Origin of the sequence: Phaeobacter sp. NW0010-22, from assembly GCF_040365955.1 — a bacterium.
GTDB lineage: Bacteria > Pseudomonadota > Alphaproteobacteria > Rhodobacterales > Rhodobacteraceae > OMPR01.
The window spans coordinates 1-115,343 of sequence record NZ_BAABWT010000012.1 but is presented as its reverse complement, the minus strand read 5'-3'; the positions used below and the strand labels follow the sequence as shown (position 1 = coordinate 115,343).

The following is a 115,343-nucleotide window of genomic DNA, read 5'->3' as shown; positions in this document are numbered from 1 at the left end:
AATCCTGGCTCACGCAAAAGCCCTGATTGCCTTCGTAAGGGTTCGACGACAGAGTTACCGTACCCGCCTCGTCGACATATTTCTTGGTAAAGCTTTCCTGATTGGGCAACCACACATCGGGATGCACGTCGATGTCACCCTTCCCTTGATCCATGGCTTGAAAGATCGTGGCATTGTTTCCTGGGACATATTCAACCGTCCCCCCGATGCGCGTTTCGACAACCGCCCCCAAAAGATGCGCAATTGCCTGCGCCCCAGTCCAGGATGGCACACCGATCTTGACCTCTTCGGCGGCAAGAGCAGGCATCGCATAGATGCCAACCATCGCCGCAAGGCTCAGTGACTTCAGCTTCGTTTTCATTGTAGTCTCCTCTGTTGAATTGCGCCGATTTTTGGCGTCGATTTTTTGTTCGTTCGACTTTCCCATGTTGCGCGATCGGTTCGCACCAACTTGCCTCGGGCACCAACTGCAGACGGAAGGCTGGTATGGGTGTAAACCGCCGGACCCTGCGCAGAAGTCTAGATCAAGAGGTTTTCAAAGGGCCAATTCGAACATTTCATCATACTATTCTTTTTTTGCATAGTTTGAGATATGCTTCGCGAAGGCGCTCTTTTTGACATGAAGGAATATCCATTGGACTTGAATTGGCTGCGCGATTTTGAATGCCTCGCCCGGACTCTGAACTTCACCCGAGCTTCAGATGAGCGAAACATCACCCAATCCGCATTCAGTCGCAGAATCAAAGCATTAGAGAGCTGGGTTGGCCTACCTCTGGTCAACAGAGCGACCTACCCTGTTCAACTGACAGAAGCAGGTAGGCAGTTCCTCCCAGTCGCATTGGCAGCCGTTTCACAATTATCAGAAGCGCGTCAATCGCTGCGCGATGCTGACCGAGGGGATAGTCGCTTTATTCGATTTTCAGTGCTGCACACGATAGCGGTCAATTTTCTGGCAAGCCGGATCGAAGAATTACAGCTTCAAATTCCAGACCTTCGCACACGCGTATTGTCCGATTCCCTAAGCACCTGCTGCGATCTTTTGGTCGAAGGCGCGGTGGACATCTTGCTCTGCTATTATCACCACTCAGTTTCGCCAATGATCGACGAAGCCGCCTTTGAACGAAAGGACTTGTTGAAGGATCGGTTGATACCGGTTGCCGCAGCGGACGCCGCCCGCGTGCAAGGTTGGGATCTTGATCGGCAGGATGGGCCGCCTGTCCCCTATCTGGCTTATGATCGATCGTCGTTTTTAGGCATGGTTGTTGAGAACACGATAGATCGGAAACCCCTCAATACTGAAACGATCTATGTTGATAGTCTGGTCGAAACAATCAAACGGCGATTGATGACCGGGAGCGGGTTTGCCTGGATGCCAGAAACAGCGATTTCGACAGAACTCGCAAGTGGTTTGTTGGTTTTGATCGGCGATGAGGAGTGGTGTGCCACGTTAACGATTTCAGCCTTTGGCAATCCGGCAACTTTTGACCAGATCGCTCAACAGCTCTGGGATCGTTTGTGACGGTCTAAGATTTTTCGAACGCCCCCACCCTAAGAACAATAGGGCTCTAAAAAGCCTCGCCAATGTGACCTTCACTTGAAAACGAGATGATCGCGCGAACCAGCAAGTCGAGGGTGTCGATAGCAACGACTTCTGCGGAAACACTGTCTGTGATCAGCGAAAACTCTGAGCAGGCAACAAATTGAAGATCTGCCCCTGCAGCAACAAGCTCATCTGAAGCCGCCTGCAATGCTACGCGCGCTTCAACACAAGGGCCAACCCTTTTTATCTTTTGAATTGCCGTCAATATCGGATCATCGCCGGCTGGCCAAACGACCGACATCCCGCGCTTGGCCAATGCATTTTCGAAAAGACGGGTATACCGCACCGCGGGCGAAGCAAGCATACCAACACGCCCCCCTGATCCGATCGTGTGGGCTGCGTGGTCCGCAGCCAATTCAACCATATTCAACAGCGGAATCTCAACGGCATCCGTGATGGCTTTGGCATAGTGGTGCGCCGTGTTGCAGGGCATCGCCAGCGCAAACGCGTTGGCATCCTGAAGACGGCGTGCCATCGCAGCCAATGTTGGCCCCGGATCTTTGCCTTTGCCGTTAATCAGATGGTCTATCCGCGACGGTACCTGCGTATTCATGTCAATCAATAGCGGGATATGATCACGATCATCCTGCGCGGAAACCGCCTCCACCAACTTACGTTGGAGGAGGATCGTCGCCTCAGGTCCCATGCCACCAAGAATGCCAATCGGACGCAGGTTCATGGTTTAGACTGAAACCCAACGCTTCTGATGATCAAAGGCAAAGTCGTAGCCCCCGAGCGCTGCAGCGCCACCAGTGTGCAGGAAAACGATCCTTTCATCTTTGAATTGACCCTTGCGTGCAAGATCAATCAAACCCGCTGCACCCTTGGCCGAGTAACACGGATCCAGAAGGATACCTTCCAGTTCAGCAAACATCTGGATCGCCTCGATGCCGCTTGCTGTTGGCAGGCCATAGCCTTCGCCAACATAATCAGTGTTTGCCATCACATCTTCGCGCTTAACCACGCCCGCACAGCCCAGTTTCTCGGCGGTTTTACACGCAAGATCATAAACCATTTGCTCTTGCTTGGGCAGTGGCGCCCTTGTGCCAATCCCCAGAACTGGGACCTGTGCATTCATCGCACACATTCCAGTAACCAGTCCTGCCTGAGTGCCCGAAGAGCCGGTTGCGTGAACTAGTCGATCAATTCGCAAACCGCTGTCATTAGCTTGCCCCAAAAGCTCGAAAGCTGCATTTACATAACCAAGAGCACCGGTTGGGTTCGATCCACCACCCGGAATGACATAAACATTATGACCCTCAGCGCGCTTCCTTTCAGCCGCTTTCTCCATCTCACCCGGCATGTCATGGCCGCCTGGGAACTTTTCGGTGGTTGCGCCGTGCAGATGGTCAAGCAGGACGTTGCCATTGGTATTGTAATTTCCATCCTGATAGCCCGTACGATCTTCCAGCAGAATATGACACTTCAACCCCAGCTTGGCGGCAAAAGCTGCTGTCTGGCGGCCGTGATTGGTTTGCGTGGCCCCCTGCGTCATGACCATGTCTGCGCCCTGCGCCTCGGCCTCGGCCATCAAGAATTCTAACTTACGGGTCTTGTTGCCCCCGGTCGACATACCTGTGCAATCATCGCGTTTGATCCAGATTTCAACGCCCAACTCTTTTGACAGTCGCGTCATCGGCTCAAGTGGCGTTGGCAGGTGGGCAAGGTGCAGGCGTGGGAAACGGGCAAGGTGCATGGGGTGAGTCCTAATATTTGCTTCCATCAACTTACTTGCCCGTAATTTACTTTGCTAATTCGAATTTTGACAGGTAATTTGCGATAATTGCATGTTAGGGGATACTGCGGTATTCATAGCTCATGCGCCTGGAATGGATCGATGACATATTGGCAGTGCTTGACAGCGGCTCTCTAACCCGCGCTGCAGAAAAGCGTTCGCTAACCCAATCCGCGTTCACGCGTCGGGTGCGGCTGATCGAAGACAACATCGGAACAGAGTTGTTTGACCGCCGCCGAAAACCCGTTTCATTGATGCCGGGTGTGCAGGAACTGGAAATTGAACTGCGTGAACTCAGCACGCGACTGCACAAACTTCGACACTCGTTAAAAACAGCAAGCGATCAGGCCAGTAAGCCGCTGTCTTTTGTGTGCCAACATGCCCTTACTGCAACGATATCACCCGAGATTGTCCGTATTCTGACGGATAGTGGTGAAACCTCGGTGCGCGTGCGTTCAGGAAATCAAGACGAATGTCTGTTGCACTTGATCTCGAAAGAGGTTGATTTTGCCATCATGTATGCTGTCCCCGATGATAGAATGCCGGAACCTGGCAACGCGTTTGAAACCAAAGAAATCGGGGCCGACACTCTGATCCCAGTCTGTGCCCCTACAGTACGGGCGAAAGCAAATGATGCGACAATTCCAACGATCAGCTATCCACCAGAAGTTTTTCTTGGGCAGGTATTTTCCCGAACAATCGCACCGCGTTTGCCAAAAAATAAAACCTTGATACCCAGAGCTGAAACAGCCCTGACACTGGCCATGCTTCAATACGCTGTGAACGAAATTGGCATTGCTTGGTTGCCCCTCTCTCTGGTTACGACACACCTTACAGAGGACAAACTTGTGTGCGTTGACGATGTGCTGCCGACGCAATCAATGTCGATCCGGATGGTTCGTTTGGCGGAAGCTATTTCTGAACATGATGACCAGATTTGGCAACACCTTAACCAACACCTCAGCTTCTAACACCACTGAAACGTCGACAGGTCGAAACAAACAGTTGTTTGACGACGTTTCGGACCGAGGCAAGCCTAGCTAACGGCTCTGCCGAATGCAGGAGCCTGTGTAATAGATCGTCAGAACGTTGGGAACCAAGGATTGCCAACACTAAGAGATAGCCCGGCTCATTTTCAGCGCGTCTGTAGCTATGCCAGACAGGAAGCACCCCACCTATCACATTTGCCTTTTTGGCCTTATCAACGCGAGTGTCAGGCGTTCTTCAGATATTCGCCATCCGTTGTTTCCCCCACATCGGTCCTATCGTGGCGCAAGGGCTCATCCACATCCACAGGTACATCCAGTTCACGCGCATACCGATGGCCTGAATAAATTGCTGCAGCAATAATGGCTGGAGCATCACAATCGCCGATCCGGGCCAACGTGAATGGGAGTTTCCCGGGGTCACGATCTGCGCCTTCCAGCAAAGCCTGATAGAGAGTATCATTTGTCCTACGCTGGGTCACCATGACTATGTTTTCGACGTTCACCTCACTGGTTTGGCCCGAGAACTCACAGGCCAACATTGCGGTTTGCCCATCAAAACTCCGTAGCGACTTTGAAAGTATTATCTTGATGCCAAGTGTCATCAAATGACTGCGAACGCGCCAACTTTCCGAAGTGTTTTCAGTCCATTTTGAAACAGCATCTGCCGGGGTTACGTATGTCACATCGTGACCCAAGTGACGGATTTTCTCGGCAATAACACCACCTAGATAATAGCCATCTTCATCATAAATCAGCGTTGGGCCGTTGGGCAATTTACCATCCATGATGTCATCGGGTGTGAAAACGTCGACACCACTGCAGTTGGTAACAACGGATTTATACTCATTTCCGTTAAAACGCTCTGCGCGCCAGTTGGCACCTGTTGCGATTACAACGTGGTCCGCCCCTACAGCATGAACATCCTGCGCAGACAGGAGACTTTCTAGAAAGATTTCGACGTTTGGCATCTCTGAAAGCTGTTGTTCACGGTAATTCTTTACTCGGATGTACTCGCTCATACCGGGCAGGCTTGCCTCACGTAGAACACGACCTCCCACTTGGCGGCTAGCTTCTGCAAGTATGACATCATAGCCCCGTTTACCCAAAGCGCGTGCCGCTTCTAGGCCGGCGGGGCCTGCCCCTACAACCAAAACACGGCCATCGCCACCCTTTGGGTTCATCTTTTCAGGATGCCACCCTTTGCGCCACTCTTCGCCCATTGTTGGGTTCTGAGTGCAACGAATAGGCACACCGATGCTATCGCCCGAATAGCAAATGTTACAGCCGATGCATTCCCGAATGGCATCCACATCGCCTGCTTCGATCTTGGCTGGAAGGAATGGGTCAGCGATAGAGGGGCGAGCCGCGCCAATCAAGTCAGTCACGCCCCGTTTGATTTGGCTGACCATTGTATCGGGCGATGTAAAGCGTCCCACTGTAACAACCGGCTTGTCGGTCACGGACTTCACAAAATCCATATAAGGTTCCAACGCACCTTCTTTGGTGAAACGCGACACGCCCATCTCGACGTCATAGTTGGCGATATTGATATCCCAAAGGTCCGGCATGTGCGCCATCATTTCAAACATATCCCGGCGTTCACCCGTGATTGGCTTGCCGTCTTCTCCCGCCTGTTCATCTGCCGCAAAGCGTACCGCCACAGCACAGCGATCACCGACTGCATCTTTGGTTTCTTCGATCAACTCCCGTATGAGGCGCGTTCGGTTTTCCATGCTACCACCATATTCGTCACCCCGCGTGTTGCGGACTGGATCAAGAAAGTTCGCCAGCAAATAACCATGTGTGGCATAGACATAGACGATGTCGAACTCGGCCTCCTTAGCGCGTAATGCCGCCTTCCGGTGCCAGCGGCGGAGATCACGTATATCGGATTTGTCCATCGCGCGGGTTTGAAACGGATGACCAACAGCATTTGGTAAACTATCAAGATCAAGCGCCACCTCGCGCGTCATCATGTTCGCACTGCGTGACCCTCCGTACCACAGCTCGGCACCTGCGAGTGCACCATGGGCATGCACCTTATCTGTCATCAAACGCGAAGCCCGAATATCACTGTCATCCCAAAGCGAAGATGACACATGTTTGAGGTCTTCTGATGAGGGGTGGATGGAGTTGTATTCTGTGCAAACAACCCCCCATCCTCCTTCAGCTTTCATACCACGCATTTCAGCTAACATTCGGGGTCGAATAAAGCCCATGCCAGTGCAATGCGGAACTTGAAAGAAACGGTTCTTGGTGGTGACTGGCCCAATCTTAAGCGGCTTGAACAATATGTCATAACGAGGATCGCGGGTCATGGCTGGCTCCAGTATCAATCAAGGGCGGCAAGGGTTGGAAGTTCACGGCGAAAAGGAACGTTGTCTAAGTCAGCCACGCCCAACTCGCGGGCAAAGCGATGCCCTCCATAAATCGCGGCGGCAATGGTTCCGGGGGCAAGGCAGTCCCCGATCCGTGTGAGTGATCCGAGATCTGCAGTACGAAGTGCTTGAAACAATTCGTCCTCAGGTGCGCGCATCGTCGCAAGCAAGGTGGTGTCAGTTTCAACTTGGGATTCTGCATTTGTGTAGCCGCAGGTAAGGACCACTTCGCTGGCTCGGATACGAGACAGGTTATGAGACAGCACCAACTTTACGCCTAGCTCCATCAGTCGTGATTGGATCTTGTGCTGCTCTAAAGTTTGAAGTGACCATTCAGACACATAGGCGGCCGGTGTCACGAGAGTAACTTCATAGCCGTCCTTGCGTAGAACTTCGGCCATTAATCCGCCCATGTAATAGTGATCGTCATCAAAGATCGTCACCGGTCCATTGGGAAGCTGCCCGGCCATAACGTCGTTAGGCGTAAGAACACGCGCGGCTGGATCAATGACAATTCCACGCGGGTTCTCACGTCCTATGCCATCGCTTGTCCATTTTGATCCCGTCGCTATAACCACGTGATCAGCTCCGAACTCCCGAATGGTTTCTGCTGTAAGATTGCTCTCTAAGAAAGTGTCCACATTGGCCATCTGACTGATCAGCCAGATACGGTGGTCAACGACCCTGCCCCATTCCGACAAACCCGGCAATTTCCGCTCCGTTTGGAGACGACCCCCAAGTTCACCTGCCCGATCTGCGAGCGTTACATGGTATCCGCGTTGGCCCAGTGCACGCGCAGCCTCTAATCCGGCCGGCCCTGCCCCTACAATAAGAACGGGTTCATCAGCATGCGCAGGGGCGATCCGTTCGGGATGCCAAAGCTTGCGCCATTCCTCGCCCATCGTCGGGTTCTGGGTACATCGGATTGGCACAAAATTGTTGTCTCCGGAAACGCAAATATTGCAACCAATGCATTCACGGATATCTTCAACCCTGCCTTCTTCAACCTTTAGGGGAAGGAACGGATCGGCGATCGAGGGCCGCGCTGCACCGATGAAGTCAAGAACACCGTTGTTAACCAACGACACCATGGCATCCGGAGAGGTGTAGCGCCCTACGCCGACAACGGGCTTGGTTGTGACGCTCTTTACCCAACGGATGTAATCCTCTTGATACCCTGATGGCTTGAATCGAGAGGTGGCGCTATCGTTCTCCCATCCGCTAATGTTCACATCCCAGAGGTCGGGCAGTTCAGCCAGCATTTCAACCAAATCTCGCCCTTCGGCGGTGCTCGAAATACCTGAATCTCCCATGAGTTCATCAACTGAAAACCGAAGCGCAATCGCGCAGCTATCCCCCACAGCATCGCGCGTATCTTCAAGGACTTCACGTAACAAGCGGGCGCGGTTTTCCAGACTGCCACCATAGGCATCAGAACGGCGATTGCGATAAGGCGACAGAAAATGTGAGATCGTTGAAAGCTGGTGGCCCGCGTAAACATAGACAATATCGAAACCAGCATCGCGGGCGCGCAGCGCCGCCTCGCGATGCCAACGGCGCAGGTCGCGAATATCAGACAAGTCCATTGCTCGGGCTTGAACGGGATCTGGCAGCGCAACAGGCACATGACTTGGGGCCATCGGCATATCGCGGCTATAGCGGTTGGCGGCCATCACGCCTGCGTGGTTCAATTCACAGCCCGCCAGCGCACCGAATTCATGCACTGCGTCGCACATACGGGCAAGAACCGGAATGTCACGATCTTCCCATAATCGACCGCCCATCCAAGGAGAATGATCCCCAGAGGGATGAATTTCCACCTCCTCAGTTGTCACAACCGCCCACCCACCTTCGGCCTTCACACGCCGCATCTCAGCCATGGAAGAAGGGTAACTCCGGCCCATCCCATTGCAGTGTGGCACTTGGTAAAAACGGTTCTTTGCAGTCACCGGTCCGATCTTTACCGGCTCAAACAAGACATCATATCTTGGATCTCGCGCCATGGATCAATCCAGCGAAAGCGCGGGAAGTTCTCGGCGAAACGGAACACCCTCAACCGCCTCCTCGCCTAGTTCACGGGCAAATCGATGCCCGGCGTAAACAGCTGCCGCGATCGTGCCCGGCGCATTACAATCCCCAATTAACGTCACAGATTTGGCGCGCCCCTGCAACTCAGCGAACAGAGTTTGGCGTGGGTTTCGCATCGCAACAGGAATAAGTGTACCACACTGAATTCGTTGAATTCTATCTGTATACATACACACTAAGTCGACACTATCTGCGTGAATAGTAGCAAGGTTATGAAGCGGTATGATGCGCACCCCAATTTCCATGAGCCTAGCCTGGATACGGGTTTGCTCCATTGTATTGTGGGTCCAGTGCGACACATCCGCGGCGGGTGTCACATAAGTTACTTCATGACCCTCATTCCGAAGCTTCTCAGCCAGAACGCCCGCCATGTAATAGTAATCATCATCGAAGATCACCACAGGACCTACTGGCGTTGCACCTGCACAAATCGCATCCACACTCATCACCGTGTCAGAGTTGAACCCCGTGATCGCGCGACGGTTGTTGCGCCCGATACCCGTCGTATCCCAATCAGACCCTGTCGCCAGCACAATGTGATCCGCCTCAAACTCCAGCACTTGATCCACGCTGAGCGAACTGTTGAGATAAGTCGCCACATTTGCCATCTGGCTGATCTGGTACGTGCGGTAATCAGCCACGCGCCGCCACTGATTTAGACCCGGCAATTGGCTTTCGATTTGAACGCGCCCCCCCAAGGTATCACTCCTTTCAGCCAACGTTACATCATAGCCGCGCTGCCCCAAAGCGCGCGCGGCCTCAAGCCCCGAAGGTCCGCCACCGACGATAAGAAAACTTTCATCCGCTGACTTGGGTGCAATCCGTTCAGGATGCCATCCCCTGCGCCACTCTTCACCCATTGTGGGGTTCTGTGTGCACCGCATAGGGTGACTGAGAAAATCCCCCGTCACACAGATATTGCAGCCAATGCATTCGCGAATATCTTCAACCCTGCCTTCGTCAATTTTCTTGGGCAGGAAAGGGTCGGCAATCGACGGTCGCGCTGCGCCAATCAGATCGAGAACCCCGTTCTTGATAAGTGACACCATCGCATCCGGTGACGTAAATCGTCCGACACCGACTACCGGCTTGGTGGTAACCTGCTTTACAAAACGAATATAATCCGTCTGAAAGCCTTCGTCCGAAAACCGTGAAGTGGCGCTGTCATTTTCCCACCCGCTGACATTCACGTCCCATAGATCTGGCAGTTCAGCGAGCATCTCGACAATTTCACGTCCCTCACCATCGCTGGAAATTCCGCTTTTGCCACGCATTTCATCCACCGCCAAACGCACGGCAACAGCACAAGTATCACCGATCGCTTCTTTGGTGTCTTCAATCACTTCACGCAGCAACCGTACGCGGTTTTCTAGACTACCGCCGTATTCATCTGTTCTGTCATTCCGGTCAGATTGCAAAAAATGCATCAGCGTTGTCATGTCGTGCCCGGCATACACATAGACGATGTCAAAGCCCGCTTTCTTGGACCGGACCGCTGCATCAACATGCATTTTGCGAAACGCCTTTATATCGGATTTGTCCATCCGACGGGCGTGAACGGGCTCAAGCAAGTCAATCGGCCGCGCGGCGGGGCCCATAGGCACTTCGCGGCTGTAATTGTTGGCTGCTCCCGCACCAAGATGCGCGGGTTCAATTCCAGCCAACCCACCGTGAGCATGAATTTTATCAACCATCTTTCTCAGAACGGGTATGTCGTCATCGTCCCAAAGGCGACTTTCTATAGCGCCTGACAATTCCGAAGTATGCGAAATCTCACACTCTTCGGTATTCACAACACCCCAACCGCCCTCGGCTTTCACGCCGCGCATTTCTGCCATGGATGACGGGTATTGATGCCCCATCCCGTTACAATGTGGCACTTGGAAAAATCGATTTGGAGCCGTCACAGGCCCAATTTTGACTGGCTCAAACAAGACGTCAAATCGCGGATCACGCTTCATTCGGGGCTTCCTTTGGGACAAGGCTGGTGGGGTGGTTAACGTCTAAGCACTGCGGGGCATCGTGAGTTCTTTCCTTGGAAATCAAAATGAGAACCTCTTCGTCACGGGATTCAACTTTTTTCCTAACAAGATTCTCTTTGATCTACTTTTATCTATTTTATTTCAATGCACTAATGCGTCTTCTCTATCTGAACAGTCATTCAATCATTTGTTGCCTTAACGAATGAGTCAAGGCCATAATCCTTGGAACACCAAATTCATGATTTTGCCAAAGAGAGAAGCACATGCCCCATAAACCAAGAATTGTCCGCCTAGTTCCGAATGGGCCACCCGACAAAGGGCTGACTCCACTTGAACTTGATCAAGCGGACTTCCAATCGCTTCTTCCCGAGCAACACTGGCATGTATTTTTTGAAGATGATGAGATCGGACTGACAGTCGGGGTCTGGGACACAACAACCATGCAAGAGACCTTTGGCCCCTACCCCGGCGATGAGTTTGTAAGCATCTTAGAGGGAGACTTCGCGATGGTCGACGGAACAGGCAACGCAACACGCGCAGGCATAGGGGATTGCGTAGCGTTCAGGAACGGCGCACCGATGAGTTGGAAACAACAGGGGTATCTCAAGAAATTCTTTATCACCCTCCTCTCCCCCAACGCGGAAACACCACAAATCGACACCGCAGACGAAGCAGTCATCATCGTAGATCCAGATACGCCCTTGAAGGCCTCTTCGAAGCCAGGGGAGCCCATTGAGCGTGAGCATATCAGCTTCAGAAATGACACCGGAAACATGACCGTGGGTGTTTGGGAATGTGAGACCGCAGAGTTTGAGATGGAGCCGTTTTCAGTGCACGAATACGTACAGGTGATCGACGGAGAGGCCACGATCACCGAAGCAGCAGGAACTACACATAATGTGAAGGCAGGTGATTGCTTTTTCATCCCGAAAGGGACGTTGTGCAAGTGGAGCATCCCAACCCACATCAAGAAGTACTACGCACAAGTCGCGACTTAACCCCTTTACCACATCAAAGACCTGTGCATCTGATGCCAGCTGCACAGGTCTTTGGCATGCTAACGCGCAGTCAGTCTTTCAGCGGAAAATGCTTGGGGAAGAAGCGCGTTAATGCGTACAGGCAATCATCACGGAACACTTCGCGATCCGGGCCGCCGGGGTACAACATCAAGCACAACCAAGATCCGTCAGAAAGCGCCTCGATTGAGCGCGTAGTGCGCTCGATATCGAGGTCTGGATAATCACCATCCGCAACCAGCTCGTTGCAAATTTTTGCGATTTTCTGGTACCGTTCATTGTCATACTGGTTGTGAATCTTCAAATAGTTAGGTCGATATTTTGCCTGCCCCCAAAAAGCAAACCACGCAGCTAACCTTTTGTGAGTACAAACTTTTTTATCGAAGTCGGCACTGATAATAGCCGCAAGACGATGCGCAGCGGTTGGTTTGGCATTGTCGTAATACTGCGTCCAAATATCATAGTGCTCTTTGGCCAGATACCCCAAGGTCGCATCGTACAGCGCTTCCTTGTTCTTGAAGTGGTAATTGACCACACCATGAGACAGCTTGGCCTTCTCTGTTACGTGCCTCAGCGTCGTGTCTGAAAATCCGCGCTTAGAAATCGAATCTATCGCTGCCATTATGAGCTGCTTTTGACGCGTTTCCTTAGGAGCGGTTCGTTTTCTCGACGACGCGATTTTGACATTCATAGTTAACTTTCTCCGCGCTCCGCCAGCTGTTGATCCTTCAGATCCGCGCGCTGCTGGCGGAACATTAAGATCGCTGCAATTGCTACACACGTTGCAATTACAAGAATCATTATCGTGGCAAGGGCATTAATGTCAGGCCTCAATCCAAGTCTTATGCGAGAGAATATTAGGATCGGCAAGGTGTTAGCCCCGGGCCCAGTTACAAAGCTCGCGATCACCAGATCATCAAGCGAAAGGGTGAAGGCCAGCAGCCAGCCAGAGATCAACGCAGGCGTTAACCGTGGGATCGTAATTGCGGTCAAGACTTTGAAAGGTTTAGCGCCAAGATCTGCCGCGGCTTCTTCCAAATCTTCACCCATGCCAGTTAGACGCGCCTGAATGGTCACGGCCACATAGGCCAGCGAAAAAGTGATATGGGCAATTGTTATCGTTGCAAAGCCCCGTTGCTCAGGCCAGCCGACCAATTGCTTCATAGAGATAAAGAAAACCAACAAGGACAGGCCAGTAATCACCTCTGGCATAACCAAGGGGGCAACCAACATCCCGCCAAACAATGTGCGCCCCCTAAAGCGGCCAAACCGCACCATGGCGAGCCCTGCCAAAGTGCCCAACATCGTTGCAAAAGTCGCGTTCACAAATGCGATCTTTAGACTGAGAGATACGGCCATCCAGACTTCTTCGGACTGAAACAAGACTTCGTACCACCGCAGCGACCACCCACCCCACACCGGTACAATTTTGGAATAGTTGAACGAATAGACGACCAGCAGAACCATCGGCACATAGAAGAATGCCATTCCAAGTACGAGCATGATCGTCAAAAAACGTGAGCGCTTTCCGTGCATGTCTATTGCCCCTCCGAAGCTTTGCCTTGGAAATACTGAAAAACCATGATGGGCAGCACCAATAGGACAAGCAGAACAATCGCCACCGCCGCGGCGACGGGCCAATCGCTGTTACGCGAGAACTCGTTGTACAAAACCCGTCCAATCATCTGCACGTTCCCTCCACCCAAGAGATCAGGAATAACATACTCGCCGGTTGCCGGGATAAAGACCAACAAACAACCAGCAACGACGCCCGGGGTCGTCAGAGGTAGCGTAACCCTAAAGAAAGTGTTCATTGGTCGAGAACCAAGATCTGCAGCGGCTTCGTTCAGGCGGCCATCCAGCTTTTCCATATTGGCATAGAGAGGCAGTATCATGAAGGGCATGTAGGTGTAGACAATACCGATATAGACCGCGAACTCTGTATAAAGCATGCGTATCGGCTCATCGATCAAACCAAGCGACATCAGTAAATTATTGATTGTACCTTGATCTGCGAGCAACCCCATCCAAGCGTAAACGCGCAGTAGGAAAGATGTCCAAAAAGGCAAAATAATAGCAAACAAAAGAAGTGGCTTAGCCACAGGACCGGACCGCACAATCGCATAGGCAATTGGATACCCGAAAAGAAGGCAAAAGAACGTTGAGGTGACCGAAATTTTCAACGAATTCAGGTAAGTGTTGCGGTATAGGTCGTCTTCTAGAATATAAGTGAAATTATCAAACACCAGTCGGATCGTTACGATCCCACTATCGGCCCATTCAATCATTTTGGTGAACGGCGGGCTAGCGATCGCAAGTTCAGCCAGGCTAATTTTCGCGACAATAAAGAATGGCGTAAGAAAGAAGAGAAGAAGCCATGCAAAGGGAATAGCAATGATAACCAGCCGCCAATTGTCCTGAAGCTTGCGCCGCATCCGGCGAAGCAGCGATTTCTTCTCAGGCTGAGACGGGATGGACGGTTGGGTGGAAAAATCGGTCATTCGGTAAGCAACATCACACTAGATGGCTCCCAAGCGATGTTAACTTTGTCGCCCCACGTTATGCGGTGCTGTCTATTCATCGGGCGCGAACTGTTCGGAGAAGTGATGTCTACAATCTGACCATTCGGGAGTTCGATTTTGTAAATTGACATCTCACCCAGATATCCAATGTCATCCACAACCCCGCTTACTTGGTTTGGACCAGAAGCCGGTTCATCGGTTTTGGTTATGCGTATCTTTTCAGGCCGTAGTGCCACCCAAATCTTACTGCCAACTTTGACAGATTGGCCATGGTCGATGAAAACCTCTGCGACGTTGGTTTTAACGCGCACATGGTCCGCACCATCTTCTGTAACGCGCCCTTCAAACACATTTGCAGACCCGATAAAATCCGCCACAAATCGCGATTCTGGAAACTCGTAAATTTCCGTGGGTGTACCTATCTGCTTGAACTTTCCTGCATCCATAACTGCCATACGCGTTGAAAGCGTCATGGCTTCTTCTTGATCATGCGTCACGACAATAAAGGTCACACCAACCTTTTCCTGAATATTGGCGAGCTCAAACTGCGTTTGCTTACGCAATTTTTTATCCAATGCAGCCAAAGGTTCGTCCAATAGCAACAAACGTGGTTCTTTCACTAGGGCGCGTGCAAGCGCGACGCGCTGGCGTTGCCCCCCTGACAGCTGTTGTGGTTTACGTTTCTTGAAGTCTTGAAGTTCAACCAACGTGAGGATGTCATGCACACGGTTGCTGATCTCGCTTCGAGCCATTTTGTCTTGTTGCAAACCGAATGCAATATTCTGCTCTACGCTCATGTGTGGAAACAACGCATAGCTTTGGAACATCATGTTTGTTGGTCGGTCGTAAGCCGGAACATCCTGCATATCGACACCATCAATCGTGATGCTGCCACCATTGAGGCCTTCAAATCCAGCGAGCATACGTAAAAGCGTGGATTTTCCGCACCCAGACCCGCCCAAGAGACAAAACAGTTCGCCCTGATAGATATCAAGATCAACATTATCAACGGCGGTAACTTCGCCATATTTTTTTGTGACACCCTTAATCTGAACCAAGGGCTGTTGCCCATCTTGGTCAAGCCAGGGCGTTTCGCTGACAGTTCCTGTCTCAGTCAAAGCATGCCTCGTGCGCTAGTAGAAATGACAGCGAGCAGCGGCGTTCTCAAAGAAAACCGCTGCTCAAGTTCTCACACAAAGCAATTAGTTGCCGGCTTTGAAGTCAGTCCAAGTGCGGGTCTGCAAGCGCTCCACTTTCGGGGGCAAAACAGCTGTTGTGTACATTTTGGCGACTTGCTCAGAAGTCGGAAAAGCCGCCGGGCTTGAGATCACATCGTCATCAACCATCGGCTTAGCTGTCAGGTTCGCTGTTGCGTACCAAGTAAAGTTACTGTCAGCAGCACCTACTTCAGGGCGCATCATGTAGTTGAGAAAAAGATGAGCGTCATCTTTGTTAGCTGCATCACCTGGGATCATCCAGCCGTCGATCCAGAGCTGAGCCGCACCATCCCCTTCTGGCAGGAAGAAATCGAGAACCACCCCGGTATTTGCTTCAACCGCGCCAGACATAGCAAGCAGCCCATCAGGACCCCAGGTTGTTGAAACACAGAACTCTTTCTGAGGCATCCGTTGATAAGCATAGTTATCAAAAGTTTTCACATAGGGACGAATTTCGGCCAACATGGCCCCTACTTTTGCGTAGTCGTCTTTGTTGGTGGAGTTTGGGTCCAACCCCATATGCGCTAGAGCCATCGGGATAATGTCACCTGGTGAATCTAGAAAAGAAACGCCGCATTTCGCGAGTTCCTTCATGTGGACGGGGTCAAAAACCATATCCATCGAGCCAATCGGCGCATCCGCATAAGTTTCAAGCACCAAGTCTTTATTGTAAGTGACACCGTGGGTGCCCCACATGTACGGAACGAAGTGCTGGTTGCCCGGATCCCAATCAACGGCCAGCTGCGCCATCAGCGCGGGGTCCATATTTTTAACGTTGTCCAATTTGGACATATCCAAGGGCGCAACAATGCCTGCCTTGATCAAACGAGCAACATCACCACCAGAATGGCTAACCACGTCATAACCACTGTTACCTGCAAGCAGCTTTGCATCGATTGCTTCAGCAGAATCGTAAGGGTCATAGATAACTTTAATCCCATACTCTTTTTCAAAGTTCGAGATTGTATCTTCAGCGATGTATTCGCCCCAATTGGTAACTTTTAGAACGCGATCCTCTGCAAGCGCGATGCTTGCAATTCCTAAGCTAGCTGCTGCTGTGAGCGAACTCCCCAAGATATTCTTGATGATCTTCATAGTTTCTCTTCTCCCTATTTGATGACCTTATCGGAGGCTTTTTCGCCATTGCGCGCGCTAGTTATTCGATTTTTCGTTGGGCAGATGTCTTTCAACTTGGCTATGCAATTTCGACAGTCGAACTCTTGTTTGAGACTTTCTATCTGAACGGTCAGTCAGAACGGTAAGCAGTGTCGACCGACCCTGTCAAGCACACCGGTGCCCTCATTTTCTTCATCAATGCGGGTAATCAAAACAGACAACATGATAATGTCCCTGTAACACTGGGGTTTCATGGCATTACCACAAAATATTTTAACACACCTTCTGAATGGCCAGTCAGTCAGAAATACTTGACGCTGATAGAGTTTTAGGCATCTATGAATTTGAAGGATGTCGTTTCTTAGCTGGCGCAGCCCCACCCGACGCTATCTATCAAACACCGCGGACTGACTTTGCCACTTCCGCAAAAATCCAGGAGCAAATGAATTGGAAAGTCTGGCCTGCAAGATGAATACAAATGTAAGAGACATTGCCATACCAAACGACTGGGATCGCCGCGGCCTGCCCGGCTGGTGTTATCACAGCCCCGCCTTGTTGGAGCTTGAAAAAGAAAAGTTGTTCAAGACACACTGGCAGATCGCTTGCCATGTATCTGATATTCCCGAAGCGGGAAGCTTCCAGTGCTTCGATATGTGTGATGAACGGGCCATTATTCTGCGCGATCCCAACAACGAAGTCCGGGCTTATTACAACATTTGTCGCCATCGGGGCTCGCGTCTTGTTGTCAAGGACCAAGGCACGTGCCCCAACGCACTAATTTGCCCTTTTCATGGCTGGGTCTACAACTTGGATGGCACGCTCAGGGGCCCCGGTCGACCCGAATCCTTTCCGCAAATGGACAAAAGTAAATTTGGCCTGCGCCCAATCGAAATGGAAGTCTGGCAAGGGTTTGTTTTTGTACGTTTCCGCCCCGGGCCACAGCCTTCTGTTGCTGAGTTAATGCGCCCATTTGAGGAAGAAACAGCTGCCTATAAGATGGATCAACACGTACCGACCGATGGTATTTGGACAGAGAAATCTCCGGTCAATTGGAAGTCCGTGCGCGATGTCGATAACGAAGGATATCACGTTGCGATGGCACACCCCGCACTACAAGATTTGTATGGCTCGACCTACAAGGATGAGCCTTTCGTTGATGGCGTATCTCGCTCTGATGGTGAATTTACCCCCACAAAGGGGCGCCGTTGGGCCGTTCGCAATTACAAGAAAATGAGCATGCCACAATCGTTCCTTCCCGAGCATCTGCAAAAAAGATGGTTGTACTACGGGATTTTCCCAAACTCCGTCATAGCGGTGACGCCTGAAACAGTGTTGTTTTATCAAGAGTTCCCAGTGGCAACGGGTGAATCGGTGCTGCGCAGTGCAACTTACCGAAATGAAACTGAAAATCGCCAACAACGCGCCGCGCGCTACCTAGCCGCCCGCATTGACCGCGAAACAGTAGACGAAGATATTCAGCTGACCATCTGGTCTAATGAGGCGATGGCATCAGACTCATTCGAAGGTTTCTACCTGTCTGATCTCGAATACGGCGTGCGCAGCCATCATGATCATCTGCGCAAGGTTTTACCAATTTACACCTTAGATGACGCCCCAGACGAAGATCAGCTTTCTGCGCTAAACACATCGATGCAGCACACAGGTCAGACGTGATCCCACCCAAGCCAAATACCGTCGAGTTCAACAAGCAGAAGACTATACTCTACGCCCGCGTTGGCCCACCCGGTTCTGGGGCGGCAAGGTATGCCGCTGCCATGTACTTCTACAACATGAAGCTCATGCCGGTGGAGATGCTCGAGATCTACCGCAGATGTAGCAAATTTGACGACGAAGACCCGAATGATTTGGCCACCTACGAAGGTGTTCAGGATTGCCTGTTGGATTTCAGTACATCCCTCAGAAAGAAAACATGAGCAAGATTCCACAAAACCCCGAGGTGATCGTTATCGGTGCAGGAACGGCTGGCCTTTCCGCTGCAACCGCGTTGCTGGCCGCCGGAATTGAAACCGTTGTTTTGGAAGCCGCAGCACACACAGGTGGGCGATGTGTCACCGATACAACCACGTTCAGCGCCCCTTTTGATCGTGGGGGATCTTGGCTCCACTCTGTGTCGCTTAATCCACTTGCCCGGCTCGCGGAACAACGCGGCGCTGTGTTGCACAAGGCGCCATGGCTATGGTCCCATGTCCACACAGAAGGGTATGACCTTACCAGTGACGAAGTGCTTGCGTATCGAGGATACCAAGAGGCCATGTGGCTCGCCATCAATAAAAGAGGCGCTGAAACCACAGATACAACCACTGCCGCCGCAATGCCTGACGGGCCGTTCAAAACGTCTGCCACCTGTTCCATCGCACAAATGATGGCAGGCGATGCCGACTTAGTTTCAGCTGCAGACGTTTACAATTATGCGGATGCAAAAGGCGATTGGTTGGTTGGCGGCGGTCTCGGCGCTTTCATACAAGATTTGCATCCAGGAATTCCTACTCAGCTCAACTGCCCCGTTAGCAAAATTGACTACAACGGCACTGGTGTAGAAGTAACAACTCCGCAAGGCGTTCTGAAAGCAAAGCATCTGATTTTGACGGTTTCCACCGGCGTCCTTGCGTCCGGAGCAATCGAATTTGTGCCGGCCCTGCCTATCCAAAAACAAGATGCGGTCGATATGCTGCCAAACGGTCTCTTGAACAAAGTCGGCATAGAGTTTGATCCGGCATGGTGCGACGCCACACAAGGCCAGATCGCAGATTACCACACGGGGGGTGATGCCTTTTGCTCCCTATTATTTGGGTTCTTTGAGACCAGCATCGCGACAGGATTCTTGGCTGGCCGGTTTGGAGAGGCGTTAGAAAAGGAGGGCGTCGGAGCTGCCACAGACTATTGCTTGCAGGGACTGCGCACTGTGTTTGGTAATGACGTGACTAAATATGTGCTTCGTACTGACGAAACCAACTGGAGCACCAATACCTTAACGCTAGGGTCTTACAGCTACTCCAAGCCCGGCGGAGCAGGTGCACGCAAAATGTTGGCAGAGACTCTCGATGAACGCATCTTCTTCGCCGGAGAAGCAACCATGACAGAGTCCTATGCCACAGTGCACGGTGCTTTCCTCAGCGGTCAACAGGCTGCTGAACGCGTTATCGCGACGAGGGTTGGTGCAAGCGCAACTCTCACCCGGCTCAAAATCTAACGGAGCACGAAATGGACAATACGAATTCGAAAAACTGGGATAATGACCATTTCATGCACCCATGGGAGGGCATGGACGACATAGGTCAAAACGACCGCGCCTTTATCGAGGCAAGCGACGGCGTCTATGTCACAAATGATGCAGGCCAGAAAATGTTAGACGGTCCCGCTGGCATGTGGTGTGTCCAGGTCGGGTATGGCCGAGACGAAATAGCAAATGCTATGGCCGAGCAAGCCCGCCAATTAGCGTATTTCTCGCCCTTCAATAACACCAACTCTGTTGCTACTGAATTTGCACGTGAAATTGCAAAACGGACGCCAGGCGATTTGAACCACGTGTTTTTCACCACCGGGGGATCAACGGCGGTTGATACTGCGCTGCGGTTTGTTCACTTCCGCAACAATCTACTGGGCAAACCGACCAAAAAGAAGATCATCTCACGTCAAAAAGCCTATCATGGCAGTACCTATCTTGCCGCGGCCGTTAGCGGGAAAGAGCGGGATCGCCTGTGGCTCGACAAGCCAGACGAGCTCGCTCACTTCTTACCAAACGTGAACCCTATTCTGCGCGCACCAGACCAAAGCATTGAAGAATTTCTTGATGAAAAGATCGCCGATCTTGAAAACGCTATTCTAGAGCTTGGGCCAGAGAACGTCGCAGCATTTATCGCTGAGCCCGTATTGGCCTCTGGAGGCGTAATTGTACCCCCGATAGGGTATCATAAACGCTGCATTGAGGTCTGCCATAGGCATGATGTTCTTTATATTTCTGACGAAGTGGTTACCGCGTTTGGGCGCCTTGGCCACTGGTTTGCATCTTATGATGTTTTTGGCATTCAACCCGACATAATTACGTGCGCCAAAGGCTTGACCTCAGGCTATGCACCAATGGGCGCCGCAATCTTTTCGGATCGCTTGATCGCAGATATTTCTGGTTCCGATGGCAAAGGTGCCACATTTTCTAACGGGTACACTTATTCTGGCCACCCCGTTAGTGCCGCGGCAGGCTTAGCAAGCATGCAAATTATTGAGCGCGAAGGAATACTTGAACACGTCCAGACTATAACTCCGCATTTCCAAGAACGCCTGCAGAACTTGTCCAACCTGCCCTTAGTCGTAGATGCGCGCGGAATGGGGCTCATGGGATGTATCGAGTGCTCCTATGATCCCGACCATGGCAGTTCACTCGCACGCGACTATGAACTTGGTGCGAACATCGATGCAAAATGTCAGGAAAATGGCTTGGTCCTGCGCCCAATCATCAACATGTGCGTGATGTCGCCGCCGCTTGTAATTTCACCAGATCAAATAGATCAGATGTTCGATGTACTAGAAGACGCGATCGGTTCCGTCGATTAGGCCATCACAAGCTCCTAAAGCGTCGCCTAGGCGCAGTATCTGCCTATGATAGAAAATGGTGTCGTTTTTCGATTCATCGTCTCGGCAGCAGGCATGTTCAAGGTGACAATTATGTTCTCTTTTGTCGTTTCATCCCCTTCTTCAACATCGTCGTTTGGACCGTAGGATGGCCTTTTTTCCCGAGGCCTTGATCAAAACTTGTGCAGCTCTGCCTCAAGAACGCGTTTAGGCTTCAGGTAACGACGGTGCATATGTCGCCGCTCAGAGCACTCAGGCCTCCGGCATCCTCAAGCAAAGTGATAATTTTGGCCACTCCCTCTCGATTACGCAGCGAAGTAAACACGAAAGGTCGCCCCCGACGCATCTTTTTCGCGTCCCGGTCCATGACCTCCAGCGATGCACCTACATAGGGGGCAAGGTCGGTCTTGTTAATGATCAGTATATCAGATTTGGTAATGGCCGGCCCACCTTTGCGGGGAATTTCCTCTCCAGCGGCCACGTCGATCACATAAATCGTTACATCCGCCAGTTCCGGGCTAAAAGTGGCTGACAGATTGTCACCCCCACTCTCGATCATGACGATTTCGACGTCTGGATGCCGGTCGACCATCTCAGCCACAGCGGCAAGATTGATTGATGCATCTTCTCGGATCGCAGTATGAGGGCATCCGCCTGTCTCGACCCCGATGATGCGATCTTGTGGCAAAACCTGCATCCGCATCAATGCTTCAGCATCCTCTTTCGTGTAAATGTCATTTGTGATGACACCGATAGAATATCTGTCGCTCAAGGCTTTGCTCAGAGCAGCAGTAAGTGTTGTCTTACCGGCACCAACAGGGCCACCGATTCCAACGCGAAGTGGTCCATTCATCGTGCTCATGTGCGAAAAATCCTTGAATACTGGGTTTCGTGTTTCATCGCTGCTATGTCCGACAAAAAGGCTGAATTGCCGAGTTCATCGAGCGAAGCACCGCTGGCGTCTGCGACAATCTGGCTACAAAGCTGTGTCAATTCGCGGATCAGCTTTTGGCCTTCGGTCTGACCCAGTGGAACAAGACGCATGGCCACCGCCACAAGATTGGCCATGAAAGCTTGCAGGTAGAATTGCCTGGTAAGGTCCAGTGGCAAGCCCCGCAGCCGGGCAGCGCGGCCAACAGCGACCGGATAGGTCAGCCCCCGAAGATCCGCGCTCCAGACCTTTGACGTGATTTCACAGAATGCTTCGCCCTGTAAGCGGGTTTCTTTCATGCGCTCGGCCGACGCCGAAAAGGCGCAACTCATCGCGTCGATCTCGCTCAGGTCGTTGGCCTCGGCCTGATAGGCCGCACCAAGGAACAGGCTGTCATTCCACCCAGCACCATTTCGTAGCACTTCTGCAATCCATGCGCCGGTCTGTTCTGCTGTGGTCACTTCACCCGCATCAATGGCCCATTCCAGCCCGTGCGAATAGGCAAATGCCCCCACCGGGTAAGCGGGGGAGAACCACTGCGTCAAGGTCAGGATGTCAGTGGCTGTGACCATGGGTCCGCCCGTGGCCATAAGCCCCGCCTTCTGGTGTAAAAGGCTCGACCACCTCGCGCACACTGGCGCCGATCTTGCCCAGCATATCACGGATCACATGGTCGCGCTGGATCAGCAACCGGTCGGGCTCAATTTGGCAGGGGGTGTGACGGTTGCCGATATGCCAGGCGAGCCGGGTCAGATCGTTGCCGGTGACTTCTAACAATTCTTCCTCGGCGGCTAAGACCCCGATCAGGCGACCATCTTCCAGCTCGAACGCGGCGCCATGATCAAGTGAGATGGTATGGGTCAGATCGACGAGAAACGTCTCGGCCTGTACCGTCGTCAGCATCTTGCGGCGCAGGAAACGGTCGTCATAGCTGAGCGTCACACAGTCATACGCATCGGACCAATGGCCGGGTTTACGGGTTTGACGGCTTGGAGGAAGGGTCATGGGAAGCACTTTCAAAACAGGAAATAGCGTTGTGCCATTGGCAAAACCTCGGCGGGTTGACAGGTGAGCAGCTCTCCGTCAGCGCGCACTTCGTAGGTTTCGGGGTCGACTTCGACCTTCGGCGTGGCGTTGTTGAGAAGCAGGTGAGACTTGCCAATATTGCGGGTGTTCTTCACCGGCAGCGTGTCCTTGGCGAGACCCAGTCGCGCGCCGATTCCTGCATCTTGCGCAGCGGCGCTGACAAAAGTGACTGCCGAGTTTTCGACAGAGCGGCCATAAGCACCAAACATTGGGCGTGAGTAGACAGGTTGCGGTGTCGGGATCGACGCGTTGGGATCGCCCATCTGCGCCATGACTATAGTACCGCCGAGCAGAACCATCTCAGGTTTCACACCAAAAAAGGCGGGGTCCCAGAGCACCAGATCAGCCCGTTTTCCGGCTTCGATACTGCCGATCTCGTGAGAAATTCCATGGGCGATGGCCGGGTTGATAGTGTATTTGGCGATGTAGCGGCGCACCCGGTAATTGTCATTGTTGCCGGTTTCCTCAGGCAACCTGCCCCGTTGCTTCTTCATCTTGTCAGCAGTCTGCCAGGTGCGGATCAGCACTTCGCCAACGCGGCCCATGGCCTGACTATCGGATGCGATTATGGAAAACGCACCCATATCGTGCAGGATGTCCTCGGCGGCGATAGTCTCTCGGCGGATACGACTTTCAGCAAAGGCGACGTCCTCCGGAATCGACTTGTCGAGATGATGGCAGACCATCAGCATGTCGAGATGCTCTTCCAAGGTATTCACTGTGAAAGGACGAGTGGGGTTGGTTGAAGACGGCAGAACATGCTCTTCGCCGCAGATCTTAATGATATCCGGGGCATGACCGCCGCCCGCGCCCTCGGTATGAAAGGCATGGATGGTGCGGCCTTTCATGGCGGCCACAGTGTTCTCGACAAAACCAGATTCATTGAGCGTGTCAGTGTGGATCATCACCTGTACATCCAGATCATCGGCCACTGACAGGCAGCAGTCGATGGCTGCAGGCGTTGTGCCCCAGTCCTCATGCAGTTTCAGTGCACAGGCACCGCCAAGAACCTGTTCTTCAAGTGCTTCTGGCAGAGAGGCGTTTCCCTTGCCGGCAAAGGCAAGGTTCATCGGAAATGCATCCGCTGCCTGTAACATTCGCCCGATGTGCCATGGACCGGGGGTGCAAGTGGTGGCCAAGGTGCCATGCGCCGGGCCAGTGCCACCGCCTAGCATGGTGGTCAGGCCGGAATGCAGCGCATCTTCTATCTGTTGTGGGCAAATAAAATGGATGTGGCTGTCGAACCCTCCAGCCGTCAGGATGCGACCTTCGCCAGCGATGATTTCGGTGCCGGGGCCAATAATTATATCAACGCCTGACTGAGTGTCAGGGTTGCCCGCTTTGCCGATCTTGTGAATGCGTCCGGATTTTAGTCCAACGTCGGCTTTGTAAATGCCGCTATGGTCCACTATCAAAGCGCAGGTGATCACTGTGTCCACGGCTCCAGCGGCGCGGGTAACCTGGCTTTGCCCCATGCCATCCCGAATTACCTTGCCGCCACCAAATTTCACTTCTTCACCATAGGTCGCATAGTCATGCTCGACTTCGATGATCAGATCCGTGTCGGCCAGACGCACCCGGTCTCCGGTCGTGGGTCCATACATTGCCGCATAATCGGCACGATGCATTTTACCCGGCATCGTTCAGTTCCCCCATGATATGCTGATTGAACCCATAAATGTGACGCCGTCCGCCGATTGGCACCACGTTCACTTCACGGCGCTGGCCCGGTTCAAATCTGACTGCGGTTCCAGACGGGATATCCAACCGCATCCCAAGAGCCGCGTACCGGTCGAAATCCAAAGCTGGGTTGGTTTCTGCAAAGTGGTAATGTGATCCAACCTGAACAGGGCGGTCTCCGGTATTCGCAACCATCAACCTAGTCCCCCATAACCCTTTGTTCAGCTTGATCTCGCCCTCTGCAGGTAGAATTTCCCCGGGTATCATTTGCGGCGCACCGCAACCAAAGCTCCGCCAAAAGCCACAACCAGAAAAGTGACAAGCAAAGGCAACCAGGAAGGATCAGAGGCGTGCGGATGCATGTGAACCCCAGAGTGGGCAAGCGCGGGACCAGTGGCCAGAACAAGCAGAGCGGATACAATAGTTTTCATGACGGATCTCCTTTAGCGGATCGGGTTGTGGACGGTGACAAGCTTGGTGCCATCCGGAAATGTGGCTTCGACTTGAACGTCATGGATCATCTCTGGGATGCCCACCATGCATTGATCGGCTGTAATCACATGCGCACCAGCTTCCATCATGTCAGCCACCGTACGCCCATCACGGGCACCCTCGACGACCGCATCAGTAATCAGTGCAATGGCTTCGGGGTGGTTCAGCTTGACGCCCCGCGCAAGCCTTTTGCGGGCTATCTCGGCAGCCAAGGCTACCAGCAACTTGTCTTTTTCTCTCGGGGTCAGGTTCATTTCAAATCATCCAACATCTGGGAAGGTCTTGGCCGGTAAGAAGACTGATCACCGGTATAAGGGTCTGGCGCAGATCAAAGCTGTCTGTCGCGAGCATGCGCAGAACCAAAGTATCGTCGTACAACAGGCTGGCTCCGCCAGTTTCGGGCAATAGCTCTCTTACCTTTGAGAGGTAGGCTTGCGCATCGTCGGCGATATACACCAGCGATGCCATGGCCAGCGCCCCGTTGGCGATAAAGCGGCGCGCGAGATGCGCGTTCACGTCACCCCGCAAGGTCATCGAGTCAACATAGACAGGAACGCCTTTCTTTCGGATCTGAATTCGATCACGGAAGAAAATGTTCGTCAGAACTTCACCCATTGCGGTGCGACCGAATATCAGCGGTTCAACCATTAGAAAGGACGCGCGTTCGTCTAAATCTACAGACAGCTGCCGATCCATCGCCGAACCGTTGAACAGAATGGTTTCCTGAGGGAGCCAGTTGACTCGCGCGCCAGAAGTGACCTGCACCGTGCTGCGAACTTTGCCAATTTGGCCGGGTTGGGCCTTGTAAGCACGTTCGCAGGCTTGGGTCGTCAAAGTCAGCGTCGTCCCGGCCTTGGTCTGCACCGAATTCTCAAACGCATCTCCACCAGTCACGCCCCCTGCAGTATTAAGGAACACAGCCTCAAGGCCTTCGCTACGCGAGCGAGGAAAAAGATACTTGGACGAACCCGCCTGATACAGCCGGTCTACAACCGTGCGCTTTCCAGACAACTTGGTGCCCAGGTGCAGCACGCCTCTGGCTCGAGGCTGAGCCACTGTGTCGGCCTCGGCTGTTATGAATGCGTGCTGTGTGATGTGGGCATCCTCGTGTCTTTGGGTTGCCTAAGGTCTTTGCGCTCTGAAGTTAGAAGCACCACAAGAAACAGCGTTTCGTAATGCTGCCTCTGGTGTTGCGTCTAATTATTGAGCGAAAGCTGCGATGTGAGGTCAAAAACTGTGCAGTAATAGCCGCTGGGTGAGGTTTGCGCCCGCCCAAGTTTGCCTTTCATGCCGCAATGCAGAATCGATGACGGTGCCTGCCAGTGACGTGATGTCTGGAAATTGGGGGTGTGTGACGACCATACGAATTGGACCTCGAAGCGGCCGCCACACGAATTGCAACACGAAGTTGCGGGGACAGGTAATGGAACAAGGCGCCTAAGCGCAAGCCCTGACCAATGGCCCCGCCTGGAGGACTGTATGAATTTTCTCAAATCCACACTCGCCGGATCACTCGTCTTTGCCACACTGGCAGGGGCTGCCATGTCTGCCGAAGACACCATCAAAGTCGGCGTCCTGCACTCGCTTTCCGGCACTATGGCAATCTCAGAGACCACTTTGAAAGACACCATGCTGATGCTGATCGATCAGCAGAATGCAAACGGCGGCCTACTGGGCAAACAACTGGAAGCCGTGGTGGTAGATCCGGCATCAGATTGGCCGCTGTTTGCGGAAAAGGCCCGCGAATTGCTGACCGTACATGAAGTCGATGTGATCTTCGGCAACTGGACTTCGGTCTCACGCAAGTCTGTTCTACCGGTGATCGAAGAACTGAACGGCTTGCTGTTCTACCCGGTGCAATATGAAGGTGAGGAATCGTCGAAAAACGTTTTCTACACCGGAGCCTCGCCAAATCAGCAGGCTATTCCGGCGACAGACTATTTCCTTGAAGAGCTAGGTGTCGAGAAATTCGCTCTGCTTGGCACAGACTATGTCTATCCCAGAACCACCAACAACATTCTGGAAAGCTATCTGAAGGGCAAAGGAATTGCCGATGATGACATCTTCGTAAACTACACACCGTTCGGTCATTCGGACTGGTCAAAGATCGTGGCTGATGTTGTTGCGCTCGGCGCGGATGGTAAGAAAGTCGGCGTGATCTCAACAATCAACGGTGACGCAAATATCGGTTTCTACAAGGAACTGGCAGCCGCTGGCGTGTCGGCCGACGATATTCCGGTTGTAGCCTTCTCAGTCGGCGAGGAGGAACTGGCTGGTTTGGATACCTCTAACCTTGTGGGTCACTTGGCGGCATGGAACTACTTTCAGTCCGCAGATACCGATGTGAATGCCGAGTTCGTGAAAACGTGGAAAGCCACCATGGGTGAAGAGCGCGTGACCAACGACCCAATGGAAGCGCATTTCATCGGCTTCAACATGTGGGTGAATGCCGCGACTGCAGCCGGCAGTACCGAAGTCGATTCTGTGCGGGCTTCCATGTACGGACAGGAATACCCCAACCTGACCGGCGGTATGGCGGTGATGCTCCCGAACCACCACTTGGCCAAGCCAGTGCTGATCGGTGAAATTCAGGATGATGGTCAGTTTGATATCATCAGCCAGACCAGCGAAGTCGCAGGTGACGCGTGGACCGACTTCCTGCCTGAATCGGCTGTTCTTATGTCGGATTGGAAAGATCTGGGTTGCGGTATGTACAACACCGAAACCAAGACCTGTGTTCAGACCCTCTCGAACTACTAAGGCCTGAACTTGAGAAAGGGGCCACTCCCTGGCCCCTTCCAACCCAAGACGCGGACACTTCCGACATGATACGATTATTCTTTGCGGGTCTTGCCGTCCTATTGTCCTGCCTGACAGCATCGGCCGAGGAACGAGACATCCAACCCATCCTGCAAGAGCATCAAGCGGCGATCGCTAAAAGCTCACGCAAGACCATAGGCCCGGCCATCGACGCGATTGCCACCAGTGGCTCGCCAAAGGCACAAACCGTGCTTGAAACATGGGCGGCCAAAGCCATGTGGATGCGGAAGTCCGACGGGGCGTTTTTTGTGGGGGAAAAAACCGAGAACAAAACCTATCAGTTGACCGATTTTGATAGCGGTGAAGTGGTAGGTACATATCCCAGTAAAGAGCTCAAACACCTGAAACCCAACAGCGGTGTCCGTGCCATGATCGCCACGGCGCTGGTGATGTTCCAGTTATCTGATCCGGACAAAGCCAAGCGACAGGGCGCGTTGACATCTATACAGCGTGATCCCTCTGCTGTGCAGTTGGCGCCCTTGCGTGCATCGATCGAGAATGAAGCTGATGCAATGCTCAAAGCCCAGAAACAACGGCTCGAGCGGCTTCTAACCATTGGCTATGATGTAGATATCAAGGCCCGCGTTGAAGCCATCGACGAAATGTCCACTGATCTGAGTGTCGATGTTCGCGCGACCTTGAACCCATTGGTGGCGACGACGCGTAGTGTGGCATCGGGCAATGTGCCCGAAGGATTGAACATCGCGCGGGTTCTAGTGCCTGGCGCTAAAGGGTTCTCCAAGGGCGAGGCCTATTCCCTGCTGGTGGACAAGGGGTTGGCTCGGGCGCAGGTGTCGTCGGACGGTATGCGCAATTCACTGGTTGCCAATATTGATGGGGGTCGAGTCGGCGGCGTACCAGTGGCGCAGCTGGACAAGGATGACGCCCGTAGCCGTGCCTATGCTGCGCTGGCAGAGACCGGCAGAGTGCCTTCGCTTGTTACACAGACAGATATCGATGCTACCCTCGCGAAGCATGTATTCTTTGAAAGCTATGCCGAGCCATCAGTCGAAGTGACGACGGCGGCGAACCACGCACTGGATTCCATCGGCTTGAAGGTTGGTTTCAACCAGACGCTGGACCTGACCCTTGACGCGCTTTCCCTTGCATCGATCTACTTTCTCGCTGCCATTGGCCTTGCCATCACTTTCGGCGTCATGGGGGTTATCAATATGGCCCATGGTGAATTTATCATGATGGGCGCCTATACCGGCTACGTGGTGCAGCAAATCATTCCTGATCACACCGTTTCAATCATCGTGGCAATCCCGCTGGCCTTTGCCGTGACCTTTGCCGCTGGCGTGGCGATGGAGCGGCTGGTGATCCGCTGGCTCTATGCCCGTCCGTTGGAAACCCTGCTGGCAACTTTTGGCATATCCATCGCCCTGCAACAGTTGGCCAAGAACATCTTTGGTACCCAAGCGCGCCCCCTGACGGCGCCGGGTTGGCTGGATGGAGCGCTGGTGATGAACGACGTTGTGTCAATCAGCTATATCCGTATCGCCATCTTCATCCTTGCCCTCACGTTCCTAGGCGTCTTTCTGTTTATCATGAAACGCACCAGGCTCGGGCTTGAAACCCGTGCGGTGACACAGAACCCAAGCATGGCTGCGTCGATGGGAATCAACCCCGGCAAGGTCAACATGCTAACCTTTGGTCTTGGCTCGGGCATTGCCGGAATTGCCGGTGTTGCCATCGGCCTTTTTGCCAAAGTAACCTCTGAGTTGGGCAGCGACTATATCGTTCAAAGCTTCATGACTGTCGTTGTCGGTGGGGTCGGTAACATCTGGGGCACACTGGCTGGGGCTGTCATGATTGGCTTCTTCCAAAAAGGCATCGAATGGCTGAACCCGTCGAACACTCTGGCTGCTCAAACTTACATGATTGTCTTCATCATCATTTTCATTCAGTTCCGGCCTAGGGGCATCATCGCCCTCAAGGGCCGCGCTGCAGGGGATTGAACCATGCAACGCTCTTTCATTGCCAAGAACCCGTCTGTCCTGATCTTCCTTACCTGTTTGGCTCTGTTCACCTTGCTCGTCACGGTGCTGTCCGAGGGCTTTGGAATCGGAACGATCTCGACCAGTTTCATCAAGACGCTGGGCAAGACCCTGTGCCTGTGCCTGATTGCGGTCGCGATGGACCTGATCTGGGGGTTCGCGGGGATCCTGTCACTTGGTCATTTCGCCTTCTTCGGGTTGGGCGGCTACATGATCGGCATGTGGTTGATGTATGAACGCACCCGCCTGATCGTGGTCGAGTCGCTTTCACAGGCAGACATTCCGCCGACAAGTTCAGAGGTCGTTGATGCCATCGGCAACCAAATCTTTGGTGTGGTTGGTTCCAATGAGTTTCCCTTGATATGGGCCTTTTCAGACAGCCTGTTCCTGCAATTGGTGCTGGTCGTTCTGGTGCCGGGGTTGCTGGCTTTGGTTTTCGGGTGGTTGGCATTCCGCAGCAGGGTGACGGGCGTGTACCTGTCAATCCTGACACAAGCGATGACGCTGGCACTGGCGCTATACCTGTTCCAGAACGACAGTGGGTTGCGCGGAAACAACGGGTTGTCTGGCTTGCAGAACCTACCAGCCGTGACCGCCTCGCAGGACGCAGTGTCACTGTGGTTCTTCTGGGCCTCTGCTCTGGCGCTTGGGCTGGGCTATCTGCTGGCGGCTTGGACCGTTTCAGGCAAGTTCGGATCGGTCATCCGCGGCGTACGGGACAACGAGGCGCGCGTGCGGTTCCTTGGCTATTCGGTTGAAACCTACAAGCTCGTAATCTTCACCCTGACCGCCTGCATCGCCGCTATTGCGGGGGCACTCTATTACCCGCAGGCGGGCATAATCAACCCGGCTGAGGTTGCACCGATCGCGTCCATCTACCTCGCAGTTTGGGTGGCCATTGGCGGACGCGGGCGGCTGTATGGAGCGGTCATCGGCGCCGCGTTCGTCAGCCTTCTGAGTACTTGGTTCACTGGTGGTCAGGCACCTGACATCTCGCTGGGTTTTTACACAGTCAAATGGGTGGACTGGTGGTTGGTGCTGCTGGGCTTGTCCTTTGTCGCGGTCACCTTGTTCGCACCGAAAGGCATGGGTGGGCTTATTGATCTGTGGAGCCAGCGCAAAAATCCCAACCGCCATGGTGCAGATCTTGGTCCTGACGACGGCGCGCTACGCGAACAGGAGGCGAGCCAATGAGTACGCTTCTTGAAGTATCCGGTGTGTCCGTCACATTCGACGGGTTCCGCGCCATCAACAACCTGTCATTCCGGATTGGCGAGGCCGAGCTGCGCGCTGTAATCGGACCCAACGGGGCCGGCAAGACCACTTTCATGGACATCGTCACCGGCAAAACCAAGCCGGACGAAGGCCGAGTGATCTGGGGCGAGAAATCCATTTCTCTTCTGAAGATGAACGAAGCTAAGATCGCCCAAGCTGGGATCGGACGCAAATTCCAAAAGCCCACGGTGTTCGAAGATCAGACAGTGCAGGAAAACCTGCTGATGGCTTTGAAAAAACCACGCGGTTGGTTCGCTGTGCTGGCTTACAAGCCAAGCAAGGTTGATCTCGAAAAGGTTGGCGAGCTGGCTCAGGAAATAGGTTTGCTGAACGAGTTGAAACGCAAATCCGGCGAATTGAGCCATGGACAAAAGCAATGGTTGGAGATCGGCATGTTGCTGGCCCAGGAACCGCGTTTGCTGCTGGTGGATGAGCCTGCTGCAGGAATGACGCCGCAAGAACGCGAGCACACCACCGACCTTCTTCTGGAAGCGGCCAAGACCCGCGCAGTTGTGGTTGTCGAGCATGACATGGAATTCGTTCGCCGCCTGAATTGTAAGGTAACGGTTCTGCACGAGGGGGCCGTTCTGGCCGAGGGCAGCCTTGACCATGTCACCTCGAACCAAGAAGTCATCGATGTCTATCTGGGGCGCTGAAGCATGTTGAAACTACAAGACCTGACCCTGCATTATGGTCATTCGCAAATACTGAACGGCATCTCAATGGAGGCCGAGATGGGCGAGGTGACCTGTGTGATGGGCACCAATGGCGTCGGCAAGACTAGCCTGATCAAGGCCATTTCGGGTACCCATCCGCGATCCGGTGGAACCGTGGAGCTGGAGGGCGAAGTGCTGGGTGTCCTGCCCTCGCACAAGTTGGCGCACAAGGGTATCGCCTATGTGCCACAAGGGCGTGAGGTCTTTCCGCTGCTGACCGTGCGTGAGAACCTCGAAACCGGTTTCGTCTGTCTGCCACCGGCCGAGCATTTCATTCCAGACGAAATATTTGAGCTTTTCCCTGTTCTCAAGGAAATGCAGAACCGGCGTGGCGGGGATTTATCAGGTGGGCAACAACAGCAGTTAGCAATCGCCCGGGCACTGATAACCAAACCGCGGCTGTTGCTGCTGGACGAACCGACAGAAGGCATCCAGCCCAACATCATCCAACAGATCGGCGAAGTAATCCGGCTGCTGCGGAACAAAGGCGATATGGCGATTGTACTGGTCGAACAGTATTTCGAGTTCGCCTATGATCTGGCTGACAGGTTTGTGGTTCTACGCAGAGGCGAAGTGATGATGTCGGGAACGAAAGATACGCTAACCAAAGAGGACGTACTGAAGGGCGTATCTGTATGAGCTAAGGCGCTGATGAACAACTCACCGGATCACTCGAAAGGTAAACAACGACGACTCTTTGCCCGCGTCAGACACCAGATAAAGAACCTCGTGATCGCTGCTTAAAGCGATACCTTCGATACCTTTCAAATCTGGAATTTCTCCACTGTCATACTCGATTTCAAGCCGTACCGCCCGATTTGACTTTAGGTCATAGAGAAAAACACTGCCCCCTCGGTCACTGGCCATCCAAAGGGCATCTTGGGCACGGTCATAATACAGACCTGAAATATCAAGTTTTTTGTCCTTTAAACCCGATACACGAAACCCGTGCTTTGCCTTGAGTTTTCTGTGGGCCGTGATGCTGCTCAAATCACCCGAGATTTCCACAAGAAGCCGGGGCTTGCCTTCCTTGACCACAAAAATCCGGCGCCTTTCACGGTCTACCGCAATACCTTCAAGGCCTTTGTTTGTATCAGAGCCCTCAAAGTGGCCTGCGATTGCGTCGTACCCTTTCATCTTGGAAATTGGCAATCTGACCGAGGCTGCGGAATTTCGTTCGTCAATCAGAACAATGGCATTGGTGTCTTCCTGAACCATCAACACGATGCCCTCATCCCAGCCCGCACTCACGCCTTCCAACCCCTCGTACGCTAGGGGAAAAATAACGTCGACGCGCGCTGGAGGCGTCTCAACGGAAAACAGTTCGGCGCTGTCGTCGCTGACGATCCAGAACGCCTGCGAATTCGGTTGAATGTCCAGGCCAGAAGGTTCCTTCAGGCGGTCACGCTGCAGATAAAGCGGTTCTTGTTTAATGAACTGCAATATCGGTGCATTTTGCGCCCGCACATCTGACATCGCGGATGTAAGCAAGCTGGCGATCAGAAAAAAGCGCAGAAAAGTCATATCAGTCCACGTGCAGGAGCTAGGAAAATCTGGCCTGCCTTGAAATTGTTTCAGTTAAGGTTGAGACGCTCAAGCTGTTTTGGAAACGTTTATCTGGTCAGACCCTTTCGGGGCAATTTGCGCAGAAATCGGTCCGAACGATGAAAAGTCACGTATTCTGCCCCATGCGTTGTCGGCAATGGCGCTGGTCCAGTGCTCCGAACGACCCGAAATCGTGCCAAGACCTATCACGATTATCCCCTACCGCGTTAAAGACAGTCAGAACAGCTCATGAGGTAACTGCTTCATTCGACAATATCACCGTTCAGGAACGCTCGCGCCGGGTCGGTAGAAGGGCCAGAGAAAAATTGCTCAGCCGGAGCACTTTCATGTAGTTTACCGTTCAGCAGAAATAGAACATCTGTCGCCAGTCGACGCGCTTGCCCCATGTCGTGTGTTGACATGACCAATCGCGTGCCTGCTGCATTCGCTCGCATCAAGATCGTTTCAATCTCACGAGTTGCGCGCCCATCAAGCGAGGAGCAGGGTTCGTCCAAAAACAAAACATCGGGCTTTGTTATCAACGCGCGGGCCAAGGCGAGTTTTTGGCGTTCGCCCCCAGACAGAAAATGTGCGGGCCGATCCAGCATTTTATCCAGCCCAACATCTGCTGCGGCGAGCGCGGCGTGTCCGCGTGCCTCAGCCCGTGGAAGCCCCGCCAGACAAAGCGGATAGATCAAGTTGCCCATGACCGATCGGCGCATCATCACTGGTTGCTGAAACACAAACGATTGGCGTGACCTGGCCTCGATCGCGTCACAGGCCCATGTCACAGACCCTTCAGCCAAACGAGCAATCCCGTGAAGCATGCGCAAGAAGGATGTTTTGCCTGCCCCGTTTGGGCCAATCACAATCGTCGTGCCCTTTGCGGACAGGGTCAAATTGACGGGTCCGACAAGCACTTTACCGCGCCGGCGCACGGTTGCGCCGTCGACCACCAAGGGAAACAAGGGGCTCACCACCTACCCTCCTGTTCTGTGCGACCGATGATATGAATGGCTAGGTTCACAGCAATCGCCAGAGAAATCAGGACAAAGCCAAGTCCAAGCGCCAATGCAAAATCCCCTTTGCCGGTCTCAAGCGCGATGGCTGTAGTTAATACCCGGGTATGATGGTCGATATTGCCACCAACGATCATGATCCCTCCCACTTCGCCAATGGCACGCCCGAATCCAGCCAAAGAGGCCGTCATCAACGCCCGGCGCCCATCCCACAAGAGGGCCGCGATACGTTGCCGCTGGGTGGTATTCATCGAAATGAGCAAATCATGATAATCCGACCAGAGTTCGCGCAAGGATTGATGTGCGATAGAGGCGATGAGCGGTAAGATAATGATGACTTGGGCAATGATCATAGCTGTGGGTGTAAACAACAAACCGAATACACCAAATGGTCCTGATCTGCTCAGAAAAACATAAACGATCAGGCCAACAACAACCGGCGGCAAGCCCATGAGTGCATTCAAAACCGCAATCGTAATCCGCCGTGCGCGAAACCTGCGTACAGCAAGAAGAGCCCCCAACGGCAAAGCCAAAATTGAAGCAAACACCAAGGCCGACAACGTGACATGAAGCGATCGTAACGTGATTTCAACGAGATCCGAATCCAGTGTTATCACCAGCCAAAAAGCCTGAGCGAGGCCGTCCCATATCTCAAACATGCCTTCCCCCAGTTTCGACGCGACGTGTCGGTTCAAATGTTATCCGAACACAGCTCAATCACAGCACGCGAGCCAGAAAAACCAAATTCTAACCTCAAATGGAAAATAAGGACATTTTGTCCGCCATTTTGTCCAAATGGCATCTGCATTCGGGCAGATCGACCGCGGAACAGCACCCACAATCAGAAGGCTCTGGTACAGGTATTTCTGTCTGGTAGGCTACCCTAACACATTCGGTTTTTGCTGAAATCTGCGCCAAAGGAGGGGACATTGAATTCAGTACGCCTGAAGCTGTTGGTGCTCGCTCTTGCGCCTCTTGTAGTCTTGCTTCCGTTGTTGATGTTGCTGGCGATGACACGTTGGACCTCGGATTACGATGAGCTTTTGATCGCCAAGGTCGACAGTGATCTCCGCATAGCTGAACAATACCTGGGACGCATATTGGCCGGGACCGGTGCGGGTATCGCCGCTATCGCAGACTCCCGAACTTTCCAATTTGCATTGACCGGGCCTGCGGAAACGAGGGCCGCGTATCTAGAACAACAACGCATTCAGCAAGCGCTCGATTTTCTCTACTACCTTCCGGCAACACAGACAGGCGAAGCCCAACACTGGCCAGTGGTTCAGGCCGCGCTCGGGGGCCAGCTGTCTTCGCAGATCGACATTTTCCCGGCCGATACAATTGCCAATTTCCCTGCCTTGGCCGAACGCGCGCGGGTGGACCTGATCGAAACCGAAGCCGCCGTGCCCACCGATCGAGTGGTCGAAGATCGCGGCATGGTGGTTCATACTGCGGCACCCGTTGATCTGCTGGGGCACCAAGGTGTCCTGATCGGGGGGATCTTGCTGAACAAGAACCTCGATTTCATCGATACCATCAACGCGCTGGTGTATCTCAACGCGGCGACGGGCGGGGAAAGACAGGGCACCGCGACTTTGTTTCTCGAAGACGTCCGCGTTTCGACCAATGTACGGCTGTTTGAAGATGTCCGCGCGTTGGGAACCCGTGTCTCTGCCGAAGTCCGGGCCGCAGTTTTGGATCAGGGCCGGACATGGCTGGACCGCGCGTTTGTTGTAAACGATTGGTATATCTCAGGATATCTCCCGCTCAGCGACAGCTTCGGGAACCGGGTTGGGATGCTCTATGTTGGGTTCTTAGAGGCACCGTTTGCCAATGCGAAACGATCCGCTTATCTCACCATGTTAGCTGCGATGGTCGCCGTGCTTGCCTTGTCTATCCCGCTTTTCCTTAGAATGGCGCGTGGTATTTTTTCACCGCTTGAACGCATGACCAAAACCATGAAGCGTGTGGAACACGGGGATCTGTCTGCGCGCAATGGCAGCGTCGGATCAAAAGATGAAATCAGTCAAGTCGCAACCCATCTGGATACATTGCTGGATCAGGTCCAAGAGCGGGATCAGGCCCTGCGCAGTTGGGCAGAAGAACTGAATGATCGCGTTGATCGTCGCACATCAGAGCTGCGCGACGCCAATGAAAAGCTAGAGGAAACATTTCAGCAATTGGTGCTGTCCGAAAAACTCGCGTCGATTGGGGAAATCACTGCGGGGGTTGCGCATGAAATCAATAACCCCGTCGCCGTCATTCAAGGCAATGTAGACGTCGTGCGTCAGACACTTGGCCCAGATGCCGCCCGTGTGGAAACCGAATTGAATCTGATCGATAAGCAAGTACAGCGAATTGACGGGATCGTTGGCAAGCTTCTGCAATTCGCGCGCCCCACCGAATTCTCAGCCTCCGGAGAAGGCACATCGCTGGAGATGTTGGTAGACGATTGCAAGAGTTTAATCACCCACGTTCATCCACAGCAAAACGTTCAAATTGTCGCTCAGTTCAAAGCAGCGCCAAATGTTGCGATCAACACCGGTGAGATGCAGCAGGTTCTTGTGAATCTCATGGTCAATGCCATTCAGGCAATGGGTGGCGACGGGCAGCTGGACATCAGGGTAAAGCCGGTCCCTCGAAATGAGATCGACGGCGTAGAGCTTTCTGTTTCAGATACGGGACCGGGTATTGATGCAGACCATATGAAACGGGTGTTTGATCCCTTTCATACCACCAAACTGGGCGAAGGCACTGGGCTGGGATTGTCCATAAGTCAAACGCTGATCCAACAGGCAGGCGGGCATATTTCCGCTCGAAATCAACCAACGGGCGGGGCCGTGTTCACGGTTTGGATTCCAGCGGTCAAAGACACTTAATCCTGGCCTACATCCCCCACGACGCGCATTTGCGATCAATGGTCTTGCGCGACACACCAAGCCTGCGCGATGCTTCGGCGCGATTGCCCCCACAAGCGTCCAACACTTGCACGATGTGGCGTTGCGTCACCAGATCCAGCGATTCAATCGCCTGCATCCCAGTCACCTGTCCAGCGCCAGCGAATTCTTCCGAGAACTCACCCAAGATCACCGAACGCTCGATCGTGTTTCGCAGCTCGCGCACATTGCCGGGCCAGTCATAGCGACACAGCTTAAGCAAGGTTTCTTCGTCCAATTCCAACCCCGGAAGCGCCAGCGTCTTTGACATCTGATCCATGAACAATGCAGCCAGTTCAACGATATCGTCAGATCGATCCTTAAGGTCCGGCATGTCGATGCTGACCACGTTGATCCGGTGATACAGATCAGATCGAAATTTTCCCTCTGCGACCGCCTGTTCCAGATCAACATTAGTGGCAAAGAAAATCCGTAGGTTCAGCGGAATGTCCCGTTCTGCCCCGACCGGACGAATGCGCTGATCCTCTAATACGCGCAGCAAGGCCACTTGGGTCTGCTCTGGCATTTGTGCGACTTCGTCCAGAAACAAAACGCCCCCATCTGCCAACAGAAACAACCCATCCCGGCTGCGCCCGTTTTCGTCGATCATCCCAAACAGCTCTTCGGTACAATGCTTGGGCGAAATCGCGGCGCAGTTCACCGCCACAAACGGCTTTTCAGCCCGATCTGATATCGCATGCAATGTCCGTGCGGCAACCTCTTTGCCGGTTCCGGTTTTACCCAGAAACAAAACAGGCGTTGGCAAAGGTGCAAGACGCGCCAGCATTTCGCGCACCTGTTCAATTGGCGTAGAATTCCCCAACAGGCGCCCCCGCGCCGAACTCTCTTCGGACAAAAGCGCGTGTTTAAGAAGCGAGTTATCCCGACGCAGTATCTTGCGGTCCAAGGCACGGGCAACCGCGTTCAGGATTTGGTTTGCTCGAAACGGTTTCAGAACAAAATCCACAACGCCCATGCGCAAGGCTTCGATGGCCGTTTCCAGATCAGCATAGGCCGTGATCAAAATAGCGTCCGAAAACAGGCCAACCCTGCCCTGTTCGCGCAGCCAATCCAACCCGGTCTTGCCCGGCATGATGTTGTCCAGAACCACAAGGTCAAAGTGATGCTTGTCAAGAATTGCTGACGCCTCGGCAGCAGAGCCGGCTTGTTCAACTCGCTTACACCGTGGTGACAAAATCTTCGTCAGGAAATTGCGCATCCCGGGTTCGTCATCGATCACAAGAATCGATGCATCCGCAAGGCTTTCGCCATACTCATCCTGCTTGTACGATGACATCGCTCTCAATCCAGCCGAACCGACGCGCCCGAATGTACATCCTGCGAAGCAAACCCAAGATTGCTAAGCACCAGATTTGCGCAAACCGCCACCAGCACGACCCCGGCAAATCCCGTCATCATGGCTTTCATACCAATTTCTCCAGTTCGAATAGAATGCATGGCCCGCAGGGTAACAGACGGGCCATGGAGATGGAAATCACTCGGCGGCCGTTCCGCTTTTTGTGTCAGAGCCTTGGCTCTCCAAAACTTCCTCTAACCAGAGCGAGTGGTGTTGTTCAGCCCATGCTTCGTCCACTTCGCCAGATCCCATCGCGTCATAGGCACCTTCCATGCCCACCGATCCGATATAGATGTGCGCGAAAATAATCGCCATCAGAACAAAGGCAAGCAACGTGTGCCAGACTTGTGCCAATTGCATCTCTTCTTGCGGCGCAAGCACGACGGGCAACTCTCCCAGCCCAACCAACTGTGGCAGACCGGTTGCGTTCAAAACCGAGAACGATTTGGCAAACAATGGCATCTCAAAGGGGAACAGCAACGATACGCCTGTCAACGCAATCGAAGTCCCAAACAGTATGACGGACCAAAAAATGATCTTTTGGCCAGCGTTGAACTTCTTTGCTGGTGGGTGTGCATTCCCGATGATGCCGCCAAACTGTCGGAACCACACAAGATCAAGCCGGCTTGGAATGTTGTTCGCAACCCACATGACGAAAACCATCACAAGGCCCAGAATAAACGCCCAAGCCACGTTGTTATGGATCAGCTTTGACCAAACCAAAAGCGTCGCGTTCACGTCTTTGCCCAACGCAGGGGCAAGGACAACGCGACCAAACAGAACCGCAAGGCCCGTGACCCCCAGCAAGATAAAAGACCCCGCCAATAGCCAATGACCAAAGCGTTCAATAGCCTTGAAACGAACGACCAAACGCCCCGTGTTCGGCGCATCAATACGGACCTTTCCACGTAAGAGATAGAACAAAGCCAAAGCGACCAGCGTCCCCAACAACAACCATCCGCCATAGGTTCGCAGCGGCCCGCGCCGGAACTCAAGCCATGTCATGCCTCCGTCCTGCATTACAACGGTTGCCACTTCTCCGCCTGCCGAAACCTTTAAGTCAGCCGAACCATAGCGTAAGGCACGCCACATCTCCGGATCTGAAACACCCCCAAGCGTGCCCAGTTGCGAAGCGATCCCGGCCGCATTGTCCGCCGATCCAACCGCATCACGGCGGAACGTGTCATCAACCTTCTGCCCCGCTTGTCGGTTCAGAATATCCTCAAGCGTCTGCGCACCGCCGGTCGATGACCGATCAATATCCGCAGGTTTTTCCTGAGCCTGTGCAAAAGATGCCAGCGCAAGCGTCAGAACAAGTGCGAGTGCCATGCGCAGCATGGTCGCTCCTCCTTGGAAAAAATTAGAATGCAGGACGGCCCAATTCAGGGCCGTCCTGTCAGGGTCGAATTGTATCATTCACCCTTGAGCTGGTAGGCGGTGCCCCAACCCCAAGCGCCAGATCCAAACCCACGTGCCACCACGCGTTCACGGTAGATCTGGGACACTTGATCCCCATCACCCGCGAGCAAGGCCTTGGTCGAACACATCTCAGCACAGATCGGCAGTTTGCCTTCGGCCAGACGATTGCGGCCATATTTGGCAAACTCGGCTGTGGAATGGTTCTCTTCGGGGCCACCGGCGCAGAAGGTACATTTGTCCATCTTGCCACGCGATCCGAAATTACCCGCTTGCGGATACTGCGGCGCGCCAAAGGGGCACGCATAAAAACAGTAACCACACCCAATGCACAGGTCCTTGGAATGCAAAACCACACCTTCTTCGGTCTGATAAAAGCAATCGGTTGGACACACGGCCATGCAGGGCGCATCTGAACAGTGCATACAAGCGACCGAGATCGACCGCTCACCCGGTTTGCCATCCTCAATGGTGACAACCCGACGGCGGTTGATGCCCCAGGGCACTTCATGCTCGTTCTTACAAGCGGTCACACAGGCGTTGCACTCGATGCAGCGCTCGGCGTCGCAGAGAAACTTTGCTCTTGCCATTTCTCGTTCTCCTTACGCTGCCCAGATTTTGCAAAGAGTACATTTCGTCTCTTGCATCTGGGTCACTGAGTCATAGCCATAGGTTTGGGCCGTGTTGCTGCTTTCGCCCAACACATAGGGGTCGGCACCGTCGGGGTATTTGTCCCGCAGGTCCTTGCCCTGATAATGGCCACCAAAATGGAACGGCATAAAGGCAACGCCTTCGCCGACCCGCTCCGTCACCATCGCCATAACCTTGACCTTGCCGCCTTCCGGGCCTTCGACCCAGACCTGTTTGCCATCCCGCACACCAAGATTATTGGCGTCACGCGTGTTTATTTCGACAAACATGTCCTGCTGAAGCTCGGCCAACCATGGATTGGACCGGGATTCCTCTCCGCCGCCTTCGTATTCAACGAGACGTCCAGACGTCAGAACAATCGGATAGTCTTTCGAAAAGTCCTGTTTCTGGATCGAGGCATACAGCGTTGGCAGACGATAGTCGTGACGATCTTCGTAGGTCGGATAGTCCTTCACAAGATCGCGACGCGGCGTATACAGCGGTTCGCGATGCACTGGGATCGGATCCGGGAAGGTCCACACAACCGCACGTGCCTTGGCATTACCAAACGGCGCACATTCGTGCTGAATCGCCACCCTCTGAATACCGCCCGAAAGGTCGGTTTTCCAGTTGGTTTTGGGTCCAGCCACAGCGTCGATAGCCGCACGTTCTTCGTCCGTCAGATCGCCATCCCATCCAAGATCCATCAGCATCTGCATGGTGAATTCGGGATATCCGTCCTGAATGTCCGAATTTTTGGAATAGACGCCTTCGGCCAACAGGTTGTCACCATCGCGTTCCACACCGAACCGGGCACGGAAGGTCAGGCCGCCTTCGCTGACGGGTTTTGACATGTCATACAGGTTCGGCGTTCCGGGATGACCCATCTCAGCCGTTCCCCAGCATGGCCATGGCAGACCGTAATAGTCCCCATCTGCCGGCCCACCGACCGCTTTCAACGTGGTGCGGTCAAACGTATGCTGGTTTGCCATGTGCAGCTTGAGCCGTTCCGGGCTTTGACCCGTGTACCCAATGGTCCACAGTCCCTTGTTGAACTCGCGCGTGATGCTTTCCACATTTGGCGTCTCGTCGTCTTCCATTTCGATATTGCGGAACAGACGATCGGCCCAGCCAAATTTGTTGGCGAACATGGCCATGATCACGTGATCAGTCTTTGCTTCGAACAGCGGATCAACCACTTTGTCACGCCATTGGAACGACCGGTTCGAGGCCGTGACCGAACCACGGGTTTCGAACTGCGTCGCCGCAGGCAACAGGTAGCAGCCATCGGTCCGATCATGCAAAACAGCCGAGACAGTGGGATACGGGTCAACAACGACCAGCATGTCCAACTTCTCCATCGCCGTTTTCATTTCCGGTCCACGAGTCTGAGAGTTGGGCGCATGCCCCCACAAAACCATGGCACGCACCTTATCAGGGTTGTCCATGTTATCGGGATCTTCCAGAACGCCGTCGATCCAGCGACTGACAGGAATGCCCTTTAAATTCTGCAGGCTCTTTTCCTTGCCGTCTGACCCGGTAACCTTGGCAAACTGCGCACCCAGCCATTCTGGATCTTCTTCCCAGACGCGCGCCCAATGGGCCCAAGCACCAGCCGACAGACCATAATAGCCCGGCAAGGTGTGGCTCAGAACGCCAAGATCGGTCGCGCCCTGCACGTTGTCGTGGCCACGGAAAATGTTCGTTCCGCCACCTTCGGTGCCCATGTTCCCCAACGCAAGTTGAAGAACGCAATAGGCGCGTGTGTTGTTGTTGCCGTTGGTGTGCTGTGTGCCACCCATACACCAGATCACGGTGCCGGGACGGTTGTTGGCCAAAGTCCGCGCAACGCGACGCAACTGTTCACCCGGAGCGCCAGTAACGCGTTCGACTTCTTCGGGGTTCCACTTTTTCACTTCGGTGCGGATCTGATCCATACCCCAGACACGGGTGCGGATGAACTCTTTGTCTTCCCAACCGTTCTCAAAGATATGCCACAACAGACCCCAGACCAGCGCAACATCTGTGCCCGGACGGAAGCGGACATATTCATCCGCATGGGCCGCTGTGCGCGTAAACCGCGGGTCACACACGATCAGCGGCGCGTTGTTTTCTTCTTTCGCCTTGAGCACGTGCAACAGCGACACAGGGTGCGCTTCTGCCGGATTACCACCGATGATAAAGATGGACTTGGAATTGTGAATGTCGTTGTAGCTGTTCGTCATGGCGCCGTAGCCCCATGTGTTTGCAACACCAGCGACTGTGGTCGAGTGACAGATCCGGGCCTGGTGATCCACGTTGTTCGTGCCCCAATAGGCGGCGAATTTGCGGAACAGATAGGCCTGTTCATTCGAGTGCTTAGCACTGCCCAACCAATAGACGCTGTCCGGGCCGCTTTCTTCCCGGATCTTCATCATGCCGTCGCCGATCTCGTCGATCGCTTGCGCCCAGCTGATGCGCTTCCATTCGCCACCCTCTTTCTTCATCGGGTATTTCAGGCGGCGTTCGCCATGGGCATGTTCGCGCACCGAGGCGCCTTTGGCACAATGTGCTCCCAAGTTGAACGGGCTGTCATAACCGGGTTCTTGCCCAGTCCAGACACCACTTTCCACTTCGGCAACGACTGTGCAGCCGACCGAACAATGGGTGCAGATAGATTTTATCGTCTCAACGGCCCCGGCTGCAGCAGTCTGCGCATTGGCCTGCGTCACTGTTCCTCCAGTGGCGCTGATTGCGGCAAGACCACCAATGGCCAGGCCGCTGCCACGCAAAAACGCGCGGCGGTCGACGGATTTTTCCGCGACTTCGGAAAGGATACTGGTCCGCTGGGGGCGTCTCGCAACCCCGTTGGTCTTTTTCCTCAGCATGTTAACCTCCCTTGCTACCCCACTGGGGCTGGCTGGGTTGATGAAAACCTTTGACTGTCGGGCCTAACGCAACCAGTCGTCTCAGGTACGGGTTGATCGGCCTGTTAGAAACGGGCCGAGTCAAAATAGGCGCGCGTCTGCGCCGTGTCCTGCAATCGTGTGGATTGCAAATCAGGCTCAGCGGCCGCTTCGGCCTGTTGCCCGCTGGCCATAACGGTCACCGCAGCCGCTGGGGCTGCTGTTCCGGCCAGTTTCAGAAAGTCCCGGCGACTTGTCGTCTCCTTGTCCTTCTGGGTCATGAGAGTTCCTCCTCTCTGTTGGCGGTGGTTGCCCACCAGTTTAAGCGGATCACTCCGCGCTCATTCGAAATCCCTCGGCTTCAATCTCCATGAACACGCGGCCAACCTGACCGACGGCTGCATAGAAAACCGAATTTTTGGCCGCTTCTAAATCCGCGAAAAAATGCCCTGCCCACGGAGCGATATGCGTGTTGAAAAAGAGCTTCTGATCCCTGACTTCGCGGGCTTGCCCAAATCGACCAACGATCAGCGCGCCCATAATCTCCATCAAAGAAGCAATGTTATCTTCGGGCTCATAGACGTTTTCCGCCCGCGTCAGGCCCCGCGCGGCCATATCCTGACGCAATTTCGCCAGCGGCTTTTCATTCAGGAACCCGGTCAGGTAATAGCTTGCATAGGGCAACAGCTCACCCCGGCCCAAACCAATGAACAGCTTGTTGAATTCGCTTTCGATCGCCGCTGGTTTCGACAACTTCGCAATCTTGGCCAGCGCATTGATTGCCACGCCCAGTGGGGTATCGTCACCCGACAGGCCCGACGTCATACTCAGCAGGTCCGCATTTGGTGGCCCAGACAAGATCGTGCCGAGATAGTTGTAAAGATCCGCCCGCAGGCGATCTTCCTCAGAGACACGGAGGTCTTGCGCTACATTCATTTGGGTATCCTCATTCATTCGCCATCTCCGGCAGCCCCGGATTGGTGGGGGCATCAAAGACAAACCGCATGCGGTGCATATTAGGGGCTTGAAGCTCAGGCTCGGGCTCTACGATTGGAGGCTGATAAACCGGCGTCTCGCTTACAAAGACAGGCACCTCGTCCACGTCATCATCTTCCCGATGGGCCAGTCGCTCGGGCGTTTCCATCTCTGGGGCTTCAGGGGTGGTTTCACCCTCGGCCTCGGCTTCCGCTTGACGGGCCAACTCTAACACGTGTTCCGTCATCCCCTTACCCACCTGATAAGCGGTCTGCATATTTTCGAGAAAGAAAGAGGCGTCGTTGAAATCTTCGCCGTAATCAACCAACCCATCAACATTGGCCAACACCGGATTTAACCGCCAAAGTCGACGCAGTGCACGGGTGCGGATGCGCGCTGGTACGGCCTCAGTCAGGAACACTTTGAAATCGTCCCCCTCCTCCAACGTATCCGGATCGGGCAACTCAAGCTCAGCCAGAATTTCCGCATCGGTACGGTCCGCCAGTTCAGCCTCACGCAGTGCTTGCGCGTCGGCTTCAACCTGTTGTTCATCAGCTTTGGCCTCGGCTTGCACAGCCGCCTTTCGGTTTGCCCAGAAGCGGCTCATTGCAGACGCTCCTTTTTGGCTTGCGACGGAGCGCGATAGACATCAGCCATCTGAGTGATGCGCGCGTCCCCGACGCCATCCTCGACCAACCCAATGTCTTTCTTGTCGCGCTTGCGTTTCTTAAAGATCTCTTCGCGGTGGTGGGTTTCGACAAAATCCAAAACCCAAGCCATCACCGCCGCGGGCATCGCGATCTTCTCGATGATCTCTTCGCCACTGTCCGCATAGTCCTGCGCTTCATATGGCGAGGCTGTAATCAGAACGATATCGAGGGGTTCATCCGCACGAACACTCTCGCGCATCACCACATACAAAGCTGGTTCTTGCGCTGCCAGCCCATGCAGATATGCCTCGGTTTCCGCACCGTGCAGTTCAACCGGCAGCGTGGTGGCGTGATATTCGGTCATGTCGCCTTCCGTCCGCAACACCCGCCAATTCGCATCCGCAGCCCCCGGTAAAACTCCGGTCGCTTTCCACGACCAAGCCGCCCACTGGGTCACCCCCGGCACGCGGCGCAAAACAATGCCAACCGGCATTTGTTCAAATCTATTTGGATCGTGGATCAAACCCAGCTGTCCTCCCGTCTCCAAGAATGACGCGGGGCAGACCGCCACATAAAGTACTTTGTCGTGCCAAATGTGCGATCTAGACAAAATGTCGAGAAAGAAATTTCGACCAAACATCACGCAGACGAATTGTCTATCTCGAGTGTTTCTATCGGATTTATGAAATCTCTCTGAGGGTGCGAATCACCTAACGCTTTCCCAAGGTGTTTGCTGATTCCCTCGTTCAGAAAACCGGTTTACCTGCCTTCAGAATCATGCCTATTTGAAATGGATTTCCAGGGCGAAACCGCGACTTTCAGCGCCCCGGAAAACGGAGGAATATGATGACTAAGACGTTGATTTTATGTGACTGCTCCGGCAGTCAAGCCATCGATGCCGAGGCGATTTCCGAGACATGCGGAACCCCCGTCTCAAAGGTGTTTACCGCCCTGTGCACCGACCAAATCAACGATGCAGCAGCGGCAATTCAGGCCGGTGATGCAATGATTTGTTGTGCGCAAGAAGCTCAACTTTTCGACTCACTTTCCTCTGAATTAGGGGTGCCTGCCCCTGCCACACTCGACCTGCGCGACCGGGCCTCATGGTCCGATGACCCCGCATCGAAACTACCCAAAATGTCCGCCCTGATCGCCGAAGCTGGATTGCCTGCACAACCTAGCAAAGCCATCGAAGTCGTGTCTGATGGCAGTTGTCTGATCATCGGCCCCCCGGATGTGGCCATCCCCGCCGCCGAAGCGCTGGCCGAACATCTGGCTGTGACCCTGTTGCTTGCCCCCGGATCCGAGGCCCCTGTGACCCGTGATTATGATGTGATCCGCGGTCAGCTCAGACGCGCCCAAGGGTCGCTCGGGCAGTTCTCGGTCGTGATTGATGCACTCGAACAACGCGTGCTGGGTGGGCGCGGACCGATACAGTTCACCGCCCCGCGTGACGGTGGTCGATCGGACTGTGACATCATCATTGACCTGACAGGCAACACACCTCTCTTTCCAGCGCCCGAAAAACGCGAAGGGTATCTGCACGCAGATCCCAAACATCCCCCAGCCATTTCCAGCGTCATACTGGCGGCCTCTCACCTTATCGGGACGTTTGAAAAGCCACTCTACATCAAATCAGAACCCCTGTTGTGCGCGCATTCCCGTGCCAGCCAATCCGGCTGCTCGCGGTGCCTTGACGTCTGCCCAACCGGCGCAATCACCCCAAACGGCGACCATGTCACCATTGACCCGATGATCTGCGCAGGCTGCGGAGCCTGTTCCTCGCTCTGCCCGTCCGGCGCGATCAGTTATGATGCGCCCCCCGTTGATTTGACATTCCGCCGCGTGCAAACACTGGCCCGCGCCTACCTCGAAGCCGGCGGAAGCGCCCCCAGCCTACTGGTGGTAAACGATCATGGGTCCGAGATGATCCGACTGGCCGCCCGCTTTGGCCGTGGTCTACCGGCCCATGTCATTCCGCTGGAACTGGCGGCGCTGGCCGCCTTTGGCCACGCCGAGATGGTCGCGGCACAAGCTGCCGGTTTCGCACAGGTCAACATCCAACTGGCCCCCGGCGCTGACCGACAAGTGATCGCCTACGAAGCCGCTCTTGCCACCGCTCTTGGAGCTTCGGTTGTCTTGCTGGACTCCGACGACCCCGATGCAATGGCCGATACCCTGTACGCGGCAACACCGCCTGCCCCTGTGGCCACACCCGTTCGCCCGATGGGCACCCGCCGCCAGATTGCACGCCAAGCCGCCACCGCACTGAATTCACCAAACGAAACGCTTACATTGCCTGCGGGCGCGCCTTATGGCGCTGTGGTCGTCAACACCGACGACTGCACGCTGTGCCTGTCCTGTGTCTCGCTGTGTCCCTCTGGGGCGCTTGGCGACAACCCTGACCTCCCCCAACTCCGCTTCCAAGAGGACGCCTGCCTGCAATGCGGGATCTGCGCATCAACCTGCCCGGAACAAGCAATCACCCTTGAACCCCAAATGAACCTGAACCCTTCCGCTCTGGATCAGGCTGTCCTGCACGAAGAAGAGCCGTTTGGCTGTGTTGAATGCGGCGCCCTGTTTGGTGTGAAATCCACCATCGAGAAAATCACCGAAAAACTGGCTGGCAATCACGCGATGTTCGCCAACCCCGGTGCCGCCCGCATGATCCAAATGTGCGACACGTGTCGGGTCAACGCGCAGTACCACGCCAAGGACAACCCGTTTGAGGGTGGCAAGCGCCCTCGCCCCCGCACCACCGAAGACTATCTGTCAAAGCGCCGCGATCACTGAAACATAAGTGCCTCCGCAAGGACCGGCAAAGACCAAAGAACAGGAATTCAACGTGATCCGAGATAAGGTTCTGGCCGCACTCAAAGGCGTGACTGACCCCACTGGTGGCGACATCGTGTCCTCAGGGGCAATGCGTGCCTTAAACGTCGACGACAACACAGCCCGGTTTGTGCTCGAAATCGATCCCGCACAGGCCAAAGCCTATGAAGCAACAAAGGCACAGGCCGAAACAGCGCTCAGCGCCCTTGGCATCACCGCCAATATCGTCATGACGGCCCACAGCGCCCCGGCTGCCCCTCCGGAACTGAAACCAAAACCGGCTGCCCCCCAAGGCCCGCAAAAAGTTCCCGGAGTCGATCGTATACTAGCAATCGCGTCCGGCAAAGGCGGGGTCGGAAAATCAACAGTGTCCGCCAATCTCGCCTGCGCTCTGGCCGCCGAAGGGCGGCGCGTTGGTTTGTTGGACGCAGACGTATATGGCCCCTCGCAACCTCGCATGTTGGGGGTTTCGGGGCGTCCCGCCAGCCCAGACGGCAAGATTATTTTGCCTCTGCGCAACCACGGTGTCACAATGATGTCGATGGGCCTGATGACCAATGACGATCAAGCCGTCGTGTGGCGCGGCCCAATGTTGATGGGGGCGCTGCAACAAATGATGACACAGGTCCAATGGGGCGCGCTGGACGTGCTGATCGTGGACCTGCCACCGGGAACAGGCGACGTTCAAATGACCTTGGCGCAGAAATCGCAGGTGGACGGGGCAATCATCGTCTCAACCCCGCAAGATATCGCGCTGCTGGATGCCCGAAAGGGGATAGACATGTTCCAGCAATTGAACGTGCCAATCCTTGGGATGATTGAAAACATGTCCACCCACATCTGTTCGAACTGTGGCCACGAAGAGCATGTATTCGGCCATGGCGGCGTTGCCGCCGAGGCGGACAAACTCAACGTTCCCCTGCTCGCTGAAATCCCGCTGGATCTGCAGATCCGGATGGCAGCAGATGGCGGTGCGCCCATTGTGACAAGTCAACCGGACAGCGCGCAGGCCAAAGCGTTCCATGCAATCGCACAAACGCTTATCGCCGGGGGCCATGCATGAGCGAGCCCATCGTTTTTCCCCCGCTGATGTCGGGCTTGGCTGTAACAGGCCCCATTGATCCCTTCGATACTGCCTGCGCCAAGGCCGCAATGGGCTGTGACGCCGGTTTGATCGTTTACAACCTGGCACCAAACATGATGACGGCGGCGATGGTCTTTGCCCCCGAGGTGCCGCTTGCCTCTGCCATGGCAATGCTGCCCACCTGTGGCATCGGGTTTCAGAACGCGCTTGGCGCATTGGCCCCCCCCGAAGTCGCGGTTCATCTGGAATGGAACGGCGCCCTGCGTGTGAACGGCGCGCGATGTGGCCGCTTCCGCGTCATGGCATCTGACACAGACCCCGCCTCATCTCCGGACTGGCTGGTAGTCGGTGTCGCGATCCCACTTTGGCCAGCCAGCGACAATCCGGGGGAAACCCCCGATGCCACAGCCCTCTATGCCGAAGGCTGCAGCGACGTCGAAGCCCCTGCCCTGCTCGAGGCCTGGGCGCGCCACACCCTGAACTGGATCAACCGCTGGGAACACGACGGGCCGCGCCCCTTGCACGAAGAATGGCGCGGTTTGGCCCATGATGTTGGCGAAGCCGTAACCCAGAATGGTAAAACAGGCACGTTCATGGGCGTAGACGAAGATTTCGGCATGCTTTTGCGTGACGCCGACGGCACCACCCAATTGATCCCCCTGACAACCCTGTTGGAGACCCCCTGATGAAACTGGCCATTGCGACACATCTTGATGAGAGCGACACCCGTGTCTTTGCCACACATGCCCGCACCGGCGAATGGTGCGTCTCAGGCGGGTTTGAGTTCTCAAACTGGAGCGACGCTGATCTTACCGGAAAGGCCCGTCAGGCGTTCGCAAACGGCTGGCTCGGGCTGGACACACATGGACGCGCCACCTTTGTCGCCGTAACACCTGTGGAACCAAACGAAGTCGCCCGCTTAACCGAACAACTGGCCCAGCATTTCGTCACCTATTACGGTGCCCCCGACCTCGACGCCGCGCGCCCAGTGGCCGCAGACGAGATTTCACACATGGCCGATTTATGTGACGAACATGCAGACGGCACGCTTTTGACCGTGGCGCGCGAACTGACCACCGCAGGTGTCCGCGAAAGCTATCGCGCGATCGAAACCCAAAGTGCCGAACTGGACCAACTTGCCGTGCATGGCTCACTGGACGACTAGCAAAGGACGTCACCCTTTTTGATCAGGCGTTTGGCTGAGCCCCTGCAAGATCGGACAATCTGGTCGCTGGTCCCCGGCACATTCCGAAATCAGATGCGACAAGGTTGAATGCATCGCCTGCAGGTCACTGATCTTGGCTTCGATCTCTCTCAGGTTTTGTTCCGCGACCTGTTTTACATCCGCACTGGTGCGCGCGTCGTTGTCATACAGCGCCAACAGGGTGCGGCAATCTTCGATAGAAAACCCCAGCGACCTTGCGCGGCCAATAAACACCAGCTTGTGCAGGTCTTTATCTTCAAAATCCCGATACCCATTCGCCAACCGATGCGGTTTGATAAACCCGATATCCTCGTAATACCGGATAGTTTTGGGTGGAACACCCGAGCGTTCCGCAACATCGCCTATGTTCATTAGCTCGCCCTTATTATTCTGCCGGTACCGCGTGTGGGGTCTGTTGCGCAGGATCACCCCCCTGCCCCGTTGCCTGCATCGCCGGGCGCACCCACCGCAGGCGCAACGCGTTGCTCAGGACAAACACACTGGACAAGGCCATCGCGCCCGCCGCCAAAACCGGTGACAACAACGGACCACCAAACGGATAAAACGCCCCCGCCGCAACCGGGATCAACAGCGTGTTATAGCCAAATGCCCAAAACAGGTTTTGCCGGATGTTGCGCATGGTCCGCTGACTGATGTCAAAGGCATTCACCACCCCAACCAAATCCCCGGACATCAGCACCACATCTGCGGCTTCAATCGCCACATCTGTGCCTGTTCCAATCGCAATACCAACATCAGCCGCAGCCAGTGCTGGCGCATCGTTGATACCGTCCCCGACAAAGGTCAGTTTGCCATCTCCGACCCGCAACCCCTCCAGCGCGGCCACCTTGCCTTCTGGCAAAACCTCGGCAATCACGTGATCTATGCCCAGTTCACTGGCAATTGCCTGCGCCGTCCGCTGGTTGTCACCAGTGATCATCGCCACCTTCAGACCCAGCGCGTGAAACGCAGCAATGGCCGCAGGCGTGGTGGGTTTGATCGGATCCGCCACCGCAATGACCGCAGCAATCTGGCCATCAACAGCCGCATAGAGCGGCGTCTTTCCCTTGCGCGCCAACGCCTCACCCTGCGCAGACAATGCACCCAGATCAACGCCTTCACGTGTCATCAACCGATCCGCACCCACCAGCACGGCATGGCCACCAACCCGCGCGGACACGCCGTATCCGGTGATCGAGTCAAATCCATCGACCTCGGGCAGTCCCAATCCTTTGGCCACAGCATCCGCCACAATCGCCTCTGCAATCGGGTGTTCAGATTTGCCTTCGACCGCCGCCACAAGACGCAGTACATCCGCCACGTCCCGGCCCGGTGCAACGATCATATCCGTCAACGCAGGTTTCCCGGCGGTCAGCGTCCCCGTCTTGTCCAAAGCCACAACCGTGCTTTCCTGTAGCAATTGCAGCGCATCACCCTTGCGGAACAGAACCCCCATTTCAGCGGCCCGCCCCGTCCCCACCATGATCGAGGTCGGGGTCGCCAAACCCATCGCACAGGGACAGGCGATAATCAGGACAGAAACACCAGCAACCAAGGCCAGACTCAGCGCCGGATCAGGGCCAAACAGGAACCAGATCGCGACCGTCAACACAGCAACCCCCATCACAGCGGGCACAAACCACTGGGTGATCCGGTCAACCAGCCCCTGAATCGGCAGTTTGGTCGCCTGCGCCTGTTCCACCATCTGAATAATCTGGGCCAGCATCGTGTCACTGCCCACCTTTTCAGCGCGAAAAGTCAAAGCACCTGTGCCATTCACTGTTGCGCCCACAACCCCGGCCCCATCGGATTTCTCAACCGGTATCGGCTCGCCTGTAATCATGCTTTCGTCGACGTAGGACGACCCGGTTAAAACCCGGCCATCCACTGCAATTTTCTCGCCCGGACGCACATGAATCACATCCCCGACCAGAATGTCCTCGATCGCGAGTTCCTGAATGCCCCCTGCCCGTTCAACGCGCGCGGTTTTGGCCTGCAATCCCACAAGTTTACGAATGGCCTCGCCCGTGCGCCCCTTTGCGCGCGCCTCCAGCAGACGCCCCAACAGGATCAGCACCACAATCACGGCCGCCGCCTCGTAGTACACATTGGCGGTGCCTGCAGGCAGCACACCCGGCGCAAATGTCGCCACCAAAGAAAACCCGTAAGCCGCCGATGTGCCAAGCGCCACCAACGAATTCATATCAGGCGCGCCCTTGAACAGCGCCGGAAACCCCTTGGTGTAAAACGACAATCCCGGACCAAACAGAACCAAAGAGGTTAGCAGAAACTGTAAATAATAACTGCTCTGCAGGCCAATCGTGCCCATAATCAGGTGGTGCATACCCGGAATAAGGTGCGAGCCCATTTCAATGATGAAAACCGGCAAGGCCAAGACAGCAGCAAACAAAGTGCGCCGCGCCAATTCATCGATTTCATCCGCTTTGCGTTGGTCCCTGTCACTTTCCTGCGCGGATGTAATCGCTGCCGGATACCCCGCATCCGTGGCCAACGCCGCAACCCCGGCGGGCGTGTTCACGCCAGCGGCATACCGTACGGTTGCAGTCTCTGTCGCCAGATTCACCGCTGCCCCCAAAACCCCGTCGCCTGCGTTCAACGCCCGTTCGACACGCCCCACACAGGATGCACAGGACATGTTCTGAACATCCAACGTGATCTCTTCGACCTCGGCAGGGTATCCAACATCACCAAGGAGCGTGACCAGATCAGCCACCGACACCGCGGATGCATGAGTGATTTGGGCGCTTTCATTGGCAAGATTCACCGCCGCCGATTCAACGCCAGGCACCGCCAACAGCGCACGCTCAACACGCCCCACGCACGAGGCGCAATTCATACCCGTAATTTGTAACCGAACTGAGTCAGTCTCTGTCATGGTGTCACCTTGGCATTGTCAGATCACACCTAAGTACGGCTTCCAGTAACTGGAAGGTCAAGAAACATAATTTGTTTCCACCTGCGACACATGCTCCGTTCAAGCCTGAACCCGCTCAACGGCTCCCACACTTCAGCCCCCGCGCATTACACCGACACAGACCCGATCAATCGGCGTCCCCCGGTGCACGAAAACAATCGACCGAGGTGTTAGCTCCTCAATACTGTGAATGTTGATCCCTGACATTCCTGCAAGACTTGCCCAGATCGGCAAAACCGCACGCGCTACGCCGCTGGCAACCAAACTGGCGACCGTTTCGGGTGAATCCATTTCGCACAGCACTTTAGGCACGGTGGCCTGCTGCTCGATCCAACGCCAGGCGATCTCTCCGCCCCAAGAGGTTCGGTCATAAACCACCAAGGGTAAATCCGCTGTTGCCGGTTCTGTCGGCGTGACCCACGCAAAGGGCTGTGTATTCAGATGCTGAATGGCAAGGGTCTTGGGGATCTGAAAATGAGGTTCCACCAGAATGGCCGCATCCAGATCCGCGCGGGACACCATGTCATACAATTGCGTCGACGACCCCGGTGTGATCAGCAGCTCCACATCGGGTGCAAGCTCTGGCAAATGCGTCACTAGGGACGGAACATAGTCAGACAATCCGGTGGAAATGACCCCCAACCGATAAGGCCCCGCCAATCCGTCCTCGGCCACATCACTCTGCAACCGACGCGTTTCAGACAAGATAGATTGCAGACGCGGCAGCATCCGCAAACACGCAGAGGTCGGACGCACCGTTGCGCCAGACCGCGCAACCAGTCGGGTCCCCAGCTCCTGCTCCAGCGCTTTCAACCGCTGACCAACTGCCGCGGCCGTTATATTCTGACGTCGCCCGGCAGCCGCCAAAGAGCCCCCCTCGACAACTTCCAGCAACGTCTCCAGATACCGAATATCCAAACTATTCCTTTCGATTGAACACACACATACTCATTATTTCTTTTTATATGGCGCTGCTACTCCTGCCTCAATACAGATGACGGAGAACATACATGCCAACGCCCTTCCATTTCGCCTTTAACGTCCAAGACCTAAAGGCTGCGCGCCATTTCTACGGAGGCATTCTCAGCTGTGCTGAGGGTCGTTCGACCGACACGTGGATCGACTATAACTTCTTTGGACACCAGTTATCGCTGCATCTGGGCGAACCGTTCAAAACACAGGCAACCGGCAAGGTTGGCAGCCATTTGGTCCCAATGCCACATCTTGGTGTTGTTCTGCCCATGGCCGACTGGACCGTATTGGCAGAGCGCCTGCAAGATCACGATATCTCCTTCGTCCTCCCCCCCAGCCTGCGATTTGAGGGCGAACCGGGCGAGCAGGCAACCATGTTTTTCCGCGACCCATCAGGCAATCCGATCGAGGTGAAAGGCTTCAAAGATATGGCACTGGTTTTTGCCGCTTGAAACCAGCCCTTGCTATCATTGCACACACCATCCAACCCTCTGCCCTAACAAAGAAAATACGGCTCTGTGCTGACCAACCCCTAGGCGATTGAGGCATTCTAGACCATTTGCCAAACCCAACAGCTCTCTCAATCAGTCCCGGATTGCCCGCCACAGCGATCTCAGCGGACGCTGGCGAAACCCGTAGGCTTGCATCCCAGCCAACACACCGCATACTCGCCCCCACAGTGGTCCATCTCACTGTGGGGCAGACGCACGCCCTAAGACCCTAAATATAAATTTCTCTTGCACGACTCTGACGATTTGGACAATAGTCACGAAAACGAGGCGATAAACGCCATTTTCCGTGAACACGCCACGGAGGTGCAGAGAGCAGATGACCGATAACACAACCGAAGACGATCTCAATGGGGTCATTCGCCAGCACTCCGAGTGGCTGGCCGGACAGTTGCATTCGCAGCGCGAGAACCTGTTCCCCCCAAACGCCCAGAAAACGATGCGCAAATTCACCTCGGGTGAAGCGGCCGCGTTGTTGGGGGTCAACGATTCCTATCTCCGCAAGCTGCACCTCGATGGCAAAGGCCCCTCCCCCGAGCTGACGCCGGGCAATCGGCGCCACTATTCCACCCAAGACATTCAGGACCTGCGCGTTCTGCTGGAGAAAACCGCCCGCAAACCCGGCGACTATCTGCCCGGACGCCGCGAGGGCGACCATATGCAGATCCTAGGGGTGATGAATTTCAAAGGCGGCTCAGGCAAAACCACCACCTCGGCTCATCTGGCGCAGCGGCTTGCCCTGCGCGGCTACCGCGTGCTAGCCATCGACCTTGATCCACAGGCCTCTTTGACCGCCCTGCACGGCGTCCAACCTGAATTCGATCTGGTGGACGGCGGAACCCTCTATGACGCGATCCGCTACGAGGATCCCGTTCCGATCCGCTCGATCATCCGGCCCACCTATATTCCGAACCTCGACCTGATTCCGGGCAACCTCGAACTGATGGAATTTGAACACGAAACCCCCCGCGCCTTGGCTCAGGGCAACGCGGGCATGTTCTTCTTCCGGGTCAAAGAGGCGCTCGCCCAGGTCGATGATGACTATGACATCGTGGTCATCGACTGCCCGCCACAACTGGGCTTTCTCACCATGTCGGCCCTGTCGGCTTCGACCGGGGTGCTGGTCACCATTCACCCCGAAATGCTCGACGTCATGTCGATGAGCCAGTTCCTGCGGATGACCGCTGACCTGATGGATGTGATCGCCGAAAGCGGCGCGGATATGTCCCACGACTGGATGCGCTACGTCCTGACCCGGTATGAGCCCTCGGATGCGCCACAAAACCGGATCGTCGCCTTCCTGCGCACGATGTACGGGGACTCGGTTCTGAATGCCCCCATGCTCAAGTCCACGGCGATTTCAGACGCAGGCCTGACCAAACAAACCCTCTACGAAGTAGAACGCAGCGCCTTCACCCGCGCGACCTATGATCGGGCCGTCGAAAGCCTGAACGCCATGAACGATGAAATCGCAGATCTGATCCAGAAAACATGGGGGCGCTCATGACCACATCGAAAAAGAAACGAATGTCCATGCTGGACAGTCTCGCTGCCGCCGGAGGCCCCGCCTCTGCCGCGGCCCCCTCGATGATGTCCAACAACCGCGCCCTGCGGTCCGCCCGCGATGCGGTGGATTCCCATCACGTCTGGGAACTGGACGCAGACACCATCGCTGATGATCGTTTGGCCGACCGGCTTGACCCCGAAGACGTCGCCGACCTACGCGACGCGATCGAAACCAATGGCCAGACCGTGCCTATTCTGGTGCGCCGTCATCCAGAAGACGCCGACCGCTACCTGCTTGTGTATGGCCGCCGTCGGCTCGAAGCGATCCGCCACTCGGACAAGGTCACCAAGGTCCGCGCCCTGATCGCGAACTTGGACGAAGATGCCGCCGTACGGGCGCAAATCTCTGAAAATATGGCTCGACGCGATCTTTCGTTCATAGAAAAAGCATTATTTGCCAAAGAGTTAGTTGAAAGTGGCTTTGGCAATCAATCCCAGGTCGCCGAAGTTCTGACCGTCACTAAATCCTCGGTGTCCATGGCCATCGCCATTGTTGACATGGTTGGCGTCGATCTTGTGCGCGCCATCGGATCGACCCATGGTATTGGACGCCCGCGCTGGGAAACGCTTGGCAAAGCCATCGAAGAAAAAGGCGCGGATCGCGCCCGGCTGATGACCATAGCCGATGACGTCTATGCAAAGGCCTCGGTCGACATTCTGATCGAAGACCCGATAACAGAGCCGGCCGACACCTCGGTGCTCGCGTTCGAAGCGGTCAGCAAAGCAGTCGGAAAGCCAACAGCTGAGAAAAGCACCGCCGCCCCCTCCCCTGCCCGCCCAACCAGCCACCCGCTGATGCTTGCAGGCACGCGCAGCGGAACCGTGAAACGCACCGCCAAAGGGATATCTCTGAACGTCGACAACAGCGCCTTTGCCGACTGGTTAGAGACCGAGGCACAGGATGTAATTCAAGACCTTCACGCGCGTTGGTTACGGCGCGGCGAAGACTGAGGACGAGCAAAAAATAACAAAGGAGGCATGAGCCGACAAAAGAAAAGGCCCCGTAAAGACATAGCTCCACGAGACCCTAACTTGTTTCTAGCACCTTCAAGGTAGTGTCGAGCAATCTGAACCGCAAGTCCAAAGTGATTCGCGGCACGGGATTTCTTTGTCTTCATGAATAAAAATGACCTACAATCCTGTAACGCCGTTTCGGCGAACCCTTGATGCTGCCATTTTGAAACATCATTCCAGAACGCAAAAGGATCTTCCCCCAAGTGGTGTTAACAAATGGGAAATCCTGCGCGAACTGGCAGCTGCCCGCACTGCTTTTGATCTATCAGACCGGGATATTTCCGTGCTGCAGGCTTTGATCAGCTTTCATCAAGCGACACTTCTGGGTGGCAACAACCCTGATCTGGTGGTGTATCCGTCGAACAAATCAATCTGTGAACGCCTCAATGGCATGCCCTGCTCAACCATGCGGCGTCACCTTGCGCGACTGGTACAGGCCGGTCTGCTGCTGCGTCGCGACAGCCCGAACGGCAAACGCTATGCCCGCCGCTATGGCTCGGAAAAAACCGCCTTTGGGTTTGACCTCACCCCCCTTGTGCAGCGCGCGGACGAAATCCGCGACACTGCCGAAACCATTCGCGCAGCCCAAGAACAATACACTCGCCTCAGAGAAACGGTCAGCCTGATGCGTCGCGATCTGGCAGGTCTTGCTGAATACGGCGCAGAGCTGCGTCCTGACTTGACTGTATGGGATCAGTTTTCCGATCTCGCCATCCTAACCGCACGCGATCTCCGCAGAAAGCAGCCATTCGATGCGTTGCTGGACATCGAGACCCGTTTGAACACCGCGCTCGTTGCAGCCAGAGACATTCTTGAGCCACAAGAAACAGCCGTTTTGAGCACCACAGAGTCTCTATCTGAGCAGCACCATCAGAATTCAGATAAAGACTCTTATGAATCTGAACAGACCAATATCACAACATACATCCCCGAGGTTCCGAACAAGTGCACAAGCAAAGAAGATAACGAAACGCCCCCTGCCCTTCCAGATGTTGAGCAAGACCATAAGCTGCCTCGTATTCCGCTCAGTATGGTTCTCGCAACCTGCACAGAACTCCAAACATATGCCAAAGGTCCCGTTCGCCATTGGCATGATTTGGTAAGAGTCGCTGAAACCATTCACCCAATGATGGATATTTCCCCCACCGCTTGGGAAGATGCAAAAACCGCAATGGGTCCAGAAGAAGCGGCTGTTGTTGTTCTCTGCATCTTGGAACGGTTCGAGACCATTCGTTCTGCTGGAGGTTACCTAAGATCGCTGACTGCCAAAGCTAATCTTGGAACGTTCTCCTGCGGTCCAATGATCATGGCATTGATGCGGAGGGATGCCGCATGAGGACGAAGTTCACAGCTGTGAACCGTTCCCTTGCCTGTGCTCGGGTTCACAGCTGTGAACTTTGCAACGCGTCTAACAACCCTGAAACAGCGCGTGATTTAGCCGTGCTATTCGCCAGAGCTGTTTCTGGTGTGTGTTGTGTGATTGCAAAGAACGAATGCGGCAATGGTAGACCAACAGTGCTTGGAACAACGAGTTTCTGTTGATCCAGCAATTCTTGGAACAGTTGCTTTGGAACAAGAGCTATCCCACCCCCATTCGCAGCCAAGGTTGCCGCCACCGCAGACCCGCCAACCCGCAGCCCTTTTCGTGGATCAGGATTACGTGGTTTCCCCATTTCACGAAACCAAGCCGCCCATGTGGGGTACGAGGCATAGCTCTCTCCCCAATCGGTGTGGATGAAGTGACTGTCTGAAAGCGAAGTTAAATCCCCATCCTTGAGATGGTCACTAAGAAACCTTTCTGAGCACATTGGATAGGTTACATCCGAGAACAAAGGCATGGCTGACATTTGGGGATACAAGTGATTTTCATAGGTCAGGCGAACGTCCACTTGAGACCGCGCCAGGTCAACGGGATCAGCTTCTATCTTCAGCTCAACCCCTGTGTCTGGAAACCTCTCGCGAAATCGCGCCAACGCTGGGGCGACCCATTGGACGGACAACGACTGAATGGTGCTGAGGACAATGCTGGATCGGGCATCGTTTTCGAGTAGCTGATCCGAGATAGTCGAAATCTCTGTTAGGGCCGCTGAAATCGATGGGTAAAGTTGACGACCCGCATCGGTCAGATGCAATTCGTTGTGGGTGCGCAGGAACAGCTTTTTGCCAAAGTAGTCCTCGGCCTTGCGCACTTGCATGCTGACGGCTGGTGGAGACACCCCCAGTTCAGCCGCTGCTGCCGTAAACCCCCCAAGCCGTACCGTGGCCTCGAAAGCCTTGAGCGGGTTCAAAGGAGGCAGGCGCATCGCGTCATCCCGATCTGGCAAAGAAAAACTGTGCCGAGATATACAATTTGTGGATTTGAAAAGCCAGCAAACTCGGGTCACTGTCGGGTCAAAGGAAGGGATTGCGCATGGCTAAGATGGAAATTGAATATCTGGGAAAACCAGAGATCGACAAATTGGCGCTGACCAATGATGAAATTCTGTCAGCGGTGGAACAAGGGTTGATCGCTGCGGGGCAAGGCAAAACGGTGATCGAGCCACGTATGCATCTGACCTCTGATCCGGCGTTCAACGGGCATTTCAATGTGCTGCGTGGCTATGTGGAGCCTCTGGGCTATGCTGGGGTCAAAGTTGTTGGGGACTTTGTCGACAATTACAAACGCGGGCTTCCCTCAGAGTTGGCGTTGCTGAACCTGTTCTGTCCCCGGACCGGTGCGCCGCTCGCAGTGATTGACGCTGCTGGGATTACGGACATGCGCACCGGGGCTTTGACCGCGCTGGGGGCGAAATGGTTAGGGCCAAAGAACCCGAAAATCCTTGGCCATCTCGGGGCACGTGGGACGTCGTATTGGAATGTGCGTTTGTTGGATCACCTGTTTGATTTCGACGAAATCCGCGTGCATTCCCGCCGTCCTGAAAGCCGCAATGCCTTTGGCGAGAAGCTGAGCCAGGATCTGGGCAAGAAGGTCATCGTGACGGAGGATTGGGAAAGCTGTCTGTCGGGTGCGGATATCATGATTGAAGCCACGCGGCTGAACGAACCGACTCCGATGTTTGACCGCTCTTGGGTGAAAAAAGGTAGCTTTGTTGTACCGTATGGCACCATGAGCGCCTTGCCGTTGAATTTTGTCGATGGGTTTGACAAGTTTGTGATGGATGATCTGGGACAGATGCGGGCCGGGCACTTAGGGGCACTGCGGCCGCATATTGATGCAGGGAAGATCACCGAAGAAAGTTTCTATGCAGAGATCGGAGAGATCGCGTGCGGTGCGAAGCCCGGGCGGGAATCTGACGATGAAACCATCCTGTTCTGGCATCGGGGCATGTCGACCGGGGACATCGCATTGGGGGCTAAGATTTTGGACAAAGCGCGCGACATGGGGATTACACAGAACCTGCTGTATCGCGATGAATGATCCGGTTTTGCATCTGGATGGCAGCGCGCTTGATCTCGTCGGCCTGTACCGCGCGGCGCATGGGACACCGCGTATTGCCCTAAGCCAGAGCGGTCTGGATGCGATGGCCGCAAGCCACGCCATGGTGCAGCAGGCGATCCGGGGTAAGGTGCCAGTATACGGGGTGACCACTGGGCTGGGCGCGCGGTCAACCGAGGTTTTGGATGACAAGGCGCTTGCGGATTTCTCGGTTCAGACGTTGCGGGGCAGGGCGCATGCGATTGGCCCAGAGGAATGCCGTGAAATCATCCGGGCGGGTATGATTGTGCGGCTGAACACCTTGCTGTGTGGGTATAGCGGTGCGCGACCCGAACTTGCCCTGCATCTGGCCAAATGTCTTGAGGCGGATTTGACCCCGGTCAGTGGCCAGATCGGATCAATTGGCGCAGCGGATTTGATTTTAAACGCGACCGTCGGTCTGGCTTTGATTGGCGAAGGTCAGATGAGGGACAGCAGTGGCGCGGTTGGTCCAAGCTCTGAGATGATGGCGGGGCAGGGGATCCCTGCATTTGTTCTGGCCCCGCGCGAGGGGTTGGCGCTGGCCAATCATACAGGGGCTGTGGGAGGGGCAGCGGCTTTGGCAGTGTATGAGGCGCAAATTGCGTTTCAAGCGGCTCAGACAGCCGCTGCGTTGTCTGTTGAGGGGTTTAGGGCCAACCTTGGCCCATTGGATGCGGCGATATTGGCGGTTAAACCTCATCCCGGCCAGTTGAAGGCGGCAGCGGGGCTGAGAGATCGGTTGGCAGGCAGCGTCTTGGCTGACACGACGCAGGCCCGGCGGTTGCAGGATCCGCTGAGTTTTCGCAACGTTGTGCAGATCCATGGTACGACGCAGAGCGCTTTGGATCAGGCGGCGGCGAGTATTGAGATTGAGATCAACAGTGCCAGCGACAATCCGGTGGCGCTGGTTGAAACCGGCAAGATCCTGTCGAGTGGGGCCTATTTCACCTCGGAAATCAGCAGTGTTGTGGAAACGCTGAGTCGAAGCTTTGTGGCGCTGGCGTTTGCGCAATTGGCCCGGGTTTCCAAGATGTTGAATCCTGTTTTCAGTGAATTGCCAAGCTTTCTAGCCAAACCAAACAGTGCTTCAAACGGGTTTGCGCCGGTGATGAAACCGGCGGAAGCCTTGGTGATGGAATTGGCGCATCAGGCGCAACCGGTTCCGATTTGGCCCAGTGTGAACGCCAATGGGGTTGAGGATTGCATGACCGGGTCCCCGGCGGCGGTCAAAGCGTTGATGCAGGTCGTTGACCGGCTGCGTCGTCTGACTGCGATCGAGATGTTGGTGGCGGGGCAGGCGGTGGCGTTGCGCGCGTGTGAACCGGGTGTGGCGCCATATTTGAACACCGTCCTGGGGCAGGTGCGCAGCCTGTCACTGGCGTTTGAACAGGACCGGCCTTTGGGCGGCGACATCGAGGCGTTAGCAGATCATATTCGGGACCGGGGTTTGGGCGTATTTGAAGTCATGGATTAGATTTTATATCTAAAGCATTGTAATATATATGTTAAATTCAAAAATATTTTTGAATTTGGATAGGGCAGGGGGCTTTGAGTGGGGTTTAAGCCTTTATTTGCCGTGGGCCCTTGGTTCATTTGCGAGAACCGCGAAGTTTTGGGTGACCAGAGCGGGCGCATATACGACGCGTCCGCTCTGGATCTTTCGTGATGGGGGCTGGGGAGAGTGAGGAGCCGGATCACCACGAAAGAAGGGGAATGCCTTGGGGCATGTATCTTAGGTTCAGAGGCTGAGGGCCATTTGTTCTGCGTTCACAGTCAGGTCCGCGATCATCTTCTCTGACCAACTCAGCGCGCCAGAGGTCAGCAGGAAGACTTCGGGGACGACCACCCATTCTGCGATCCATACACCGCCCGAACGTTCATGTTGATGCAAGGTCAGTTCCCCGATTTGTTCAGACCGCTGCCGTCCGAGGCGGCCGACGGCTTCGGCGAATTCGCTGGCCCGTTGGTTCCGCTTGTGATGCATCGACGAGGACGCGCCTTTTCCTGTGACATGGCATTCAGACACTTCGGCAATGTCAGAGGACGACAGCAGATTGATGTTGTGGGCGATCTTGCAGAGGGTCGCGCAGAGCGCCCCAAGCGCGGTCACAATATCTGACAGGCCGTCGCGTGCGTTTTGCCAATGTGGGTCGATTTGGCCAAGACCCAGAGCGTCTGCAACGCCGGTTTTGACGGCTTGGCCGGTGTCTCCGTCATATTTTGCCAGATCTCCGAGCGGGCCACCGATTTGCACATTCAGGCCGCGTGTGGCGGCGTCTTGCAGGGCCTGCTCCCGGCGCAGCAATTCTGAACGCCAGACCTGTAGTTTGTTGGTCATGGCCATGGGGACCGCGTGTTGGCCGTTGGTGCGCCCGATTATCTGCGTGTCTTGCTGTTCGCTGATATGGCGATCCAGCTGGGTGATCAGTCGCTCGATGGTGTGGGCGATATTGTCAAGGCTCAGCTTCATCTGCATTGCGAGGGCTGTGTCCAGAATGTCCTGTGTGGTGCTGTTGTAGTGGGCATAGGGGGCAAGGTTTGGGCCAATATGGGCGCGCATCTGAGCGACCAGATCGACGATTGGGCGGCCAACCATCGTCATGGCATCCCGCATCTGGTCTTGGTCCAGATGCGAGGCAGAAAAGGTGGCGATCTTGTCGGCGGCCTCTTGCGGGATCAGCCCGGATTGGGCTTGAACATTCGCAAGGGTTTGTTCGACCTTGATCCATGCCGAAAGCGTTGAGTTTTCTGACCAGATCCGGCGCATTTCGACATCGCTAAAGCAATCTTGTGAGAGGTGCCAATTAAGCATCGCCAAGACCCCCTTGGGCAATCTTTTGCTCGCGCAGGATCGTGCGAATACGAAACGCCATGGCGGCCAGGCCAATTGCCAGGAACAGCGCCGCGATGGGGCGTTCGATGAAGACAAGCGCGCCGCCATCTGACATCAGCATGGACTGGCGGAAGGTTTCCTCGGCGCCTTTGGCGAGCACAAAAGAGATGACAAAGGCCGCGATGTTGAAATCGTATTTGCGCATCAGCCAGCCGACGAACCCGGCCACTGTCATGACGGTGACGTCAAACATGGACCCACGGGCGGAATAAGCGGCTACAAACGAGGTCAGAAAGATCATCGGATAGAGCACGTTCGTCGGAATTTTCAGAATGATCCGGGCGACTTGTGTTGCGCCGAAATATCCGATCAACCCGTAGGCAAGGATGCCCAGCATGCCACAGGCAAAGAGTCGGTAGACGAGTTCTTTGTCGGTCAGGAACAGCGTTGGGCCGACCTGAATGCCGTGGATCAGAAAGACGCCCAACAGGATCGCGCCAATGGTGGAGCCGGGGATGCCAAGTGTGAGCAGCGGGGCCATTGAAGGACCAGAGACCGCATTGTTGGCGGCTTCGGGGGCGGCGACACCTTCGAGGGCGCCCTTGCCCCATTTTTCGGGGTTTTTGGCACGGCGTTTGCCTTCGCCGTAAGAGATGAAGGCGGCAATTGCAGAACCCAGACCGGGCAGGACACCGATAAAGGCTCCGATGACACCACCACGCAGGGCATGGGGCAGGCAGGGTTTGTATTCATCCCATGTCAGGGTGTTGTCGTCGCCTGCCTGATCGTTGACTTCGATCTCTGCGTTCTTGGCTTTTTTGCGTTCTTCGAGCTGAGCGAAGACTTCGCCCAAGACAAAGACACCGATCATCAGCGGCACTAGGCCGATGCCGTTGGACAGGTCAAAAGACCCGAAGGTATAGCGTTCTTGGCTGGAAATTGGATCAAGACCAACCATGGCGACCAGAATACCGATGAAGGCAGAGGCCAGACCTTTCAGGATGGATTTGCCGATGACCGATCCGATCACCACAAAGGCGGCGAAGTAGATGGCAAAGGTCTCGGGTGGGCCCAGCTTCAACGCCAGCGCCGCAATGAAGCCAACCCCGACAACCAACATGATATCGCCCATGAAATCACCAATCACCGAAGAAATGGTGGCGACCTTCATCGCTTTGCCTGCCTTGCCGCTTTTGGCGAGGGGATAGCCGTCAAGCTGTGTCGCGGCAGAGGCGGCGGTGCCCGGCGTGTTGAACAGAATGGCGGCGATTGATCCGCCATAGCGGCCCGATTTTCCGATCACATAGAGAAAGGCGAGCGCAAACAGGGGTTCCATGTAAAAGGTGATCGGCAGCAGCATCGCAATCGCGGCTGAGGCCGTCAGACCGGGAATGGCGCCAACTATCATCCCGACAATAGCTGCCAAAAGGATGGCGGCCAAGAGCATTGGGTCTGAGATGACAGAAAGAAGTGCGGGAAATATATCCATGTCTCTTACCCCTGGATCGCATCTAGCAGGTCAAACACTTCGCCAAATGGCGGGAAGACCCCGAGAAGTTCAAAGAAAATGATGTGGTAGATCAGCGGGCAAAGGACGACCGAAACGGCCAGGCCAATTTTGCTGCGCACGCCGAACATATACAGCACAACGGGCGCCGTTATGGCGGTGGGCAGCACATAGCCGAACCAGCGGATGGAGTGCTGATAGAGAAGGGCAATCGCAAACAGCGCGAGGATCTCGAGCACCGCGTTGTTCTCGGCGCTCTGCGACTTGTCGTTTGGTGTTGAGCTGCGAAGTGCACCTAAGATCATGAATGCTGCGATGATTAACAGCCCAAGTCCGGCACCAAATGGCACGATCCCAGCCCAAGTTTCATTGTCGGCAGCGGCTGGTACGTTCCAGACCCCAATGATTGCGAATAGGCCGAGTGCAAAAAGCACCACACCTTCGGATAACGCGCGCATAATTTGCCCCTCCCACGGTCAAAAAATTGGGGCCAACGCGGACTGCGCTGACCCCTGTGAGTGATTATTTGGTCAAGCCTGCAACGAGTGGGGCTGCGTCGGCCTTCATCGCGGTCAGGCCCGCTTTTGCATCTGCGCCATTGGCGTAAACAGGACCGGTGCCGCGTTTTGCCAAAAGCTCGGCAAATTCTGGCTTTGCGGCGATCTCTGCCAGCGCGGCTTCCATGGCTGTGATGACCTCTGCTGGGGTGCCTTTGGGGGCAAAGACGATGACGGGTGAGGACACGGCTGCAAACGGAATGCCCAATTCACCAAAGGCGGGGACTTCGGTCATGATGCTATCGCGTTCGGCGCTGTTGACGGCGAGCGCGCGCAGGTTGTCTTCGAAGCCGGCCAATTGCTGAACGCCTAAGAAGCCGAAATCAGCTTGCGATCCGATCAATGCTGCCCGTGTTGGGCCGCCACCTTTGAACGGAACATCCTGGGCTTCGATGTTGTTGTTGGCCAAGAAACCAAGGCCTCCGACAAAGTGGAACCCACCGCGACCGGAGTGTGCCCAACGCAGTGAGCCGGGGTTGGCCTGTGCAGCGTCGATGACATCCTGAACGGTTTGGAATGGGCTGTCTTTGGGCACCATCAGCGAGGTCTGCAGCTTGCCGACCTGAGCGACGAATTCAAAGGATTCCAGCGCGTCAATTTTTGTATCCCGTGTCATTGTGGACAGCAGGAATGACCCACCAGAGGTCATCATCATGGTGTAGCCATCGGGACGTGCGCCAACCACCGAGTTCGCGCCGTTCAAGCCGCCGGAACCGGGCTTGTTCACAACAACGACGGGCACATCCAGTACATCAGCGGCAGCGGCAGAGATGGCACGTGCGTAGGCATCCGTTCCACCGCCCGCTTTGTAGGGGACAACAAGGTTAATGGGGCGCTTGGGCCAGTCTGCCGCGACGCTTGCGGTTGCGGTGACAAAAACTGCAACGCCTGCAAGAGCGGCTGAGATGAGTGATCTGCGGTTCATTTTGGTCCTCCCTGAATATCTTAGGCCAGAAGTTAGCAGAGCAATAATGTTGCGAAAAATGCAAAGATGTTTAGTTTACTTGCAGAAATTGCAAGTGAGAAGGTGTTGCTATGAACATCAAAGCCTTACGCGCCTTTCGCGCGACCCTTTCTGAAGGATCATTGGCGGCGGCGGGTAAAATATTGAACCTGTCACAGCCCGCAGTCAGTCGATTGATCTCGGGGCTTGAGGGCGAATTGCGCCTGACACTGTTTGATCGGTCTGGACGCAATTTAGTGCCGACACCAGAGGGCACCGCATTTTACCGTGAGGCGGGGCGCATTCTGGATAACCTTGATGAGGTGCCCAAAATCGCTGCTGAAATCCGGGCTGGACGCACCGAGAACCTGCGGATTGTTGCGATGCCGCGGATTGCGCAGGCGTTGGCGTCGCCGGCGGTGGCGCGGTTTGTTCAGGATTTTCCGGATGTGGGCGTCAGTCTGGATGTGCGCGCCCGCCGTGAGGCTAGCAAATGGTTGGCGGGGCGGGAATATGACATCGGGATTGGGGCTTTGCCTGTGGATCACCCCGAAATCCGGACCGAGTTGTTGTTGCGGGTTCGGGCGCAGGCCATTGTCCCTGCGGATCACCCTTTGGCAGAGGCCGAGACGCTTTCGGTTGATGATCTGGCAGAGGTTCCAGTTATTCGTTTGATGCATGGTCTTTTGTTGCGTGATCAGCTGGATGATATGTTCCAATCCGCGGGCATCCTGCCGAAACATCAGTGCGAGGTGGCCTCTTCTTCGCTGGCATGTGCTCTGGTTGCGGATGGGGCGGGGATCACGATTGCGGATGAATTAGTGGCCGCGCAAGTTGACCAAACGCGAATCCGGGCGATCCCGATTACACCCGAACGCTGGATGTCATTTGGGTTGCTGTTCCCGGTCAACGTTGCCCCAACAGATGCATCAGATCGTTTTGTCCACGCCTTGAGATCGCACATTGCGGGGCTTGCTGAGAACAGCACAACGATTACGCTGCCTTTGGATTAAACCCTTTTTGGTCTGGGGTTTGTGCAGGGCATATAACAGCGTCGCGATGCGCCGATTGCAGGGGGTGACCGGGTCGACCATGATGTAAAAATCGTCGATCATCTACAAGCACCACCGTTTTCCATCTGAGATTATCGCTCACACAAGGGGTTGAACAATCGCGTTGAAAACAGCCATCTGCCTTTCCGAAAGCGAGAGCGAACGATGCAAGGGTGTCGATTACCAAACTTTGGGGGGACAAGCCGCGACGCCCGGTTTGAGCGGTCTTTGATGCGGCGTTAAATTGACATTACGTCTGGTTTGATTGATCAGATGGAAATTCCATTTAAGTTCAGATCCCCCCATGAAGTTGCTTGATACCAACCCGTTACCGCTTGATCATCCTGCATTGGTGCCGGATTTTTGGACCAGTGCGATACTGGCTCATCCCAGAGTGGACCCGAAGGACCGTGTTGCCGTTCTGATGGGCCTTGGATTGCCTGCGGATACCAGTTCAACGCACGAATTGGCCGTGACGCAGAACCACGAGGCCGCGTTGTTGGATCGATTGGCTGATCGTTTGAACCATCCGCTGTTTGGGGCCGAGGCCGGGACATTGCATGATCCCCGTCGAGGGTCGATTTTGACCTATATTTCGATGGCGGCTGATACGTTGAGCGATCAATTGGATTTGCTGGCGCGCTATATGCCAATCACGCGCACCAAGGCACGGTTGTCGATCGAGAAAACGCCGGGGCTGGCAACCATCGTGTTGTCAAACACGGACCCCAAAATTCAGGAGCATCGTCAGCATACTGAATTTGCCGCTGCCGCGGTCATCAAGATGATGCAGACAACGATTGGGCAAAATCCTGCGGTGCACCTGCGGTTGGCTCATGGACAAGAGAGCGATGTCGACGGGATGGCGCAGATTTTGGGCTGCCCCGTCAGTCTGGGCGCGCGGCGGTTGGAAATTCAGCTGTGTCCTGAGCTGTTGCAACATCCGGTGAACAATGCGGACAGCCGATTGTTGCAACATCTGCGTGCGTATGGGGATATTTTGCTCAAGCGTCGGCGTGTCGATGGGGGGTCGATCCGGGATGCGATTGATACCGTAGTGTTGCCTCGTCTGTCGCATGGTGTTCCGACCCTGACCTCTGTTGCGCAATTGCTTGGGCTGAGCGCACGCACCTTGTCGCGCCGGCTGAGTGCCGAGGGGCTAAGCTTTCGCCAAGTGATCGAGGATTTGCGGTACGATCTGGCGCGTCACTACCTTGCGGATCCTAATCTGCCTTTGGCGGAAATCGGGTTTCTGCTGGGTTTTGCGGATCAAAGCAGCTTTGGCACCGCCTTTCGCAGATGGGCCGGAGATACACCATTCAAATACAGAAGTGCGCTGTAATTTGCCGATAACCCTAGATTGTATCGGCGTAAGTTCGCATATCTTAAAAGTGGCGTGAAATGACCAAATCTTGGCTCTTGCGCCAAAGACAATGGTTCGCTCCTTGTGTCACCTGAAGATCCTGCATGACGCTTTTTCGTCATGCCCACTCACGATCAACAGGAAGCCGGTATGACATCAAAAGGCAGCTATGTAGAATTTCGCGATGCGCTTAGGGCGTTTGAATCTGGTTGGGACCGGGACCGCTATGAAAGTGGAAATATTTCCGATGCACAGCTGACCCAATGGGCGGGCGGGCCGGTCACAGAGTTCTTTCCGAACTATTCCAGTTGGGGGGATCTGACGGATCAGGAATGGGATGCGATGTCCTATCAATCGACCAATTCGCTTGGGTTTGTGGGGTACCAATTCGGCGAAGCGTTGCTGATTGATCTTGGCTATTACGACGATGACAAATTTTATGGAAATGGGGAATCCACGAACACGTGGGACGGCGCCTGGACCGGCAAGAACGGGGTGAACTCCCTGGACGAACTCAAGACCAAAGCCGCACAGGAAGTCGCCATTCAGGAAGCTTTTGGGCACAATCTGAAAATTATTCAGAACGGGTTGGCGCAACAGGGCAAAACTCTGGACGACTTCTTGGGAACCACCACCACGTACAATGACAATGGCACGCAGGTGACGGTCGAACTGACCTTGACCGGGATCATGGCGGCGGCGCATTTGCGCGGGGCCTTTGGCACCTTGAACCTGCTTTTGAACGGAGCGGTGTCAAACGATGAGTATGGTACGTCCATCTTGCGCTATGTCGATCAGTTTGGAGGATACGATGGCCCGTCGGTGGATGAGGCTATCGAGTTTTTCGAGAGTCGGATTACCGGAGATGAGGGGCTTGGCACGCCTGATGGGGGTGGGCCCGACCCGGTTGATCCTGATCCGACCCCGACCCCGGATCCAGATGCGGGGGATGGGTTTTCCAATGGGGCAATTACCAAGGAAAACGCCGACGTTGTAGTGACTTGGTCTTGGGGAGCGACGCGGATCGTGACCGATTTTGACCCGGCGCAGGACACGTTGTTCATTGATTGGTTCAGTGCCGAACAATTGGAAATTGAAGAGGCCGAGCAGGGGCTTGTTCTGAGTGTTGGGGCGAACAATCAAACACTGACCTTGCAGGGCTTGACGTTTGCGGACCTGGTTCCGACCAACATCAATGCCCTAGACGCCAGTTTGCGGGCAGAGTTGGTTAGTTTGACCGACACAACGGAACCCGGAGACGGCGATGACCATGGCGACGGAGATGGCCATGGGGGAATGGACGGTACCATGACCACCATTACGTTGACCTCGGGCAATCAGACTGTCGACGGGTTCGATATAACCAAGGACATGGTTCACATTGAAGGTGGAATTACGGCGGAACGCCTTCAGATATTTGAAGAAAGCGGCGATGCGCTGGGATTAACCACCCGGATCGTTGTGACCGATTCAGCCGGTGCGATCTTATCCACTACAATCCTGAAAGGGGTCGCTCTGTCTGATCTGACGTTGTCCAATTTTTCGATCGCTGAACAATCGGCGTTGAATGAGGTGGCGTCGGTTATAGGGACCTCGATCACCGATCCGGGCGATGGGCTTGGATATGGCGTCGTTTATGACAGCGATGGGTCAAACCCGCCTGTAATTACGGGCGAGACTGTAGAAGGTGGGGCAAGGTACCGCGCGGATGTGAATGCGGATGATATCATCGGATTTGATCCTGCGCAGGATCAGCTCGATTTCGGCGGCACTTCGGTTCACGGCATGATTGTTACCAAAACCCCCGCGGGTGAGATCGCGATAGATAGCCCGTGGTCCGCGCAGTTGCAGGTCGTAAAAGGCGTGGGCTTTGAAGCCGTAACCATCGACAGCTTTGGTGTGGTCGGCAATGAACACCTGCGTCAGGATATGGGCGGCGTGGTGAGTTGGGAACAAGGCGTTGGCCCGCGCAACGCGGACACCGTTTATGTCCGCAGCCACGAATATGGTGTCCAAGAGGTGGTGAATGATTTCGATCCTTCAACGCAGAAAATCAGCTTTCTGTACTTCGGAACCCGCGAACGGCTGAGCGTCGAAGACACGGATGGGGGTCTGGTGATTTCCTCGCTGCCGACAGGGCAAAGCGTGACGCTGGTGGGCGTAGAACTTGCCGATCTGGTGCCGGGCCGTGTTGAGTTTCATCATGATCAAGTGATGGAAGACAATCTTGAGGTGCCTTTTGGCTTTGATCAGAACGATGTGACACTTGTGGATCGCACTGTCTTGTTGACCCCAACAGCGCCTGCCGGAGATACCACAGACGGGTACCAAACCCGCACTGGTGACATGGGAGGCGGCACAAATCCCGGAGATACTGATGGCGGGACCGATCCCGGAAACGGAGATGGGGAACCCGGTTCTGGCGACGAAATCCAGTTTGTTGAAGGCACGCAGGACCGGGTCGAGGTGACGTGGGATTGGGCGTCCGAGATAACCATCCTTGGGTTTGACCCCGAAGAAGATGTCATCGATTTCAATGCGCTGGCCGCTGAGAACGTTTCGATCCGCGAGGCGGATGGGGATCTGTTGATTGAGGTGCTTGGCAATGGTGGAAACATCACAACCCTAAATGGGATTCAGGCCGAAGATCTGACTTTGAGGTCTTTGACTGCTGAAGATTGGAATGAAATTACCGACCCGGGTGGGGCTCTGATCCAGCAACTGGTTGCGTTGGATTTTAGCTTGGGTTGATGCGTGCGGATCAGGTGAAAAAGCGCCAATGTAGCCTGATCCCGCCCTCGCCAGAGTATGCCTTGGTAATACTCTGGCGGGGTTTTGTTTTTTTTCGGTCGCCACGGCTTTGAGGATCAGCAGGTTACTCGTCTACGAGATTGAACTTGGTATGGCGCTGTTTTCTTTGGTGTTAGGCGTGACAGATCCAGCACTGATGGGGTGCCGATCTAAGACGTTTACTGAACCATACGCACCGAGCCTGACGACTCAATGGGTATTGGTTGAAGAACGGCCGGGGGTAATCCCCTGCTTCTGGTGGCACGTCACTGCTTTCCAATCAGGCAGAACTTTCACCATCCAGTTCTTCGATCATACGGTCGCGCATGATAAATTTTTGCGGTTTCCCGGTGATCGTCATAGGCAGGTCTTCAACGATGCGAATGTAGCGCGGAAATTTGAAATGCGCGATTTGACCCTCACAGAAACTTCTGAGTGCTGAATCGCTCAGCACACTCCCTGGCTTGAGAACGATCCATGCACAAACCTCTTCGCCTAAACGCGGATCGGGCACACCAAAAACCTGAGCTTCGCTGACGTTAGGGTGGCTGAACAGAAACTCTTCGATCTCACGCGGATAAATGTTTTCGCCGCCACGGATAATCATGTCTTTGACCCTGCCAGTGACGGTGCAAAACCCATCCGCGTCCAGAACCGCCAAATCGCCCGTGTGCATCCAGCCATCACGGATGGCCTCGTTGGTGCGAGTGGGGTCCTGCCAATAGCCTTTCATGACTGAATAGCCACGCGTGCACAGCTCTCCCTGCACGCCGACCGGAACGATCTCTCCGGCTTCGTTAATAATTTTCACCTCAAGATGTGGGTGTACGCGACCCACAGTTTCGCAGCGCTGTTGCGTGGTGTCATCCACGAAGCTTTGAAAAGACACAGGGGCGGTTTCGGTCATGCCGTAGCAGATTGTAACCTCATTCATGTGCATCTGATCATTGACCTGTTTCATCACATCCACGGGGCAGGGGGCGCCCGCCATTACGCCGGTGCGGAGGGCTGTTAAATCGCGCGGGGTTGTCGATAATTCCTGCAACATGGCCACAAACATAGTTGGTACACCGTAGAGCGCCGTGCAGCGTTCGTCCGCGAGCGCGGCCAGAGTCGAAGGCGCATCAAACCCTTCACCGGGAAAGACCATCGCGGCGCCTTTGCTAACCGCACCCAACACGCCCATGACCATTCCAAAGCAATGGTAAAGCGGGACTGGAATGGCGAGACGGTCATTTTCAGTCAATTTGATCCGATCAGTCACAAAGCGGGCATTATTGACAATGTTGTAGTGTGAGAGGGTCGCTCCCTTCGGCTGCCCCGTTGTTCCAGAGGTAAACTGGATGTTGATTGCCTCATCCGGTTGCAAGGTTCGGTCGATCTCGGGCAACCGAAGTTGCTGTGCCGGACCACCAAGGGACGACACTTCTTCAAAGCTCCAGATGCCTGCCTCATCGGGTGACTCATCCATCACGATCACGTGCCGCAGATGGGGGAGTTTGCTAGCATGTAGCCGCCCGCGTTCGGACGTTGCCAGTTCTGGGGCAAGTGTTCGGATCATTTCAAGGTATTCGGAAGATTTGAATGCCCGCGCCAGCACTAATGCTTTGCATCCGACTTTGTTCAGGACGTATTCCAGCTCTGACAGGCGATAGGCTGGATTGATATTCACCAGAACCACGCCTATTCGCGCCGTGGCAAATTGGGTCAAAACCCATTCCAACCGATTGGGCGACCAAATACCAAGACGATCGCCTTTTTCTAACCCGAGCGCAAGAAAACCAGACGCCAGAGCATCCACTGCACGGTCAAAGTCATAATAGCTGAGGCGCATGTCAGGAAAAACCAGCGCATCGCGGGGGCCGTAACGCGAAACAGCGTCACGCAACAATTGTGGAATAGTAGCATAGGCCAATTCAGGATGCTTGGGGCCCTGCACATAGGATTTACCGTCTCGCGGAGCGAGATTGTTTTGCGCCCCAACATTTTGATCCAGTCCAAACTGCTGAATACGGCTTGCGATACTTTCATTCAGGATCGTCATAGTGAGGTCTCCTTACATGGTGCGCCAATCGCCTGATTGTTCAAAGGCATGTGCCGCCTGATAGATTTTCATTTCCCCATAGTTCGGTCCAACGAGTTGCAGACCGATGGGTAACCCTTCGCTGAATCCGCAAGGGATGCTCATCGCGGGTAAGCCACCGTTAAAGGGCGCCGTATTGGGCACCATTTCAAATGCACGCTGCACGTACAGGCTCAGTGAGCAATCAACAGGAGGGTGTTCTTGTGGTTTGATGGGCAGTGTTGGCATCAAAAGAAGATCGTATTGCTTGAGTGCGGCCAGATAGCGTTCATTGCACCGGCGCATGATATTTTGGGCCTTTCCGTAGAAACGGCCGCGATACTGACGCTGAAAATGCTCACCAACGAACATACAGGCCTTAAGGGAATGGCTCAGCTCATCCGCCCGCCCTTTCCATTGTGCCATGTGGTCTGTCATGGACGGCAGGAACAACCCGCGGTAATTCGTACCCGTAGAGTTGCCCCACATCATACCATCTTGCAGACCTTCAAGTGTAATCGCGGTCCATGCATCCATGGCGGTGTGATGTTCGGGGATGGAAACGTCTTCTACCCGCGCGCCGAGTTCGCGAAAACGTTCAATGGCCTGCATAACCTTTTGATCCACATCCGATTCCGAGTTGGGGTGGCCGAAACCTTCCATCAGGACCCCGATGTGCAACCCCTGTGCTCCGCGCCCAAGCGCTTCGGTGTAGCTGTAGACTTTGGGGTTGTATTGCCTTGGGTCGAGCCCATCTTCACCCGCCAACACTTCCAACAACAATGCATTATCGGCGACGTTGTTGGTGACTGGTCCGAGGTGATCAATGGTTTGTTCAATCGGCATCGCACCAGTATAGGGAACCAAGCCATGTGTGGGTTTCATCCCATAGCACCCGCAATTTGATGCAGGAATACGGATGGAGCCACCTTGATCCCCTGCGATCGCCATATCGACCTCGCCTGCTGCAACCAAAGCTGCCGAGCCGGCCGAGGATCCGCCCGCCATATAACCGCGTTTGAAGGGGTTGTGGATTGGCCCTTTGGCATTGGTGTGGGACCCGCCGGACAAGCAGAAATTCTCGCAATGCGCCTTGCCCGCGATCACGGCCCCTGCATCCAGCATGCGGGTGACAATGGTGGCGTCGATCTCTGGCGTGTAGCCCTCCATGATCGACGACCCGTTCATCATCGGGACCCCCGCCAAACAAATCGTGTCTTTCAGAGCAATCCGCTTGCCGCGTAGTTTGCCATCGGGGGCGCCGCGTATTTCAGTTTTGACGTACCATGCGTTTAGCTGGTTCTCGGTGGGGTCCGGGAAATAGCCTGGGCTGCGGGGATAGCGCACTTCGGGCAAGTTATCCGGCATGGCGTCAAGCCGGTCATAGGCCTGCATATAAGGTTCGATGATCTCAGTGTATTCAACGAGGTCCTCATCCGACAGGCTCATGCCAAAGCGTTCAGCCATGCTGCGCATTTGGGCAAGGGTTGGACGTTTGATGGTCATGGCATTCACCGTTGAGGCATGGAGTTTCGGAAGAGGCAATTCAGGTGTTGTCGTAGGTGTAGGCGGGAACGATTGGGTGCTGTTCGGTTTGTTTGTTTCTGACGTTGAGCGAGCCGTGTTTTTACGGGTGCCACGTGCGGCTCCGAACCCAAGAAACTGATCGACCTTGGACTGATCGGACAGTTCAGCTCGGGTCAAAGTACCGGTTATCCGACCGCGTTCCAGCACCAGTACCCGGTCGGAAAGGTCTGCTATGAAATCGAAATTCTGCTCGACCAACAGGATCGAAAGCCCGCGCTTCTCGCGCAATTTCAACAGGGTTTCAGACATCTCTTCGATGATAGAAGGTTGAATACCTTCGGTTGGTTCGTCCAGCAGCAGAAAATCCGGATCCCCCATCAGGCACCGGGCGAGCGAAAGCAGTTGTTGCTCTCCGCCGGACAAGGCACCGCCATCGCGATCCAGCAGACGTGTAAGGCGAGGGAAGTCAGCAAGGACTGCGTCCATCACATCGGTTTCAGACCCTGTGCCATGATCATGCCAGGCAAAGCGTAGATTGTCGCGCACGGAGAGCTGCGGAAAGATGCCCCGACCCTGTGGGACGTATCCCACCCCCATCTGAGCGCGCGCATTTGGGGGCAATCCTGTGATGTTATGCTGATCGTAATGAATCTGTCCTGATGTCGCCGGGAGAAACCCCATCAAGGTCTTGAGGAGCGTGGTTTTACCCATGCCGTTGTGACCTAAGACGCCGACGACTTCGTTTTCTGCGACATCAAGGTCGATGCCATGCAGGATCGGCACTTTGCCATACCCACCAGACAGGCCTTTGGTCGACAGCAAGGTATCGCGTTCTTCGGCCATTATGCTTTCTTTCCCAGATAAACGGCGCGCACGTGAGGGTCAGACATGACCTGATCAACGTGGTCTTCCATCAACACGGCCCCTTGGTGGAACACCGTCACGGTTTCCGCGATTGACCGGATAAACTGCATGTCATGTTCCACGATTACGACAGCTGCACGACGGGTTAGTTCGTGGATGATTTCGGTCATGCGATCGACGTCCTGTGCGCTCATTCCTGCAGCGGGCTCATCGAGCAAGACAAGCCATGGGTCGGCAACCGCGACGATCCCCAACTCTACACGTTGTCTTTCTCCGTGCGCTAACTGTCCCAATTCCGTGCGTGCAATGGACCCAAGGGCCAGCCGTTCGATGATCGCATCCGCCCGTGCCCGTGATTCAGCTACGTTGTTAAAACGCCGTGCCGCGAGCCAGATGTTTTCATGCACGCTCAGCGCATCCATGACATTGGGGGTTTGCGTTTTGATACCAACGCCAAGTGCTGCGATCTGGTGAGGTTGCCAGCCTGTCACCTCTTGGCCACGCATGTAAACGTGACCTTCGGTTGGGGTTAACAAACCTGTCACACATTTGAAGAACGTCGATTTGCCCGCACCATTTGGGCCAATCAAACACCGCAACTCACGCTCTTTCAGTTTGAAGTTCACGTTGTCACTTGCTGTGACACCGCCAAAGCGCATCGTTAGACCGTGCGTTTCCAATACCGTTTCAGCCATGTCGTGCTCTCCGCATGCGGCGATTGCTTGGCTTGCGCCTGGTGTGTCCGAATATGCTGCTCAGAAGAGACGCAATGGCAGGCACTAGGCCGCGCGGTAAGAAGAGAACAAACAACACAAGGATCAGCCCGGTGATGAGCGTGTTGTCGATCATGCTTTGCTGGCCAAGCATGAATTTGAGATAAGCCAGTCCCGCAGCGCCAACAATTGGGCCCAACCGTGTGCCAAGGCCGCCAACAATGCACCAGATGATAATTTCGGCCGATTGACCAAGTGAAAAGAGATTGGGGGTAACGATCTCACCCCAATTTGCAAAAAGTGCGCCTGCAAGGCCCGCGATTGCTGCGCCAATGGCAAATAGCACTGTCTTGCGGGCGGCAACATCGTATCCCATCAGGCCCATCCGGACCTCATTTTCGCGAATGCCCAAAGCCATGCGGCCAAAGGACGAACGCAGCAACCATGTGACCAGCAGGTACACAATCACCAATGCTACGGCGCATACATAGAAGTAAGGATCGCCCCAGATATATGCATTCGGGTCACCCGGCACATTCAGTGTCTGAAACCCCGGTATGCCGTTGAACCCACCCAGCCGCGCTTTGCCAATCACATATTGTGGGCCGGCGGTCGAGTTGACGAATTTGAACAAGATCAGCGTGACGACCAGTGTAATAACACCGAGGTAAACATCGGTCAGCCGTCCATAAAACATCATCGCCCCCAAAAGAGCGGCGAATATCGCGGGTACCACCACGGCGAGGATCATCGGGACTGTACTTTCCCCAATGTTGATCGCGGCGATGGCATAGGTATAGGCACCCAGCCCAAAGAATGCCGCTTGGCCAAAGCACAGAATGCCCCCAAAGCCCCAGATCAACCCAAGGCTCAACCCGAGCATGCCGTAGATTACCAGAACGGTCAGTGTGTAGGTACTGATCAGCAGGGGCATCAGCCAAATCAACAGGGCGGACACCACCAGTGTGATCAAAACGTCCTGAGACATTGTTCGCTTCATCACATTTTGCCCTTAAAGAAACGCCCGGTGATCCCGTTTGGCATGGCACGTAAAAGGACCACGGCTGCGATTAGCAGCGCGACTTCTCCGATCACGGGTGAGATGGCAAAGGTAAAAATCTGATTGACCAGTCCAAACGACGTGGCCGAGCTGACCAACCCTGCGATCAACGAAGGCCCGCCCGCAATAACCGTGATAAAGGCTTTGGCGATATACGCCCCGCCCGAAGTGGGCACCAGGCCAACCAAGGGGGCTAGCACGGCGCCAGCAAGCCCCGAGAGCGCGGATCCACAGAAAAACGTCATCATATAGATGCGATCCGGACTGTAGCCGAGCGCCGCTGCCATGTCAGAGCGTTGCATTGTGCCCCGCGCGATCAAGCCTGCCCTTGTGCCACGCAAAACCGCGTACATTGCGATGACCAAGAGAATGGTCACAATGATAATAAAAAAGTTGTAGCCGTTGATTTGATAATCGCCCACTGCGAAACCGGGGATCGGGGTTGAGATGCCCGTTGTCGTATTGCCAAAGATCATCGTCGCAAGCCCAATAAAAACAAGGCTAAGACCCCAGGTTGCCAGCATCGTATCCACCAACCGTCCATAAAGGTGGCGGATCACCAACCTTTCAACGATCAGGCCAATCAGCCCGACGACAATAGGCGCAATCACCAACATGGCGACAAAGACGTTCACGCCCAGTCCGACGGCAGTGATGGTCGCATACCCCCCCATCATCATGAATTCGCCATGGGCCAAATTAATGACCTTCATCATGCCAAAGACCACCGCCAGCCCCGCACTTATCAGCACCAGTGATGCAACGGCGTAGAGCATTTCAACGAGGATGACGAAACTGAGGTCCATAGTGCCTGCTATCTGCTGCTTGCGAATTGAAAGTCTGGACCAGGGCAGCTTGCGTTGCCCTGATCGGAAGACACCGAAAAATCAGATTTCGATTTCGTATTGAGTGTTGTCGTCTGGGTTCGCCTGCAAATCACAAACCGCCTGCGTGTCGATGGGGGCTCGTTGTGGCAGCGTTTCTATCACTTTCATGCCCTGACCATCGAACTCCATGATGTGTACATCGACTGTGGCATGGTGGGTTTGCGGATCAATGGTGACCTTACCGGCAGGACCTTCGATAGAAATGCCGGTCTCGAGCGCATCCACGACTGCATCACGTTCTATACTGCCTGCTTTACGCACACCTTCGGCCCAAAGCATGATGCCTTGATAGGTGGACACAGCAAGTTCATGAATGGCTGTCGTATCGCCGTACTCAGCCTGCCATTTTTCCTTGAACGCGGCGTTGGATGCGGTCTCCAGCTCTTGGCTGTAATTGTAGGCAACCATAATGCCGTTGCCTTCTTCGGCGGTAAGCACCTTGTGTTCGTTGCCGACACCCATTGTTGTTGAGGCCAACGGGATCTTATCTTTCATACCCGCTGCGGCCCATTGACGGAAGAAAGACAAATGCGCCCCGCCCACAAGTGGAGCGAACACCAAATCCGGTGCCGTTTGCTGGATTTTGGTTATGGTTGAGCCAAAGTCAGACACATCCAGAGGGAAGAAATCGGTCGCTACAACCTCGCCGCCGTTTTCTTCGACAAACTTTTGAATCCAACGCGCTGTGATCTGACCGTAATTGTAATCCGCCGCGAGGATATGGACCTTTGGGCCAGACTTTTTCATGGCGTAGGGAACCAAAACTTCAACCTGCTGGGCAGGGGTTACGCCGGTGACAAAGATGTTGCGGTCACAAACGCCACCTTCGTATTGCACGTTGTAGAAATACAGTGTCTTGGTCTTGCGCATCGTCTGGCGGATCGCCTCACGCGAGGCAGACAGAATACCACCATGCACCACGTCAACCTGATCCTGACGGGTCAACTGCTGAGCATACTGCGAATAGAGCGCCATGTCTGATTGGGTGTCATAGGCCGCGACTTCAACTTGCCGGTCCAAAAGACCGCCCCCGGCGTTGATCTCTTTGACGGCCAGGCGCATGGCCTGATCCATCGGCTTGCCATAGGCGTCAAAGATGCCTGAAGTATCTAGGATCGAGCCAAGCTGGATTTTATCCGCCGACATGGCCGCCTTGGGCAACATGGCCGCCGCGCTAACGGCAGCTGCGCCGCCAAGTAATTCTCTCCTGGTCAGAGACATGAAAAGTCCTCCGTCGGTAAGGTTATGGATAAGGGGTGATTGAAATCACTCTTTCGGTTTTTGGTCGTCTTTTGCCTTGATACGATTGGCATAATCTGCGGTTCGCCCGGCAGTTTGTGCGTCAAAATCAAGCCCGATTTCTTCGCCCATCTGTTTCATCGCAGGAAGGCGCACGGCCATGCCAAGGATTTGATCCATTGCGGCCCCAAAGGCGCTATCAACACCTTCGCCACCCGCAGAAGCACCCCCACCAGGCCCGCTGATCTGGTTGATGCGGATCGAGTCGATCTTTTCGACAGGCTTCATCATCTGCGTCATGATCTCGGGCATCTTTTCGAGTTTGTGTTCTTCTAGACGCATGCGAATGACAGCATCACTCAGCGTGTTTTCAGCGGAATTGAGCGCGGTCTGACCAGCGGCCTCCGCCTCCATCGCGGCTTTTTCTGCGCTGGCCATCGCTGTCCGTGCAGAGGCGTCGGCCTGTGCGCGTGCCAGCAAAATGCTGACGTCGCTTTTCACGCGGCTGCCTTCAAGCTCGATGTCCCGCTCTTGCGTGAGCTTGGCTATTTCCTTTTCGCGCAGAGTGACGGCACGCTCTTTTTGTGTCTGCACACTTTCGGCTGCTAGAATGACCTGTGCGCGGGCTTCTTCTTCTGCAGCTTTGGCCTGCGCTTCTTTCGCCCGTGACTGTGCCAACTGAATATCATTTGCGATCTTGGCTTCTTCTAGTTCGAGCAACGCTTGCATTTCTATTTTGCGCAAAGCTTCGTCATTTGTGACCTGCGCGGATTTGGTTTCCTGCTCTTGTCGGATGCGCATTGTCTCTGATGCTTGTTTTGCCTCAGTGCGGGCCTGAGCGGAGCGACTCTCGGCTTCAACTTCAAGTTTGGCTAGGTGCTCTTGTTGGGCAATCTCCGTCTCGCGCTCAGAACGTTGCAGATCCATCTGGCGCTGATGTTGCGACAAGCGATATTCCCTAACGGCCACTTCAGTACTGGTTTCTACCGCGATCCGGGCTTTGCGTTCTTCAGCAACCATTTCGGCCAGTCGTCTCATACCGCGCGCGTTGAAGGTGTTGTTCTCGTCGCGTTGGGCAAAATCACTTTGGTCGATCGAAACAAGGGCAGCGGTCACCAGTTCCAAACCTAAGCGTTCGGCGTGCTCGGTCGCAACCTTCGCGACTTCAGCAGTGAATGCTGCGCGTTCTAGATGGATGTTATTCAGATCCCGTGTGGCAGCAGCAGTTTGTATGGCATTGGCCAATGGACCCGCGAGGGCCTCTTCAAAGGCTTCGCCCCCTCGTGCAATCCGACGGCCGAAAGCCTGTGCTGCGACGGCAATGCTGTCGGTGTCCGGTGCGACCCGCAATTCAAACTTCATTGAGATATCGGCGCGCAAAGGGTCAGCAGTCAGCACTGCTTCAGGCCCTGTGCGGGAGAGGGTGACTGTGTTCGTATGCATGGAAACACGTTGTGCTTGATGCACGATCGGCAGGACCAAACATCCGCTGTCCATTAACACGCGACGCCCGCCCAAGCCGGTACGTACCAGAGCACTGTCCAGTGACGCCTTCGCATAGAACCGTTGCAAAAACCATATTCCAATCAGCAACGTGATCGCAAAAATGGCAACTGCCAATAACCAGAACAAATCGGAATCCCCCGTCGCATTGTGCACCCGACCAAGGGGTCGGAGCCGATGTCAATCACGGTGGAGGATTTCATTTTCCATTTCAAGTACTTTATTTGAATTGGAAAATGATTTGCTATTTAGTAAGATTTTACAACATCTTAAAGTCGCAAAATTGTATGCCATCCGCACGAGCTAGGTAGACAGACGGACGTTTTGAACCATTCTTTCGGGTAAAGCTACGGCCACTTTGGTGAACGACTGGCAGATAATCCTGAGTCGAACGTTCCTGCCAGACATCGCCGAAATCTTGCAGCAGGCCAGACAAGTAATGCAGCCCTTCGTAGGTAGATTGCCCAATCGCGTTCAACGCGGGCCCGGTTTCACCATGCAAGGCATAATATCGCTCTTTGAAGCAATTGTTTGCGTCAGTTGAAATAGATCCAAAATAGGATGAGACCGAAAAGTGACTTTCCAGATTGCCTTCGCCACAGGCCATCAATCCGTTTTCTTCCAAGGCGCAGGACAGACGCAAAATGGATCTGTGTAACCCACGCCGACCGAATTCTCGATTGAAATTTACCGCATCTTGACCGACCAGTGAAACAAGAACCGCGTCTGCACCAGAGGCCTCCAATCGGTCGACCAGTTTGGTCATGCTGGGTAGACCAAAGGGCACGTAGCATTCCATTGCGAGGTCCACCTCCATGTTTTTGAGGCAGGTCTTTGCAAAGCTATGGGAACTGCGCGGCCAGACATAGTCGTTGCCAATGAGTGCCCACTTACGTGGTCGAAAGCGCTGTTGAAGCATCGCCATTGCGGGACCAAGCTGTTCTTGCGGGGTTTCACCAATGGCAAACAAACCCGGCGTCGTCTCGCCCCCTTCATAAAGCGGTGTATAAATGTAGGGGACTCGTTGCCGTACAACTTTGGAAAGTCGCTGGCGCACTGCGCTTAGGTGCATGCCAACAATTGCGTCAATCGCACCGAGCTCGATCAGCTCGTTCACAATTTCCTCGATCGGTTCACCAGCCTCGACTGCAGCATCAATCATTATAAGTTGCACGCGGCGTCCTTGAATGCCATCGCTGCGATTCAATTCTGCCACTGCAACCTGCGCACTGGATATACACGATGCAGCCCAAATTCCGGCAGGACCACACATGGGGATCAGAAGGGCAACGCGGAAACTGCCGGAGGCGTGCAAATTGCCGTGCTCGCGGAGGTCCGCAAGTTCAATCGGCATTGCCAAATCTTCGGGTCGGCGTCCCAGCGCAAGATCCTCCAGAGGTCGCGGCGGTTAAAGCGCATATTGCAATTGAAATTGTTTTCCAAGTCAACTAATTTCGAACTGAATGAAAACTTGAGGCGGATGATGACAACCCAACTCGATCCCTTTGACAGGCACCTTTCCTATGCGTTGGCCGCAGCACATAGGACAGTCAATCAATTGCTGAATGCGCGTCTGAAGAAGCACGGCATTCAAATCGAAGCATGGCGCATAATGGAATGTCTGGATCAGAGTGAAAAGCTGACTATGGGCGAACTGGCTAAGCGCGCCTTGTTAAATCCCTCTGCGTTAAGCAAGTTGGTTGACCGGATGGTATCCGACGGCTTGGTGCATCGCCAAATCTCAACCGCCGACCAGCGTCAAATTAATCTTCTTCTGACCAACCTTGGGCGGATGCGTATGCTGCAAATTCGCCAAGATGTAGAAGACGAAGATCGCGCGTTGACAGAACAATTCGATATGCAAGATAGCGCGCTGTTGATGCAACTTTTGTCCAAGCTGATCTAACGGGGCGTATATTAGGGTGCTGTCACGTTAACCGGGCGGAGTCGCCGTACACGATAAGTGCGCGCAGGTAGCTTAGATGCGGGGTATCGATTGGCCATTTTCATGCACAGGGCTTTTTGTGCATGAAGGCCGCTCGTTTGCAGACTGCGACCAGAGTATCATCCTGGTTGAACGCTTCGTGCACAAAGTTCACGATACCTGCGTTCGGGCGGGACTTGCTTTCGCGGCATTCAGCAACAGTCGTTCGGATATGCAGGGTGTCACCGTGGAACACCGGCGCGGGAAAATTTACCTCGGTCATCCCAAGATTGGCGATTGTGGTGCCATGAGTGGTTTCATTAACCGTCATTCCGATCATCGCACCCAGCGTGAACAAGGAATTGACCAGCGGTTTGCCGAATTCTGTTTGTTCCGCAAAGTGGTGGTCGATATGCAAGGGCTGCGAATTGTAGGTCAACGAGCAAAAGAACATGTTGTCTGCTTCGGTGATTGTGCGGGTGATTGCGTGATCAATCACCATGCCTTGGGTGAATTCTTCGAACCAGAGTCCTGCCATTGTTCAATCCTCTTTTTCGGATGGGATAAGCTGTATCAGCATTGCGTTGGCATCGACGGTTTCGCCGGCACCGGTTTTGATTTCGCCTATTGTGCCGGGGACCGCCGCTTTGAGCTCCATCAAAAGTTTCATTGATTCCATCACCACCAAGGTTTCACCAGCAGTCACTGTTGCGTTTGGGGTGGCGCGAAGTTCGACAATCAAACCTGGCATTGGTGCAATGATCTGATGGGGTGAGGGGGCATTTGTACCCTGTTTGGCGGCGTCAAAGTCCCCCAGAGGGAGGACCTCGTGGATTGCATCAAAGTCATGGCCCCACACATGGGTTCTACCGTTACGAACCAAAGCCCCAACAGTGTTCTGGACACCGTTACGTGTGATGGTCAGCTGGGTGCTATTGGTTCGTTTCACCTGAACCGGTCCCGATGCAGTCGGAGTGCTGAGCACATATCCATCAGGTGTTTCAGTAATGTCGAGCCGTAGGTCGGTGTCTTGGGTGTCGCGATACGTTGTCGTTGCCGGATGGCCCGAGCTTTGCAACAGGCGAAACCCGCCCAGCGAAGTCCATGGTGACAATGCCGTACGGTCCTGAATATGCAAAGCAAGCGCTGCGATGGCAAAGGTGTCGGTCTGTGTTGGCTGCCACCCTTCTGGCCATTCCTCAAACAGGAAATCTGTCGTGGCGCGGCCGGTTGCAAAGCGATCACGCTGGATCGCGTCGCGTAAGAAGAGCCGGTTGGTTTTGAGGCCTGCCACCTCGAGCTGTTCCAAACCTTTGGCAAGTTTGCGGCAGGCAATGTCCCGATCACTGCCATGGGCAATCAGTTTGGCAACCATCGAGTCATAGTTGGCACCAATGACCGATCCGGTCTGAACTCCGCTGTCGCAGCGTAAGTTGGGGTCAGTGGCCCAATGGAGAATAGTGCCTGTTTCTGGGCGGAAATTGTCAGCGGCGTCTTCTGCAGTTAATCGCGCCTCGATCGCGTGACCTGTGCAGGTGACTTGGTCCTGCGTAAAGTGCAGCGCTTCGCCCGATGCCACGCGGAATTGCTGCTCCAACAGATCCAACCCGGTGATTTCTTCGGTGACGGTGTGTTCGACTTGCAGTCGGGTGTTCACTTCGAGGAAATAAAAGGTTTCGGTTTCAGCATTCATGATGAATTCGACAGTACCGGTGCTGTCATACCTCATGGTGCGCCCTAGCCTGACTGCGGTTTCATGCAGAGCGGTGCGGGTGTCATCGCGCAAGTTTGGGGCGGGGGCTTCTTCCAGCAATTTCTGGTGGTTGCGTTGAACAGAGCAATCGCGTTCAAACAGATGCAGCATGTTCCCATGTTTGTCGCCCAAAAGCTGGACTTCGATATGGCGTGGGTTTTGGATCAGCTTTTCCACCAACAGCCGATCATCGCCAAAAGCTCGCTTTGCTTCTGTCCGCGCCGAGGCAATGGCCGCTGCCAGTTCTGCGGCATTAAAGACGGCCCGCATGCCTTTGCCGCCGCCGCCAGCGCTGGCCTTGATCATGACCGGCAGGCCAACTCCTAGTGCCGACGAGATCAGCGTTTTGTCTGATTGATCCTGATCTGAATAGCCGGGAATACAGGGAACACCCGCATTCTGGGCTATTTTTTTGGCCTCGATTTTTGACCCCATCGACAGGATTGCATCAAGATGAGGCCCAACCCAAATCACTCCGTTTTCGGCACAACCCGTCACCAGATCTGGCTGTTCAGACAGAAATCCATATCCGGGGTGAATGGCGTTTACGTGGGTTTGGCGCGCGGCTTCAAGTATACGATCGGCGCACAGATAGCTTTCTGTTGCAGGGGGCGGACCGATGTTAACGGCCTGATCCGCCATTTGCACATGCAGTGCGTCAGCGTCCGCATCAGAATAGACCGCAACAGTGCGCAGCCCCATTTTGCGGGCGGTTTTGATGATGCGGCAAGCGATTTCACCACGGTTCGCGATGAGAACTGACTCAAACATTTTTGATCTCACATCCTGTAAACGGGGCGGGCGCCGGTATCTTGATCTTCGCCAGCTGCCAGTGACAGGCACAGGCTCAGAACGTCGCGGGTTTGATTGGGTTCAATGATGCCGTCATCCCAAAGGCGAGCGGTGGCATAATAGGGGTCTGATTGTTCTTCGAACTGGGCCCGAGTTCGGGCGTCTAATGCGGCAATGTCATCTTCGGTTGCGGGGGATTTTAAACTTGTTCGGCGCAGGGCCGTGACCACGGTCGAGGCGACCTCAGGGCTCATCGTGGCGATGCGTGAATTGGGCCATGAAAACAGGAACCGTGGGCGAAACCCACGCCCGCACATGCCATAGTTTCCGGCCCCGTATGAACCGCCAACAAGAATGGTGTATTTTGGCACACGCGCGTTTGAGACCGCATAGACCAGCTTGGCAGAATGCTTGGCAATTCCGCCGCGTTCGGCATCTGTACCGACCATAAAACCTGTGATGTTTTGCAAAAAGATCAGCGGGATCTGGCGTTGATCACAGAGTTCGATGAAATGCGCACCCTTAAGCGAACTTTCGGAAAACAACGCGCCGTCGTTGGCCAAAATGCCCACCGGATAGCCGTGAATATGGGCAAACCCAGTGATCAGGCTTTTGCCATAGTCAGGTTTGAATTCAGAAAAAATTGACCCATCCACTATGGTTTTGATCAGCGCCCGCATATTGATTGGGCGCTTCAAATCGATTGGGGCATGGTCTTGGGTTTCACCGTGTTCGGTTTCGGGGGCGCGGGCGGGCTGCGCAGGTGGTATGATCCGGCGCGTGTCACCCAGATTTGCCACGATCTCGCGCAGCTTTTGCAACGCGGTTTCCTCGTCCGGGGCAATATGGTCGCTGACACCCGAAACGGTGGTGTGCATTTCGGCACCGCCAAGGGTTTCACCATCGACAATTTCATTGATCGCCGCCTTTACGATTGGCGGGCCGCCAAGGTGGATGCGCCCGGTTCCTTTGACCATGATCACCTGATCGGACAGGGCAGGGATGTAGGCTCCGCCTGCGGTACATCCGCCAAAGACCACCGAGATCTGCGGTATTCCAGCTGCTGACATGCGACATTGCCGCCAGAAACCACCGCCAAAGTGATCTTGGTCGGGAAACACCCTGTCCTGTTCTGGCAAAAAAGCCCCACCACAATCTACCAAGTAGATACAGGGCAGCGTATGTTGTTCGGCGATGTCCTGAGCCCGTGAATGTTTGCGTACAGTTTCGGCAAAGAACGATCCGCCTTTGGTGGTGGCATCATTGGCGATGATCATGCAGGGGCGGTCGTGGATCATGCCGATCCCGGTCACGATCCCGGCGCCGGGAACCTCTGCGTTATAAAGGCCATGCGCGGCCAGCGGAGACAGCTCTAGAAAGGCGGTTCTGGGATCAAGGATCATCTCGATCCGGTCCCGAACGAATACTTTGTTCCGCTTGCTGTGGCGCGCGCGGGATTTGTCGCCTCCGCCCTGAGAGGCCTGTCTGTGTTTGTCTCGTAGTTCAGCAACAAGATCGGTGATCGTGGTCATCGTCGAGCCCTTGTTTCGATTTGATTTGCGTTTCTACCTAACGGCCGTTAGAAAATCTGTCAACACACCGAACGAGGAGATCCTAATGACACAGACACTTGGCTTTGATGCCACCACATCGAGCAATTTCTTTTTCGAAGAAGAGCACCACATGCTGCGCGCCCAAGTTCGTCGTTTCGTTGAGGAGGAAATCAAACCCAACGCTGAGGCATGGGAAGAGCAGGGCGCAACGCCGCGCGCGCTGTTGCGCAAGATGGGCGAATTGGGGTTCTTTGGTATCACTTATCCAGAACAATTTGGTGGCTCAGGTATGGATGAGCGAGCCACGGTTGTTCTGGCCGAGGAGTTGGGACGCAGCACTTATGCAGGCGTTGCGATTACGGCGCTTGTTCATACCGATATGGCATCGGTTCACATTTTCAACGCAGGCAATGAGGCGCAAAAGGCGAAATACCTGCCGCGCGTGATTTCAGGTGAAATCATCACTGCGGTGGGGGTGACGGAACCTGATGCCGGTTCTGACGTAAAAGGAATCCGCACCACGGCGCGGCGCGAGGGTGACTACTATTTCCTGAACGGGGCCAAGACATTCATTACCAACGGTGTGCTGGGGGATGTGTATTGCATTGCAGCCAAGACAGATCCAAAGGGTCACCCAAGCCAAAGCGTGACCATGTTTATCGTTGAGAAAGATACACCCGGATTCACCGTGTCGAGAACTTTGAAAAAACATGGCTGGAACAGCTCGGACACCGCGGAATTGTCGTTTGTGGATGTGCGGGTGCCTGCGGAAAATATATTGGGCCAAGAAGGGCGTGGGTTTTATGAAATTATGAAGAACTTTCAGAATGAGCGATTGGTTCTGGGAGCAATGGCAATGGGCGAGGCGCAGGCCGCCATTGAGATGACCGTCCAATATGTAAAGGATCGTAAAGCCTTTGGTGCGCCGCTTTGGGACAAACAAGTTATTCGCAACCGTCTTGCGGAGCTGTCGACTAAGGTCGAAGCGGGACGCCAGATGCTCTATTCCACGGCCGCGCGTACGGCGCAGGGCGAAACCCTTGTCCGTGAGGTGTCCATGCTCAAAGCGTATTGTGGGGAGTTGGTGAATGAGGTCATGTATGCCTGCGTTCAATATCACGGTGGTATGGGGTTCATGCGAGAAAGCGCCATTGAACGTATGTCCCGAGACGCGCGTGTTCAGGCCATTGGCGGCGGCGCAACTGAAGTGATGCTTGAAGAAGTCGCCAAACGGATGTGACCCTCTTGAATCCAGGGCAGGAGTTAGAAAGACTCCTGCGGCACACTTCAGGAGAATGATCTTGCCTGCCACCCCCACAAAACCGCGTCAGAAAACCAAGGCCGCAACTGCGCGTCAAGATATCCTTGCAGTTGCCGCGCGAAAAATGCGCCAGACCGGTTATTCCGACATGTCGCTAAGGGATTTGGCCACCGAAGTTGGTATGAAAGCCGGGAGCCTCTATTATCACTTTGCGTCAAAGGATGCCCTGGCAACCGAAGTGATGTGCCTTGGCGTTGAAGTGGTTCAACAGGCGGTGCAGACGGCCCTTGCGAAACAGCCAGATAGCACGGCACGCGATCGACTGATCATAGCCATGCATGTCCACATCAAAACGTTGTTGTCAGAAAGCGATTTCTCATCGGCGCATATCCGGTGCTACCCTTTTGTCCCTGAAACGGTCCGAAATGAGCTGACCACTGTCCGTAAAAGCTATGACAAAGACTGGAACGATTTGATCTGTGCATTTCTCGACAAGCCAGCCGAGGCTGCAGAGGTTCGGCATTTGCGCCATGCGCTTTTGGGCGCGCTCAACTGGTCGTTGGAATGGTTCGATCCGAGCCGCGACGACATAAACGCCTATGTTAAGTCATTGGCGCACCTGCTTCCCGAATAGGAGCCCCTTATGCCCGTGCCACCCCATGCCTTTGGTTCCTGGCTGTTTGTTCCCGGAGATGACCCCAAAAAGTTGAACAAAGCTTTGGAAAGCAATGCGGATGTTGTCATCTTCGATCTTGAAGATGCGGTTTCTGCGGGTCGAAAAGACATTGCCCGATCTCTGACGTTTGATGCGTTGAGCCGTACTTCGCGCCCGGCCCGTTATGTGCGGGTTAACGATCTGGCCTCTGGCTACACCGCCAAAGATGTCGAAGATACCATTGCTGGGAAACCAGATGGATATGTTCTGCCTAAGTGTGAAGGACCGCATGATATTGAGACGCTGGCCGAAATGATTAGGCGGCACGGCGTATCACCTTTGCCGCGCATTCTGGGCATCTGTACTGAAACGGTTCGTGGCGTACGCAATCTGATGCGCATGGATTGGGAACACCCAATGCTTGTTGGTCTCGCTTGGGGCGGTGAGGATCTGCAGGCTAATTTGGGTGCTCGTTCGAACAGATCGGCGGGCGGTGGCTATGCCTCGCCGTTTGCTCTGGCCCGCGATCTTATGCTTTTTGCAGCACGTGACGCCAATGTCTTGGCGATTGATGCAGTGTTTACGGACTTTCGGAATGAATTAGGGTTAACGCAAGAAACTGAAGCGGCCAAAACCTTAGGTTTTGATGGTAAGATGGCCATTCATCCTGGCCAGATCGGACCTATTCACAATGCCCTCAAGCCGGGTCAATCTGAAAGAGAATGGGCCGCAAAGGTGGTCGCATTGCTTGAAGCATCTGAAACGGGAGTTGCTCAACTCGACGGGAAAATGCTGGATCGGCCACATCTGAAGTTGGCTGAACAAATCCTTGCGCGCAGCTAGATGGCTAGATCTGAGGTATTCGAAAATCTCAGCAAGCGTTTAGAATTCTTGAAAGATTAGTGAGGGGTCCTCAAAATCTCAACGATCGTTGACAAAATTCAAGAGGCACCCATATAGTCCTCAAATCTCAACGATCGCTTAGGAAGTGCTGTGATGGACGTGACGACACCCACAGATCTTGGGCAGGCCATTAAACTACGGCGCAGGGCGCTTGGCATGACACAAGAACAGCTTGCCATGTCATCGGGCATTTCGGCGGCGACCATCGGCGCAATTGAAAATGGCAAGGAAACCGCACGCTTGTCGCTTGTTTTGCAACTGTGTCGTGATCTCGGCATCCGGCTGCGGACGGAGGTGTGAGATGACGACATTGGATGTATTCCTCGAAGGGGTCGAAGACCCAATCGGGGAATTATTGAAATTGGACAGCGGGTCCCTTCGATTTCGGTATGTGCGAGACGATCCCCCGCACCCTATTTCCCTGTCCATGCCGGTCAGGGAAGAACCTTATGACGATGTTGCGGCGCGGGCGTTTTTTGACAATCTTCTGTTCGAAAACATCCAACGCGAACAGGTGATGCAACGCCATCGTTTAGAATTTGGCGATACTGTTGGGCTGCTTAGTTATTTGGGCAAGGATTGCCCCGGCGCGATCTCGGTGGTGCCACAGGGGGATGGCCCGGCCAAAGCGCCGGGTCAATTCGCCACTGATTACGATGTGATCGAAAACCTTGACCAAATCATGATCTCTTTACGGGACACGCGCCGACTGCCGCTGGAAACGAGTGATCCCTCGCCGTTGGCAGGAGTGCAGGGCAAAATCGCACTCACGCGGCTCCCGGACGGGAGATTTGCACTGCCAAAGCCGGGTTTGAATGTACCAACGACACATATCCTCAAGGTGCCTCGTCGACAGGATATGAGACAGGTCGAACATGAACATCTGCTGATGGAGATCATGGGCGACGTCCAAAACCATCCGGTTGCGCAAACCAGTATCTTTGGAGAAGGGGATCTCCAAGCTCTGTTGATCAAACGCTTTGATCGTGTGATTGACGGTCACAGTGTTCGGCGTCTTCATCAGGAAGACTTCTGTCAGGCGCTGGGGTTGGGGCCGACCCTCAAATATCAACGCGCGGGTGACGGTGAAGATACCTTCTCTGCGAAACGTGTTGGGCAGTTGCTTGATCAGCTGGACGCCCCTGCTGGTGCGCGTCAGGCCTTTCTCGAAGGCACTTTGGTTAACCTGCTTTTGGGCAATACAGACAACCACGCGAAAAACCATGCGCTTCTCTATTACGGGCCTAGACCAGAGCTGGCGCCGTTCTATGACGTGGTACCAACCATTCTGGACGGCTCTGTTTTGCACCAACTCTCGTTTGATATCGGATCGGCTTGCATGACTGATGATATCACACCCGAGGATCTGATTACTTTTGTCGAGGCGCTTGGCTATCGTAGAATGATCCCTGCGCTGAAAAAACGCCTCGGGGCAATTACCGCCAACATTGTAGGGCGCATTCCAGACATGCGGGGGCCCGCCAGAAAGCGGATCGGCGATGCCATCGCCGAGCAGGCACAATGGGTTGCCGCCGCGCTCGAATTGGATTTGGACATTCCCGAACGCGATCTAGTCGTTATCGTTCGACCCTGAGGCTCGGCTGGGCGACAGGTTGCAACACCGTTATTGAACTCATCGCTGCATGCTTTCTTTTTTGTGTTGTGATAGCACTTTTTGGACGGACTTCCGATTGCACATCGCGTCACGATGTCGAGCGAGGTTAGGATACGCATTGATGTCCCCGTGCGGAAAAATCACGTCCCAAACGGTTTGCAGTGCAAGGATGAAATCGGGCACGGTGGGCCGTTTGCCAAAGAAATACGGGCCGCCATCAAGGGCCGCGTCCAAGGTCTTGAATACCCCTGTTAGACGCTGCATTGAGGCCGCTTTGAGTGCGGACTGTAGATCAGGGTCGGCATGATAGAATTCGGGGTGAAACTGGATGATGACATCCGGTTGAAGCGTCGTCGCCAAATAGTGAATCCATTGCAGAAAGGCCCCACGATTGGCATCGCCGGGAGGTATAACCAATTCTGCTACGGGGAATTGCTCAGCCAGGTAAAGTGCGACTGCGCCGGTTTCAAAGAGCGCGCCGTCAGGCCCCAGCAGAGCGGGAGTGCGGCAATGTGGGCTGACTGCCAAAAACTCGGGGTCCGGGGTTTCTGAAAACAGTTCGACCCAGCGTGTTTCATAGTCTGCTTCGACTTCTTCCAGAACTGCATGGGCACACATTGCATAGGTGTTTGGGGCGCAAAACAGGGTGTATTCAGGCATTTCTTCTGGCTCGCTCAGTCAAGTTGGCTCTCAAAAGGGAAGCCCGGCCGAAATTGTGAAATTGGCCGGGCTTGAGGATATTGCAGATGGATCAGTTATCGATCCAGGCTGTGCGCTGCATCTGGTAGAAACCAAGGGGGCCAGCGCTGTGCGGCGTGATGCCTTGCACTTCGTTGCGGGCCGCATCGACAAAGTTACGGAAACCCAAGGTGATATGACCGCCATCGTCATGCAGGATCTGCTGCATTTCGCCGTACATTTCTTTGCGCTTGTCAAAGTCGGTGACCGAGCGCGCTTCGACCAGGATTTTCTCAAAATGCTCATGATCCCAGAGCGTTTCATTCCAGCCAGATTGGTTTGAGAAGGCAATCGAGAAGATCAAATCAGGCACAGGCCGTGGATCCCAGCCTGACGTCACAATGGGTTTCTTGATCCAGACAGAGGACCAAAAACTATCCGAAGGAGGGTTGATGACATTCAGATTGATACCGCCTGCCTTGGCGCTTTGTTGCAAGTGCTGAGCCGAGGCCAGTGCGCCTGTGCCAGCGACGTCCGATCCGTAGATGTCGATAGGTGTATTTTCCAGCCCTGCCTTCTTGATGAAATGGCGTGCCTTATCTGGATCATAAGTCCGCTGAGGAATATCGGAATTGTAGTAGGGATCGATTGGCGCAATGGGATGGTCGTTGCCGACAGAACCGAGCCCCTTGAGGATGTTGTCACGAATGCCTTCGCGGTCCACAGCGTATTTCATTGCCGTGCGGAAGTCGGCGTTATTGGTGGGTTCGCGATCCATCATCATCGCAAGGTTGATGAAGGCACCGGAGGGTGCGTTGACAACATAGCCAATGCCGCTGTTGTCAATCAGGCGTGTCGCCTTTTGATCTAGTTGCAGCAAGACATTGATGTCCCCTGCGATCAAAGCGTTAATGCGCGCTGTATTGTCGGCAATGCCTACGAATTCCAACTCATCCACGTAAGGTCCGTCGCTGCCCCAATAGTTTTCGTTACGGGCAAACACATATCGACTGCCAGGTGTGAACTCGACAACCTTAAAAGGACCGGTGCCGGGAGGGGTTCCAGTGAAATCTTCGAGATCGCGCTTGGTCACATGCACGCGGGTGTCTGACAGGATCATCGGGAAATCGGCGTTGGGCGCCTTGAGGTTAAAGCGCACCTGATGCGAACCGAGTTTTTCGATATCGTTGATCTGGCTCATGTAGGCTTTGCCGGCAGATTCTGTGCCCTCACGAAAGTGCCGGGTCATCGAATAGATCACATCCTCGGCGCCAAAGTCGGACCCATCATGGAATGTGACCCCTTCGCGCAGGTTGAACACCCAGGATGACGCATCAGCATTGGCTTCCCAAGACGTTGCAAGCCAAGGCTGAGGTTGCAAATTTGCGTCTCGGTTCACAAGGTTTTCGTGTACCGAATAGCCCATCTGCAGATTTGAGGTACTGTAGTATTTGGTTGGATCCAAGCTGTCCTGAGCCTGAGCCGATTCAATGCCAACAACCAGGCGCCCACCCTTTTTGGGAGTCGCTGCCTGAGCTCTCTGGGCTGTCAGCCCATTGATTACCGTGGCCGATGCGCCAGCCGCAGCAAGGGTTCCCATGAACCTTCGGCGAGAGATTTTGTCGGCTACATATTGCTTGAAAAGGTGGTCGTTGAGCTGATCGTCAGACATTCTTTTGTCTCCGCTGTTGGACGGTCCGGATCGGATCCGCCATTGGCTTGGGGATGGGCTGTTTACAGCCTCGTTCGTTGTTGACTCGGTAAACTGTGATCACAGAATTATGCATAAATCAAGCATCTTTGATCACAGATTGAGCCAACAGCATCCCTGTGGTATCGCTAGAGGCGAAGGTCGCTCTGTATTCCTAACCTGTAGTCAAGTTGCGAGAAACCACTTATGGATAAGCTAGTTAGCCCGGGAAAAGAGGGCCCCGAAAATATGAGTGCCAAGGTCTATGCTGACCTGCGCATGAAATTGATTGCAGGGGATCTTAGACCAGCTGAAAGCCTGTCCATTCGCACTTTGGCCGAAGAATATGGTGTTTCCGCAATGCCAGTACGCGAAGCCCTGCGCCAACTGGCGTCAGAGAACGCACTGATTGGGGCCGCAAAGAAAGCATATCGCGTTCCAGATCTGACACCTGATGAGGCTGCAAACCTGTTTTTCCTCCGTGCTGTACTGGAAGGCGCGGCCGCAGAGATCGCTGCTGAGAAAATACGTGAGTCAGACGTCAAAGTTCTAAAACGGCTGGTGAAAGACATGGACAAGGCTTGGGTCAAACGCGACTGTAGCGCGTTTCTACGGGCCAACTACCTGTTCCACAGCCGGGTATATCTGTTGACCAGAAACGAGGCGCTGCAACAGATGATCGAAGTTCTTTATATGCGAACCGGCCCTTGGTTGGCGCATGGAATTGTCGATCTGGTGGACGCTGACAGCTGGCTTGGGGAACACCCAGAGATCATCGAAGCCCTGCGCACTCGTGACGCCGCTGAGGCTCGACGTTTGGTAGAAGAAGACGCGCGTTGGGGCATGCAGCTGTACCGTCAGCTCAGCTAAAACTTTTTTGATACATCGCAAAGTAATCTCTTGCATTGAATCAAAACTGTGATCACAGTTGACTTCATTCTCCAGCCAGATGGGCCCAGCGTAAAGGGGATGGGAATGAGCATTTTCGAAATTTTAGGGCAAAGACTGATCATCGGTCTTGGGACCCTATTGTTTGTCTCGGTACTGGTTTTTTTGGGCACTGAGATCCTGCCGGGTGATGTGGCCCACGCCATCCTAGGGCAGGGGGCAACGCCTGAATTGGTGGAGCAAGTTCGCGAGCGGTTGGGGTTGAATGAACCATTGCACGTTCGCTATTTTGTTTGGCTAACCAATTTTGTTTCAGGTGATTTTGGTACCTCACTGGCTAATGGCGCTGACATCGGGACAGAAATTGGACGCCGTGCCAGCAATACCATTCTGTTAGCACTTTCGACCGCTCTAATTTCAGTACCTCTAGCTGTGGCCCTTGGTCTTATGGCGGCTGTTAAACCGGGTGGAATGGTCGATCGTACGATCACCTCTGCGTCGTTGGCATTGATCTCTTTCCCTGACTTTCTAGTTGCGGTGGTGTTGGTCACTATTTTTGCAATCAAACTGCGCTGGCTGCCAGCCATTGCTTCGATAAGACCCAGCTACGAGCTGTTAGATTGGGTGCGTATTCTGATCCTGCCGGTGACCGCGCTTAGCTTTACCATTTTGGCGCATATGGTGCGGATGACACGGTCAGCTGTCCTTAACGTGTTGGCCAGCCCTGCGATCGAGATGGCGATCCTCAAAGGCGTTCCTCGCAAGCGCTTGCTTTTGCGTCATGCGCTGCCGAATGCTTTGGGCCCGATCATTAACGTCGTCGCGCTGAACCTCGCTTACCTCATCAGCGGTGTGGTGGTCATTGAAACGCTGTTCAACTTCCCGGGTTTAGGACGCTACATGGTTGAGGCCGTGACCAATCGCGATGTGCCGATCGTACAAACCTGCGCCATGATTTTCTGTTCCTTTTATGTGGTGTTGAACATGAGTGCCGACATTCTTTCAATTCTGGCCAATCCGCGCGTGAGGTACAAGAAATGAGCCCCGAAACTCGAACTTGGCAAGGTGAATTGAAAGATGCGATGTCGGATCTCACACCCGGAGTGACCTTTTGCATCCTGTTTCTGATTGCAGTGTTTATTATCGGCGCCTTTGCACCTTGGTTTGCGCCTTTTGATGAAGGCGAGATCCTCACGAACGAAAGCTTTGCCCCCCCAAGCGCAATGTTATGGCTGGGCAGTGATTATCTTGGCCGAGATGTGTTGTCGCGCCTGATCTACGGGGTCCGGGTGACTTTGTTTTTAGCGTTGATCATCACCTTCCTCTCGTTCTTTGCGGGTGTTGGTCTTGGTTTTTTGGCCGCTGCTTTTGGCGGTAAAGTCGACAGCTGGATGAGCCGCGGCAATGACGCGATGCTCAGCTTTCCTGCCCTGATGTTGGCGTTGATCGTGATCAACTCACTTGGGTCGTCGTTTGTGGTGCTGGTTTTCACGATTGCATTTATCGACATGACGCGGGTCTACCGGGTCGCACGCGCGCTCGCTGTGAACATCATGGTGATGGACTATGTCGAAGCGGCTGTGGTGCGTGGCGAAGGCAAGGGCTGGATCGTTTGGCATGAAGTTTTGCCCAATGCGCTGACACCACTGGCTGCCGAATTCGGCATCCGCTTCACCTATGCAATTTTGTTCATTTCGGCGCTGTCCTTCCTTGGTCTGGGCGTCCAGCCACCGCAATCGGATCTGGGAGTGATGGTCAAAGAGAACATGCAGGCCATCCTGTATGGTGAGTACACCACGCTTTACCCAGCTTTCGGCATCGCGCTGATTGCAATTTCCATGAATGTTTTTGTCGACTGGTTGCTGCAACGCTCCAGCGCCAAGCTGCCTGATGAGATCTGACATGAGAGATACCTCCCAAAATGGCCCTCTGTTGAAGGTCCGCAATCTTGATGTCTCGGTACGCGATAAAAAGGGGCATGAGTTTAAGATTGTCGATGACATATCGTTTGATGTGCAGCCGGGCGAAGTGATTGCGCTGATTGGTGAAAGCGGGTCTGGCAAGACAACGATTTCACTGGGTTGCATGGGCTACACACGGCCGGGTTGCTATATTACTGGCGGCACCGTGAACCTTGATGGCACACAGGTTTTGGATCAATCCTTGCCTAAGCTGCAAGAACTGCGCGGCAAAGAGATTACCTATGTCGCGCAATCAGCCGCGGCGTCTTTCAACAGCGCCATGACCATTGACGCACAGGTGATCGAGATTCCGGTGATCACCGGTGCGATGAGCAGAGAAGCGGCCTTGGCCAAGGCAGAAAAGCTGTATAGCGATCTTGAACTGCCAGACCCCGGAAGCATTGGGAAACGCTATCCGCATCAAGTTTCTGGCGGGCAGCTGCAGCGGTTGATGGCGGCTATGGCGATGATCAGTGATCCGCGATTGCTGATCCTGGATGAGCCAACGACCGCATTGGATGTGACCACCCAGATCGAGGTTTTGGCGAGCTTTAAGAAGCTGATCAAGGACAATAAAACTGCGGCAATTTATGTGACCCATGATCTGTCGCTTGTGGCGCAGGTAGCTGACCATATTTTGGTGCTGAAGAATGGCCAAATGGTCGAATACGGCACAACCGAACAGATCATCAGTGACCCGCAACATGAATACACTCAAGCGCTGATGGCTGCGGCCCACTTGATGCCAGATGAAATCCATGCGGCGCCTCCTGTGATTCAGCCTGAACCTCCGTTGTTGCAGGTCAAGGGGGTGACGGCAGGATATGGAACGCAGCAAGAGATCATCGCCCTGCGCGATATTGATCTGGCTATTCACGCGGGTGAAACGGTTGGGGTTATCGGTGAGTCCGGGTCCGGCAAAACCACGCTTGGGCGTCTTATTTCCGGGTTGATGGGGCCGAAATCTGGTGGTGTTTTCTTGGATGGGAACGCATTGGCACCGGGAGTTCAGCAACGGTCTCGGGCTGAACTGCAGCAGATTCAATTCGCGTTTCAGATGGCTGATGTTGCGCTGAACCCGCGTCAAAGATTGAACAAGATCCTGAGCCGCCCGATGATGTTTTATCAGGGCTTGAAACAGGCAGAGGCCACGAAAGAGGTTGCGCGCTTGTTGGAACGGGTCGGGCTGCCAACCGAATTTGCGTGGCGGTTCCCCCCTGAATTGTCAGGAGGGCAGCGGCAGCGAGTCAATTTGGCGCGTGCTTTGGCGGCCAAACCACGGTTGATCATCTGCGATGAGATCACCTCAGCCCTCGATACGATTGTGGCACAACAGATCCTTGATCTGTTGGAGGATCTGCAAGATGAGCTGGGTCTCAGCTACATGTTTATCACCCACGATATTGCGACGGTTTCAAAGATTTCAGAACGCATTGCAGTGATGCGTCATGGGCGCATCTTGGCGCAAGGGCCAGTGGACCAAGTGCTAAGTCCACCGTGCCACGAGTACACTCAACTCTTGCTGAACTCTGTGCCGGAAATGCGCACGGACTGGCTGGATGAGGCGGTGATCGAACGGCGCAAGCTGGTGGCGGCGCTGGACGGTATCTGAGGCGGTGTCAGTCACCCACATCGAAGAATGAAAATGGATCGTTAACTGAAGGAGGCCGGGATGAACAAGCCGTTCAAAGTCATGATGGAAGAAACTTGGTCAGGGGCCTGCTGGAATATTTCCTCACAATCAGGATCCAACTTTCAGGAGAACAGTAATGGCAAGCTGCTGTTATGGCCGTCAGAACGGCAATTCGGACAAGACAACCAGTTTCGAACATTCGGCCAAGGTGTGCCTTCAAGCGGTGGCCGGGTCTGGTCACTGTAATCAATTACATCACAAAACGATGATAGCACGCGTCAGCGCCAGATCTTGTAAGGGTAGGGCGGTGTCATGAAATCTACAGCACGTGTGGTAGTGATCGGCGGCGGCGTAGTTGGCTGCTCGGTCCTGTATCATCTGGCAAAGAACGGCTGGACCGATGTGATGCTGTTGGAACGGCAAGAGCTGACCTCTGGCTCGAGCTGGCATGCAGCGGGCGGGCTGTTCACTGTGGTGCGGCCCAATGCGGCGGCGGAAATGCATCGCTACACATTTCAGATTTATCGCGAGCTGGAGGAAGAGCGCGGACAGCCTTGTGGGTTCCACTTTACCGGTGGTTTGAATATTTGCCGGACGCAGGATGAGATTGACAGCAATGCAATGATGCAGAGCGCCTGTCGGCGGTTGGGCATCGAAGGTCATTTTATCTCGTTGGAAGAGGCCAAGGAAAAGGCGCCAATACTCGATACCTCGCACATGATCGGTGCGTTCTGGGAGGAAGAGGGCGGCCATGTTGATCCGGCGTCGGCAACCAATGCCTTTGCCGCGGCCGCGCGCCAGATGGGCGCCACGATCCATCGGCACACGCCGGTTACGGCTACGACCCAGCGGGCGGATGGGACATGGGATGTGGTGACCGAAAAGGGCACAATTCATGCGGAATATATCGTCAACGCAGCCGGCCTTTGGGGGCGTGAAGTGGCGCGCATGGCGGGAATTGAACTGCCTTTGATGCCGGTCGAACACCACTACCTCGTGACCGAGAGCATCCCCTTGATCGAAGACCTGGGTTTTGAGCTGCCCCAAATCAACGATAATGAAACAGGTTCCTATGCGCGCCAGGAAGGCATGGGGATGCTTTTGGGTGCATATGAAGACAAGATGACCCATTGGGCAAAGGACGGTACGCCACTGAATTTCGGCCATGAACTGTTGCCCGATAATCTGGAATGTATGGAATGGAATTTTGAAAAATCGGTCGAGATCATGCCGGTTCTGGGTCAGGCAGGGGTCAAACGTGTGATTAACGGGCCGATGATCTTTTCGCCCGATCTGTCCCCGCTGATTGGGCCGCATCCAGCTTTGCGGAACTATATCTGTGCCAACGGTGTTATGGCAGGATTCAACCAGGGCGGCGGAATTGGCCGGGTGCTGGCAGAATGGATCATCGGTGGTGAGCCGGAGATTGATATCTTTAATTGGGATGTGGCCCGGTTCGGTAAATTTGCGACCCAGAAATACACCGAAGACATGACCCGGTATTTCTATGAAAACCGATCAGAGAAAGTCTTTCCTTATCAGAGCTTTCCAGCAGCGCGGCCGCAGGCAAAATCCCCAGTACATGACCGGCTCGCAGCCGCAGGTGCCGTTTTTGGAACTGGGTTTGGGCGTGAGCACGCAACCTGGTTTGCTCCCGAAGGGACAAAGGCCGAAGATAGTCTGACCTATCGTCAGCCAAACTGGTGGGAACCGGTGGCCGAAGAAGGGCGCGCCGTGCGCGAAGCCGCAGGGTTGTTTGAATACTCGGACATGGCCAAGTTTGAAGTGTCGGGTAAGCGTGCTGCGGAGTGGCTGGATCGGATCATGGCCAATACGCTGCCAAAACCCGGAAGGCTGTGTCTGTCGCCGATGCTGTCTGATAAGGGTCGTGTGATTGGGGATTTCACCATTAGCAATCTTGGCGACCGCTATCTGATTGTGGGCACCTATGCGATGCAACTGGTTTTTGACCGCCATTTTGCCAAGTATTTGCCGGCAGAAGATGTGTGCTTGCGCAATGTTTCGGATGAGTTGGCCGGGCTACATATCGCAGGGCCCAAGGCGCAAGAAATCATAGCAGCACTTGCGGACCGGGATATCGATAGTGCGAGCTTCCGATTCATGGATGCAGCGGACATGACGTTGGTGGGTATCGGCAAGGTTTCGGTTTTGCGGGTCTCTTACACCGGTGAGACTGGCTATGAAATGTATTTGCCGCGTGCACTACAACCCGCTTTGTTTGACGCGCTTTTTGAAACAGGTGCCGCCCATGGGCTGCGACTGTGTGGACTGCGTGCCCTGATGATGTTGCGGCTTGAGAAAAGCTGGCCAGCTTGGGGGCTTGAGATCACGTCGGATTACAACGCCCATGAATGCGGGATGATGCATCATGTGAAATTGGACAAAGGCGCGTTCACGGGTCGGGAGGCTGCCCAAAGCTACGGTCCAGCGCGAGAACGGCCGATCACTTTGACTGTTAACGCCGGTGAATTGGCGGTCTGGGGGGATGAAGCAATTTTCCTCAATGGCAAACCAGTGGGATATGTGTCCTCGGGTGGTTGGGGGCCGGTAACAGGCCAGCATATCGCGCTTGGATATGTGGCCGCCAATGCCTATCGCGCAGATGGCACATATGAGGTCGAGCTGTTCGGAAAGCTGTATAAGGCACAGCTGCATACCCAACCTTTGTATGATCCCACTGGCAGTAGAATGCGTGGGTAATGTCATGAATGTGCAACCAAAAAGGATCATCCGGTCCGAGACGTGGGCCGGGACACTTGGGGGTTATTCCCCCTTGTTCCCAAGCCCACAGGAGATCTGCCATGGCACGCCGCCGCACCAAACGCACACCCCGTAACAGCGCTTTTACCCAGCGCCCCTTTTCTGAGGTTCGCACCCCGCTGGCCCCAGTTGAAATGATCTCTGCTGATCAGGTGGAGGTCATACATCACACCAGCCTGAAGGTACTGCGTGATACCGGCCTAAAGGTTGATAGCGCTGTGGCTCTCGACTTGTTGGCCGGAATTGGCGCCGATGTCGACCGCAAGACCAATCGCGTCCGATTTGACCCAGCGTTGGTTGAAGAGATGCTGAAGGGCATCCCAGCAGAGTTCACGATCCATGCGCGAAACCCGGCAAAAACCGTATCGGTGGGTGGTAACTCTTTGACCTTTGCCACCGTGAGCGGGCCGTCTTTCGTGTCGGACTTGGATCGAGGCAGGCGGGCGGGCACGCTTGAAGACATGCGAAATTTTGTTCGATTGTCGTCGATGCTGAATATCTTTCACCATGAAGGCGGGGCTGGGTGTGAACCGTTGGAGTTGCCGCCGGAGACCCGGCATCTAGACATGATGTTGGCACAGACGACGCTTTGCGACAAAGGCTGGCAACCCTGTTGGTTAAACTCAGCCAGCAGAGCGCGCGATTGCATCGAGATGGCCAAGATCGCATTGCAAACTGACGACGATGGCCTGCGCGCCCGGCCCGGAATTATTGGCGGGATCAATACCAATTCGCCGCTTTTGCTGGATGATAGTCAAGCCGAAGGGTTAATTGAATTCGCGCGGGCTGGTCAGCCTATTCATGTGACACCTTTCACGCTGGCTGGCGCGATGAGCCCAGTCACCATTGGCGGCTCTCTGGTGCAGCAGAACGCCGAGGCGCTTGCCGGGATTGTTTTGGGGCAGGCGGCCTGTGCCGGGGCGCCAGTATTTTACGGGCACTTTACCTCTAATGTGGATATGAAAACCGGGTCACCCGCCTTTGGTACGCCTGAATATGCGCAATCGGTCATTGTTTCCGGGCAAATGGCGCGGCGCTATGGCTTGCCGATCCGATCTTCTAACACCACGGCTGCGGCCTGTGTTGATGCGCAGGCCACCTATGAATCCGCGATGTCCATCAACGCCTGCGTCCAAGGGCATATCAACGTGATGATGCATGCAGGGGGCTGGCTTGAAGGTGGTCTGACTTGTTCGTTTGAAAAACTGATTTTGGACGCGGAGCTGTTGCAGATGCAGGCCGCGATGTTGGATCCATTGGATCTGAGCGAGGCAGAGCTGGGGCTAGGTGCCATTGCTGAAGTCGGGCCTGGCGGCCACTTCTTTGGCACCAAGCATACGCTCGAACGTTATGAAACTGCGTTTTATAGCCCGATCCTGTCAGATTGGCGCAATTTTGAAACCTGGCGCGACGACGGGGCAAAAACCGCAACTGAACGGGCAAATTCGATATGGAAACAGCTACTGAATGACTATGAAAAACCACCCATAGACCCGGCAGTGGAAGAGGAATTGGAGGCCTATGTTGCAAAACGCAAAGCAGACATCCGCCCTGCAAGTTGACGCCGTGCACTTCGGTGCGGCGGCTCTTGCCGTGGCGGCAATGGTGGTGTTCCCGACAGCGGATGCGCTTGCCAAATCCCTGTCGGGAGTAGTACCGCTGCTGGTGATCGTTTGGGTGCGGTTTTGCGGTGCAGCCTTGCTGATTACGCCGTTGTATCTGATGCGGGTTCGGCAGTGGCCCACGAAACGGGCCATAGCTGTTGAAACACTGCGCGCAGCAATCATTATCGTGGCCTTTGGGTGCTTCGTGTTCTCGTTTCGCACGATCCAATTTGCAGAGGCGACAACCTATTATTCTGTCGCGCCCATTGTGGCTGCGGGCTTGTCGGTCTTGCTGTTGAAAGAGCGGATGACCGGGTTCAAGATGTTGGCCCTGGGATTGGGAATGTTTGGCGTTCTAGTTGCCCTTAAACCAAGTGTTGCGCCACAACCCGGTGCGTTTTTTGCCTTATCGTCGGGGCTTTTATATGGCAGCTATCTGTTTCTGAACCGCGTTGTTGCCGTGCGTTGGGATATGTTCCAGACATTGTTCCTTCAGTTTTGGATCGGCTCTCTTTTGCTGTTCCCGTTGGTCCTTTCCGACCTTGGGCCCGAGCTGTTGCCACATCTACCGCGCTTATTCGCAATTTCTGTGATTTCTGTGTTGTGCAATCTCATGTTGTTTGCGGCATTCCAAAGAGCAGAAAGTTCCTTTCTGGCACCATTCATGTATGTCGAGGTCCCCTCGGCTCTGGCGATGGCGGTGCTCTTTTTTGACGAGACTCTGACAATAAACCTGCTGCTGGGGGCGGGAATGATCCTTTGTGCCGGGCTTTTGGTGATGCGGCGGCGCCCCAGCGCGAGAATTCCTTAGGAGAAACGGTGATGCTGAGCCACGGACCAGTACAAACTGACGTTGATTTTGAAACGCAAGGGAAACGCAGCGGGTTTCTGGATTTGAACCATTCCGACAACGCCCATGCATTCAGCCTGATCCGAGTGCCTGTCGGCGTCATTCAAGGGGCACCGGGGCCGACGGTGTTGCTGAGTGCCGGTAGCCATGGCGACGAATACGAGGGGCAGGTGATCCTACATCAACTGATGCAGGAGATTGAACCATCCATGATCAAAGGGCGGTTGATCATGTTGCCTGCACTGAACACTCCGGCGGTTTTGGGTCGCACTCGGGTCTCGCCTTTGGATGGCGGCAATATGAACCGCAGTTTCCCAGGCGACCCGGACAGCGGACCCACCGGTGCGATTGCTGCCTTTGTAAATGCACATCTGATAGTGATGGCGGATGTTGTGCTTGATTTTCATTCAGGTGGCACCGCAACTGAATATGTGGATTGCGGGTTTGTCTGTGCCGGGCCGAATCCCGAGATGAATGCTGCAAATCTGGAAATCGCGCAGGTATTTGGTGCGCCTTACACGATGGTCTGCCCAATTGATGGCACCGGTGGGGATTTTGACACCTCGGCATATCGACAGCATACGCGTTTTCTGTCGTGCGAATTGGGGGGGATGGGGCGGTTTTCACCTGCATCATACGCAACCGGGTGGAAGGGAGTGCAGCGGGTGTTCGCCCATCTTGGAATGACCGGCCACAAGGTTGAGACAGCAGATAGCCGGTTTATTGATATCGGGGCAGGCAGCAGTTTTGCCACCACAGCGCAGCACGGACTTGCACAGCTGCATGTTAGTCCGGGTCAAGTTGTTCAAAAGGGCGATATCCTTGCTACGATTTTTGATGTCCATAACTTTGGCACCAAATGTGCTGAACTGCGCGCCTCCCAAGATGGAATCGTAGCCATTTGTCGACGTAACCCACTTGTGCAACCGGGGGATCACCTGTGTCAGGTCACCCACGAACTCAGCCCGTCAGAGCTGAATAAGATCATGCGCCCTGATTAAGGTGTTCCTATGCCCAGAGGAAATCTGGGCATAGGTCTGACCGACATAGCCTTAAGCTTTCAAAAGCGATTTCAAATCGGTTTTAGGGTTTCCGATTGTCTCGGGCGCGGGTGATTTTCCAGCCTCGATCAGTCGTTTGGCAATCATGAAGTCTCGGGGCGCATTCATTGCATCCACGGCCAACAGGCGATCGGCGAGGTAATACCAATGGGACGTCGCACCGCCGTCAGCGGCGCGAGAGATCACTCCATTGTATCCGGTGTTCAGCCCTGCAATTTGCAGTTTAACATCATACTGATCGGACCAGAACCAAGGTTTGGCGCGGTATTCTTTGTGTCCACCCATAATATTTTCGGCTAGGATTTCAGACTGTTCAATGGCGTTTGGCACGCTTTCCAATCGAATGCGGCCTGATCCATACGGAAACGAGGCACAATCCCCAGCCGCCCAAATATGGGGAACGGATGTCGCACCGTAGACATCCGTTTTTATCCCGTTTTCCAGAGCGGCCCCAGCCATGCCCGCCAAATCAGTTGAGGGGACAATGCCAACACCGACGATGACAAAATCAAAGTCCTGTTTGGTTCCATCGGACAGGCGCGCACCCGTGACCCTATCTGACCCAAGCAGACAGTCCAGGCCAACGCCTTCAAGGATGTTGACCCCGTGTCTCTGGTGCAAAGCTCGGAAGTAGTCTGAGGTTTCCGGTGCCGCCACCCGCTGCAAGATGCGGTCAGCCATTTCAACCAGAGTGACTTGCAACCCCTTTGATGCCGCAACTGCGGCCGCTTCCAAACCGATGTAACCACCCCCGATAATCAGCACACGCGCGTCTTTGACAAAACTGGGTGACATACCGTCAATATCCGAAAGGTTGCGCACGACATGCACGCCACTTAGTGCTCCACCAATGTTAGCAGGCAGTTGGCGCGGGCTGGATCCAGTCGCGAAAACCAGTTCGTTATATCGGATGGTTTCGTCGCCCACCGTTACCGTTTGATCTCCGGCATTGACTTCGGTGACCGGTTCCCCAAGCCGCAGTGTTATATTGTTGTCGGCATAAAAACGTTCCGGGCGCAGATACAGGCGATCTCGTGCTGTCTCCCCCAACAGGTATGTCTTGCTGAGAGGTGGGCGTTGATATGGGAGGCACGGTTCTGCGCCAATCAATGTGATGTCCCCCTCAAAGCCACAGTTTCGCAGCTTGGCTACAAGCGACGCGCCTGCTTGCCCTGCGCCAACGACGACAACGTGGGTCATGTGCATTTCCTTTTCAAAGAGGGTGCGTTGTAAGGCATGACAACCCTAAACAAGATGAGGTGCGTCAGCGGTCAGTCAAATATCAACCGCGGGCCAAATCACTCATGTTGGTTCTGTGACTTTCTGTTCTGCATCGATGAGCCTTTGTAATCTTCGGCGGTAGAGCAAAGGCCCCGCATCAATGGCCAGATCTACGTTCCGGGTCGTTTTTTGCGACATGCCTTTTTGAACTTCTATTAAAATGTCTCGGTCTTCGTTGAACGCAAAGTTGACCGAGTCGCTCATATACTGCGAAATCTCTTCGTCGCCGGGCAGCACATTCCTGACCTGAAACCAGAAGTAGCGGGTTGTTTCTTCATCGATGGGTGTCATGAAGTTATAGCTATCCATCTGGAAATACTGTCCCTCAGGCAAGTTGTTCGCATCACCCCCGGTGCCGGCCGGTGTGAAAATGGCCTTGATGTATGCCAGTGACGGATAGCGCACTTCGTAGTGTTGTTCGCGATCACAGTTGCCTTCAAACGACACAAGCTTTTTGTAGAACGGGGCAACTTCTACATCATGCATCCAGCGCGATACGATCACACCTGTATCGGTACCGGTCACTGTAAGCGGCTCTTCTTCGCAGGCGGTGTTCCCGAATGAACTTTGGTGTACCCAGGCCACGTGCGAGGGGTCTAGCAAGTTGTCTGTGATGTAGAGATAGTTGCAAGGGAATGGGATGGCGTCGCCCCGATTGATGCCCCACTCCGGGTCGTCATAATGGTCGATGTGAAAGATTTTGTCGGTATCGGCCAGCGCAGGATCGCCCATCCAGATCCAAACCAGTCCGTACCGACTTTCAACTGGATAGGAATGGATATTTGTTGAGGCGGGAATACGGTCTTGTCCCGGAACCCGAACGCAAGACCCCGAACAATCGAAGGTCAGGCCGTGATACCCGCATTCGATCTGGTCGCCTTTGACCCGCCCCTTGGATAGGGGGAGTTTGCGATGCGGGCAGGCGTCGATCAAGGCGACCGGTTTTCCCGCTTCTGTCCGGTAGACAACAATCGCTTCGCCCAAAACTTTGATCTGTTTTGGTTCCCGGGTGATTTCTTCGTCCCAGGCAGCAACATACCAAGTGTTCCGTAAAAACATATTTAACCCCTTCTATCAGGTGCATCCGGGGCAACCGGACGTGGTAAGGTTAGTGGATCAGTACAGTCGTGACGCTGGGCCAGTGTCTGTAGATGGTCAGCAAAAGATTGCGCGACAGAGCGGTCGACGATTAGGTGAATATCCCGGGTATTGGCCCACCAGATCACGCAATCATAGTGGTTCAGGCTGGTCCTGATGGCACGGGCTTGAAGAAGCTTGGCCGCAAACAAATCAGCGCGCGTATAGTTTGAAAGAAAATGCAATGCCTCGACGCCGCGTAATCGGAAATGCGTTGTTCCATGGCCAATTTCGGTGACATGAACCGCTGGGTCAGAGAGGGAACCACTTGCCCAGATTACATCCGGCCAAAATCGCAACAGCAGAAGGTCATCGGTCTGCCGTACCTGTTCGAATTCCAGAATTGTATCCAAAACCTCGGGTGCGGCAGAGAGCGATTTCAGTGGCAGGAAAACCTCGTCCAATCGCAATCCTAACGGTCCCGCAAGAAACCCCGTGGCATCAGATGCGGGTTGGGGGCGCAAAATCTCAGGCATTTAAACGCTCTCCCTTTGGATCATAGGCACAAGGGGCGGTCACGCGAACCTGCACAGATTTCCCTGCAATCGGGGAATGCGCCCATAAGACCTCTCCCATCCGGTTTTGTCCGTCCTCAAGGAACGCCAAGGCAATGGGGTGATCCAAAGTCGGGCTGTGGATCGCGGCAGTGAGATATCCACATGTTCGCATGGGTCCGCCGTTATCTAGCGGTGTTGTACTAAGGTGCGCGGCAATTGGAATCGGAGTCGCACCGTCTTTGGATTCCAAGCCAACAAGTTGGGCGCGATTATCTTTTTGCAAAGCCTTGCGTTGCAAGAGTGCGCGGCCAACAAAATCCTTTGTGTGGGACACCATGCCCCCCAAACCCAAATCAGCCGGTGTACGGCGACCATCAACCTCTGTTCCGATGGACAAATGGCCTTTCTCGATACGCAAAACGTCCAAGGTTTCCAAGCCGTAAGGCGTGATATCCCACTGTTCACCACCCGCGATGACCCGTGACAACAGTGTGTCGGCAAAGCCAGCGGGAACGTTGATTTCGTAGCTTAGTTCACCTGAGAAGCTCACTGAAAATACTCGGACCGGAAGCCCGCCGAAATGTCCTTCGCGCACTGAGGCGAAAGGGAATGCCGCGGGGGACACGTCAAAATCCGGGTTGAGTGCTGTCAGCAGATTACGGGCGTGAGGTCCAGCGATGGCAAGCGAGGCCCAATGATCGCTGACCGATGTCAGTACCACATCCAACTCAGGCCAATCCAGTTGGGCAGATTTGCGCATATGGCGCCAGACAGAGCCGGCATTTGCCGTGGTGGCCGTGACCACAAAATGTGTGTCACTCAATCGTGCGATGGTGCCATCGTCAAACACATATCCATCTTCACGCAGCATCAGCGCATATCGCAGGCGTCCCACTTTGATCTTGGCGAAATTATTGCAGTAAAGGCGTGACAGGAACTCGAGCGCATCGGGGCCTTTCACATCGATCTTTCCCAAGGTCGACATGTCCACACATCCCAGCCCACGCCGCACTGCATGACACTCACGCGTGATGGCTTGCTCCATCGTCTCCCCGGCTTTGGGAAAATAGCGTGAGTACAGCCAGTCGCCCGAGGTTTGATAGACACAGCCCAGTTTTTCAAACCCCGCATGAAACGGCGTGCGCCGCGTAGGCAGCATTTGTTCGCCAACTTCTGTTCCGATTAACGCCCCCAAAGAAACAGGAGAATAGGCAGGGCGATAGGTCGTGTGACCAATCTTGGCCGGGTCTTCACCAGTCAGGGCAGCGATTTCCAGTATCCCATTGGTCCAGCTGGTTTTCCCTTGATCGGTGCCCATGCCCAATGTCGTATAGCGCTTGGTCAGCTCAATATCTGTATATCCTTCGCGCTGTGCCAAGGCGATGTCGTCACGGGTCACGTCGTTCTGAAAATCGACGAATGCCTTACCTTTGCCTGATCCAAACCCTTGGGGCGGCGTTGCGGTTGGAGCGGGCGGGGTTAAGGACAGATGTTTATGCATCTGTAATTCGGCCAAAACCTGATGCGCAGCAATTTTCCCGTCGGCGATGCAATCCCTGAGATTCAGCACCCCACGTGCGCCACCTACAGGACGCAAGGGGCCATCGGTTTGCGGTGGAAGAAGGCTCTGCGTATTAGCGTCAAACTCGAGGGGCTGACCCATTTGCGCACAAAGATGCGCGGTAGGCATCCAACCGGCAGACATAGCAACCAAATCGCAGGTGACCTTTTGCTGGTGTCCTTGTGTGTTGCGCCACGTTAATCCAGACACACGAAGCCTGCCTTGGGTTGACAAGATTTGGTCACCTGCATTTAGGCAGGCGGCGATCTCAACTCCGGCGTGTTCCAAAGCTCGTATCGTATCCGCACGGGCATTGGGTTCGGCCACGGCGACAACGGCCCGCTTTCCGGGCACCACAGCAAAGCGGCGCACATAGGTTTGCAATGCCCCAGCCAGCATTATGCCGGGGCGATCATTTCCAGGAAAAACTATGGGGCGTTCAATCGCGCCTGCAGCTAGTATTATTTTCCGGGCTCGGATCTTCCAGAGGATTGACCGGGCGGCGCTGCCTGCGGCTTGCAGTTCCACTGCCTGCACCAACCCATGGTCATACTGACCAAAGGCCAGCGTGCTAGTCATAACCGTGACATTGGACAAGGAGACAAGCGCATCCGCTGCGTCCTCGGCCCAATGGGTTGCAGTTTGTTCGGCGATGGTAGCATCCGAGGACAACAAGGTGCCGCCCAGGATGCTATCTTGTTCTAAAATAATGGTCGTGGCCCCGGATTGCGCGGCGGTTATTGCTGCGGATAATCCCGTCGCACCGCTACCGATCACCAACACGTCACATGCTTTGCGGCGTTTGTCATATAGAGCGGTGTCAGGCGTTGCGTCCACTTCACCATGTCCCGCGGCTTTGCGGATGATGGGCGCATAGGTAGTTTGCCATGCTTTGCGCGGCCATTTGAACGTTTTGTAGTAGAACCCTGCGCTCAGGGATTTACCGCCAAGCGCCAGCGTTGCTCCACGATCATAGGTCAGACTGGGCCAGTTGTTTTGGCTGCTCACCTCTAACCCATCGCGCAGAGACACCTCGGTCACCTTCAGGTTCGGGGTGCTGCCAGTTTCATCTCTGACGGTGACCAGCGCTGAGGGTTCCTCTAGACCGGCCGACATAATGCCCCGAGGCCGGTGGTATTTGATTGACCGCGCAACCAAATGTTGGCCGTTTGCCAACAACGCCGATGCAATCGTATCACCCGGATGTCCCACCATGGGTTGACCATCAAACGTGAAATTGAGTGTGATTTCGCGGTCAATCATCCCGCCGTCAGATAAACGGCTCATGTGCTGCCGCCCTTTGCTTTATTGAGAATTTGATGGGTCGCGGTATCTCGGGTGACTTCTATCCAAGTTTCACATCCGCTGGAGTGATACCAAATCTCGGTTAGGGGTCCGCGAGCGTTGCGACCAACATGGAGAGCACGATGCCAGTCCTGCGTGTGAGCCGTCAGATCCAGAGCTGGCAGGCGGCGCTTGGGACCGCCATAGGTAAATTCGCCTTCGTCACGCGGGCCGCAATGGGGGCAAGGGATCAATAACATCTCATCGTTCTCCTAGTGCAACCAGGGATAGGGTCCGATTCCCCCATCATCTTGCTCAGTTCCGATTTCAAATCGGTCATAGGAAAAGGGGCACATCAGATCGGGCACCTGCCCGGTGGCAAGCAGATCTGCCATCTGATGTCCCACAGCGGGTGTTGCTTTGAACCCGGCATAGCCCCAGCCCCCATTGATCATTAGACCGTTGATGGGTGTAGGCCCCATAATGGCATTGCCATCCATTGTGATGTCTGCAGTGCCTGACCAATGGCGCATCAATCGCAACCGAGGCAGAAACGGAAACATCTGGGCCGCGCGCGCCAGAACATCTTCTATCCGTTCAAAGCTGCCGCGCCGGGCAAAAGAGCTGTATCCATCCGTTGCGCCGCCTAGGACGAATTCGCCTTTGTCAGTTTGGCTGATATAGGACAGCCCTGCGTTATAGTTTACAACCGCATCCAGCGCAGGTTTGACCGGTTCAGTGACAAACGCTTGCACATTGATGGAGTTTAGCGGCAGGTCCAGACCTGCCAACCCGGCCACTTCGCAGCTGGCTCCGGCCACCGAAATCAAGGCTTGGCCACAGCGAATGCGACCTTGTGGTGTGTCGATAGCCTCTAGCTTTCCATTTTGGATGATGATGCCTGTCGCTGGGCAGTTCTGGAAAATATGAATACCAGCTTTAGATGCTGCACGGGCAAATCCCCAAGCAACAGCATCATGACGCACGACCCCGCCAGCCTCTTGTACTAAGGCCCCGGCAATCGGAAAGCGTTGCGCACCGCTAAGGTCCAGCTCCGGCACGCGGGCTTGTAAGGCGTCGCCGGTCAATATTTGTGCATCAGCTCCGCCCAAGAGCATCGCATTAGCTCGCAGCGTGAAATGCTCCAACTCGCCATCAGAATGGGCTAGATCCACATATCCGCGTGGTTCGTACATTAAGTTAAAGTTCAGATCTTGGCTAAGCTGATCCCAAAGACCGAGCGCGAAGTTTTTTAGCGCGAAGCTCGAATTCAAAAGATAGTCTGACCGCACAATCGTGGTGTTGCGTGCGGTATTACCCCCTCCAATCCAGCCACTTTCGATAACCGCAATATTCTTGATCCCATGGTTCTGGGCCAGATAGTATGCAGTTGCTAAACCATGACCGCCGCCGCCAATAATAACGATGTCATAGCTCTTTTGCAGGTCCGACACGTCAATGATCGACGGCCAGCGGGTATTGCCGGTGAGAGCATTTGAGAGCAGGGAAAGTCCTGAGTAGCTCATATGAGATCCGATCGCGTAAACTGTGATCACAGTTACTCAGGAGTCGGGCGCATTGCAAGAGGGACATTTCTATTGATCTGTGATCACAGTTAGATCATACAATCGTGAAGCGTATTTGTTAGGAGGGGAAATCCATGGCGCAAACGGCGTTGCAATTGCAGGAAGCCAGTGCCCGCAACCTGTTGATTAACTGCGCCCAAGCGCAGGCAGGTGATCGTGTGCTATTGGTCGGTGAGCTGGGTGATAACCCCTATTTCGATTCTGAACTTTGCCCCACTGTCGCAAAATATGCCGAATCGTTGGGGATGAAATCCGAGATCATTTTTGCAGAGCCAGGTTCTGACGCGGACTCGTTTCCCGATGTTGTTCGGGATGCGATGAACCGCTCAGACCGAACAATATTCTTCTCTAGGTTGGGGGATCAGGTCCGGTTTTCTTTACCTGATGACAGCCGCATAACGGTCATGGCATACACACTCGACCTAGATTACTTGTCGTCGCCCTTCGCCAGCGTAGATTTCTTGGTGATGAAAAAGGTGCACGATGCCCTTTTGAGCCTTATCCTGAACGCTAGCAGCTACCGGATTACGGGGGACTGTGGAACAGACCTGGTCAGCGAGATAATACCGGGGCGCGCTGAGGCGGTTGCGGATTTTGCACTGGAATTGTTCCCTGTGATGATTTTCCCGCCTGTAATCTGTCATCGGATGAACGGCAAACTGAGTATCCGGAATTTCGTCACATCCACATCCACCCGCGCCTTTGAAGGGAGCACATTGATTTTGAATGAACCCATTGTTGCCACCGTAGAAGAGTCACGCATGGTAGCATTTGAAGGACCGCCCAAGCTGGTGGAACATTTGGAAGATCAGCTGACGCGCGCCGCCAAGTTGACTGGTGGAGACCCTCTGCTGATCAATTCATGGCATACAGGGATCAATCCGGGGACGTTCTATACACAGGATCCGTATAAGGATTTGGATAAGTGGGGAACCGTTGCCTATGGATCGCCAAGGTACACACATTTTCACGCAGCTGGAATTGATCCAGGCGATGCCGCCTTTCATGTGATGGATCTGACAATCGCATTCGACGGTGAAACGGTTTGGGACCGCGGGCGGTTTGTCTTTCTAGATCGACCCGACATTCAAGCCTTGATGACACCTGAACAAGCAGGGTTGTTGAATTCCCAAGTGTTGCATCAGATCGGTATCTAAGATGGTCAGGGAAGAGAAATTAGTTGCATGGGTTCAGGTCACCCCTCAGGCAGAGGCACAGGGCGACCTGAAAGACGCGTATGACGCGGTAAAGGGCAGCGATGGGAGGGTCGAAAACCTGTATCTGGCGATGTCCCAAACCCCCAAAGCGATCAAGCCCGCTGATGACCATTATCTGGCGCTGCTTCATAATCCAGATAATCCTTTGACACCTTGGCTGTCGGAGCTCGTATCGACCTATGTGGCGATCCTGTGCGATTGCGACTATGCATCAGCTAATCACGGTAAGAACTATTGCACCTATCTGGGCGATCCGACACAGGGCGAACAGGTCCTTGCAGCCCTGCGCGCCGAAACTTGGGAACAGAGCATTGATGACCCGGCAGTTCTTGCGGCTCTGCAATACACCCGGAAACTGTCCCTGACCCCCGGGCAGGTGAATGCCGACGACATCGCAAACCTGAGGCGAGCTGGATATTGCGACAAAGGGATTTCTTACATTGTCCAACTGGTGTCTTCTTTTGCGTATTGGGCACGGATGATCAACGGGTTGGGCACACAGCTGGGTGACAAGATCGGACTTTAAAGGCCTAAATCCCCCGTCAATTTCATCAAAATTCTGTACATGCTAAAAGCCCCCTGACGTTGGAACGGTTCAGGGGGCTTTTCTATCAAATTTGCTTTTCGGGCATTTGAACGATCAACCCTTCCAGAGCATTTGAAACCTTTATCTGACAGGTCAGCCGCGATCTTTGGGGATTAGGTTCATGGGCAAAATCAAGCATGTCCTGCTCCATCTCATCCATAGGAGGCATTTTCTCGAACCAACTGGGATCAACATAAACGTGGCAAGTCGAGCATGCACAGGCCCCACCGCAATCTGCTTCGATTCCCGGGATATTGTTGTCTCGGGCCCCTTCCATGACGCTCGCACCCATGGCGACATCTACGGTATGGGAAGCGCCATCGAATTCGATGTATGTGATTTTAACCATTTGCAACCTCAAGCATTACATCTTCACCTATTTTCAGAATTCCACGACGGCGCGGATGGATTTACCTTGGTGCATCAGATCAAAGCCGTGGTTGATTTCGTCCAGTGACAGTTTGTGCGTGATCATT

General features: G+C 54.5%; 102 protein-coding genes and 1 pseudogene (1 of these 103 running past the window's edge). 44 read left to right on the top strand and 59 right to left on the bottom strand.

From position 1 onward, the window contains the following. Positions 1-361 carry the 5' portion of an ABC transporter substrate-binding protein gene (locus ABWV33_RS21500; protein WP_113824118.1) on the bottom strand. It extends 605 nt beyond the left edge of the window, so 361 of the gene's 966 nt are visible here — the first part of the coding sequence; its start codon is at positions 359-361; its stop codon lies off the left edge, out of view. Between the two features lie 258 nt (positions 362-619). Here ABWV33_RS21500 and ABWV33_RS21495 point away from each other — a divergent pair, with 258 nt between their 5' ends. Beyond that, positions 620-1,519, top strand: a complete 900-nt coding sequence (locus tag ABWV33_RS21495; RefSeq protein ID WP_353333703.1) for a LysR family transcriptional regulator — start codon at positions 620-622, stop codon at positions 1,517-1,519. Positions 1,520-1,565: 46 nt separating this feature from the next. Here ABWV33_RS21495 and cuyB read toward each other — a convergent pair whose 3' ends face one another. After that, entirely contained in the window at positions 1,566-2,279 is a 714-nt protein-coding gene (gene cuyB, locus ABWV33_RS21490) for a cysteate racemase (protein WP_353333701.1), read from the bottom strand. A gap of 3 nt (positions 2,280-2,282) precedes the next feature. Continuing rightward, on the bottom strand, positions 2,283-3,296 hold the full coding sequence (gene cuyA, locus ABWV33_RS21485) for a D-cysteate sulfo-lyase (protein ID WP_113824121.1): 1,014 nt from the start codon (positions 3,294-3,296) through the stop codon (positions 2,283-2,285). Positions 3,297-3,418: 122 nt separating this feature from the next. Between cuyA and ABWV33_RS21480 the strand changes: the two genes are divergently transcribed. Continuing rightward, on the top strand, positions 3,419-4,306 hold the full coding sequence (locus ABWV33_RS21480; RefSeq protein WP_353333699.1) for a LysR family transcriptional regulator: 888 nt from the start codon (positions 3,419-3,421) through the stop codon (positions 4,304-4,306). Between the two features lie 242 nt (positions 4,307-4,548). Here the strand turns inward: ABWV33_RS21480 and ABWV33_RS21475 are convergent, their stop codons facing one another. The 3 genes from ABWV33_RS21475 to ABWV33_RS21465 are packed head-to-tail and all read right to left on the bottom strand — an operon-like array spanning position 4,549 to position 10,751. Next, positions 4,549-6,642: an oxidoreductase gene (locus ABWV33_RS21475; protein WP_353333697.1), complete on the bottom strand. Its 2,094-nt coding sequence runs from the start codon at positions 6,640-6,642 to the stop codon at positions 4,549-4,551. Positions 6,643-6,656: 14 nt separating this feature from the next. Then, positions 6,657-8,705, bottom strand: a complete 2,049-nt coding sequence (locus tag ABWV33_RS21470) for an oxidoreductase (RefSeq protein ID WP_353333695.1) — start codon at positions 8,703-8,705, stop codon at positions 6,657-6,659. Between the two features lie 3 nt (positions 8,706-8,708). Next, positions 8,709-10,751 carry an oxidoreductase gene (locus ABWV33_RS21465; RefSeq protein WP_353333693.1) on the bottom strand — a complete coding sequence of 681 codons (2,043 nt, stop codon included), beginning with the start codon at positions 10,749-10,751 and terminating at the stop codon, positions 8,709-8,711. Positions 10,752-11,035: 284 nt separating this feature from the next. On the opposite strand from ABWV33_RS21465, the gene ABWV33_RS21460 reads away from it, so the two are divergent. Next, positions 11,036-11,770, top strand: coding sequence for a cupin domain-containing protein (locus tag ABWV33_RS21460; RefSeq protein WP_353333691.1), 735 nt, complete (start codon positions 11,036-11,038; stop codon positions 11,768-11,770). Between the two features lie 70 nt (positions 11,771-11,840). Here ABWV33_RS21460 and ABWV33_RS21455 read toward each other — a convergent pair whose 3' ends face one another. The 5 genes from ABWV33_RS21455 to ABWV33_RS21435 all read right to left on the bottom strand — a co-directional run bounded on the left by ABWV33_RS21455 (position 11,841) and on the right by ABWV33_RS21435 (position 16,622). Continuing rightward, the gene (locus ABWV33_RS21455) at positions 11,841-12,410 is read right to left on the bottom strand and encodes a TetR/AcrR family transcriptional regulator (RefSeq protein WP_181824685.1); all 570 of its coding nucleotides are present in this window, start codon (positions 12,408-12,410) and stop codon (positions 11,841-11,843) included. A 71-nt stretch (positions 12,411-12,481) separates the two neighbouring features. Then, positions 12,482-13,324, bottom strand: a complete 843-nt coding sequence (locus tag ABWV33_RS21450; RefSeq protein ID WP_113824128.1) for an ABC transporter permease subunit — start codon at positions 13,322-13,324, stop codon at positions 12,482-12,484. Between the two features lie 2 nt (positions 13,325-13,326). Continuing rightward, positions 13,327-14,223, bottom strand: coding sequence for an ABC transporter permease subunit (locus ABWV33_RS21445; RefSeq protein ID WP_435302696.1), 897 nt, complete (start codon positions 14,221-14,223; stop codon positions 13,327-13,329). A gap of 62 nt (positions 14,224-14,285) precedes the next feature. Beyond that, positions 14,286-15,428: an ABC transporter ATP-binding protein gene (locus ABWV33_RS21440; RefSeq protein WP_353333687.1), complete on the bottom strand. Its 1,143-nt coding sequence runs from the start codon at positions 15,426-15,428 to the stop codon at positions 14,286-14,288. A gap of 84 nt (positions 15,429-15,512) precedes the next feature. Next, positions 15,513-16,622 carry an extracellular solute-binding protein gene (locus tag ABWV33_RS21435; protein WP_353333685.1) on the bottom strand — a complete coding sequence of 370 codons (1,110 nt, stop codon included), beginning with the start codon at positions 16,620-16,622 and terminating at the stop codon, positions 15,513-15,515. A gap of 468 nt (positions 16,623-17,090) precedes the next feature. Here ABWV33_RS21435 and ABWV33_RS21430 point away from each other — a divergent pair, with 468 nt between their 5' ends. Genes ABWV33_RS21430 through ABWV33_RS21415 form a run of 4 tightly spaced genes read left to right on the top strand, consistent with a single transcriptional unit; the run spans position 17,091 to position 21,212 of the window. Then, positions 17,091-18,317 carry an aromatic ring-hydroxylating oxygenase subunit alpha gene (locus ABWV33_RS21430; RefSeq protein ID WP_353333683.1) on the top strand — a complete coding sequence of 409 codons (1,227 nt, stop codon included), beginning with the start codon at positions 17,091-17,093 and terminating at the stop codon, positions 18,315-18,317. Next, positions 18,314-18,577: a hypothetical protein gene (locus tag ABWV33_RS21425; protein WP_353333681.1), complete on the top strand. Its 264-nt coding sequence runs from the start codon at positions 18,314-18,316 to the stop codon at positions 18,575-18,577. The genes ABWV33_RS21430 and ABWV33_RS21425 overlap by 4 nt, the downstream gene beginning before the upstream one ends. Continuing rightward, positions 18,574-19,854: a flavin monoamine oxidase family protein gene (locus ABWV33_RS21420; RefSeq protein WP_353333679.1), complete on the top strand. Its 1,281-nt coding sequence runs from the start codon at positions 18,574-18,576 to the stop codon at positions 19,852-19,854. The genes ABWV33_RS21425 and ABWV33_RS21420 overlap by 4 nt, the downstream gene beginning before the upstream one ends. Before the next feature lie 11 nt (positions 19,855-19,865). After that, on the top strand, positions 19,866-21,212 hold the full coding sequence (locus tag ABWV33_RS21415) for an aminotransferase (protein WP_353333677.1): 1,347 nt from the start codon (positions 19,866-19,868) through the stop codon (positions 21,210-21,212). A gap of 232 nt (positions 21,213-21,444) precedes the next feature. On the opposite strand, the gene ureG is transcribed toward ABWV33_RS21415, so the two are convergent. The 8 genes from ureG to ABWV33_RS21375 are packed head-to-tail and all read right to left on the bottom strand — an operon-like array spanning position 21,445 to position 26,451. Beyond that, on the bottom strand, positions 21,445-22,092 hold the full coding sequence (gene ureG, locus ABWV33_RS21410) for an urease accessory protein UreG (RefSeq protein WP_353333675.1): 648 nt from the start codon (positions 22,090-22,092) through the stop codon (positions 21,445-21,447). Further along, positions 22,089-22,733, bottom strand: coding sequence for an urease accessory protein UreF (locus ABWV33_RS21405; RefSeq protein ID WP_353333673.1), 645 nt, complete (start codon positions 22,731-22,733; stop codon positions 22,089-22,091). Before ABWV33_RS21405 ends, ureG begins: the two co-directional genes overlap by 4 nt. Beyond that, complete coding sequence (gene ureE / locus ABWV33_RS21400) at positions 22,717-23,166, bottom strand: urease accessory protein UreE (RefSeq protein ID WP_215194359.1); 450 nt, start codon at positions 23,164-23,166, stop codon at positions 22,717-22,719. The genes ABWV33_RS21405 and ureE overlap by 17 nt, the downstream gene beginning before the upstream one ends. An 11-nt stretch (positions 23,167-23,177) precedes the next feature. Next, the gene (gene ureC / locus ABWV33_RS21395; protein ID WP_353333671.1) at positions 23,178-24,887 is read right to left on the bottom strand and encodes an urease subunit alpha; all 1,710 of its coding nucleotides are present in this window, start codon (positions 24,885-24,887) and stop codon (positions 23,178-23,180) included. Beyond that, on the bottom strand, positions 24,877-25,194 hold the full coding sequence (locus ABWV33_RS21390; protein ID WP_113824137.1) for an urease subunit beta: 318 nt from the start codon (positions 25,192-25,194) through the stop codon (positions 24,877-24,879). The genes ureC and ABWV33_RS21390 overlap by 11 nt, the downstream gene beginning before the upstream one ends. Further along, the gene (locus tag ABWV33_RS21385) at positions 25,191-25,358 is read right to left on the bottom strand and encodes a peptidase M23 (protein WP_121998006.1); all 168 of its coding nucleotides are present in this window, start codon (positions 25,356-25,358) and stop codon (positions 25,191-25,193) included. Before ABWV33_RS21385 ends, ABWV33_RS21390 begins: the two co-directional genes overlap by 4 nt. Positions 25,359-25,370: 12 nt before the next feature. Continuing rightward, positions 25,371-25,673 carry an urease subunit gamma gene (locus ABWV33_RS21380; protein WP_113824139.1) on the bottom strand — a complete coding sequence of 101 codons (303 nt, stop codon included), beginning with the start codon at positions 25,671-25,673 and terminating at the stop codon, positions 25,371-25,373. 1 nt (position 25,674) lies between these two features. Beyond that, entirely contained in the window at positions 25,675-26,451 is a 777-nt protein-coding gene (locus tag ABWV33_RS21375) for an urease accessory protein UreD (protein ID WP_502930929.1), read from the bottom strand. Positions 26,452-26,898: 447 nt separating this feature from the next. Between ABWV33_RS21375 and urtA the strand changes: the two genes are divergently transcribed. The 5 genes from urtA to urtE all read left to right on the top strand — a co-directional run bounded on the left by urtA (position 26,899) and on the right by urtE (position 32,869). Next, positions 26,899-28,179 carry an urea ABC transporter substrate-binding protein gene (gene urtA / locus ABWV33_RS21370; RefSeq protein WP_121998007.1) on the top strand — a complete coding sequence of 427 codons (1,281 nt, stop codon included), beginning with the start codon at positions 26,899-26,901 and terminating at the stop codon, positions 28,177-28,179. A 65-nt stretch (positions 28,180-28,244) separates the two neighbouring features. Next, positions 28,245-30,200, top strand: coding sequence for an urea ABC transporter permease subunit UrtB (gene urtB / locus ABWV33_RS21365; RefSeq protein ID WP_353333666.1), 1,956 nt, complete (start codon positions 28,245-28,247; stop codon positions 30,198-30,200). 3 nt (positions 30,201-30,203) lie between these two features. Then, entirely contained in the window at positions 30,204-31,433 is a 1,230-nt protein-coding gene (gene urtC, locus ABWV33_RS21360; RefSeq protein WP_353333664.1) for an urea ABC transporter permease subunit UrtC, read from the top strand. Then, entirely contained in the window at positions 31,430-32,170 is a 741-nt protein-coding gene (gene urtD, locus ABWV33_RS21355; RefSeq protein ID WP_353333662.1) for an urea ABC transporter ATP-binding protein UrtD, read from the top strand. The genes urtC and urtD overlap by 4 nt, the downstream gene beginning before the upstream one ends. Before the next feature lie 3 nt (positions 32,171-32,173). After that, positions 32,174-32,869, top strand: a complete 696-nt coding sequence (gene urtE, locus ABWV33_RS21350) for an urea ABC transporter ATP-binding subunit UrtE (RefSeq protein WP_113824144.1) — start codon at positions 32,174-32,176, stop codon at positions 32,867-32,869. A gap of 21 nt (positions 32,870-32,890) precedes the next feature. On the opposite strand, the gene ABWV33_RS21345 is transcribed toward urtE, so the two are convergent. The 3 genes from ABWV33_RS21345 to ABWV33_RS21335 all read right to left on the bottom strand — a co-directional run bounded on the left by ABWV33_RS21345 (position 32,891) and on the right by ABWV33_RS21335 (position 35,453). Beyond that, positions 32,891-33,754 (bottom strand): SdiA-regulated domain-containing protein, encoded by an 864-nt coding sequence (locus ABWV33_RS21345; RefSeq protein WP_353333660.1) that lies wholly within the window; start codon positions 33,752-33,754, stop codon positions 32,891-32,893. A 284-nt stretch (positions 33,755-34,038) separates the two neighbouring features. Continuing rightward, positions 34,039-34,752, bottom strand: coding sequence for an ATP-binding cassette domain-containing protein (locus ABWV33_RS21340; RefSeq protein ID WP_121998013.1), 714 nt, complete (start codon positions 34,750-34,752; stop codon positions 34,039-34,041). After that, a complete protein-coding gene (locus ABWV33_RS21335; protein ID WP_113824147.1) occupies positions 34,749-35,453 on the bottom strand; it encodes an ABC transporter permease in 705 nt (234 codons plus the stop codon). The genes ABWV33_RS21340 and ABWV33_RS21335 overlap by 4 nt, the downstream gene beginning before the upstream one ends. Positions 35,454-35,723: 270 nt before the next feature. Between ABWV33_RS21335 and ABWV33_RS21330 the strand changes: the two genes are divergently transcribed. Further along, positions 35,724-37,673 carry a sensor histidine kinase gene (locus ABWV33_RS21330; protein ID WP_353333658.1) on the top strand — a complete coding sequence of 650 codons (1,950 nt, stop codon included), beginning with the start codon at positions 35,724-35,726 and terminating at the stop codon, positions 37,671-37,673. 7 nt (positions 37,674-37,680) lie between these two features. On the opposite strand, the gene ABWV33_RS21325 is transcribed toward ABWV33_RS21330, so the two are convergent. The 9 genes from ABWV33_RS21325 to ABWV33_RS21285 all read right to left on the bottom strand — a co-directional run bounded on the left by ABWV33_RS21325 (position 37,681) and on the right by ABWV33_RS21285 (position 46,166). Beyond that, on the bottom strand, positions 37,681-39,027 hold the full coding sequence (locus ABWV33_RS21325) for a sigma-54-dependent transcriptional regulator (RefSeq protein ID WP_113824149.1): 1,347 nt from the start codon (positions 39,025-39,027) through the stop codon (positions 37,681-37,683). A gap of 5 nt (positions 39,028-39,032) precedes the next feature. Beyond that, the gene (locus ABWV33_RS21320) at positions 39,033-39,158 is read right to left on the bottom strand and encodes a hypothetical protein (protein WP_285801572.1); all 126 of its coding nucleotides are present in this window, start codon (positions 39,156-39,158) and stop codon (positions 39,033-39,035) included. A gap of 67 nt (positions 39,159-39,225) precedes the next feature. Then, a complete protein-coding gene (locus tag ABWV33_RS21315; RefSeq protein ID WP_113824150.1) occupies positions 39,226-40,425 on the bottom strand; it encodes a formate dehydrogenase subunit gamma in 1,200 nt (399 codons plus the stop codon). Between the two features lie 74 nt (positions 40,426-40,499). Further along, positions 40,500-41,093 carry a formate dehydrogenase FDH3 subunit beta gene (gene fdh3B, locus ABWV33_RS21310; RefSeq protein ID WP_113824151.1) on the bottom strand — a complete coding sequence of 198 codons (594 nt, stop codon included), beginning with the start codon at positions 41,091-41,093 and terminating at the stop codon, positions 40,500-40,502. A 12-nt stretch (positions 41,094-41,105) separates the two neighbouring features. Next, a complete protein-coding gene (locus ABWV33_RS21305) occupies positions 41,106-44,000 on the bottom strand; it encodes a formate dehydrogenase subunit alpha (protein WP_353333657.1) in 2,895 nt (964 codons plus the stop codon). A gap of 104 nt (positions 44,001-44,104) precedes the next feature. Next, positions 44,105-44,299 (bottom strand): twin-arginine translocation signal domain-containing protein, encoded by a 195-nt coding sequence (locus ABWV33_RS21300; RefSeq protein ID WP_121998018.1) that lies wholly within the window; start codon positions 44,297-44,299, stop codon positions 44,105-44,107. A 49-nt stretch (positions 44,300-44,348) separates the two neighbouring features. Continuing rightward, positions 44,349-44,972, bottom strand: a complete 624-nt coding sequence (locus tag ABWV33_RS21295; protein WP_353333655.1) for a TorD/DmsD family molecular chaperone — start codon at positions 44,970-44,972, stop codon at positions 44,349-44,351. Then, entirely contained in the window at positions 44,965-45,600 is a 636-nt protein-coding gene (locus ABWV33_RS21290; RefSeq protein WP_353333653.1) for a DUF3306 domain-containing protein, read from the bottom strand. The genes ABWV33_RS21295 and ABWV33_RS21290 overlap by 8 nt, the downstream gene beginning before the upstream one ends. Next, on the bottom strand, positions 45,597-46,166 hold the full coding sequence (locus ABWV33_RS21285) for a DUF3305 domain-containing protein (RefSeq protein ID WP_309472714.1): 570 nt from the start codon (positions 46,164-46,166) through the stop codon (positions 45,597-45,599). The genes ABWV33_RS21290 and ABWV33_RS21285 overlap by 4 nt, the downstream gene beginning before the upstream one ends. Positions 46,167-46,489: 323 nt before the next feature. On the opposite strand from ABWV33_RS21285, the gene ABWV33_RS21280 reads away from it, so the two are divergent. The 4 genes from ABWV33_RS21280 to ABWV33_RS21265 are packed head-to-tail and all read left to right on the top strand — an operon-like array spanning position 46,490 to position 50,724. After that, the gene (locus ABWV33_RS21280; RefSeq protein ID WP_353333651.1) at positions 46,490-48,436 is read left to right on the top strand and encodes a 4Fe-4S binding protein; all 1,947 of its coding nucleotides are present in this window, start codon (positions 46,490-46,492) and stop codon (positions 48,434-48,436) included. Positions 48,437-48,488: 52 nt separating this feature from the next. Next, positions 48,489-49,538, top strand: a complete 1,050-nt coding sequence (locus ABWV33_RS21275) for an Mrp/NBP35 family ATP-binding protein (RefSeq protein WP_353333649.1) — start codon at positions 48,489-48,491, stop codon at positions 49,536-49,538. Next, a complete protein-coding gene (locus tag ABWV33_RS21270; RefSeq protein ID WP_113824158.1) occupies positions 49,535-50,245 on the top strand; it encodes a biotin/lipoate--protein ligase family protein in 711 nt (236 codons plus the stop codon). Before ABWV33_RS21275 ends, ABWV33_RS21270 begins: the two co-directional genes overlap by 4 nt. After that, a complete protein-coding gene (locus ABWV33_RS21265) occupies positions 50,245-50,724 on the top strand; it encodes a DUF6505 family protein (protein ID WP_353333647.1) in 480 nt (159 codons plus the stop codon). The genes ABWV33_RS21270 and ABWV33_RS21265 overlap by 1 nt, the downstream gene beginning before the upstream one ends. A 9-nt stretch (positions 50,725-50,733) precedes the next feature. Here ABWV33_RS21265 and cueR read toward each other — a convergent pair whose 3' ends face one another. From cueR to ABWV33_RS21250, 3 genes are all read right to left on the bottom strand, one after another. Then, positions 50,734-51,135, bottom strand: coding sequence for a Cu(I)-responsive transcriptional regulator (gene cueR, locus ABWV33_RS21260; RefSeq protein ID WP_353333645.1), 402 nt, complete (start codon positions 51,133-51,135; stop codon positions 50,734-50,736). A 13-nt stretch (positions 51,136-51,148) separates the two neighbouring features. Beyond that, positions 51,149-53,659, bottom strand: a complete 2,511-nt coding sequence (locus ABWV33_RS21255; RefSeq protein WP_353333643.1) for a heavy metal translocating P-type ATPase — start codon at positions 53,657-53,659, stop codon at positions 51,149-51,151. A gap of 132 nt (positions 53,660-53,791) precedes the next feature. Next, complete coding sequence (locus ABWV33_RS21250; protein WP_353333641.1) at positions 53,792-54,616, bottom strand: LysR family transcriptional regulator; 825 nt, start codon at positions 54,614-54,616, stop codon at positions 53,792-53,794. A gap of 92 nt (positions 54,617-54,708) precedes the next feature. On the opposite strand from ABWV33_RS21250, the gene ABWV33_RS21245 reads away from it, so the two are divergent. The 4 genes from ABWV33_RS21245 to repC all read left to right on the top strand — a co-directional run bounded on the left by ABWV33_RS21245 (position 54,709) and on the right by repC (position 59,095). Then, the gene (locus tag ABWV33_RS21245; protein ID WP_353333639.1) at positions 54,709-55,122 is read left to right on the top strand and encodes a VOC family protein; all 414 of its coding nucleotides are present in this window, start codon (positions 54,709-54,711) and stop codon (positions 55,120-55,122) included. A gap of 376 nt (positions 55,123-55,498) precedes the next feature. After that, positions 55,499-56,686: a plasmid partitioning protein RepA gene (gene repA / locus ABWV33_RS21240; protein ID WP_113824164.1), complete on the top strand. Its 1,188-nt coding sequence runs from the start codon at positions 55,499-55,501 to the stop codon at positions 56,684-56,686. After that, entirely contained in the window at positions 56,683-57,696 is a 1,014-nt protein-coding gene (repB, locus tag ABWV33_RS21235) for a plasmid partitioning protein RepB (RefSeq protein ID WP_353333637.1), read from the top strand. Before repA ends, repB begins: the two co-directional genes overlap by 4 nt. A gap of 175 nt (positions 57,697-57,871) precedes the next feature. Continuing rightward, on the top strand, positions 57,872-59,095 hold the full coding sequence (gene repC / locus ABWV33_RS21230) for a plasmid replication protein RepC (RefSeq protein WP_353333635.1): 1,224 nt from the start codon (positions 57,872-57,874) through the stop codon (positions 59,093-59,095). Between the two features lie 46 nt (positions 59,096-59,141). On the opposite strand, the gene ABWV33_RS21225 is transcribed toward repC, so the two are convergent. Continuing rightward, positions 59,142-60,062 (bottom strand): LysR substrate-binding domain-containing protein, encoded by a 921-nt coding sequence (locus tag ABWV33_RS21225; RefSeq protein WP_353333633.1) that lies wholly within the window; start codon positions 60,060-60,062, stop codon positions 59,142-59,144. Positions 60,063-60,169: 107 nt separating this feature from the next. Between ABWV33_RS21225 and ABWV33_RS21220 the strand changes: the two genes are divergently transcribed. After that, on the top strand, positions 60,170-61,177 hold the full coding sequence (locus ABWV33_RS21220; protein WP_353333631.1) for an ornithine cyclodeaminase family protein: 1,008 nt from the start codon (positions 60,170-60,172) through the stop codon (positions 61,175-61,177). Next, positions 61,170-62,690: an aromatic amino acid lyase gene (locus ABWV33_RS21215; RefSeq protein ID WP_353333629.1), complete on the top strand. Its 1,521-nt coding sequence runs from the start codon at positions 61,170-61,172 to the stop codon at positions 62,688-62,690. The genes ABWV33_RS21220 and ABWV33_RS21215 overlap by 8 nt, the downstream gene beginning before the upstream one ends. Before the next feature lie 264 nt (positions 62,691-62,954). Here ABWV33_RS21215 and ABWV33_RS21210 read toward each other — a convergent pair whose 3' ends face one another. The 4 genes from ABWV33_RS21210 to ABWV33_RS21195 form a co-directional block, all read right to left on the bottom strand. After that, positions 62,955-64,028, bottom strand: a complete 1,074-nt coding sequence (locus ABWV33_RS21210; RefSeq protein ID WP_353333627.1) for a lyase family protein — start codon at positions 64,026-64,028, stop codon at positions 62,955-62,957. Further along, positions 64,021-65,538 (bottom strand): tripartite tricarboxylate transporter permease, encoded by a 1,518-nt coding sequence (locus ABWV33_RS21205; protein WP_353333625.1) that lies wholly within the window; start codon positions 65,536-65,538, stop codon positions 64,021-64,023. The genes ABWV33_RS21210 and ABWV33_RS21205 overlap by 8 nt, the downstream gene beginning before the upstream one ends. A gap of 5 nt (positions 65,539-65,543) precedes the next feature. Further along, positions 65,544-66,014, bottom strand: coding sequence for a tripartite tricarboxylate transporter TctB family protein (locus ABWV33_RS21200; protein WP_353333623.1), 471 nt, complete (start codon positions 66,012-66,014; stop codon positions 65,544-65,546). A 64-nt stretch (positions 66,015-66,078) separates the two neighbouring features. After that, on the bottom strand, positions 66,079-67,038 hold the full coding sequence (locus ABWV33_RS21195; RefSeq protein WP_353333621.1) for a Bug family tripartite tricarboxylate transporter substrate binding protein: 960 nt from the start codon (positions 67,036-67,038) through the stop codon (positions 66,079-66,081). A gap of 110 nt (positions 67,039-67,148) precedes the next feature. Between ABWV33_RS21195 and ABWV33_RS21190 the strand changes: the two genes are divergently transcribed. The 4 genes and pseudogenes from ABWV33_RS21190 (at position 67,149) to ABWV33_RS21175 (ending at position 72,222) form a co-directional block, all read left to right on the top strand. Next, positions 67,149-68,069, top strand: a complete 921-nt coding sequence (locus ABWV33_RS21190) for a LysR family transcriptional regulator (protein WP_113824061.1) — start codon at positions 67,149-67,151, stop codon at positions 68,067-68,069. A gap of 129 nt (positions 68,070-68,198) precedes the next feature. After that, positions 68,199-68,315: pseudogene (locus ABWV33_RS21185) on the top strand (IS6 family transposase); the annotation flags it as partial. Between the two features lie 97 nt (positions 68,316-68,412). Next, positions 68,413-69,450, top strand: a complete 1,038-nt coding sequence (locus tag ABWV33_RS21180) for an AraC family transcriptional regulator ligand-binding domain-containing protein (RefSeq protein ID WP_353333619.1) — start codon at positions 68,413-68,415, stop codon at positions 69,448-69,450. Positions 69,451-69,621: 171 nt separating this feature from the next. Continuing rightward, positions 69,622-72,222 (top strand): hypothetical protein, encoded by a 2,601-nt coding sequence (locus ABWV33_RS21175; RefSeq protein ID WP_353333617.1) that lies wholly within the window; start codon positions 69,622-69,624, stop codon positions 72,220-72,222. 319 nt (positions 72,223-72,541) lie between these two features. On the opposite strand, the gene ABWV33_RS21170 is transcribed toward ABWV33_RS21175, so the two are convergent. The 8 genes from ABWV33_RS21170 to ABWV33_RS21135 all read right to left on the bottom strand — a co-directional run bounded on the left by ABWV33_RS21170 (position 72,542) and on the right by ABWV33_RS21135 (position 83,470). Further along, positions 72,542-74,305 carry an AMP-binding protein gene (locus tag ABWV33_RS21170; RefSeq protein ID WP_353333615.1) on the bottom strand — a complete coding sequence of 588 codons (1,764 nt, stop codon included), beginning with the start codon at positions 74,303-74,305 and terminating at the stop codon, positions 72,542-72,544. Positions 74,306-74,317: 12 nt separating this feature from the next. After that, positions 74,318-76,693, bottom strand: a complete 2,376-nt coding sequence (locus ABWV33_RS21165) for an amidase (protein ID WP_353333613.1) — start codon at positions 76,691-76,693, stop codon at positions 74,318-74,320. Continuing rightward, positions 76,693-77,409 (bottom strand): ABC transporter ATP-binding protein, encoded by a 717-nt coding sequence (locus ABWV33_RS21160; RefSeq protein ID WP_113824066.1) that lies wholly within the window; start codon positions 77,407-77,409, stop codon positions 76,693-76,695. Before ABWV33_RS21160 ends, ABWV33_RS21165 begins: the two co-directional genes overlap by 1 nt. Next, the gene (locus ABWV33_RS21155) at positions 77,402-78,415 is read right to left on the bottom strand and encodes a branched-chain amino acid ABC transporter permease (protein ID WP_251134634.1); all 1,014 of its coding nucleotides are present in this window, start codon (positions 78,413-78,415) and stop codon (positions 77,402-77,404) included. Before ABWV33_RS21155 ends, ABWV33_RS21160 begins: the two co-directional genes overlap by 8 nt. Positions 78,416-78,426: 11 nt before the next feature. After that, on the bottom strand, positions 78,427-79,293 hold the full coding sequence (locus ABWV33_RS21150; protein WP_215194366.1) for an ABC transporter permease subunit: 867 nt from the start codon (positions 79,291-79,293) through the stop codon (positions 78,427-78,429). A gap of 81 nt (positions 79,294-79,374) precedes the next feature. Further along, on the bottom strand, positions 79,375-80,595 hold the full coding sequence (locus ABWV33_RS21145; RefSeq protein WP_113824069.1) for an urea ABC transporter substrate-binding protein: 1,221 nt from the start codon (positions 80,593-80,595) through the stop codon (positions 79,375-79,377). A gap of 45 nt (positions 80,596-80,640) precedes the next feature. After that, the gene (locus ABWV33_RS21140; RefSeq protein ID WP_121998038.1) at positions 80,641-82,245 is read right to left on the bottom strand and encodes a flotillin domain-containing protein; all 1,605 of its coding nucleotides are present in this window, start codon (positions 82,243-82,245) and stop codon (positions 80,641-80,643) included. 130 nt (positions 82,246-82,375) lie between these two features. Then, positions 82,376-83,470: a substrate-binding domain-containing protein gene (locus ABWV33_RS21135; protein WP_113824070.1), complete on the bottom strand. Its 1,095-nt coding sequence runs from the start codon at positions 83,468-83,470 to the stop codon at positions 82,376-82,378. Between the two features lie 129 nt (positions 83,471-83,599). Between ABWV33_RS21135 and ABWV33_RS21130 the strand changes: the two genes are divergently transcribed. Beyond that, positions 83,600-84,022 carry a MarR family winged helix-turn-helix transcriptional regulator gene (locus tag ABWV33_RS21130; RefSeq protein WP_162930651.1) on the top strand — a complete coding sequence of 141 codons (423 nt, stop codon included), beginning with the start codon at positions 83,600-83,602 and terminating at the stop codon, positions 84,020-84,022. Positions 84,023-84,122: 100 nt separating this feature from the next. On the opposite strand, the gene ABWV33_RS21125 is transcribed toward ABWV33_RS21130, so the two are convergent. Genes ABWV33_RS21125 through ABWV33_RS21115 form a run of 3 tightly spaced genes read right to left on the bottom strand, consistent with a single transcriptional unit; the run spans position 84,123 to position 88,117 of the window. Beyond that, a complete protein-coding gene (locus ABWV33_RS21125; RefSeq protein ID WP_121997942.1) occupies positions 84,123-84,578 on the bottom strand; it encodes a MaoC family dehydratase in 456 nt (151 codons plus the stop codon). A 3-nt stretch (positions 84,579-84,581) separates the two neighbouring features. Beyond that, entirely contained in the window at positions 84,582-86,564 is a 1,983-nt protein-coding gene (locus ABWV33_RS21120; RefSeq protein ID WP_353333609.1) for an acetyl/propionyl/methylcrotonyl-CoA carboxylase subunit alpha, read from the bottom strand. A gap of 8 nt (positions 86,565-86,572) precedes the next feature. Next, positions 86,573-88,117: an acyl-CoA carboxylase subunit beta gene (locus tag ABWV33_RS21115; RefSeq protein ID WP_353333607.1), complete on the bottom strand. Its 1,545-nt coding sequence runs from the start codon at positions 88,115-88,117 to the stop codon at positions 86,573-86,575. A gap of 85 nt (positions 88,118-88,202) precedes the next feature. Between ABWV33_RS21115 and ABWV33_RS21110 the strand changes: the two genes are divergently transcribed. The 5 genes from ABWV33_RS21110 to ABWV33_RS21090 all read left to right on the top strand — a co-directional run bounded on the left by ABWV33_RS21110 (position 88,203) and on the right by ABWV33_RS21090 (position 92,551). Beyond that, on the top strand, positions 88,203-89,378 hold the full coding sequence (locus ABWV33_RS21110) for an acyl-CoA dehydrogenase family protein (protein ID WP_353333605.1): 1,176 nt from the start codon (positions 88,203-88,205) through the stop codon (positions 89,376-89,378). Positions 89,379-89,439: 61 nt separating this feature from the next. Continuing rightward, the gene (locus ABWV33_RS21105; RefSeq protein ID WP_353333603.1) at positions 89,440-90,033 is read left to right on the top strand and encodes a TetR/AcrR family transcriptional regulator; all 594 of its coding nucleotides are present in this window, start codon (positions 89,440-89,442) and stop codon (positions 90,031-90,033) included. Between the two features lie 9 nt (positions 90,034-90,042). Continuing rightward, positions 90,043-90,897, top strand: a complete 855-nt coding sequence (locus ABWV33_RS21100; protein ID WP_353333601.1) for an HpcH/HpaI aldolase/citrate lyase family protein — start codon at positions 90,043-90,045, stop codon at positions 90,895-90,897. Between the two features lie 153 nt (positions 90,898-91,050). After that, positions 91,051-91,257: a helix-turn-helix domain-containing protein gene (locus tag ABWV33_RS21095; protein ID WP_121997948.1), complete on the top strand. Its 207-nt coding sequence runs from the start codon at positions 91,051-91,053 to the stop codon at positions 91,255-91,257. 1 nt (position 91,258) lies between these two features. After that, the gene (locus ABWV33_RS21090; RefSeq protein WP_353333599.1) at positions 91,259-92,551 is read left to right on the top strand and encodes a type II toxin-antitoxin system HipA family toxin; all 1,293 of its coding nucleotides are present in this window, start codon (positions 91,259-91,261) and stop codon (positions 92,549-92,551) included. A 39-nt stretch (positions 92,552-92,590) separates the two neighbouring features. Here the strand turns inward: ABWV33_RS21090 and ABWV33_RS21085 are convergent, their stop codons facing one another. Then, positions 92,591-93,232 (bottom strand): glutathione S-transferase family protein, encoded by a 642-nt coding sequence (locus ABWV33_RS21085; protein WP_353333597.1) that lies wholly within the window; start codon positions 93,230-93,232, stop codon positions 92,591-92,593. A 91-nt stretch (positions 93,233-93,323) separates the two neighbouring features. Then, complete coding sequence (locus tag ABWV33_RS21080) at positions 93,324-94,922, bottom strand: ABC transporter substrate-binding protein (RefSeq protein WP_353333595.1); 1,599 nt, start codon at positions 94,920-94,922, stop codon at positions 93,324-93,326. A 225-nt stretch (positions 94,923-95,147) separates the two neighbouring features. Here ABWV33_RS21080 and ABWV33_RS21075 point away from each other — a divergent pair, with 225 nt between their 5' ends. From ABWV33_RS21075 to ABWV33_RS21035, 9 genes are all read left to right on the top strand, one after another. After that, a complete protein-coding gene (locus ABWV33_RS21075; RefSeq protein ID WP_353333593.1) occupies positions 95,148-95,810 on the top strand; it encodes a GntR family transcriptional regulator in 663 nt (220 codons plus the stop codon). Between the two features lie 105 nt (positions 95,811-95,915). Then, positions 95,916-96,869 (top strand): ABC transporter permease, encoded by a 954-nt coding sequence (locus ABWV33_RS21070; RefSeq protein WP_113824082.1) that lies wholly within the window; start codon positions 95,916-95,918, stop codon positions 96,867-96,869. Further along, positions 96,866-97,729: an ABC transporter permease gene (locus ABWV33_RS21065; RefSeq protein WP_353049693.1), complete on the top strand. Its 864-nt coding sequence runs from the start codon at positions 96,866-96,868 to the stop codon at positions 97,727-97,729. Before ABWV33_RS21070 ends, ABWV33_RS21065 begins: the two co-directional genes overlap by 4 nt. A gap of 1 nt (position 97,730) precedes the next feature. Beyond that, positions 97,731-99,401 carry an ABC transporter ATP-binding protein gene (locus tag ABWV33_RS21060; protein ID WP_353333591.1) on the top strand — a complete coding sequence of 557 codons (1,671 nt, stop codon included), beginning with the start codon at positions 97,731-97,733 and terminating at the stop codon, positions 99,399-99,401. Positions 99,402-99,461: 60 nt separating this feature from the next. Beyond that, positions 99,462-99,668, top strand: a complete 207-nt coding sequence (locus tag ABWV33_RS21055; RefSeq protein WP_353333589.1) for a hypothetical protein — start codon at positions 99,462-99,464, stop codon at positions 99,666-99,668. Positions 99,669-99,734: 66 nt separating this feature from the next. Beyond that, the gene (locus ABWV33_RS21050; protein ID WP_353333587.1) at positions 99,735-102,143 is read left to right on the top strand and encodes an FAD-dependent oxidoreductase; all 2,409 of its coding nucleotides are present in this window, start codon (positions 99,735-99,737) and stop codon (positions 102,141-102,143) included. Between the two features lie 101 nt (positions 102,144-102,244). Next, complete coding sequence (locus tag ABWV33_RS21045; RefSeq protein ID WP_353333585.1) at positions 102,245-103,765, top strand: trimethylamine methyltransferase family protein; 1,521 nt, start codon at positions 102,245-102,247, stop codon at positions 103,763-103,765. Next, positions 103,725-104,618: a DMT family transporter gene (locus ABWV33_RS21040; RefSeq protein WP_215194368.1), complete on the top strand. Its 894-nt coding sequence runs from the start codon at positions 103,725-103,727 to the stop codon at positions 104,616-104,618. Before ABWV33_RS21045 ends, ABWV33_RS21040 begins: the two co-directional genes overlap by 41 nt. An 11-nt stretch (positions 104,619-104,629) precedes the next feature. Then, a complete protein-coding gene (locus tag ABWV33_RS21035; RefSeq protein ID WP_353333583.1) occupies positions 104,630-105,658 on the top strand; it encodes a succinylglutamate desuccinylase/aspartoacylase domain-containing protein in 1,029 nt (342 codons plus the stop codon). Positions 105,659-105,709: 51 nt separating this feature from the next. Here the strand turns inward: ABWV33_RS21035 and ABWV33_RS21030 are convergent, their stop codons facing one another. The 6 genes from ABWV33_RS21030 to ABWV33_RS21005 form a co-directional block, all read right to left on the bottom strand. Continuing rightward, a complete protein-coding gene (locus ABWV33_RS21030; RefSeq protein ID WP_353333581.1) occupies positions 105,710-106,918 on the bottom strand; it encodes an NAD(P)/FAD-dependent oxidoreductase in 1,209 nt (402 codons plus the stop codon). 102 nt (positions 106,919-107,020) lie between these two features. Further along, positions 107,021-108,058 carry an aromatic ring-hydroxylating dioxygenase subunit alpha gene (locus ABWV33_RS21025; RefSeq protein ID WP_353333579.1) on the bottom strand — a complete coding sequence of 346 codons (1,038 nt, stop codon included), beginning with the start codon at positions 108,056-108,058 and terminating at the stop codon, positions 107,021-107,023. A gap of 2 nt (positions 108,059-108,060) precedes the next feature. Then, complete coding sequence (locus tag ABWV33_RS21020; RefSeq protein WP_353333577.1) at positions 108,061-108,612, bottom strand: hypothetical protein; 552 nt, start codon at positions 108,610-108,612, stop codon at positions 108,061-108,063. Beyond that, a complete protein-coding gene (locus tag ABWV33_RS21015; RefSeq protein WP_353333575.1) occupies positions 108,605-111,481 on the bottom strand; it encodes a 2Fe-2S iron-sulfur cluster-binding protein in 2,877 nt (958 codons plus the stop codon). Before ABWV33_RS21015 ends, ABWV33_RS21020 begins: the two co-directional genes overlap by 8 nt. Continuing rightward, on the bottom strand, positions 111,478-111,738 hold the full coding sequence (locus ABWV33_RS21010) for a sarcosine oxidase subunit delta (protein ID WP_353333573.1): 261 nt from the start codon (positions 111,736-111,738) through the stop codon (positions 111,478-111,480). Before ABWV33_RS21010 ends, ABWV33_RS21015 begins: the two co-directional genes overlap by 4 nt. Before the next feature lie 12 nt (positions 111,739-111,750). Then, positions 111,751-113,004 (bottom strand): FAD-dependent oxidoreductase, encoded by a 1,254-nt coding sequence (locus tag ABWV33_RS21005; RefSeq protein WP_353333571.1) that lies wholly within the window; start codon positions 113,002-113,004, stop codon positions 111,751-111,753. A 134-nt stretch (positions 113,005-113,138) separates the two neighbouring features. Here ABWV33_RS21005 and ABWV33_RS21000 point away from each other — a divergent pair, with 134 nt between their 5' ends. Together ABWV33_RS21000 and ABWV33_RS20995 are read left to right on the top strand one after the other, a co-directional pair. Continuing rightward, positions 113,139-114,221, top strand: coding sequence for a hypothetical protein (locus ABWV33_RS21000; RefSeq protein ID WP_353333569.1), 1,083 nt, complete (start codon positions 113,139-113,141; stop codon positions 114,219-114,221). Position 114,222: 1 nt separating this feature from the next. Then, a complete protein-coding gene (locus ABWV33_RS20995; protein WP_353333567.1) occupies positions 114,223-114,807 on the top strand; it encodes a carboxymuconolactone decarboxylase family protein in 585 nt (194 codons plus the stop codon). Positions 114,808-114,892: 85 nt separating this feature from the next. Here ABWV33_RS20995 and ABWV33_RS20990 read toward each other — a convergent pair whose 3' ends face one another. Next, positions 114,893-115,216, bottom strand: a complete 324-nt coding sequence (locus tag ABWV33_RS20990; RefSeq protein WP_113824097.1) for a 2Fe-2S iron-sulfur cluster-binding protein — start codon at positions 115,214-115,216, stop codon at positions 114,893-114,895. Between the last annotated feature and the right edge of the window lie 127 nt (positions 115,217-115,343).

Coding starts and splice junctions, on each gene's coding strand:
- ABWV33_RS21495 (WP_353333703.1), top strand. CDS start 620: ATGAAGGAATATCCATTGGACTTGAATTGGCTGCGCGATTTTGAATGC.
- cuyB (WP_353333701.1), bottom strand. CDS start 2,279: ATGAACCTGCGTCCGATTGGCATTCTTGGTGGCATGGGACCTGAGGCG.
- cuyA (WP_113824121.1), bottom strand. CDS start 3,296: ATGCACCTTGCCCGTTTCCCACGCCTGCACCTTGCCCACCTGCCAACG.
- ABWV33_RS21480 (WP_353333699.1), top strand. CDS start 3,419: ATGCGCCTGGAATGGATCGATGACATATTGGCAGTGCTTGACAGCGGC.
- ABWV33_RS21475 (WP_353333697.1), bottom strand. CDS start 6,642: ATGACCCGCGATCCTCGTTATGACATATTGTTCAAGCCGCTTAAGATT.
- ABWV33_RS21470 (WP_353333695.1), bottom strand. CDS start 8,705: ATGGCGCGAGATCCAAGATATGATGTCTTGTTTGAGCCGGTAAAGATC.
- ABWV33_RS21465 (WP_353333693.1), bottom strand. CDS start 10,751: ATGAAGCGTGATCCGCGATTTGACGTCTTGTTTGAGCCAGTCAAAATT.
- ABWV33_RS21460 (WP_353333691.1), top strand. CDS start 11,036: ATGCCCCATAAACCAAGAATTGTCCGCCTAGTTCCGAATGGGCCACCC.
- ABWV33_RS21455 (WP_181824685.1), bottom strand. CDS start 12,410: ATGGCAGCGATAGATTCGATTTCTAAGCGCGGATTTTCAGACACGACG.
- ABWV33_RS21450 (WP_113824128.1), bottom strand. CDS start 13,324: ATGCACGGAAAGCGCTCACGTTTTTTGACGATCATGCTCGTACTTGGA.
- ABWV33_RS21445 (WP_435302696.1), bottom strand. CDS start 14,223: ATGCGGCGCAAGCTTCAGGACAATTGGCGGCTGGTTATCATTGCTATT.
- ABWV33_RS21435 (WP_353333685.1), bottom strand. CDS start 16,622: ATGAAGATCATCAAGAATATCTTGGGGAGTTCGCTCACAGCAGCAGCT.
- ABWV33_RS21420 (WP_353333679.1), top strand. CDS start 18,574: ATGAGCAAGATTCCACAAAACCCCGAGGTGATCGTTATCGGTGCAGGA.
- ABWV33_RS21415 (WP_353333677.1), top strand. CDS start 19,866: ATGGACAATACGAATTCGAAAAACTGGGATAATGACCATTTCATGCAC.
- ureG (WP_353333675.1), bottom strand. CDS start 22,092: ATGAGCACGATGAATGGACCACTTCGCGTTGGAATCGGTGGCCCTGTT.
- ABWV33_RS21405 (WP_353333673.1), bottom strand. CDS start 22,733: ATGGTCACAGCCACTGACATCCTGACCTTGACGCAGTGGTTCTCCCCC.
- ureE (WP_215194359.1), bottom strand. CDS start 23,166: ATGACCCTTCCTCCAAGCCGTCAAACCCGTAAACCCGGCCATTGGTCC.
- ureC (WP_353333671.1), bottom strand. CDS start 24,887: ATGCCGGGTAAAATGCATCGTGCCGATTATGCGGCAATGTATGGACCC.
- ABWV33_RS21390 (WP_113824137.1), bottom strand. CDS start 25,194: ATGATACCCGGGGAAATTCTACCTGCAGAGGGCGAGATCAAGCTGAAC.
- ABWV33_RS21385 (WP_121998006.1), bottom strand. CDS start 25,358: ATGAAAACTATTGTATCCGCTCTGCTTGTTCTGGCCACTGGTCCCGCG.
- ABWV33_RS21380 (WP_113824139.1), bottom strand. CDS start 25,673: ATGAACCTGACCCCGAGAGAAAAAGACAAGTTGCTGGTAGCCTTGGCT.
- urtA (WP_121998007.1), top strand. CDS start 26,899: ATGAATTTTCTCAAATCCACACTCGCCGGATCACTCGTCTTTGCCACA.
- urtB (WP_353333666.1), top strand. CDS start 28,245: ATGATACGATTATTCTTTGCGGGTCTTGCCGTCCTATTGTCCTGCCTG.
- urtC (WP_353333664.1), top strand. CDS start 30,204: ATGCAACGCTCTTTCATTGCCAAGAACCCGTCTGTCCTGATCTTCCTT.
- urtD (WP_353333662.1), top strand. CDS start 31,430: ATGAGTACGCTTCTTGAAGTATCCGGTGTGTCCGTCACATTCGACGGG.
- urtE (WP_113824144.1), top strand. CDS start 32,174: ATGTTGAAACTACAAGACCTGACCCTGCATTATGGTCATTCGCAAATA.
- ABWV33_RS21345 (WP_353333660.1), bottom strand. CDS start 33,754: ATGACTTTTCTGCGCTTTTTTCTGATCGCCAGCTTGCTTACATCCGCG.
- ABWV33_RS21335 (WP_113824147.1), bottom strand. CDS start 35,453: ATGTTTGAGATATGGGACGGCCTCGCTCAGGCTTTTTGGCTGGTGATA.
- ABWV33_RS21325 (WP_113824149.1), bottom strand. CDS start 39,027: ATGTCATCGTACAAGCAGGATGAGTATGGCGAAAGCCTTGCGGATGCA.
- ABWV33_RS21320 (WP_285801572.1), bottom strand. CDS start 39,158: ATGAAAGCCATGATGACGGGATTTGCCGGGGTCGTGCTGGTGGCGGTT.
- ABWV33_RS21315 (WP_113824150.1), bottom strand. CDS start 40,425: ATGCTGCGCATGGCACTCGCACTTGTTCTGACGCTTGCGCTGGCATCT.
- fdh3B (WP_113824151.1), bottom strand. CDS start 41,093: ATGGCAAGAGCAAAGTTTCTCTGCGACGCCGAGCGCTGCATCGAGTGC.
- ABWV33_RS21305 (WP_353333657.1), bottom strand. CDS start 44,000: ATGCTGAGGAAAAAGACCAACGGGGTTGCGAGACGCCCCCAGCGGACC.
- ABWV33_RS21300 (WP_121998018.1), bottom strand. CDS start 44,299: ATGACCCAGAAGGACAAGGAGACGACAAGTCGCCGGGACTTTCTGAAA.
- ABWV33_RS21295 (WP_353333655.1), bottom strand. CDS start 44,972: ATGAATGAGGATACCCAAATGAATGTAGCGCAAGACCTCCGTGTCTCT.
- ABWV33_RS21290 (WP_353333653.1), bottom strand. CDS start 45,600: ATGAGCCGCTTCTGGGCAAACCGAAAGGCGGCTGTGCAAGCCGAGGCC.
- ABWV33_RS21280 (WP_353333651.1), top strand. CDS start 46,490: ATGACTAAGACGTTGATTTTATGTGACTGCTCCGGCAGTCAAGCCATC.
- ABWV33_RS21270 (WP_113824158.1), top strand. CDS start 49,535: ATGAGCGAGCCCATCGTTTTTCCCCCGCTGATGTCGGGCTTGGCTGTA.
- ABWV33_RS21265 (WP_353333647.1), top strand. CDS start 50,245: ATGAAACTGGCCATTGCGACACATCTTGATGAGAGCGACACCCGTGTC.
- cueR (WP_353333645.1), bottom strand. CDS start 51,135: ATGAACATAGGCGATGTTGCGGAACGCTCGGGTGTTCCACCCAAAACT.
- ABWV33_RS21255 (WP_353333643.1), bottom strand. CDS start 53,659: ATGACAGAGACTGACTCAGTTCGGTTACAAATTACGGGTATGAATTGC.
- ABWV33_RS21245 (WP_353333639.1), top strand. CDS start 54,709: ATGCCAACGCCCTTCCATTTCGCCTTTAACGTCCAAGACCTAAAGGCT.
- repA (WP_113824164.1), top strand. CDS start 55,499: ATGACCGATAACACAACCGAAGACGATCTCAATGGGGTCATTCGCCAG.
- repB (WP_353333637.1), top strand. CDS start 56,683: ATGACCACATCGAAAAAGAAACGAATGTCCATGCTGGACAGTCTCGCT.
- repC (WP_353333635.1), top strand. CDS start 57,872: ATGACCTACAATCCTGTAACGCCGTTTCGGCGAACCCTTGATGCTGCC.
- ABWV33_RS21225 (WP_353333633.1), bottom strand. CDS start 60,062: ATGCGCCTGCCTCCTTTGAACCCGCTCAAGGCTTTCGAGGCCACGGTA.
- ABWV33_RS21220 (WP_353333631.1), top strand. CDS start 60,170: ATGGCTAAGATGGAAATTGAATATCTGGGAAAACCAGAGATCGACAAA.
- ABWV33_RS21215 (WP_353333629.1), top strand. CDS start 61,170: ATGAATGATCCGGTTTTGCATCTGGATGGCAGCGCGCTTGATCTCGTC.
- ABWV33_RS21210 (WP_353333627.1), bottom strand. CDS start 64,028: ATGCTTAATTGGCACCTCTCACAAGATTGCTTTAGCGATGTCGAAATG.
- ABWV33_RS21205 (WP_353333625.1), bottom strand. CDS start 65,538: ATGGATATATTTCCCGCACTTCTTTCTGTCATCTCAGACCCAATGCTC.
- ABWV33_RS21200 (WP_353333623.1), bottom strand. CDS start 66,014: ATGCGCGCGTTATCCGAAGGTGTGGTGCTTTTTGCACTCGGCCTATTC.
- ABWV33_RS21195 (WP_353333621.1), bottom strand. CDS start 67,038: ATGAACCGCAGATCACTCATCTCAGCCGCTCTTGCAGGCGTTGCAGTT.
- ABWV33_RS21190 (WP_113824061.1), top strand. CDS start 67,149: ATGAACATCAAAGCCTTACGCGCCTTTCGCGCGACCCTTTCTGAAGGA.
- ABWV33_RS21180 (WP_353333619.1), top strand. CDS start 68,413: ATGAAGTTGCTTGATACCAACCCGTTACCGCTTGATCATCCTGCATTG.
- ABWV33_RS21175 (WP_353333617.1), top strand. CDS start 69,622: ATGACATCAAAAGGCAGCTATGTAGAATTTCGCGATGCGCTTAGGGCG.
- ABWV33_RS21170 (WP_353333615.1), bottom strand. CDS start 74,305: ATGACGATCCTGAATGAAAGTATCGCAAGCCGTATTCAGCAGTTTGGA.
- ABWV33_RS21165 (WP_353333613.1), bottom strand. CDS start 76,693: ATGGCCGAAGAACGCGATACCTTGCTGTCGACCAAAGGCCTGTCTGGT.
- ABWV33_RS21160 (WP_113824066.1), bottom strand. CDS start 77,409: ATGGCTGAAACGGTATTGGAAACGCACGGTCTAACGATGCGCTTTGGC.
- ABWV33_RS21155 (WP_251134634.1), bottom strand. CDS start 78,415: ATGTCTCAGGACGTTTTGATCACACTGGTGGTGTCCGCCCTGTTGATT.
- ABWV33_RS21150 (WP_215194366.1), bottom strand. CDS start 79,293: ATGGACCTCAGTTTCGTCATCCTCGTTGAAATGCTCTACGCCGTTGCA.
- ABWV33_RS21145 (WP_113824069.1), bottom strand. CDS start 80,595: ATGTCTCTGACCAGGAGAGAATTACTTGGCGGCGCAGCTGCCGTTAGC.
- ABWV33_RS21135 (WP_113824070.1), bottom strand. CDS start 83,470: ATGCCGATTGAACTTGCGGACCTCCGCGAGCACGGCAATTTGCACGCC.
- ABWV33_RS21130 (WP_162930651.1), top strand. CDS start 83,600: ATGACAACCCAACTCGATCCCTTTGACAGGCACCTTTCCTATGCGTTG.
- ABWV33_RS21125 (WP_121997942.1), bottom strand. CDS start 84,578: ATGGCAGGACTCTGGTTCGAAGAATTCACCCAAGGCATGGTGATTGAT.
- ABWV33_RS21120 (WP_353333609.1), bottom strand. CDS start 86,564: ATGTTTGAGTCAGTTCTCATCGCGAACCGTGGTGAAATCGCTTGCCGC.
- ABWV33_RS21115 (WP_353333607.1), bottom strand. CDS start 88,117: ATGACCACGATCACCGATCTTGTTGCTGAACTACGAGACAAACACAGA.
- ABWV33_RS21110 (WP_353333605.1), top strand. CDS start 88,203: ATGACACAGACACTTGGCTTTGATGCCACCACATCGAGCAATTTCTTT.
- ABWV33_RS21100 (WP_353333601.1), top strand. CDS start 90,043: ATGCCCGTGCCACCCCATGCCTTTGGTTCCTGGCTGTTTGTTCCCGGA.
- ABWV33_RS21095 (WP_121997948.1), top strand. CDS start 91,051: ATGGACGTGACGACACCCACAGATCTTGGGCAGGCCATTAAACTACGG.
- ABWV33_RS21090 (WP_353333599.1), top strand. CDS start 91,259: ATGACGACATTGGATGTATTCCTCGAAGGGGTCGAAGACCCAATCGGG.
- ABWV33_RS21085 (WP_353333597.1), bottom strand. CDS start 93,232: ATGCCTGAATACACCCTGTTTTGCGCCCCAAACACCTATGCAATGTGT.
- ABWV33_RS21080 (WP_353333595.1), bottom strand. CDS start 94,922: ATGTCTGACGATCAGCTCAACGACCACCTTTTCAAGCAATATGTAGCC.
- ABWV33_RS21075 (WP_353333593.1), top strand. CDS start 95,148: ATGGATAAGCTAGTTAGCCCGGGAAAAGAGGGCCCCGAAAATATGAGT.
- ABWV33_RS21070 (WP_113824082.1), top strand. CDS start 95,916: ATGAGCATTTTCGAAATTTTAGGGCAAAGACTGATCATCGGTCTTGGG.
- ABWV33_RS21065 (WP_353049693.1), top strand. CDS start 96,866: ATGAGCCCCGAAACTCGAACTTGGCAAGGTGAATTGAAAGATGCGATG.
- ABWV33_RS21060 (WP_353333591.1), top strand. CDS start 97,731: ATGAGAGATACCTCCCAAAATGGCCCTCTGTTGAAGGTCCGCAATCTT.
- ABWV33_RS21055 (WP_353333589.1), top strand. CDS start 99,462: ATGAACAAGCCGTTCAAAGTCATGATGGAAGAAACTTGGTCAGGGGCC.
- ABWV33_RS21050 (WP_353333587.1), top strand. CDS start 99,735: ATGAAATCTACAGCACGTGTGGTAGTGATCGGCGGCGGCGTAGTTGGC.
- ABWV33_RS21045 (WP_353333585.1), top strand. CDS start 102,245: ATGGCACGCCGCCGCACCAAACGCACACCCCGTAACAGCGCTTTTACC.
- ABWV33_RS21040 (WP_215194368.1), top strand. CDS start 103,725: ATGTTGCAAAACGCAAAGCAGACATCCGCCCTGCAAGTTGACGCCGTG.
- ABWV33_RS21035 (WP_353333583.1), top strand. CDS start 104,630: ATGCTGAGCCACGGACCAGTACAAACTGACGTTGATTTTGAAACGCAA.
- ABWV33_RS21030 (WP_353333581.1), bottom strand. CDS start 106,918: ATGACCCACGTTGTCGTCGTTGGCGCAGGGCAAGCAGGCGCGTCGCTT.
- ABWV33_RS21025 (WP_353333579.1), bottom strand. CDS start 108,058: ATGTTTTTACGGAACACTTGGTATGTTGCTGCCTGGGACGAAGAAATC.
- ABWV33_RS21020 (WP_353333577.1), bottom strand. CDS start 108,612: ATGCCTGAGATTTTGCGCCCCCAACCCGCATCTGATGCCACGGGGTTT.
- ABWV33_RS21015 (WP_353333575.1), bottom strand. CDS start 111,481: ATGAGCCGTTTATCTGACGGCGGGATGATTGACCGCGAAATCACACTC.
- ABWV33_RS21010 (WP_353333573.1), bottom strand. CDS start 111,738: ATGTTATTGATCCCTTGCCCCCATTGCGGCCCGCGTGACGAAGGCGAA.
- ABWV33_RS21005 (WP_353333571.1), bottom strand. CDS start 113,004: ATGAGCTACTCAGGACTTTCCCTGCTCTCAAATGCTCTCACCGGCAAT.
- ABWV33_RS21000 (WP_353333569.1), top strand. CDS start 113,139: ATGGCGCAAACGGCGTTGCAATTGCAGGAAGCCAGTGCCCGCAACCTG.
- ABWV33_RS20995 (WP_353333567.1), top strand. CDS start 114,223: ATGGTCAGGGAAGAGAAATTAGTTGCATGGGTTCAGGTCACCCCTCAG.
- ABWV33_RS20990 (WP_113824097.1), bottom strand. CDS start 115,216: ATGGTTAAAATCACATACATCGAATTCGATGGCGCTTCCCATACCGTA.